This window comes from Amycolatopsis sp. NPDC114503 (assembly GCF_055633655.1).
In genome coordinates this window covers 57672-170550 of the sequence record NZ_JBVKDT010000006.1, presented here as the reverse complement: position 1 = coordinate 170550, position 112879 = coordinate 57672, and the positions used below count along the sequence as shown (strand labels likewise).

At 69.0% G+C, this 112879-nt stretch carries 104 protein-coding genes and 3 pseudogenes (2 of these 107 only partly in view); 62 read left to right on the top strand and 45 right to left on the bottom strand.

The genetic code is table 11. The features are described 5' to 3' along the window. Window positions 1–183: the start of a VOC family protein gene (locus tag ACZ7OI_RS26200; RefSeq protein WP_470266828.1), read on the bottom strand. The gene continues 660 nt to the left of window position 1, outside the view; 183 of the gene's 843 nt are visible here — the first part of the coding sequence; the start codon lies at window positions 181–183; its stop codon lies off the left edge, out of view. Window positions 184–285: 102 nt separating this feature from the next. Between ACZ7OI_RS26200 and ACZ7OI_RS26195 the strand changes: the two genes are divergently transcribed. Then, window positions 286–1110, top strand: a complete 825-nt coding sequence (locus ACZ7OI_RS26195) for a class I SAM-dependent methyltransferase (protein ID WP_470266827.1) — start codon at window positions 286–288, stop codon at window positions 1108–1110. Here the strand turns inward: ACZ7OI_RS26195 and ACZ7OI_RS26190 are convergent. After that, window positions 1044–1715 carry a PadR family transcriptional regulator gene (locus tag ACZ7OI_RS26190; RefSeq protein ID WP_470266826.1) on the bottom strand — a complete coding sequence of 224 codons (672 nt, stop codon included), beginning with the start codon at window positions 1713–1715 and terminating at the stop codon, window positions 1044–1046. The two genes, ACZ7OI_RS26195 and ACZ7OI_RS26190, sit on opposite strands and share 67 nt — an antisense overlap. A gap of 183 nt (window positions 1716–1898) precedes the next feature. Between ACZ7OI_RS26190 and ACZ7OI_RS26185 the strand changes: the two genes are divergently transcribed. Beyond that, window positions 1899–3551 (top strand): glutamate--tRNA ligase, encoded by a 1653-nt coding sequence (locus ACZ7OI_RS26185; protein ID WP_470266825.1) that lies wholly within the window; start codon window positions 1899–1901, stop codon window positions 3549–3551. A gap of 41 nt (window positions 3552–3592) precedes the next feature. On the opposite strand, the gene ACZ7OI_RS26180 is transcribed toward ACZ7OI_RS26185, so the two are convergent. Further along, on the bottom strand, window positions 3593–4237 hold the full coding sequence (locus ACZ7OI_RS26180; protein WP_470266824.1) for a response regulator transcription factor: 645 nt from the start codon (window positions 4235–4237) through the stop codon (window positions 3593–3595). Then, complete coding sequence (locus ACZ7OI_RS26175; protein WP_470266823.1) at window positions 4222–5466, bottom strand: sensor histidine kinase; 1245 nt, start codon at window positions 5464–5466, stop codon at window positions 4222–4224. The genes ACZ7OI_RS26180 and ACZ7OI_RS26175 overlap by 16 nt, the downstream gene beginning before the upstream one ends. A gap of 182 nt (window positions 5467–5648) precedes the next feature. Between ACZ7OI_RS26175 and ACZ7OI_RS26170 the strand changes: the two genes are divergently transcribed. Continuing rightward, a complete protein-coding gene (locus ACZ7OI_RS26170; protein WP_470266822.1) occupies window positions 5649–6059 on the top strand; it encodes a hypothetical protein in 411 nt (136 codons plus the stop codon). On the opposite strand, the gene ACZ7OI_RS26165 is transcribed toward ACZ7OI_RS26170, so the two are convergent. Next, the gene (locus ACZ7OI_RS26165; protein ID WP_470266821.1) at window positions 6043–8403 is read right to left on the bottom strand and encodes a penicillin acylase family protein; all 2361 of its coding nucleotides are present in this window, start codon (window positions 8401–8403) and stop codon (window positions 6043–6045) included. The two genes, ACZ7OI_RS26170 and ACZ7OI_RS26165, sit on opposite strands and share 17 nt — an antisense overlap. 176 nt (window positions 8404–8579) lie before the next feature. On the opposite strand from ACZ7OI_RS26165, the gene ACZ7OI_RS26160 reads away from it, so the two are divergent. Continuing rightward, window positions 8580–9110: a DUF3558 family protein gene (locus ACZ7OI_RS26160; protein WP_470266819.1), complete on the top strand. Its 531-nt coding sequence runs from the start codon at window positions 8580–8582 to the stop codon at window positions 9108–9110. 1 nt (window position 9111) lies between these two features. Here ACZ7OI_RS26160 and ACZ7OI_RS26155 read toward each other — a convergent pair whose 3' ends face one another. Then, window positions 9112–10368: an aspartate aminotransferase family protein gene (locus ACZ7OI_RS26155; protein ID WP_470266818.1), complete on the bottom strand. Its 1257-nt coding sequence runs from the start codon at window positions 10366–10368 to the stop codon at window positions 9112–9114. An 87-nt stretch (window positions 10369–10455) separates the two neighbouring features. On the opposite strand from ACZ7OI_RS26155, the gene ACZ7OI_RS26150 reads away from it, so the two are divergent. Continuing rightward, entirely contained in the window at window positions 10456–11466 is a 1011-nt protein-coding gene (locus tag ACZ7OI_RS26150; protein WP_470266817.1) for a LysR family transcriptional regulator, read from the top strand. Between the two features lie 41 nt (window positions 11467–11507). Here the strand turns inward: ACZ7OI_RS26150 and ACZ7OI_RS26145 are convergent, their stop codons facing one another. After that, on the bottom strand, window positions 11508–12461 hold the full coding sequence (locus ACZ7OI_RS26145; protein ID WP_470266816.1) for an NAD(P)H-dependent flavin oxidoreductase: 954 nt from the start codon (window positions 12459–12461) through the stop codon (window positions 11508–11510). 47 nt (window positions 12462–12508) lie between these two features. On the opposite strand from ACZ7OI_RS26145, the gene ACZ7OI_RS26140 reads away from it, so the two are divergent. Then, a complete protein-coding gene (locus ACZ7OI_RS26140) occupies window positions 12509–12844 on the top strand; it encodes a winged helix-turn-helix transcriptional regulator (RefSeq protein WP_470266815.1) in 336 nt (111 codons plus the stop codon). Window positions 12845–12884: 40 nt separating this feature from the next. On the opposite strand, the gene ACZ7OI_RS26135 is transcribed toward ACZ7OI_RS26140, so the two are convergent. Further along, a complete protein-coding gene (locus tag ACZ7OI_RS26135) occupies window positions 12885–13652 on the bottom strand; it encodes an LPXTG cell wall anchor domain-containing protein (RefSeq protein ID WP_470266814.1) in 768 nt (255 codons plus the stop codon). Between the two features lie 3 nt (window positions 13653–13655). Next, window positions 13656–14225, bottom strand: a complete 570-nt coding sequence (locus ACZ7OI_RS26130; protein ID WP_470266813.1) for a papain-like cysteine protease family protein — start codon at window positions 14223–14225, stop codon at window positions 13656–13658. 406 nt (window positions 14226–14631) lie between these two features. Here ACZ7OI_RS26130 and rlmN point away from each other — a divergent pair, with 406 nt between their 5' ends. The 3 genes from rlmN to ACZ7OI_RS26115 all read left to right on the top strand — a co-directional run bounded on the left by rlmN (window position 14632) and on the right by ACZ7OI_RS26115 (window position 17378). Next, on the top strand, window positions 14632–15738 hold the full coding sequence (gene rlmN, locus ACZ7OI_RS26125) for a dual-specificity RNA methyltransferase RlmN (RefSeq protein ID WP_470266812.1): 1107 nt from the start codon (window positions 14632–14634) through the stop codon (window positions 15736–15738). A 30-nt stretch (window positions 15739–15768) separates the two neighbouring features. Continuing rightward, window positions 15769–16044, top strand: a complete 276-nt coding sequence (locus ACZ7OI_RS26120; RefSeq protein ID WP_312872255.1) for a hypothetical protein — start codon at window positions 15769–15771, stop codon at window positions 16042–16044. 440 nt (window positions 16045–16484) lie between these two features. Beyond that, a complete protein-coding gene (locus tag ACZ7OI_RS26115) occupies window positions 16485–17378 on the top strand; it encodes a hypothetical protein (RefSeq protein WP_470266811.1) in 894 nt (297 codons plus the stop codon). A gap of 499 nt (window positions 17379–17877) precedes the next feature. Here the strand turns inward: ACZ7OI_RS26115 and ACZ7OI_RS26110 are convergent, their stop codons facing one another. Continuing rightward, the gene (locus ACZ7OI_RS26110) at window positions 17878–18645 is read right to left on the bottom strand and encodes a winged helix-turn-helix transcriptional regulator (protein ID WP_470266810.1); all 768 of its coding nucleotides are present in this window, start codon (window positions 18643–18645) and stop codon (window positions 17878–17880) included. A 187-nt stretch (window positions 18646–18832) separates the two neighbouring features. On the opposite strand from ACZ7OI_RS26110, the gene ACZ7OI_RS26105 reads away from it, so the two are divergent. From ACZ7OI_RS26105 to ACZ7OI_RS26095, 3 genes and pseudogenes are all read left to right on the top strand, one after another. Further along, on the top strand, window positions 18833–19639 hold the full coding sequence (locus ACZ7OI_RS26105) for an alpha/beta fold hydrolase (RefSeq protein ID WP_470267152.1): 807 nt from the start codon (window positions 18833–18835) through the stop codon (window positions 19637–19639). Between the two features lie 715 nt (window positions 19640–20354). Beyond that, window positions 20355–20927: pseudogene (locus ACZ7OI_RS26100) on the top strand (radical SAM protein); the annotation flags it as partial. Between the two features lie 30 nt (window positions 20928–20957). Further along, window positions 20958–21233: a hypothetical protein gene (locus tag ACZ7OI_RS26095; RefSeq protein WP_312872254.1), complete on the top strand. Its 276-nt coding sequence runs from the start codon at window positions 20958–20960 to the stop codon at window positions 21231–21233. Between the two features lie 264 nt (window positions 21234–21497). Here the strand turns inward: ACZ7OI_RS26095 and ACZ7OI_RS26090 are convergent, their stop codons facing one another. Further along, window positions 21498–22253 carry a class I SAM-dependent methyltransferase gene (locus ACZ7OI_RS26090; RefSeq protein ID WP_470266809.1) on the bottom strand — a complete coding sequence of 252 codons (756 nt, stop codon included), beginning with the start codon at window positions 22251–22253 and terminating at the stop codon, window positions 21498–21500. A gap of 334 nt (window positions 22254–22587) precedes the next feature. Between ACZ7OI_RS26090 and ACZ7OI_RS26085 the strand changes: the two genes are divergently transcribed. Together ACZ7OI_RS26085 and ACZ7OI_RS26080 are read left to right on the top strand one after the other, a co-directional pair. Continuing rightward, the gene (locus ACZ7OI_RS26085; protein WP_470266808.1) at window positions 22588–24252 is read left to right on the top strand and encodes a DUF6461 domain-containing protein; all 1665 of its coding nucleotides are present in this window, start codon (window positions 22588–22590) and stop codon (window positions 24250–24252) included. Window positions 24253–24588: 336 nt separating this feature from the next. After that, window positions 24589–25359, top strand: a complete 771-nt coding sequence (locus ACZ7OI_RS26080) for a hypothetical protein (protein ID WP_470266807.1) — start codon at window positions 24589–24591, stop codon at window positions 25357–25359. A 113-nt stretch (window positions 25360–25472) separates the two neighbouring features. On the opposite strand, the gene ACZ7OI_RS26075 is transcribed toward ACZ7OI_RS26080, so the two are convergent. Next, window positions 25473–25994 carry a hypothetical protein gene (locus ACZ7OI_RS26075; protein WP_470266806.1) on the bottom strand — a complete coding sequence of 174 codons (522 nt, stop codon included), beginning with the start codon at window positions 25992–25994 and terminating at the stop codon, window positions 25473–25475. A 63-nt stretch (window positions 25995–26057) separates the two neighbouring features. Continuing rightward, a pseudogene (locus ACZ7OI_RS26070) lies at window positions 26058–26489 on the bottom strand (polymorphic toxin-type HINT domain-containing protein); the annotation flags it as partial. A 155-nt stretch (window positions 26490–26644) separates the two neighbouring features. Here ACZ7OI_RS26070 and ACZ7OI_RS26065 point away from each other — a divergent pair. After that, window positions 26645–26791, top strand: coding sequence for a hypothetical protein (locus ACZ7OI_RS26065; RefSeq protein WP_470266805.1), 147 nt, complete (start codon window positions 26645–26647; stop codon window positions 26789–26791). A gap of 311 nt (window positions 26792–27102) precedes the next feature. Here ACZ7OI_RS26065 and ACZ7OI_RS26060 read toward each other — a convergent pair whose 3' ends face one another. After that, a complete protein-coding gene (locus ACZ7OI_RS26060; RefSeq protein WP_470266804.1) occupies window positions 27103–27351 on the bottom strand; it encodes a hypothetical protein in 249 nt (82 codons plus the stop codon). Window positions 27352–27530: 179 nt separating this feature from the next. On the opposite strand from ACZ7OI_RS26060, the gene ACZ7OI_RS26055 reads away from it, so the two are divergent. Next, the gene (locus ACZ7OI_RS26055) at window positions 27531–28844 is read left to right on the top strand and encodes an MFS transporter (protein ID WP_470266803.1); all 1314 of its coding nucleotides are present in this window, start codon (window positions 27531–27533) and stop codon (window positions 28842–28844) included. Between the two features lies 1 nt (window position 28845). Here the strand turns inward: ACZ7OI_RS26055 and ACZ7OI_RS26050 are convergent, their stop codons facing one another. Continuing rightward, window positions 28846–30072, bottom strand: a complete 1227-nt coding sequence (locus ACZ7OI_RS26050) for a helix-turn-helix domain-containing protein (protein WP_470266802.1) — start codon at window positions 30070–30072, stop codon at window positions 28846–28848. A gap of 159 nt (window positions 30073–30231) precedes the next feature. On the opposite strand from ACZ7OI_RS26050, the gene ACZ7OI_RS26045 reads away from it, so the two are divergent. The 8 genes from ACZ7OI_RS26045 to ACZ7OI_RS26010 are packed head-to-tail and all read left to right on the top strand — an operon-like array spanning window position 30232 to window position 39950. Then, entirely contained in the window at window positions 30232–31755 is a 1524-nt protein-coding gene (locus ACZ7OI_RS26045) for a flavin-containing monooxygenase (protein WP_470266801.1), read from the top strand. Beyond that, window positions 31748–32671, top strand: a complete 924-nt coding sequence (locus tag ACZ7OI_RS26040; protein WP_470266800.1) for an alpha/beta fold hydrolase — start codon at window positions 31748–31750, stop codon at window positions 32669–32671. Before ACZ7OI_RS26045 ends, ACZ7OI_RS26040 begins: the two co-directional genes overlap by 8 nt. Before the next feature lie 15 nt (window positions 32672–32686). Beyond that, window positions 32687–34033: an NAD(P)/FAD-dependent oxidoreductase gene (locus ACZ7OI_RS26035; protein ID WP_470266799.1), complete on the top strand. Its 1347-nt coding sequence runs from the start codon at window positions 32687–32689 to the stop codon at window positions 34031–34033. A gap of 52 nt (window positions 34034–34085) precedes the next feature. Next, window positions 34086–35480, top strand: a complete 1395-nt coding sequence (locus ACZ7OI_RS26030; protein WP_470266798.1) for a flavin monoamine oxidase family protein — start codon at window positions 34086–34088, stop codon at window positions 35478–35480. Further along, complete coding sequence (locus ACZ7OI_RS26025; protein WP_470266797.1) at window positions 35477–36181, top strand: transporter; 705 nt, start codon at window positions 35477–35479, stop codon at window positions 36179–36181. Before ACZ7OI_RS26030 ends, ACZ7OI_RS26025 begins: the two co-directional genes overlap by 4 nt. After that, a complete protein-coding gene (locus tag ACZ7OI_RS26020; protein WP_470266796.1) occupies window positions 36178–37533 on the top strand; it encodes an NAD-dependent succinate-semialdehyde dehydrogenase in 1356 nt (451 codons plus the stop codon). Before ACZ7OI_RS26025 ends, ACZ7OI_RS26020 begins: the two co-directional genes overlap by 4 nt. A 13-nt stretch (window positions 37534–37546) precedes the next feature. After that, window positions 37547–38662: a Zn-dependent alcohol dehydrogenase gene (locus ACZ7OI_RS26015; protein ID WP_470266795.1), complete on the top strand. Its 1116-nt coding sequence runs from the start codon at window positions 37547–37549 to the stop codon at window positions 38660–38662. A 31-nt stretch (window positions 38663–38693) separates the two neighbouring features. Continuing rightward, on the top strand, window positions 38694–39950 hold the full coding sequence (locus tag ACZ7OI_RS26010; protein WP_470266794.1) for an aspartate aminotransferase family protein: 1257 nt from the start codon (window positions 38694–38696) through the stop codon (window positions 39948–39950). 4 nt (window positions 39951–39954) lie between these two features. Here the strand turns inward: ACZ7OI_RS26010 and ACZ7OI_RS26005 are convergent, their stop codons facing one another. Both ACZ7OI_RS26005 and ACZ7OI_RS26000 read right to left on the bottom strand, forming a co-directional pair. Further along, on the bottom strand, window positions 39955–40557 hold the full coding sequence (locus tag ACZ7OI_RS26005) for a TIGR03086 family metal-binding protein (RefSeq protein ID WP_470266793.1): 603 nt from the start codon (window positions 40555–40557) through the stop codon (window positions 39955–39957). A 56-nt stretch (window positions 40558–40613) separates the two neighbouring features. Continuing rightward, a complete protein-coding gene (locus tag ACZ7OI_RS26000) occupies window positions 40614–41513 on the bottom strand; it encodes an alpha/beta fold hydrolase (RefSeq protein WP_470266792.1) in 900 nt (299 codons plus the stop codon). Window positions 41514–41570: 57 nt separating this feature from the next. Between ACZ7OI_RS26000 and ACZ7OI_RS25995 the strand changes: the two genes are divergently transcribed. Continuing rightward, window positions 41571–42143, top strand: a complete 573-nt coding sequence (locus ACZ7OI_RS25995) for a TetR/AcrR family transcriptional regulator (RefSeq protein ID WP_470266791.1) — start codon at window positions 41571–41573, stop codon at window positions 42141–42143. On the opposite strand, the gene ACZ7OI_RS25990 is transcribed toward ACZ7OI_RS25995, so the two are convergent. Next, on the bottom strand, window positions 42130–44301 hold the full coding sequence (locus ACZ7OI_RS25990; protein ID WP_470266790.1) for a molybdopterin-containing oxidoreductase family protein: 2172 nt from the start codon (window positions 44299–44301) through the stop codon (window positions 42130–42132). The two genes, ACZ7OI_RS25995 and ACZ7OI_RS25990, sit on opposite strands and share 14 nt — an antisense overlap. A gap of 82 nt (window positions 44302–44383) precedes the next feature. Here ACZ7OI_RS25990 and ACZ7OI_RS25985 point away from each other — a divergent pair, with 82 nt between their 5' ends. From ACZ7OI_RS25985 to ACZ7OI_RS25975, 3 genes are all read left to right on the top strand, one after another. Beyond that, complete coding sequence (locus tag ACZ7OI_RS25985; RefSeq protein WP_470266789.1) at window positions 44384–45919, top strand: HD domain-containing phosphohydrolase; 1536 nt, start codon at window positions 44384–44386, stop codon at window positions 45917–45919. A 54-nt stretch (window positions 45920–45973) separates the two neighbouring features. Further along, entirely contained in the window at window positions 45974–46378 is a 405-nt protein-coding gene (locus tag ACZ7OI_RS25980) for a nuclear transport factor 2 family protein (RefSeq protein ID WP_470266788.1), read from the top strand. Window positions 46379–46463: 85 nt separating this feature from the next. Next, entirely contained in the window at window positions 46464–46766 is a 303-nt protein-coding gene (locus tag ACZ7OI_RS25975) for an immunity 53 family protein (protein ID WP_470266787.1), read from the top strand. A 45-nt stretch (window positions 46767–46811) separates the two neighbouring features. Here the strand turns inward: ACZ7OI_RS25975 and ACZ7OI_RS25970 are convergent, their stop codons facing one another. Together ACZ7OI_RS25970 and ACZ7OI_RS25965 are read right to left on the bottom strand one after the other, a co-directional pair. Further along, complete coding sequence (locus ACZ7OI_RS25970; protein WP_470266786.1) at window positions 46812–47426, bottom strand: glyoxalase; 615 nt, start codon at window positions 47424–47426, stop codon at window positions 46812–46814. Between the two features lie 53 nt (window positions 47427–47479). After that, window positions 47480–47887: an MmcQ/YjbR family DNA-binding protein gene (locus ACZ7OI_RS25965; RefSeq protein ID WP_470266785.1), complete on the bottom strand. Its 408-nt coding sequence runs from the start codon at window positions 47885–47887 to the stop codon at window positions 47480–47482. Window positions 47888–47920: 33 nt separating this feature from the next. Here ACZ7OI_RS25965 and ACZ7OI_RS25960 point away from each other — a divergent pair, with 33 nt between their 5' ends. The 9 genes from ACZ7OI_RS25960 to ACZ7OI_RS25920 all read left to right on the top strand — a co-directional run bounded on the left by ACZ7OI_RS25960 (window position 47921) and on the right by ACZ7OI_RS25920 (window position 55440). Then, window positions 47921–49444: a PucR family transcriptional regulator gene (locus ACZ7OI_RS25960; protein ID WP_470266784.1), complete on the top strand. Its 1524-nt coding sequence runs from the start codon at window positions 47921–47923 to the stop codon at window positions 49442–49444. Between the two features lie 118 nt (window positions 49445–49562). Further along, window positions 49563–50825, top strand: a complete 1263-nt coding sequence (locus ACZ7OI_RS25955) for an NAD(P)/FAD-dependent oxidoreductase (protein WP_470266783.1) — start codon at window positions 49563–49565, stop codon at window positions 50823–50825. A 7-nt stretch (window positions 50826–50832) separates the two neighbouring features. Then, window positions 50833–51012 (top strand): transposase, encoded by a 180-nt coding sequence (locus ACZ7OI_RS25950; protein ID WP_470266782.1) that lies wholly within the window; start codon window positions 50833–50835, stop codon window positions 51010–51012. Window positions 51013–51099: 87 nt separating this feature from the next. Then, window positions 51100–51558 carry a GreA/GreB family elongation factor gene (locus ACZ7OI_RS25945; protein ID WP_470266781.1) on the top strand — a complete coding sequence of 153 codons (459 nt, stop codon included), beginning with the start codon at window positions 51100–51102 and terminating at the stop codon, window positions 51556–51558. Between the two features lie 28 nt (window positions 51559–51586). Then, window positions 51587–51817, top strand: coding sequence for a hypothetical protein (locus ACZ7OI_RS25940; RefSeq protein ID WP_470266780.1), 231 nt, complete (start codon window positions 51587–51589; stop codon window positions 51815–51817). A gap of 148 nt (window positions 51818–51965) precedes the next feature. After that, window positions 51966–52337: a hypothetical protein gene (locus tag ACZ7OI_RS25935; RefSeq protein ID WP_470266779.1), complete on the top strand. Its 372-nt coding sequence runs from the start codon at window positions 51966–51968 to the stop codon at window positions 52335–52337. 94 nt (window positions 52338–52431) lie between these two features. After that, window positions 52432–53490 carry an NBR1-Ig-like domain-containing protein gene (locus ACZ7OI_RS25930; RefSeq protein ID WP_470266778.1) on the top strand — a complete coding sequence of 353 codons (1059 nt, stop codon included), beginning with the start codon at window positions 52432–52434 and terminating at the stop codon, window positions 53488–53490. A gap of 550 nt (window positions 53491–54040) precedes the next feature. Then, window positions 54041–54862 carry a choice-of-anchor P family protein gene (locus tag ACZ7OI_RS25925; RefSeq protein ID WP_470266777.1) on the top strand — a complete coding sequence of 274 codons (822 nt, stop codon included), beginning with the start codon at window positions 54041–54043 and terminating at the stop codon, window positions 54860–54862. Continuing rightward, a complete protein-coding gene (locus ACZ7OI_RS25920; RefSeq protein WP_470266776.1) occupies window positions 54859–55440 on the top strand; it encodes a class F sortase in 582 nt (193 codons plus the stop codon). Before ACZ7OI_RS25925 ends, ACZ7OI_RS25920 begins: the two co-directional genes overlap by 4 nt. Window positions 55441–55506: 66 nt before the next feature. Here ACZ7OI_RS25920 and ACZ7OI_RS25915 read toward each other — a convergent pair whose 3' ends face one another. Together ACZ7OI_RS25915 and ACZ7OI_RS25910 are read right to left on the bottom strand one after the other, a co-directional pair. Next, window positions 55507–56001 carry a MarR family transcriptional regulator gene (locus ACZ7OI_RS25915; RefSeq protein WP_470266775.1) on the bottom strand — a complete coding sequence of 165 codons (495 nt, stop codon included), beginning with the start codon at window positions 55999–56001 and terminating at the stop codon, window positions 55507–55509. Window positions 56002–56043: 42 nt separating this feature from the next. Continuing rightward, window positions 56044–56286, bottom strand: a complete 243-nt coding sequence (locus ACZ7OI_RS25910) for a hypothetical protein (RefSeq protein ID WP_470266774.1) — start codon at window positions 56284–56286, stop codon at window positions 56044–56046. Between the two features lie 98 nt (window positions 56287–56384). Between ACZ7OI_RS25910 and ACZ7OI_RS25905 the strand changes: the two genes are divergently transcribed. Both ACZ7OI_RS25905 and ACZ7OI_RS25900 read left to right on the top strand, forming a co-directional pair. Next, window positions 56385–57758: an FAD-binding oxidoreductase gene (locus tag ACZ7OI_RS25905; protein WP_470266773.1), complete on the top strand. Its 1374-nt coding sequence runs from the start codon at window positions 56385–56387 to the stop codon at window positions 57756–57758. A 146-nt stretch (window positions 57759–57904) separates the two neighbouring features. Then, on the top strand, window positions 57905–59671 hold the full coding sequence (locus tag ACZ7OI_RS25900; protein ID WP_470266772.1) for an MFS transporter: 1767 nt from the start codon (window positions 57905–57907) through the stop codon (window positions 59669–59671). Here the strand turns inward: ACZ7OI_RS25900 and ACZ7OI_RS25895 are convergent. From ACZ7OI_RS25895 to ACZ7OI_RS25880, 4 genes are read right to left on the bottom strand one after another with little or no spacing between them, the layout of a single operon-like run. Then, the gene (locus tag ACZ7OI_RS25895) at window positions 59637–59852 is read right to left on the bottom strand and encodes a DUF1737 domain-containing protein (protein ID WP_470266771.1); all 216 of its coding nucleotides are present in this window, start codon (window positions 59850–59852) and stop codon (window positions 59637–59639) included. The two genes, ACZ7OI_RS25900 and ACZ7OI_RS25895, sit on opposite strands and share 35 nt — an antisense overlap. Then, window positions 59849–60256: a barstar family protein gene (locus ACZ7OI_RS25890; RefSeq protein WP_470266770.1), complete on the bottom strand. Its 408-nt coding sequence runs from the start codon at window positions 60254–60256 to the stop codon at window positions 59849–59851. The genes ACZ7OI_RS25895 and ACZ7OI_RS25890 overlap by 4 nt, the downstream gene beginning before the upstream one ends. Window positions 60257–60263: 7 nt before the next feature. Further along, window positions 60264–61631 (bottom strand): DHA2 family efflux MFS transporter permease subunit, encoded by a 1368-nt coding sequence (locus tag ACZ7OI_RS25885; protein WP_470266769.1) that lies wholly within the window; start codon window positions 61629–61631, stop codon window positions 60264–60266. Further along, a complete protein-coding gene (locus tag ACZ7OI_RS25880) occupies window positions 61628–62221 on the bottom strand; it encodes an NADPH-dependent FMN reductase (protein WP_470266768.1) in 594 nt (197 codons plus the stop codon). The genes ACZ7OI_RS25885 and ACZ7OI_RS25880 overlap by 4 nt, the downstream gene beginning before the upstream one ends. 65 nt (window positions 62222–62286) lie before the next feature. On the opposite strand from ACZ7OI_RS25880, the gene ACZ7OI_RS25875 reads away from it, so the two are divergent. Continuing rightward, the gene (locus ACZ7OI_RS25875) at window positions 62287–62889 is read left to right on the top strand and encodes a TetR/AcrR family transcriptional regulator (protein ID WP_470266767.1); all 603 of its coding nucleotides are present in this window, start codon (window positions 62287–62289) and stop codon (window positions 62887–62889) included. On the opposite strand, the pseudogene ACZ7OI_RS25870 reads toward ACZ7OI_RS25875, so the two are convergent. Continuing rightward, a pseudogene (locus ACZ7OI_RS25870) lies at window positions 62777–63073 on the bottom strand (peptidylprolyl isomerase); the annotation flags it as partial. The gene ACZ7OI_RS25875 and the pseudogene ACZ7OI_RS25870 sit on opposite strands and share 113 nt — an antisense overlap. A 586-nt stretch (window positions 63074–63659) precedes the next feature. Between ACZ7OI_RS25870 and ACZ7OI_RS25865 the strand changes: the two are divergent. The 3 genes from ACZ7OI_RS25865 (at window position 63660) to ACZ7OI_RS25855 (ending at window position 75257) form a co-directional block, all read left to right on the top strand. After that, on the top strand, window positions 63660–65588 hold the full coding sequence (locus ACZ7OI_RS25865) for a tachylectin-related carbohydrate-binding protein (RefSeq protein WP_470266766.1): 1929 nt from the start codon (window positions 63660–63662) through the stop codon (window positions 65586–65588). 100 nt (window positions 65589–65688) lie between these two features. After that, complete coding sequence (locus ACZ7OI_RS25860; protein WP_470266765.1) at window positions 65689–74766, top strand: LamG-like jellyroll fold domain-containing protein; 9078 nt, start codon at window positions 65689–65691, stop codon at window positions 74764–74766. Window positions 74767–74795: 29 nt separating this feature from the next. Then, the gene (locus ACZ7OI_RS25855) at window positions 74796–75257 is read left to right on the top strand and encodes a HEAT repeat domain-containing protein (RefSeq protein WP_470266764.1); all 462 of its coding nucleotides are present in this window, start codon (window positions 74796–74798) and stop codon (window positions 75255–75257) included. Between the two features lie 68 nt (window positions 75258–75325). On the opposite strand, the gene ACZ7OI_RS25850 is transcribed toward ACZ7OI_RS25855, so the two are convergent. After that, window positions 75326–75997: a peptidylprolyl isomerase gene (locus ACZ7OI_RS25850; protein WP_470266763.1), complete on the bottom strand. Its 672-nt coding sequence runs from the start codon at window positions 75995–75997 to the stop codon at window positions 75326–75328. Window positions 75998–76039: 42 nt separating this feature from the next. Continuing rightward, window positions 76040–76294, bottom strand: a complete 255-nt coding sequence (locus ACZ7OI_RS25845) for a DUF2631 domain-containing protein (RefSeq protein WP_237598549.1) — start codon at window positions 76292–76294, stop codon at window positions 76040–76042. A gap of 93 nt (window positions 76295–76387) precedes the next feature. Here ACZ7OI_RS25845 and dxr point away from each other — a divergent pair, with 93 nt between their 5' ends. The 4 genes from dxr (at window position 76388) to ispG (ending at window position 81635) form a co-directional block, all read left to right on the top strand. After that, entirely contained in the window at window positions 76388–77584 is a 1197-nt protein-coding gene (dxr, locus tag ACZ7OI_RS25840) for a 1-deoxy-D-xylulose-5-phosphate reductoisomerase (protein ID WP_470266762.1), read from the top strand. A 64-nt stretch (window positions 77585–77648) separates the two neighbouring features. Further along, the gene (locus ACZ7OI_RS25835; protein WP_470266761.1) at window positions 77649–78986 is read left to right on the top strand and encodes a flavin monoamine oxidase family protein; all 1338 of its coding nucleotides are present in this window, start codon (window positions 77649–77651) and stop codon (window positions 78984–78986) included. Between the two features lie 176 nt (window positions 78987–79162). Then, window positions 79163–80365 carry a M50 family metallopeptidase gene (locus ACZ7OI_RS25830; protein WP_470266760.1) on the top strand — a complete coding sequence of 401 codons (1203 nt, stop codon included), beginning with the start codon at window positions 79163–79165 and terminating at the stop codon, window positions 80363–80365. A 118-nt stretch (window positions 80366–80483) separates the two neighbouring features. Further along, window positions 80484–81635, top strand: a complete 1152-nt coding sequence (gene ispG, locus ACZ7OI_RS25825) for a flavodoxin-dependent (E)-4-hydroxy-3-methylbut-2-enyl-diphosphate synthase (RefSeq protein ID WP_337822568.1) — start codon at window positions 80484–80486, stop codon at window positions 81633–81635. 63 nt (window positions 81636–81698) lie between these two features. On the opposite strand, the gene ACZ7OI_RS25820 is transcribed toward ispG, so the two are convergent. Beyond that, window positions 81699–82169 (bottom strand): nitroreductase/quinone reductase family protein, encoded by a 471-nt coding sequence (locus tag ACZ7OI_RS25820; RefSeq protein WP_470266759.1) that lies wholly within the window; start codon window positions 82167–82169, stop codon window positions 81699–81701. Between the two features lie 89 nt (window positions 82170–82258). Between ACZ7OI_RS25820 and ACZ7OI_RS25815 the strand changes: the two genes are divergently transcribed. Further along, window positions 82259–82864 (top strand): TetR/AcrR family transcriptional regulator, encoded by a 606-nt coding sequence (locus ACZ7OI_RS25815; protein ID WP_470266758.1) that lies wholly within the window; start codon window positions 82259–82261, stop codon window positions 82862–82864. Here ACZ7OI_RS25815 and ACZ7OI_RS25810 read toward each other — a convergent pair. The 3 genes from ACZ7OI_RS25810 to ACZ7OI_RS25800 are packed head-to-tail and all read right to left on the bottom strand — an operon-like array spanning window position 82861 to window position 84431. Then, window positions 82861–83139 carry a hypothetical protein gene (locus ACZ7OI_RS25810; RefSeq protein WP_470266757.1) on the bottom strand — a complete coding sequence of 93 codons (279 nt, stop codon included), beginning with the start codon at window positions 83137–83139 and terminating at the stop codon, window positions 82861–82863. The genes ACZ7OI_RS25815 and ACZ7OI_RS25810 overlap by 4 nt on opposite strands. Before the next feature lie 7 nt (window positions 83140–83146). Continuing rightward, entirely contained in the window at window positions 83147–84175 is a 1029-nt protein-coding gene (locus ACZ7OI_RS25805; protein WP_470266756.1) for a DUF2891 domain-containing protein, read from the bottom strand. A 1-nt stretch (window position 84176) separates the two neighbouring features. Then, window positions 84177–84431: a hypothetical protein gene (locus ACZ7OI_RS25800; RefSeq protein ID WP_378399009.1), complete on the bottom strand. Its 255-nt coding sequence runs from the start codon at window positions 84429–84431 to the stop codon at window positions 84177–84179. A gap of 75 nt (window positions 84432–84506) precedes the next feature. Here ACZ7OI_RS25800 and ACZ7OI_RS25795 point away from each other — a divergent pair, with 75 nt between their 5' ends. Together ACZ7OI_RS25795 and ACZ7OI_RS25790 are read left to right on the top strand one after the other, a co-directional pair. Next, window positions 84507–85313 (top strand): helix-turn-helix domain-containing protein, encoded by an 807-nt coding sequence (locus ACZ7OI_RS25795; RefSeq protein WP_470266755.1) that lies wholly within the window; start codon window positions 84507–84509, stop codon window positions 85311–85313. 164 nt (window positions 85314–85477) lie between these two features. Beyond that, window positions 85478–85870, top strand: coding sequence for a VOC family protein (locus tag ACZ7OI_RS25790; RefSeq protein ID WP_470266754.1), 393 nt, complete (start codon window positions 85478–85480; stop codon window positions 85868–85870). On the opposite strand, the gene ACZ7OI_RS25785 is transcribed toward ACZ7OI_RS25790, so the two are convergent. Continuing rightward, window positions 85867–86202, bottom strand: a complete 336-nt coding sequence (locus ACZ7OI_RS25785; RefSeq protein ID WP_470266753.1) for a cupin domain-containing protein — start codon at window positions 86200–86202, stop codon at window positions 85867–85869. The two genes, ACZ7OI_RS25790 and ACZ7OI_RS25785, sit on opposite strands and share 4 nt — an antisense overlap. A 71-nt stretch (window positions 86203–86273) precedes the next feature. On the opposite strand from ACZ7OI_RS25785, the gene ACZ7OI_RS25780 reads away from it, so the two are divergent. Continuing rightward, the gene (locus ACZ7OI_RS25780; RefSeq protein ID WP_470266752.1) at window positions 86274–87209 is read left to right on the top strand and encodes a GlxA family transcriptional regulator; all 936 of its coding nucleotides are present in this window, start codon (window positions 86274–86276) and stop codon (window positions 87207–87209) included. Window positions 87210–87254: 45 nt separating this feature from the next. Here the strand turns inward: ACZ7OI_RS25780 and ACZ7OI_RS25775 are convergent, their stop codons facing one another. Then, complete coding sequence (locus ACZ7OI_RS25775; RefSeq protein ID WP_470266751.1) at window positions 87255–89879, bottom strand: fibronectin type III domain-containing protein; 2625 nt, start codon at window positions 89877–89879, stop codon at window positions 87255–87257. Window positions 89880–90114: 235 nt separating this feature from the next. On the opposite strand from ACZ7OI_RS25775, the gene ACZ7OI_RS25770 reads away from it, so the two are divergent. The 4 genes from ACZ7OI_RS25770 to ACZ7OI_RS25755 all read left to right on the top strand — a co-directional run bounded on the left by ACZ7OI_RS25770 (window position 90115) and on the right by ACZ7OI_RS25755 (window position 93892). Beyond that, the gene (locus tag ACZ7OI_RS25770) at window positions 90115–91440 is read left to right on the top strand and encodes a glycoside hydrolase family 27 protein (protein WP_470266750.1); all 1326 of its coding nucleotides are present in this window, start codon (window positions 90115–90117) and stop codon (window positions 91438–91440) included. 259 nt (window positions 91441–91699) lie between these two features. Continuing rightward, on the top strand, window positions 91700–92554 hold the full coding sequence (locus ACZ7OI_RS25765; RefSeq protein WP_470266749.1) for a GNAT family N-acetyltransferase: 855 nt from the start codon (window positions 91700–91702) through the stop codon (window positions 92552–92554). Window positions 92555–92595: 41 nt separating this feature from the next. Next, window positions 92596–93453, top strand: coding sequence for a type I methionyl aminopeptidase (gene map / locus ACZ7OI_RS25760; RefSeq protein WP_470266748.1), 858 nt, complete (start codon window positions 92596–92598; stop codon window positions 93451–93453). A 10-nt stretch (window positions 93454–93463) separates the two neighbouring features. Next, window positions 93464–93892 carry a hypothetical protein gene (locus ACZ7OI_RS25755; RefSeq protein ID WP_470266747.1) on the top strand — a complete coding sequence of 143 codons (429 nt, stop codon included), beginning with the start codon at window positions 93464–93466 and terminating at the stop codon, window positions 93890–93892. On the opposite strand, the gene ACZ7OI_RS25750 is transcribed toward ACZ7OI_RS25755, so the two are convergent. Next, complete coding sequence (locus ACZ7OI_RS25750; protein WP_470266746.1) at window positions 93893–94567, bottom strand: FadR/GntR family transcriptional regulator; 675 nt, start codon at window positions 94565–94567, stop codon at window positions 93893–93895. Between the two features lie 48 nt (window positions 94568–94615). Between ACZ7OI_RS25750 and ACZ7OI_RS25745 the strand changes: the two genes are divergently transcribed. Then, the gene (locus ACZ7OI_RS25745) at window positions 94616–95899 is read left to right on the top strand and encodes a CynX/NimT family MFS transporter (protein WP_470266745.1); all 1284 of its coding nucleotides are present in this window, start codon (window positions 94616–94618) and stop codon (window positions 95897–95899) included. A gap of 108 nt (window positions 95900–96007) precedes the next feature. Here ACZ7OI_RS25745 and ACZ7OI_RS25740 read toward each other — a convergent pair whose 3' ends face one another. The 3 genes from ACZ7OI_RS25740 to ACZ7OI_RS25730 form a co-directional block, all read right to left on the bottom strand. After that, complete coding sequence (locus tag ACZ7OI_RS25740) at window positions 96008–96280, bottom strand: hypothetical protein (RefSeq protein ID WP_470266744.1); 273 nt, start codon at window positions 96278–96280, stop codon at window positions 96008–96010. 101 nt (window positions 96281–96381) lie between these two features. Beyond that, complete coding sequence (locus tag ACZ7OI_RS25735) at window positions 96382–97776, bottom strand: mycothione reductase (RefSeq protein ID WP_470266743.1); 1395 nt, start codon at window positions 97774–97776, stop codon at window positions 96382–96384. A 70-nt stretch (window positions 97777–97846) separates the two neighbouring features. Beyond that, window positions 97847–98707 (bottom strand): M15 family metallopeptidase, encoded by an 861-nt coding sequence (locus tag ACZ7OI_RS25730; RefSeq protein ID WP_470266742.1) that lies wholly within the window; start codon window positions 98705–98707, stop codon window positions 97847–97849. Window positions 98708–98879: 172 nt separating this feature from the next. Between ACZ7OI_RS25730 and ACZ7OI_RS25725 the strand changes: the two genes are divergently transcribed. Further along, on the top strand, window positions 98880–99698 hold the full coding sequence (locus ACZ7OI_RS25725) for a S1 family serine peptidase (RefSeq protein WP_470266741.1): 819 nt from the start codon (window positions 98880–98882) through the stop codon (window positions 99696–99698). Window positions 99699–99718: 20 nt separating this feature from the next. Further along, a complete protein-coding gene (locus tag ACZ7OI_RS25720; protein ID WP_470266740.1) occupies window positions 99719–100150 on the top strand; it encodes a GNAT family N-acetyltransferase in 432 nt (143 codons plus the stop codon). Between the two features lie 148 nt (window positions 100151–100298). On the opposite strand, the gene ACZ7OI_RS25715 is transcribed toward ACZ7OI_RS25720, so the two are convergent. The 4 genes from ACZ7OI_RS25715 to ACZ7OI_RS25700 form a co-directional block, all read right to left on the bottom strand. Further along, window positions 100299–101465, bottom strand: a complete 1167-nt coding sequence (locus ACZ7OI_RS25715; protein WP_470266739.1) for an 8-amino-7-oxononanoate synthase — start codon at window positions 101463–101465, stop codon at window positions 100299–100301. Between the two features lie 1025 nt (window positions 101466–102490). Beyond that, entirely contained in the window at window positions 102491–104218 is a 1728-nt protein-coding gene (locus ACZ7OI_RS25710; protein ID WP_470266738.1) for a DEAD/DEAH box helicase, read from the bottom strand. 320 nt (window positions 104219–104538) lie between these two features. Beyond that, window positions 104539–105495, bottom strand: coding sequence for a serine protein kinase RIO (locus ACZ7OI_RS25705; RefSeq protein WP_470266737.1), 957 nt, complete (start codon window positions 105493–105495; stop codon window positions 104539–104541). A gap of 186 nt (window positions 105496–105681) precedes the next feature. Beyond that, on the bottom strand, window positions 105682–107196 hold the full coding sequence (locus ACZ7OI_RS25700; RefSeq protein ID WP_470266736.1) for an FAD-dependent oxidoreductase: 1515 nt from the start codon (window positions 107194–107196) through the stop codon (window positions 105682–105684). A gap of 92 nt (window positions 107197–107288) precedes the next feature. Between ACZ7OI_RS25700 and ACZ7OI_RS25695 the strand changes: the two genes are divergently transcribed. Beyond that, entirely contained in the window at window positions 107289–107891 is a 603-nt protein-coding gene (locus tag ACZ7OI_RS25695; protein WP_470266735.1) for a TetR/AcrR family transcriptional regulator, read from the top strand. Between the two features lie 187 nt (window positions 107892–108078). Here the strand turns inward: ACZ7OI_RS25695 and ACZ7OI_RS25690 are convergent, their stop codons facing one another. Then, complete coding sequence (locus ACZ7OI_RS25690) at window positions 108079–109065, bottom strand: aldo/keto reductase (protein ID WP_470266734.1); 987 nt, start codon at window positions 109063–109065, stop codon at window positions 108079–108081. An 83-nt stretch (window positions 109066–109148) separates the two neighbouring features. Between ACZ7OI_RS25690 and ACZ7OI_RS25685 the strand changes: the two genes are divergently transcribed. Both ACZ7OI_RS25685 and ACZ7OI_RS25680 read left to right on the top strand, forming a co-directional pair. Beyond that, entirely contained in the window at window positions 109149–110696 is a 1548-nt protein-coding gene (locus ACZ7OI_RS25685) for a phytoene desaturase family protein (protein ID WP_470266732.1), read from the top strand. 4 nt (window positions 110697–110700) lie between these two features. Next, complete coding sequence (locus ACZ7OI_RS25680; protein WP_470266731.1) at window positions 110701–111789, top strand: NAD(P)/FAD-dependent oxidoreductase; 1089 nt, start codon at window positions 110701–110703, stop codon at window positions 111787–111789. A 21-nt stretch (window positions 111790–111810) separates the two neighbouring features. Here ACZ7OI_RS25680 and yaaA read toward each other — a convergent pair whose 3' ends face one another. Beyond that, window positions 111811–112554: a peroxide stress protein YaaA gene (gene yaaA, locus ACZ7OI_RS25675; protein ID WP_470266730.1), complete on the bottom strand. Its 744-nt coding sequence runs from the start codon at window positions 112552–112554 to the stop codon at window positions 111811–111813. 66 nt (window positions 112555–112620) lie between these two features. Between yaaA and ACZ7OI_RS25670 the strand changes: the two genes are divergently transcribed. Beyond that, on the top strand, window positions 112621–112879 hold the 5' end (the start) of the coding sequence (locus tag ACZ7OI_RS25670; RefSeq protein WP_470266729.1) for a GNAT family N-acetyltransferase. The gene runs 707 nt beyond the window's last position; the window shows 259 of its 966 coding nt (coding positions 1–259); its start codon is at window positions 112621–112623; its stop codon lies beyond the right edge, outside the window.

Here is a 112879-nt window from a genome sequence, read left to right as displayed (position 1 = left end):
CCCGTCGCACGAGGCGATGGAGTACCGGCCGGTCGGCGACGCGGGATCGCGCCGGGTTTCGTATTCCCAGCCGAAAAGGCGGGAGTAGAAGTCTTGGGTCCGGGCTTCGTCGTGGCACGCCACCTCGACCCAGCAGGGCAGTCCTGCCGGGATCGTGCGGGCGCCTGGCCAGCCGATCGACATTGCGCGTCTCCTCCCCGATGAGGGAGAAGTGTATTCGGACGCACGGGGTTCTACGCTCTGAGCGGGAAAGCCGCAGGCGTCCCGTGACCGGAGAGGAGTGCTGTGCGCTGGTTCTTCCGCGGTCCGGCGGCGTCCGGAGAAGTCGTTCCCAGCCCGAACATTTGGTACTACCAGGACGTCTACGACGTCGAAAACCGGGCGCAGGACGCGGATGGCGAGATCTGGCGCGTACTGCGCGAAGAGTGCGACTGGACCGGCCGCGACGTTCTCGATCTCGGCTGCGGTGACGGATACCACTTGCCGCTCTTCGCCGCCGACGCGCGTTCGGTGCTCGGAATCGAACCGCACCCGCCGCTCGCGCGGGACGCGGAGCGGCGGGTGCGGGATCTGGAGAACGTGCGGGTTCGCGTGGGGCGGGCGCAGCGCTTGCCGGTGGACGACGCCAGTGTGGACGTCGTGCACGCGCGCACTGCGTACTTTTTCGGCCCTGGATGCGAGCCCGGACTGCGCGAAGCGGAACGGGTGCTGCGGCCCGGAGGATCGATCGTGATCGTCGACCTCGACGTGACCAGTGAGCCGTACGGCGGGTGGATGCGAGCAGATCTGCCGCACTACGACCCGCCTGCGGTGGAACGCTTCTTCGCCGCGCACGGCTTCAACTGTCGGCGCGTACGCACGCGTTGGCGCTTCGCGGACTTCGCCGCGGCGGAATCAGTACTGAAGATCGAGTTCAGCGCGAAGGTCGCGCAGCGGGCGATCGCCGACACGCGGCGGCTGAACCCGGGGCCGGGCGAGGTGACGCTGCCGGTGGGCTATCGCGTGCATTGCCGCGTCAAGCCCACCGGCCTCGTCCTGCCCGGTCACTCGGCTTCCTCGCCGGACTCGGCGGAATCATCCGAATCCTCGACCTCGCCGAGGATCGAGTAGATCGACCGGCGTGCCTCGTTGAGTACGTCCACCGCGCGGGCCTGCTGGTTCTCGCTGCCCGCGCGCATCACCTGCACGACGGCCGCGGCGAGCGTCGCGCCCGCCTTGCGCAGGTCGTGCTCGACCGGTTCGACGTCGTCGGTGAAGTGCTCCCACGGCGGCGTGCCGGTCTGCTGCTCGGCGGTGGCGCGGCCCTCGTCGGTGAGTTCGAAGAGCTTCTTTCCGCTCTCGTCGCGGCTCACGACCAGGCCCTCGTCGGCCAGCATCTGCAGGGTCGGGTAGATCGAGCCGGGGCTGGGCTTCCAGAGCCCGCCGCTGCGCTCGCCGATCTCGCGGATGATCTCGTACCCGTGCCGCGGCTGTTCCGCGAGCAGGACGAGGATCGCCGCCCGCACGTCGCCGCGCCGGCCGCGCCGGGAGCCCCGGCGTCCGCCGCCCGGACCGTGGCCGCGTCGCCCGCGACCGCCGGGCCCGAAGGCGAACTCGCCGAATTCCCGGCCCCAGGGGCCGAACGAGGAGCGTCCGTGCTCTTCGTGTTCTCCGTGTTCGTGATGTCCGCCGGGGAAGGAGCGTCCGCCGGGGAAGGGGTGTCGTCGTCGGTTCATGGTGTCGGTTGTCCTTTCTCGAACTGTTGCGACACGTTCACGATATATCGGAACCGGTCGATTGGCAAACGTACCGACTGCCGAGCGGCATCCCGGGGACCTGAGCGACCGGCCGCGACGGCGGTCGGCGATACTCGAAGCACTAGCGAAAACACCCGAACGACCTGGGAGACCCGACCTCCGATGCTGGACCGTGCGGTCATCGACGCCCTGTTCCCCGCGGATCTGCCCGAGCCTGAGCACTGGGAACAGCGCTATCCGGCCCGGCAGCTGCCCGACGGCGCGAAGGTGACCCGGTTCGGCCCGTCGCCGACCGGCTTCGTGCACATCGGCGGCATCTACGTGGCGACGATCGACCAGGACGTCGCGCGCCGCTCCGAAGGCCGCTACCTGGTGCGCGTCGAGGACACCGACCAGTCGCGCGAGGTCGAGGGTGCGCTGGAGCAGTTCGAACGCGGCTTCGCGTACTTCGGGCTGCAGGCCGACGAGGACGCGGTGCGCGGCGGCGAGTACGGCCCGTACCGGCAGTCCGAGCGCGAGCAGATCTACCTCACCTACGTACGGCACCTTCTGCGCGAAGGCCGCGCGTACATCGACTTCGCGACGAAGGACGAACTGGCGTCCATCACCGCGAGGCAGCAGGCCACGAAGCTCCCGACGGGTTACTACGGCTCGTGGGCGATCTGGCGCGACGCCGACGCGGCCGACGTGCAGGCGAAGCTCGACGCGGGCGAGCCGTGGGTGGTCCGCTTCCGCGCGCCCGACGACACCGGGCAGCGCGTGCGCTTCACCGACGCGATCCGCGGCACCATCGAGGCCGAGGCCAACCGCAACGACGTGGTGATCCTCAAGAGCTCCGACCAGAGCCCGCGGCTGCCGACCTACCACTTCGCGCACGCGGTCGACGACCACCTGATGCGGGTGAACCTCGTGATCCGCGGCGACGAGTGGATCTCGTCGGTGCCGACGCACCAGCAGCTCTTCGAAGCACTCGGCTTCGAGCCGATCCAGTACGCGCACATCGCGCCGCTGATGAAGCAGGAGGGCGGCAGCAAGCGGAAGCTGTCCAAGCGCAAGGACCCGGAAGCCTCCGTCGACTTCTACCTCGAAGCCGGCTACCCGGTTCCGGCGGTGCTGTACTACCTGCGCGGGCTGGCGAACGGACGGCTCGCTGAGATGCCGCTCGCCGAAGCGCTCGACGCGCCGATCAACCTCGACGAGTGCGGCGTCGCGGGTCCGCTCGTGGACCTGGTGAAGCTGGACGACCTCGCCGCCGACTACGTCGCGACGCTTTCGGGCGAGGAGATCCTCGCGTCGGTGCTGGAGTGGGCGGAGCGGTTCGACCCGGAGCTGAAGGCGGTCCTGGAGTCCTCGCGGGAGCTGGCGCTGCGCGCGCTGGCGGTGGAGCGCGAAGGCGTCGAGAACCCGCGCAAGGACCTTAAGAAGTGGAGCGACTTCCGCGCCGTCTACGGGTTCTTCTTCCCGCAGCTGCACCAGGCGGCGACCGGTCCCGACGACGAGCGGATCGCGGCGCTCGGCGTTCCGGCGGACGTCGTGCGAGCGGTGGCGTCGGACTTCGTGTCGGCCTACCAGCAGCTCGACGACGGCCAGGAGTGGTTCCAGCAGATCCGCGACGTCGCGGCGAAGCACGGCTTTGCCAAGAACGCCAAGGAGCTCAAGAAGGATCCGGACGCTTACCCGGGTTCGATCCGCGAGGCGTCGCAGATCATCCGGATCGCGATCACCGGGTCGACCCGCAGCCCGGATCTGCACTCGATCACGCAGGCGCTGGGCGCGGAGGAAACGCTGCGGCGCTTCGGGAATCTGGTCGGCTGACCCCTCGTGAGTGCCTAAGCCGGTTAGAACCGCTTAGGCACTCACGAGTTGAGGTACGTCAGCACGGCCAGGACACGCCGGTTGCCGGTCTCGTCGTCGGTGATGCCGAGTTTGCCGAACAGCGACGTCGTGTACTTGCTGATCGCGCTTTCGCTCAGGAACAACCGCCCGGCGATCGCGGTGTTCGACAGGCCTTCCGCCATCAGCTCCAGCACCGAACGCTCGCGTTCGGTCAGCGTGCCGAGACGGTGATCCGGCGACCCGCTGGTGAGCAGCTTCGAGATCACCGCCGGGTCCATCGCCGTGCCGCCGGCCGCGACGCGTTCGAGTGCGTCGATGAACTGTTCGGCCTCGAAAACGCTGTCCTTCAACAGATATCCGACGCCGCTCGCCCCGTCGGCCAGGAGTTCGCGGGCGTAAAGCTGCTCGACGTGCTGCGACAGGATCAGCACCGGCAACCCGGGCGTCTCGCGCCGCGCGGCGAGCACCGCGCGCAGGCCTTCGTCGGTTTGCGTCGGCGGCATCCGGACGTCGACGACAGCCACGTCCGGCCGGTGTTCCCGCAGAACGGCGACGGTTTCCGGACCGGTTGTCGCGGTCGCCACCACCTCGTGGCCGTAGGCCTGCAGGAGCCGGACCAATCCGTCCCGCAGCAGGTAAAGGTCCTCGGCTACGACGATGCGCATGGCACCATCATCCACGCTCGGGTCGGCCCGCCTTCCGGGCTGGTGATCTCCAGCGTGCCGTCGAAGACCGCGAGGCGGCGGCGCAGTCCGCCGAGGCCGCCGTCGGCGTGGATTTCGGCACCGCCGCGGCCGTCGTCCTCGACCTCTGCGCACAGCCGATTCCCTTCCTGCAGCAGGGAAATCCGGACGTGGGACGCGTGCGCGTGCTTGACCGCGTTGGCGAGCAGTTCGGCGATGCCGAAGTACAGCGCGGATTCGATCGGCGGATCGAGCGGCTGCGGCAGATCGGTTTCGACGGTCACGTCCACCGGCATGTCCATCGCCATCGCGCGGACGGCGTCGGCGAGACCGCGTTCGTTCAGCACCGGCGGACTGATGCCGCGGACCAGCTCGCGCAATTCCGTGAGCGACGTGGCCGCGCCTGCCCGGGCGTCGCGCAGCAATTCCTTGGCCTGCTCGGGATTGGTCTCCATCAGCTTCTCCGCGGTCGCCAGCGCGAGGCCGAGCGCGACCAGCCGGGCTTGCGCGCCGTCGTGCAGATCCCGTTCGATGCGGCGGATTTCCGCGGCCTGCGCGATCGTCGTGTCCGCGCGCAAGGCGGTCAGCGTGTCGACCCGGTCGGCTAACGCCATCGTGGCGGACGCGCCCAGGAACCGCGTGGCTACCGGGATGACGCTTCGCCACGCGTACGGCGCGGTCGCGATCGTGACCAGCAGACCGGCCAGGTATCCGCTCGGGAGGCTCGTCAGGCCCAGGACAGCCACGACGACACCGAGCAGCGGCACGAGCGCGACCAGGCCGAACGAGAACGGCGCGAGGAGGGCGAACCGCAGGTCCCGCCAGGTCGCCGGGTCGTAGCGCCAGTTCTTGAGCCGCTGTTCGCGCCGGGCTTCCTCCTTGGTGCGGGCGTAGGAGTGGCCGTTCCACCAGTATCCGGTCGACAGCTGGGTGATCGGCGGCAGCTCGCGGTACCCGGGCGGGAGCACGATGCCGGTCCAGTTCGCGACCAGGGTCCGCGTCATCCGGCACACCGGCCGAGCCAGCAGCAGAGTCCCGATCCCCGCCCAGATGAACGGCGCGATCCACGACCACGCGCTGCCGCCCCACAACTGCCACAGGCCGACCGCGGCTGCCCACACCACCGGGATCAGCAGGGCCACGCCCGCCGCCTGGGCGGCGCGGACGAAACCCGCCCAGCAGCTGCGTATCCAGGACCGTAGTAGTCGCATCGTTTCTTCCCCCTGTCTCTCCGGCTTCGCGGTCCACTGTGCACCACGAAAGGCCGGATTCCCGCCGCCGCGGGACAGGAGTGGGTCCAGACCCACCCCCTTGTGCGGCCAGACCCATACCGGGCCGGGCCGCGGCTTTCTAGCGTTGCTGGCACAACGGAAAACCACAAGGGAGAGCAGAGATGCACACCATGGAACGCCCCGCAGCCAGCACCGCCGTCCAGCGTCCGTTCGGCCTCGTGAAGGGGTTCGTCGCGGCCTACGGAGCGATGGGCGTGGCCGTCCTCGGCACGATCGTCGCGCTGGCCGTCGCCGACGGGACGGCGACCAGCTTCATGTGGACGCGGTCCGCTCTGGTGCCGGTCAGCGCCGTGATCATGTACTGGCTCGTCTCGCTCGCGGCGAAGGGATCGAACAGGGCTTATCAGCGGGCACGGCTCATCTCGATCGTCGCGCCCGTCGCTCTCGTCGGCGTCGACCTGATTCCGGGCGCGTGCCCGTTCTGGTTCCTGCTGCTGCAGACGGCCTGCGCCGTGCTGCTGGCCTGCGCGGCGGTCCCGCTCGTCCGGCTGCGGGCTACGTTCCCGAAGTGAACCTCGGGACCAGCCGGATCCGGGTGTCGAGGTTCCTCTCGACCGCCGCGCGGCTCGACAGCAGGGGGAACGAGCCGCCGGACGCCCACAGGTCGTTCAGATCGCGGTAGTGCGGGCTGCGCGGATCGCCGGACTGGCCGGGCGCGTTGATCGCCCGCGACGCGTCCCAATCGCCGACGTCGAGCGCCATTTTGAAGGTCGCGCCGATGATCTGCTGGTAGGTGAGCGGGTGGAAGAACGACGGGTGGACGGTCTGGTAGTCGCCGCCGACCGGGGTCGGGCCGACGTTGGGGCCGCCTGCCGGGTGCACGAATTCCTGGTACTGCAGCGAACCCCAGCGCCATTTCGCCGGGTCGCCGCCGAGCTTTCCGGCGACGTCGCGGAAAGCGAGCGGGAGAGTGTCGAGGATCAGCTTGTCGCGTTTGGCCGCGCCGCCAGGGCCGAACCACGCGTCGGGGTCGGCGAAGGACGCGAGCACGAGGCTGAAGTCCGGATTGATGGTGCGGGACAGGACATCCGCGGCGGCTTGCGGGAGCATCGTGTGTGCCCAGCCGCCGTGGAGGTACTTCAGCAGCCAGGTTTCGTACAGCGCGGCCGGGGCGGAATCCACCGAGGCGACGCCGTCGAAACCGCGCAGCAGGTCGAGGGCCTTCGCGGTGTCCGGGTCGGTGGACGACAGGTTCCGCAGGAATGGGGTGAGACGCGTGGCGAGCAAGGACTTTTCGTCCCGCTGGATGGCGAGCGAATCGGCGACGCGGGCGCGCGGCGCGGACTTGATCAGCTCGTCGATCCGCTCCTTGCGATACGGCAGCTGCCATTCGTAGTTGGACACCACAGGGAAGCCAGGCGGAAGGTTGTAATCGTTGGCGGAGGCGAAGAATCCGGTCGGCGGGTTGTGCTGCCACGGGAGTTCGGAGTTGGCGTAGAAGCCGTTCCACTCGTAGCGGCCGTCTCCGGGGACGGGGAGCAGACCGTCGTATCCGGCCCCGGTGCGGCGCGGGGTCAGCGCGCCGGGGACGTAGCCGATGTCGCCGTGGACGTCGGCGTAGACGAGGTTCGATCCGGGCGCGCCCCAGGTGCGCATTCCGGCGGTGAATTCGGTGAAGTTGCGGGCACGCTGGTAGTTCAGGCTGCCGAGGTAGGCGGCAGTGCCCGGTTCGGTCCAGGCCGTGCGGACGGCGAACGCCCGGTTGGCGGCCTCGTCGACCTTCACGATCGGGCCGTGCCGGGTGAACGACAGCTCTCGGGTGACCGGCTGGCCGCCGAGTACCGGGATGGTTTCGGTGATCTTGGTGATCGGCTCCCAGCCGTCGCGATAGCGGTACCGGCTGTGGTCGGCGGGGTCGAGTTCGTAGACGTAGAGGTCGGTCTGGTCGACCGGCAGGTTCGTCAGCCCGAACGCGACGGAATCGTTGTGCCCGATGGCGATGCCCGGGTTCCACGGCTCGCCGGCCCCGGTCAGGTTGAGGCCGGGCGCGGAAAGCTGGGCGACGTAACGGCCGGACGGCAGCGCGTCGGCGCCGCGGTGCGGGTCGTTGGCGAGGATCGGCCGTCCGGTGGCGGTCCGGTTCGGGCCGATCGCCCACGAGTTGCTGCCGCTGGTGGCGTCGGCGATGTCCTTCGCCCCGGCGACGCCCTTCGGGAACGTGACGGCCGCGGTTGCCTTGTTGTACACGGAAAGCACGTCGCCGGGGACTGAACAGGGATCGAGACCTTCGGGCGCCGCGGCTTCGTGATCGGGGTGCAGGCTGCGGAGGTACTTGCTCGCGTTCGGCCCGGCCTGGCACACCATCTGCGCGCGGGCGACCTCCCACATGAGGTTCTCGCCGATCGCGTGCGTGCGGATCCGGACGACGTCCTCGGGCCGCCAGTGCGACGGCTGGTAGCCGAGCTTGCCGAATTCCGGCGGGGCTGCTTCGGGATGCTTGGCGAGCCAGTCGACGTAGGAGTTGATCCCCTCGGCGAACCGGGTGGCGGCGAGCTTGGCTTCGGGACCGTAGGCGGCCCATTCTTTGCGCAGATCGCCGCGGTAGAGGAACAGCCGGGCGGCGCGGTCTTGGTCCACATAGGACTCGCCGAGGACCTCGCTGAGCAATCCGAGGCCCCGGCGGCGCCAAGTGTCGAGCTGGAAGAGCCGGTCGCGGGCGACGGTGAATCCCTGTGCGTAGAACAGATCCGAGGTGTTGGCCGCGTAGATGTGCGGGACGCCCCATTTGTCGACGAGCAGGTCGACCGGGCGGGAAAGGCCGTCCAGGGCGACTGTATCGGCAGCGCTGGCGGGTGCGGCTGGTGTGGTGCCGAGCAGCGTCAGAACGAGTATCAGGACGGTAGCTTTGGACCGCATTTCCCCACCCCCGGAAGCAGCGTTGACCCCGCGCACGCTAATCGCGGCGGGCGCGGGGACCCACCCCTGAACCGGGACGAGTAGGGGGAACCGGACGGCGGGAGCGGACGTCCAAGGTGCCGCGCGGGAGCCATTCGGTTACTGTCCCGAGCCAGACCGGACCCCTGGGGGATGCGATGCGACGTGTGGTGGCGACGGCCGCTGTGACCTTGGCCTGCGTGCTGGGGCTCGCGGCCTGCGGAGGAAGCACCGGCGGAAGCGGCGGCGACAAGGCTGCCGGCAGCAGTGCCGCGCCGGACGAAAAGAGCGGCGGGAAGACCGGCACCCCGCTCGCGAACACCGACCCGTGCAGCCTGCTCAAGCCGTCTGACGTGCCCGAACTCAAGCAGGAAAGCGGCACCACGCCCAAAGCCGAAGGCCGCCGGTGCGAGGGCACCGGCTACTCCGTGACGATCTCGGAGGTCGACGCGGACGGCTACGCCGTCCAGTTCGAGGGCTCGATGGTCAAGCCGATCTCCGACATCGCCGGGTACAAGGCGGGCACGACGGAGGGTTCCATCTCCGGGCCCGAAGACTGCGCCGTCATCCTCGCGGTGACGACCAACGAGCTGGTGTTCGTCGCCGTCGGCGACAAGCAGGGCCTGGCGAAGAACTGCGACCTGGCCAAGAAGGCGGCGACCGCGATCGCAGGCCGCATTCCGAGCTGAGCTACGAGACGTCCCCGATCGCCTCGTCCAGCATGGACAGTCCGAGGTCGATCTCGCTGTCCGCGGCGGTGAGCGGCGGGGCGATCCGGAACACCCCGCCCATCCCGGGCAGCTGCACGATGTTCATGTGCAGCCCGAGTTCGAGGCACCGCTGCGTCACGCGGGCGCCGAGCTTGTCCGCGTCCGGTCCGCCGCCGCTCAGCTCCAGTCCGGCGAGCAGTCCCCGGCCGCGGATCTCGCCGACCGCCTCGTGCCGGGCCGCGATTTCCTCCAGGCCGGCGCGCAGCCGGGCGCCGAGGTCGCGGGCGCGTTCGTCGAGGCGGTCGCGGATCAGGACGTCCAGCACGGTGTTTCCGACCGCTGCCGGGAGCGGGTCCGAGACGTGCGTGGTGAAGAACAAATAACCGCGGTCATGGGCTTCCTGCTCGATTTCCGAGCTCGTCAGCACCGCGGCCAGCGGCAGGCCGGCACCAAGCGTCTTGGACACCGTGAGGATGTCCGGGACGATGCCGTCGTGCTCGAACGCGTACCAGGTTCCGGTGCGGCACAACCCGGTCTGTGCTTCGTCGAGGATCAGCAGCATGCCGCGTTCCCGGCATTTCCGGTGCAGCGCCTGGAAATACCCCGGCGGCGGCACGAGGATTCCGCCGGCGCTGAGGATCGGCTCCACCAAGCACGCGGCGAGGCTGCCGACCGACTGCGCGTCGATCAGGTCGAACGCCAGGTCCAGCTGCCGCTCCCAGTCCGCGCCGGGCACCGGGATGGCGAAGTTGCCCGGCGTGCCTGGACCGTAGCCCTTGCGTCCGGCGCTGTAGGTGGCGCTCGCCGCGGCCTGCGTCATCCCGTGCCAGGACCGGGCGAACGAGACGATCTCGTGCTTGCCGGTCACCAGCTTCGCCATCCGCAGCGCGGCCTCGTTGGACTCGGCCCCGGTGGTGAGCAGCAGCGCCTTCTCCAGCGGGTCCGGCAGGGTCTCGGCGAGCCGTCGGGCGAGGTCGACCACCGGGCGGCTCAGCATGCCGCTGAACAGATGGTCGAGCTTCGCGGTCTGCTTGCGGACGGTCTCGACGATTTCCGGATGCGCGTGCCCGAGGATCGCGCTCATCTGGCCGGACGTGAAGTCGAGGATCCGCCGTCCGTCCTCGGCGAAGACGAAGCTGCCCTCGGCGCGGTCGATGATCTCGCCGGTGAACGAGCCGGGGCCGGCGTAGCGGACGAGGTGCCGGTCGACGTCGGACCAGAAGGTTTCGGTGGCCATGGCCTCGACGGTAGAGCCGGGCCGAGCGCCGCGTCCATCTCACAGTTTCCGCTTGCCTGTGCGATGGAATCGAACAACGATGAGGCCATGTTGAACCCGTGGCGGCTGCGGCTGTTGAGCCGGCTCGCGGTGCTGGGCACGGTTCGCGCGGTGGCACAGGACGTGAATCTCAGCGCCTCGACGGTGTCGCATCAGCTCGCGCTGCTCGAAACCGAAACCCGCACCCGGCTGCTGGAACGCACCGGCCGTCGCGTCCGGCTGACGCCCGCCGGGGAGAAACTGGCCCGGCAGGCGCGCGCGATCCTCGACCATCTCGACGCGGTCGAGTCCGAATTGCGCGGCGACGAACCGGCCGGGCTGGTGCGGATCGGCGCGTTCCAGAGCGCGATCCACACCTTCGCCGTGCCCGCCGCGACCCGGCTCGCGCAGACCTACCCTCGGCTGGAAACCGAACTGGCGGAACGGGAACCGCACGAAAGCGTGCCCGCTCTCCGGGCGGGCGACAGCGACGTCATCATCACCACCACCGATATCGCCGACCTGCCGCTCGGCTCCGACCTCGAGATCATCCGGCTGGCGACCGACCCGATCGTGCTGGTCACCGCGCTCGACCGGCCGGAACCGCCCGGCCCCGCCGTGCTCGCGGACTACGCCAGCGAACCGTGGGCGCTCGACATTCCCCCGTCCTACATGGCGAATCTGACGCTGCGGCTCTGTCGCGAATCGGGGTTCGAGCCGCGCGTGGTGTGCCGGTTCAGCAATTACCTGATGACGCTGCAGCACGTCGAGGCCGGCCTGTCGATCGCGTTGCTGCCCGGGCTGGCGGTGGATCCGCGGTACCGGGTCGCGACGAAACCGTTGGCGACGCCGGTGACGCGCACGATCGTCGCGGTCACCCGGCGAGGGTCGCCGCGGCGGGCGGCGGTGAACGCGGTGCTGGACGCGTTGCGGCAGCCGGTTGAGCTTCCGGCGGCGGTGGAACAGGTTAGGGCCGCTCCTTTGGGCGGGACTGCCAGCACCGTCTCCGGGTTCGGACCGGCCTTGCCCACTGCCTCGATACCGCGGACCGCGGCCAGCCGGGCGCGCGGGTCTTCGTGACCGGCCGCGACGTCGACCGCCGAACTCTCCGGGCCTGAACCCTAGCCGAGCAGGCTCGCCATGATTTCCGCTGCCGGGGCTGCGTTTCGGACCAATCCCGCGGCTTGACCGGCGTAGTGCGCCAGCGCTTCGAGATCTCCGGTCATGCCTGGCACGGGAACCATGTCGTCGTAGCGATGCCAAGGGTTTCCGGCCGCATCCGTCGCGACGACATCGCCCTCGCCGGGGCGTTCCGTGCGCGGTTCGCCCGCCGCTTCCCATTGTGTGAGCGTCGAATTGCGCAAGGCGCGGTGCGGCGCGTCGGGCCAGCCGCCGTCGAAGCAACGGGTGTGGACGGCGTCCTCGAGTTCCGCGGCGAGCACGGCTTCGCGGTAGGAATCGTGGGTCGCCGCTTCGGTCGCGGTCAGGAAGCGGGTGCCCAGCCAACCGCCTTGCGCGCCGAGGGCCAGCACCGCGGCGAGCCCGCGGCGGTCGGCGATTCCGCCTGCCGCGAGTACGGGAATCGGCGCGACCGCATCGACGACGGCGGGCACCAGCACGAGTGTCGAGGCTTGGCCGCGCACGTGTCCGCCTGCTTCCCAGCCCTGCGCGACCACGACGTCAACGCCTGCCTCGGCCGCTTGCCGGGCTTCGGCGACGGAACCCGCGGTGTGGATCAGCCGCGCGTCCTTGACCCGCGCGGCGATCTTGGCGGGGTCGCCCCAGAACGTCGAGATGATCGGGACGTCCTCGGCGAGGCAGGCGTCGAGGACGTCGTCGATCGGGAAGTCGAGCACGAGGTTGACCGCGAACGGCCGGTCCGTGCGGCGGCGCACCTCGCGGATCCGGCGGACCGCCTCGTCGGGGCCGGTCCAGGTGAGCGCGAGCGTCCCCAGCCCGCCCGCGTTCGAGACTGCCGCGGCGAGCGCGGGGGTCGCCGCGGAGCCGATCGGGGCCTGCGCGATCGGCGCCTCGATGCCGAGCGTGTCGCAGACCTGCTTCGGAAATCGAATCATGGCGGCCGATGCTAGTGTTTCGGAAATCGAAGCACAAGGAGATTCGGATGGCGACGCCGAAGCCGGGGCAGCCGGTCCGGGGCTCCACGACCGGCCGTCCGCTGATGGCCGCGCTCGACCTCTTCGGGCGGCGGTGGTGCCTGCGGATCGTGTGGGAGCTGCAGGTCGACACGCTGGGCTTTCGCGCGCTGCAGCAACGCTGCGACGGGATGTCCTCGAGCGTTCTGCGGCAACGCCTGGTCGAACTCGCCGTGGCCGGTTTGGTGCGGCAGACCGGCGAATCGCACTACGCGCTGACGACGCTGGGCCGCGAGGCGTTCGACGCGCTGCGGCCGCTCGTGTCGTGGGCGGATCGGTGGGCCGCGGCTCTCGACGACGAGTGATCGCGGCAGGGACGCGGTCGACGCGCCCCTGCCGCGATGATCACTTGCTGTGCTGGGAACGGCGGCGCAGGAAGAACGCGCCGCCCGCGGCTGCCACGGCCGCCCCGCCGATGGCGAGTGCGGTGGCCGGGTTGCCGTCCGAGCCGGTGTTCGGCGCGGGAACGGCGTAGCCGCCGCCCGCGCCGGTCTTGTCGTAGGTCGAGCCGGGCAGCTTGTCGCCGTAGCGCTTCTGCAGTTCGGCCCGGTAGGCCGCCAGCGTGACCCGGGTGCCCGCCGGGACGCCGGAGACTGCGCCGTCGAGGACGGTCACGGTGTTGCCGGACACCGAGTACCAGGCGTTGACCTGCGGTTCGTGCAGCAGATAGCCGCCGTGGGCGGCAGCCGCGTGGGCCTGCTCGTCGTTGCCGGAGGCGACGTTGATGACCTGCCAGCCGGCTTTGCTCGGCTGCGCCCAGACGGTGGCTTCCCGGCCGTCGGCGAGGCGGGCCGGCGACGCGACGTACGCGAGTGCGGCGGGGACGTCGGACTCGCCGTTGATGAAGGCCGCAGTCGGTTCGTAGACCGGGATCTGGGTCTGGGCATCGGCGGCGGCCCGGGTGGCGTGCGCTGCTGCCGGCGCCGCGCCCGGGAACTTGGTGTGCGCGAGGCGGGCGGCGGTGCCGGGGCTGGCGAGCAGCCCGGAAATCGCGGCGGTGTCCGAAGGGGACGGGCCGGTCGGCGACTCCGCGGCGGACGCGGGGCTCGCGGCGAAGACGGCCGCGGCGATCGCTCCGGAAAGGACGGTGGTGCGGAGGACGGTTCGCAGCATTGGTCAGCCCACCATTCCGTAGACGGTGTGGGTCCAGTCGAATTGGTTGTTGGAGACGTAGGAGCTGTAGTTCATCGAGTTGTAGCGGTTGTTCGACGGCCACGGATCGCCGTATTCGACGATGTTGCTGCCGCTCGAGTCGTCGTAGCCGTAGAGGACGTGCATGTGGCCGCCGCCGGAGGTCCAGCCGATCCGGGTGCCGATCGGCTGCCCGGCGTTGATCTGGTTCTTGATGCCGGAGAAGGTGAGCCGGTAGCCGTTGGAATTGTAGGAGCCGACGCTGCGGAACCCGAGGTAGCGGAAAACTCTCTGCTGGTCGCTGAGGTAGCCCTGGTTGTTGGCGCAGTCGCTGCCGGACTCGTTGTGCGCGATCTGGCAGAACCGGGTCTGCGTCAGGGAATAGCCCCAGAACGAGGCGATCGTGTTGCCGCTGGCGTCCCAGCACCACTGGTTTTTCTGCTGGGCCTGCATCGAGATGTTCGTTTCGCCTGCGTCCGCCGCGGCGGGAACGGCGAGAGCGGCCGAGGCGACGGTCGCGGCCACGGCGATTCCGCGCAGAATCGAAGAGGGCACTTTCACGGGATCCTCCAAAGGGGAAGACCGGCCGGGCCGGGGAATTTCCGGGCCGGTGGGGAAGGGCGAGACGCACAGAACGGTACGCGCGCCGGGAACGCGGCCACTACCGACTAACGGCGGTATTCCGTCGCCGATTCGCGGCGGCGGATATTTCTACGCCGGTCGATTTGTTTGCGCCTCTCCAAAGCGGGCCTGGCGTCGATTGTAAGGGAATTCATCCCGGAAAGCATTCGGCAATCCGACCTTCGTAGGGTGTTTTTCCGTTGATCCGGCGCCGTCGTTCGTCGGACGCCATTCCGCCGGACCGGCCGTACCGCGCCGGCGCCCGCCGCTGACCCGCTTCGCCCGCCGCGCCCGAGGGGGAGCGGCGCGGGTTTCGCGCGTATGAGACACTTGATCGGTCATGACTGCCCTCCCTCTTGTTTTCGACGCGCCCAAGCGCGGCCTGCCGCCGCGCCATCTCGCCGACCTCACGGTGGCCGAGCGAGCCGAGGCCGTGGTCGAACTGGGGGAGAAGGCGTTCCGCGCCAAGCAGCTGTCGAACCACTACTTCTCGCGGCTGACCGTCGACCCGGCGGAGATGACCGACATCCCGGCCGCCTCGCGCGACAAGCTCGTGGCCGACCTGATGCCGCCGCTGCTCACCGAGGTCCGCGCGCTGGCCGCGGACGGCGGCGCGACCCGCAAGACCCTGTGGCGCGCGCACGACGGAACGCTGCTGGAGAGCGTGCTCATGCGCTACCCGGACCGCGCGACGCTGTGCATCTCGAGCCAGGCCGGCTGCGGCATGGCGTGCCCGTTCTGCGCGACTGGCCAAGGCGGCCTCGACCGGAATCTTTCGACGGCGGAGATCGTGGACCAGGTCCGCGACGCCGCCGCAGTCATGCGCGACGGCTCCATGCCGGGCGGGCCGGGTCGGCTGTCGAACATCGTCTTCATGGGCATGGGCGAGCCGCTGGCGAATTACAAGCGTGTGGTGGCTGCGGTGCGTCGGATCACCGAACCTGCGCCTTCCGGCCTGGGGATTGGTCAGCGTTCGGTGACGGTGTCGACGGTGGGTCTGGCTCCGGCTATTCGGAAGCTGGCGGACGAGCGGATGCAGGTTCGTTTGGCGGTTTCCTTGCACACTCCGGACGATGAGCTGCGGGACACCCTGGTGCCGGTGAACAATCGCTGGTCGATCGACGAAGTGCTTTCGGCTGCGCGGTATTACGCGGACACTTCTGGTCGGCGGGTGTCGATCGAGTACGCGTTGATCCGCGATATCAATGACCAGCCGTGGCGGGCCGAGTTGCTCGCGAAGCGGTTGCGGAAGCATCTGGGCCAACTGGTGCATGTGAACGTGATCCCGTTGAATCCGACGCCGGGTTCGAAGTGGGATGCGTCGCCGAAGCCGGTGGAGCGTGAGTTTGTGCGGCTGGTGAACGCGGGTGGGGTGGCGTGCACGGTGCGGGACACGCGTGGTCAGGATATTGCTGCTGCGTGTGGCCAGTTGGCTGCTGAAGGCTGAGTTGTTGGTTTCGATGATGGAGTGTCTGTCGTGATGTATGCCCCCAGCCTGCTGGAACCGGCTGCGGAGGAGCTGCGGCTCGCGGACGTGTGCGGCCGTGGTGCCACGGAGGTGGCGCGTGAGGCGCGGACTCTGTTGGGTGAGCGGTTCAGTTCGGTGACGTTCATGTACGTGCTGATGCGGGCGTTCGAGGTCGACTACACGGCCGCGCGGGATGCATCACGTTGGCACGAGTTCCACGGCGGGCCGCGCGCATTGTCTGACGCTGACCTGGAGAAGTTGTTGGCACCCTGGCTTGCTCGCTGACGCTCGTGGCCCCACGCCTGCGGGCGAGTAGGTGGAGTGCGGTGGCTAGCGGCCGCCGCCCAGTTCGCCCATCGGCACCGGTCGGGCCGCTGGGCATAGGTTGTTCGAGCGAACGGCACGTCCGTCGTTCTGTCCTTCGGCGAGTTGCGCTGTTCGCGGACTGTCGCAACTCAAACCCGATGGATGCGACTGCGCAGGTCAGGGCAAGTAGCCAGGCCCAGTTCACGTGCATAGTCAGCGCGAGGAAGAGCTGGATGAACGCGACAACGCCGTATCTCATTGCGAGTGCACGCCAGGCGCGGCGCGCCATCAGGTGACCCTTGAAGCAGACATGAGCACTACGTCGCCGCGATCGGCGCTGCGGTTACATGCGCCGCGGGGCGAGGCGGCTTCGGCGAGTCGTGTGTGCACCACCGCCGGCATGCGCTCATTCTGATGCGGTGGTCGCTGCGAGCTTCGAGGAAAAGAGCTACGAGATTGCGTTCAACGTCGAGCTTGCCGCAGGGGTGGGTGACCGGCTGGTCTTCGCGCCCGGGCAGGTGCTGGAGAAGTTGACGGGATTCGATGCTGCTGCAGATCCGGATCCGGAGCACCTGATTTGGACGGTTCTCGGAGTGCCTCGACCTCGCGGCTTGTCCCTCCTGCCATCACACTGGGCAACCTCGCACGCCGGAATGCCAAAACCTAAAGATCTACCGAGTATCCCCAAAAGCTTGATTCTGCAATTCAAGCGACCGGAGTACCTTTATGGATCCCGAGCTGCGCAGAGGCGGCTATGGCACGGTCCATACTACCGATTCGTGCGCAGTAGAGAGCAGCACGAAGTGCTCAAGAGGTTAGAGAAAAATCTCGTGGGTGCCGCCATTGTTCGGTACGCCGCGCCAGCCTTCCGCACACTTAATGAGCTGGAGATCGCTCAGCTGCAACGAGCTGTAATCTCGCGTTCTGGATACGTTGCGCCTAGCCTATTCGGCCGCCATCGGGTTTGGACCTACAACAAGGCAGGAACGCACGGACGTGGCAACCCGGCTGGACGAACTCGTCCCGTTGAGACGTTCGACCAGATATTCGCATCGTTGCTCGGCGTATCAGGTCCTAGAGGAGAAGTGGTCAGATATGACGGATTGGTCGAGCATCTAGCTGTCCTCGCTGAGGCATGTCGGGCAAGAGCTCCGCAGTTGCGCCGCGTTGTCGACGAATGGGAGAGAAGCTTGAGAAGAGTTCCGGTGCCTCGAAGCCTGATACCGCCACTGGTTGACTACGCAACCATTCAGACATTGGTTACGTGGCAGGGCGCAGCATGGTGGATCGTCGATCGTCGTGATGTCACCTGACCGTATGCCGCTGGCACCGAAGCCGAGACATCGACGGGCGAGGTAGCGACGGATTGCGGGACGCACGTGCTGCGGAGACCTGGATCTTTGGTGCCGGATCGCGTGTTGGGCGTCAGCGTGCGGAGTTGTTGAACAAGCGACGCGCTTGGACAAGCTCGTCCTGTGCTAGGCAAGGATCCCCGATGACAGAGAGGAGTGATGTGTCCCAGTCGCGTCGGCCATCGCGGCGTGGAGTGAGCAGGACTCCGACTGACAAGAAATTCTCGGGAGTGCCAAGCTGTTCCCATAGTTCGTGATGGCGAAGAAGCATCCAATACTTGAAGTTGTTTGATGTAACGTCGTCGTATCGTGAGCACACAGCGAAGCCGAGCTGCGGGCCGTCGGGTCGCTGTCCAAGTGGTGCGTCGTCGTCTCGGCGATGAGTTCCGCGAGCCCGCGGAGTCTGAACTGTCGGCCGGCGCAACCTCGCCACCGGTGTCCGGGGTCCGCGGACTGCCGCTCACCCCCGACGACTTCCTGCGCTGACGGCGGGATCCGGGCGTTCGGCGTTCGGTGACTCGGGGCTAGGTGAAACGGGATCCGGCGGCACGGGGTCCTGTGGCGCCGGATACCGCACTGCTGCGGGAAAGCAGCGCAGCAGTGCGGCGAGCCGCGCGGTATCGCCCGCCACCTCGGTGTCTGCCCGCTCGACGGCGTCGTGCAGCGCCGCACCGGCGAACACCAGATCGCGCAATGTCGCCGCCTCCGGCACGGTCAGCCACGCCTCGGGTTCGGCGTGCTCACCGCGGTCCAACTCGAGGCGCCCGCCCGCAACGGTGATGCGGAACCGATCGCCCGCGACGTCCAGCTGGCAGCGCAGCGACAGCTCACCCGCCAGTGCCGGATCGAAGGTGGCGCGCAGGGCGAACAGCAGCGCGTCGACGCTCAGTTCCGCCGCGCCGTCCTCGGGCAGCGGTGCGCGGCTGCCCCAGTGGGCGAGCGCGCGGAGCACGGGCTCCAGCTCCTGCCCGCGCTCCGTGAGTTCATACACGGCGGCGGGCGCAGGCGGTCCCAGGCGCCTTCGCCGCACCAGGCCGTCGGTTTCGAGCTCGCGCAACCGCTGCGCGAGGACGTTCTGGCTCATCTGCGGCAGCCCGCGGTGCAGGTCGGAGTAGCGCTTCGGGCCGAAGACCAGCTCCCGCACCACGAGCAACGCCCACCGCTCGCCGACCGCATTCAGCGCTCGCGCGATGCCGCAGGGGTCGTCGAACAGCCGCTTCTTGCTCATGCACCCGATTGTACTTGCACAACAGGTGTGAATGCTCCTAAGTTAGGAGTGTGAATCTGTGGCCTCCGTCGACGGCACCGTCATCGGCTACACACGGCACGGCGACGGGGCCCCCGGGTGGTCCTTGGCCGACATGCTCCGACGGTGACGACCACGCATCGAGAAATGGAGAGAAGCAGTGAACGAGATGACGCTTCGTGTGACGTCCGCCGACGGTACGAGGATCGCCTACGACCGGAAAGGCACTGGTCCGGCGGTGATCCTCGTCGGCGGTACCCTAGACGACGGCGCTGAGAACGCGCCGCTGGCCCGGCTCCTTGCCAACCATTTCACGGTCTACAACTACGCACGACGCGGCCGGGGCGACAGCGGCAATACACCGCCGTACGCCGTGGCGCGGGAGGTGGAAGACCTCGACGCGCTGATTGCGACAGCCGGCGGCTCAGCTCACGTGTACGGCGCCTCATCTGGCGGTGCCCTCGCGCTGGAGGCAGCAGCGGCAGGTTCGGCGATCGACAAGATCGCGGTGTGGGATGTGCCGTACGTGATCGGGGACGACCTGTGGCCGAGGTTCAACCAGTACATCGCGGACACCCACGAGGCATACAAAGCCGGCCGGGACGAGGAGCTCCTGGAACTGTTCATGAGGCTTACCGGCGGACCCGACGCGGACATCGCGGCTGGCAAACAGCACCCGCTCTGGGCCTCGTCCGTCGCGCTCGCCCACACGCTCGTCAAGGACGCAATGGTCCTCAATGACTACAAGATCCCCACAAACCGACTTGCCCGCATCACTCAGTCGGTCCTGGTGACCACCGAGGGTCCGATCACCGAGCCCCAGATGGCGAGCCTCCCGACCGACTTCTTCGACCGCGCCGCGAAAGCGATTGCCGCTGCCACCCCCCAGACCGAACGACACACGCTCGACGGGCAGGGACACGTCGTCGCCCCCGAACTCATGGCCCGTGTACTGGAGACGTTCTTCAACCAGTAACCCGTCGACTGATCAGGTCGCGACCGTGGGTCGCTTCGGAACGCAGGCCGATCGGCCGCGTCAGCATCGGTCGGTGAGCGGCGACTCCTGAGTTCCGGCAGTCCACCCGCTTGGCTGCCACCGGCCACGGGTGCCCGACCGGTTGGTGTTCTGGGGAATCTTGATCCGCCTCACCACGGGGGCGTCGTGGGTCGACATCGAAGCAATCCTCGAACACCGGGTCTCTGACACCACGCTGCGAGCCCGTCGCGATGAGTGGATCGCTGCGGGGGTGTTTCCACCAACTACGCGCCGAAGCGCTCGCCGCGTTCGACCGGATCATCGGACTCGACCTGTCCGAGGTCGCCGTCGAGCCTGAACGTACATGTGCTGAGCCCAGGTCTGTCAAGATCAAACCCTGCCAACTCCTTGACGCATGACATTCTCGTCGCAGCGGGCGGGGCGGCAGGCCCGTGCCTGTTTGTGCGATCCGGGCGGGAGGGAGTTGTCGGCTGCGGTGCTCACGGTCGGGCAGTGGTTGCAGTTGTGGTTGGACTCGCGGGTCGGGCCGGGTGCGTCGACGTTGCGCAGCTACCGCCAGCACGTCCGCGGATACCTGATCTCGTATCAGGGGACCGGCTGCTCGGCGAGTCGAGTAGGGGTGACATGCTGCACATCGACGGTATTTTGTCTGCCTGAGCTGCGTCAACGCCCACCGTAGTGATGTTGTAAAACGGTAGGCATGGGTGAGCCGCTGGCGAACTACAAGCGTGTGGTGGCTGCGGTGCGTCGGATCACTGATCCTGCGCCGGGTGGTTTGGGTATTGGTCAGCGTTCGGTGACGGTGTCGACGGTGGGTCTGGCTCCGGCGATCCGGAAGCTGGCGGACGAGAAGATGCAGGTGCGTCTCGCGGTGTCGCTGCACACGCCGGACGACGAGCTGCGGGACACCCTCGTTCCCGTCAACAACCGTTGGTCGGTGGACGAGGTTCTCTCCGCCGCCCGGTACTACGCGGACACTTCCGGTCGGCGGGTGTCGATCGAGTACGCGTTGATCCGGGACATCAACGACCAGCCGTGGCGGGCCGAGCTGCTCGCGAAGCGGCTGCGGAAGCACTTGGGCCAGCTGGTGCACGTCAACGTCATCCCGCTGAACCCGACGCCGGGTTCGAAGTGGGATGCGTCGCCGAAGCCGGTGGAGCGGGAGTTCGTGCGGCTGGTGAACGCTGGCGGGGTCGCGTGCACCGTGCGGGACACGCGTGGTCAGGACATCGCCGCAGCTTGCGGTCAGTTGGATGCTGAAGGCTGAGTTGTTCGTTTCGATGATGGAGTGTCTGTCGTGATGTATGCCCCCAGCCTGTTGGAGCCGGCTGCGGAGGAGCTGCGGCTCGCGGATGTGGTGGGTCGTGGTGCGACCGAGGTTGCCCGTGAGGCGCGGACTCTGTTGGGTGAGCGGTTCAGTTCGGTGACGTTCATGTACGTGCTGATGCGGGCCTTCGAGGTGGACTACACGGCGGCTCGGGATGCGTCGCGGTGGCACGAGTTCCATGGCGGTCCGCGGGCGTTGTCGGATGCTGATTTGGAGAAGCTGCTCGCTCCGTGGCTTGCCCGCTGACCACTTCGATCAGCTGCTGCCTGCGAACAAGTAAAGAAGCTCTCGACATGAGCGCGTAGCGGAACGTTTTGTGATTATGTCCGCGAGATTGACCGCACTTGTTCGTGGATTCTGACCGCATATGTCGATCGCATGCCATGATTAATGTCGGTCGCTTTCGACCGCGCCTATGGCTGTCAGCGGCCAGTCGCGATTCCCCGTGGACGGCCACCCGCGGACGGCCACCCGCGGACGGCCAGTTTCACGGTCAGTGATCCCCGGTGTCTATGCCTTGCTCGCCACCACCATGTAGTTCTCGGCCTCGAGATCGAACGTGCTCGCTTCCGTCCGAAGTCCGACCCGGTGCAGCTCGACTTCGAGTTCCTCGTACCGGTAGGGCCAGCAGGACAGCAGTTCCGAGCGGACGACAACCAATCCAGTCGCATCAACCTGGGCGATCGCAATCTCGATGCGGTGCTCCTCCTCCCACCGCGGCGCGATCTCCCAGCGGTAGACCACGACGGCATCGCGACCGTTCCGGCGGACGAGTCGGTCACCGATGTCCAGCCGGGAACCTCTGGCCCTCACGAGTTCCCACGTGCGGGAGGTGAGCACCAAGCGCCCGCCAGGGCGCAAGAGCCGTGACATCGACTCCAGAGCAGCACCCCTGCCTGTCGCGCCCGCGGCATGGTGAAGCGAGTTGCCAACGCAGAACACCATGTCGAACGTGCCGTCCTTGAAATGGTCGGGCAACTCTTCCCAGCCCGCCCGCACGGCCCGGACGGACGCCCCGAATTCCTCAGACAGCTCCGCAGTCCGTCGAACCATCGCTTCGCTGGCGTCAGTTGCGGCAACCTGAATGCCGCGACCGGCGAGGCCAACCGCCAACTGTCCGGTTCCGCACGAACAGTCGAGGACGTGAGCGTTCGACGGCAGGAGACTGAGGACATCATCGAACGACGCAGCGAACTCGGCCGGAGTCAGCTTCGCATCGGAGATGAGCCACTCGTACACCTCGGCAAGCGCGTCATAACCCGTCACAACTGCTACCTCCGTCACACGGCGGACTCACGGTGGCACGTCAGTACATCAGCGGAGCAGGTCGATTCACCAATGGTTTTGCAGGGGCGACCTGCCCGCTATGCCGCTGAGCGGTCGTCCAGGAACGCGGGGGCGGCCCAACGGACCGCGTTCCACTTCCGCGCTCGTGCCTGCTGGGCACCGCGTGATCGAACGAGCGGTGTGCGGCATGACAGGACGTTCCGAGGGAGGAAACATCAGCCGGGTCGCAAGCGGTCGCTGCGTGAGGCTTGCCAATGTCGCACTCGGAAGGCGACGCGGGCGGACGGGTTCGACGCGCTGGCACCATCGTGTGATGGGGATCGAGAATTTCGAGTCGATCGTGTCGGCTGCGCTGCCGGACATCGTCGCGTGCGTGCCCAAAGAGCCCGCTGGTCGCCTCGGCCGGTGGGAGCCGAAGGGGTATTCGCGGCACGGCACGAGGGTCCAAACGGCTCTGGACGAGATCGGCGACGGACTTTCCGAACGGCTGCTGGGCGCGCTGGAACTGACTGTCGATCGGTTGGCCGTGGACATCCCGCACGATCTTGTGTCCGGACTGGCTCAGTCGACCGTCACGCAGTACGTCACAGGGTGGATGGGCGATGAGCAGTGCGCCACGAAGCAGGCCGTGGCCGTCGTCGAACAGGTACACCCCGGCGCGGCTGACCGCGTGGTCGAGCTGTTCGAAGCGTTGCGGGACAAGGCGGCCGTGCCGGACGCGACCGGTGATGAAGAGGAGATCGCCGCGCAGCACGGTGCCGCGCATTTCGCTCTGGCCGTGATCGTGTCGACCGCGGTGCTGCGCTCGTTGGGCACTGCTGTGGCCGGTGAGACGCCCGCGATCGTCGGTGTGGCGCTGGGTGCTACTGCGATCGTGTTGCCGACGGTGCCCAAGCCGCTTGGTTACGCGGCGGCCGTGCTAGCCAAGCGGCGCGCTGAATACCTGCTGCCGCGGTCTTCCTCAACGTCGGCCGCGGTAGCGGACCACCGGTTTTGGATCACCGAAGGTTCGGTTCCCGCGAACGCCGATTTCTCCGGCAACGGCCTGATCACCGCAGTGGAAGACGGCGTGGTGATCCGGACGGGCGTGGCCGAAGGCCACGTGCGGATATCGATGCACGTGCTGACCGGCCCGCCCGAGGAACTCGACCTCACCGGCTGGGACGAGGTCGTCGAGATCAGTTGGACCGCGTCGGAGAGCGGCGCCGTCTTGTCCGGGAACGCATCCGGATACGGCCGCCGCTGTGGGGAAACGCCGCCGTGGCCGGGCGACTACCGAGTCCGCGTGCATGTGACCGGCCGCGACGATGCCGAAGAATTTTATCACCTGGTCATGTGGCAGGCGCCGGCCACACCCGGCGCGGTGCACAAGAAGACGGACCGGCTCGGTCATCGGCTGCGTGGGGAACCTGAACCGCCTCCGATGATCGCACCCGACGCCGAGCACCGGTGGATCGAGAAAAGTTCACTCGGCCAAGCCGCCACGATCACCGTTGTGCGCGGCCTCCCGCCGGAGGAAGTGATCAGCACCCTCGGCGGCGACCCGGCCGCACCGGTGTCGATCAAGTCGATCGTCGAGCGGCCCGCGTGGGAACGGCTCAGCGACCCAGGGCACGGGTACGTGCCGCTGCTGGCCGTGCTCGAGGTGGACGACGTGGTGCTGGCCGTCGAGGAGAACGGCTTCCAAGGCGCCGACTGTGACAGGCTGACCGCGCTGTCCCGCAACGGAAAGGCCGCGAGCCTGTACTGGAACGCCAACTTCCAACTCGCCCTCGCCGAGCGCGGGCAGATGGTGTATGCGGGCCACCCGGGTCATGAACCCGGCGCGCCGCACTGTGAAGACTTGGACTTCGACGACTTCCGGCACCTCAACGCGAAGGGCCTGACAGTGATCGCCCGCTTCGCCGGTCGCGGCATCACCGCGGACAACCTGGCCGCGATCTACGAGACCGACCAGGCCTACGTCCTGCGGGGCTAGCCGCCGAACCCCGCCGCCGACGCCACCGAGCCTGCCTGTGTCCCGCTCCCCTCGTACGTGTGATGTCCTCTCGTCGGCAGGTGAGCGTGTTCGACGAACGCGCGGTAAGCGGCACGAGCGGATGCTGGCGGATCAGCCGTGCGCGAATCGAAAGCCTTGACTCCAAGAGACATGCGAGTGCGGTTCGCAGCGCTGAGGCTGCCAGCGTGCTTGCCCAGGTTCGACCGGACACTCCACGAAGCCTCCGACTCGGGGACCAGGTATTGCCGTAGATGCCTGCGGAAACGGGGAAAACTACTCAGGCACCGGCGATCGGGCGCCGATAACCTGGGCACGGTGAAGGTTTCGCACGGTATCGTGCTGCTCGGTTGCGCGGCCTTGGTCGCGTCCTTCTGGTTCGTGCCCTCGGTCGAGGGCGACGCCGAGACGGACCGGCAGTCGGACACGCTCGCCGACGCGATCAGTTATCCGCGCCAGGCGGACGCCGCCGGGTTCGCCCGCGCCGCGCTCGCCACGCCGCTGGGGCGCAGCAACGGCTTCGGCGTCCTGGAGGCCACGGATCTGCCCCACGACGACCCCCGGGATCCGATGGCCCGGCTGGTCTGGCGGATCCGCCACGAGACGCCGGACACGGGCTGGAACCTCGGCTCGGATACCTTCGACGCCTGCTACCGCGTCGAGTTCGACTACTACGGGCCGTCGTCGGGACCATCGCGGATCACCTGCCCGGCGAACGCCGCCGCGATCACCCCGCCGCCCTTGCCGAGGCGGGACATCCCGCCCGGATTCGCCCCGGCGCTCGAGGCCGTCCTGGGGCGCCTGCCGGCCACAGCCAGCCCGCCGGAGGTCCGCGCGGCGCTGACCTCCGGGATGCCCGCGCCCCCGGTGGATCCCGACACCCACCTGGCCGGGATCCCGCCGGAGGTCTTCGTCCAGGTTCACGGATCCGACGTCGGCGTGGCCCTGTTCGCCCGGACGGGAGTCCAGGACACGGACTGCATGATGGGCCGCCGGGTCGGTGGCGGGGTGCGGGTGTGGGCGCTCAGCGCTCGGGATCAGCGGATGGAGCTTCCGTGCAGTGCTGAAGCCGCTCTGGCCGCTCCCTAGCGGGCACCGCACGGCTCAGTCCACGCAGATGACGCAGCCCAAGGTGATCGGTTCGTCCCTGGCTGGCGTGCCCCTTGCCGCACCAGCAAGCCGCCGCGCGACCCGCACTCGAGTCAATACTCCGCGCCGTCTCCCAGGTCGCGCATCAGGTAGACAGCGCCGGAGTACTCCTCGCCGTTCGCGATTTCGTCAGCACCACGCCAGTACCGCACGAACGCGTGATCGACCGCAGGCACGCCCGGCACCGGAAACCGGTGCTCCTCCGTGTCGAGCTCCGATTCCCGCAAGACGCTTGAACGAAGGAAATACAACGACGGCGGTTCCTTGTCGTGCAAGGACGTGGTGAGAAACTCCCAACTGTGTTCCCAGCCAACGGACAGGGGCACTGTCTCACGAATCTTCAACGCTGCGATCACTCCGACGGTCATGCCGCGAACTTCCGCGGTTTTCAGCGCGTCCACGGCCAAGTCGAGCAACTCCAGCCAGGGCGCGGGGACCTCGGCGCCAGGAGGGCTCTTCCCATCGTCCATGCCGAGTTCGTCGAAATGCACGGAACGGACCGGATCGCTCGCGCCCGCGGCGGCGGTCAGCCAAGCGACCGCTGCCTCCTTCACGCGTCCGACGGAAGTTTCCATCCGCACTCCTTAAGCCGCTTCTTCTGGGCGTTGGTCAGTCTGCCGGGGGTACCCGAAGGGCCTTTATGTTTCCAGGTTCAGCGCGCTGCCGTCGGACAAGCGGGTGTGCGTCTGCTCATTGGCGACTTTTCCCTTGTCGATCCGGGTGATGCCGCTCGGCGCGCGGCCGGTGGCGATCTTCTTGTTCATCTGGTTGACCGAGCAGTTGTGATCGTCTGCGACCTCGAAGGTGTAGACCGTGGTCTGCACTTGACGCCGAACGATCGACGAAACTGCCGGCTGCCCGTCCTTGAGCGACTGAAGGCGCTCTCCCGGCCTGAGTTCGCCCGCGGTGACCCAGCCACGGCCGACCACCCAGAACGGATGCTGCGGAGTGACCTCGAGCGTGGTCCCGTCGACAACGAGGGTCAACAGTTCGTCAGCGTGCTTGTTGAACAAGCCCGCAACGCCGCGCAACTGCGATCGGCCGCTGGCGAGGTCCCTGGCCAAACCTTGTCTCCCACGTCGATCTGTTCGATCGGCTTCTCGCCGTGCGCCGTCGCGACCATCGTCCCGGCAGGGAAGCAGTTGTGATGGGCTGGCTTCGGCGAGCCCCTTCCGGAAACGGGCGATCATCCGCGAAGCAGGAGGGATTCTCGGGGAATCTAACCGTGTTCACGTACGTTCTGATGCGCGCCTTCGAGGTCGGCTACCACGCGGCCCGCGAGGCAGCCAGGTGGCACGAATTCCACGGCGAAGCGGTGGCGCTGTCGGACGACTCGCTGGAGAAGCTGCTCGCTCCGTGGCTTGCTCGCTGATCACTTCGATGACCCTCAAGGGCCAGACTGCTCGTCAGCTGTCTTCCGGGCGATTCCACTAGCCTCGACACGGCCAGTGCCATCACGGGTACCGCAGCGGTCGCCAACTCCTAGGGCAACCACACCCGACTCACGGCCGTCGATCCGAGCGGCCCCGGGGGCAGCGCCTCCTGGACGGCGACTGCCTGCTTCCCTCGGCTATTTCGCGCGGGAGCATAGGCACGTTCCGCTCTTCGTCCTTTGACGTTCTCTCCTGGAGTGTCCTCCGGCAACGCCTCCACCGGCGGCGCCCGTGCCTCCGACAGGATTCGTCAGCCGCCCCACAAATCGTGAAGCTTGTCCCCCTGTCGGTCGAAGGTGGTGAAATCACCGTTCACCGACACGGACACTCCGCCCGGCCAATACGTCACCTCGAGAGCGCGAATCTGGTCCTCGTCGAGCGACGCCGAGACATGTTCCCCGCCCGCCAGGTCGTAGCACATGCCGGTCGGTTCGAAGCACACCTGGCCGCCGCCGTCCCCGTAGACGCCGAACCGCACCGTGATCCTGTTCTCCGCCATGAGAAAACCCTAGGCCCACTCGTCGATGATCTCCGTCGCCAACGTGAGCCCGAAGCCAGTCGAGCGCCGGTTGGTGCCGGGTGCACCGTCCGGCGCGAATCGGGGTGCAGAGTGTCGTACCCAAGGGCGAACGCGATGGCGACAGTAGGGCCTCACGTTCGACCGACAAGGACACTCAGATGCCCACTCAACGACGAGTGCGTGGTGCTGCCGCCGCAGGCGTGGTCGCGGTCGCCACTGTTTTGATCGGAAGCACTGCCCGCAGGCGTGACGAGTCGTTCGGTCTGCACGCGCCGCCGCCCCGAAAAGCCCGGGTCGCGCGCAAGACACCCAAGGCGCCGCCGCAGGCGAAGAGCCGGTGGACGGTTTTTCTCGCCTACGGGATGCTCGCGGCCGCGAGTCAGGCGCTCTTCGTGAACTACGCGCCGGTGACCGCGGATGCCGCGCGGCATTTCGGGGTTTCCGTCGGGGCGATCGGTTGGCTGTCCCAGGTTTTCCCGCTGATCTACGTGGTTCTCGCCATCCCCGCCGGGCTCGCGCTCGACCGGTTTCTCCGGCCGGCCTTGATCATCGGCGCGGTTCTCACTGCTTGCGGGGCGTTCCTGCGGCTGGTCGGCGACGACTTCACCTGGGCTTTTGTCGGACAGGTCGTCGCCGCGGTGGGACAGCCGTTCATCCTCAACGCGATCCCGGGGCTTGCGGTGGGCTATCTAGCGGCGAAGGACCGCGCGACGGGAATCGCTGCCGCGTCCTCGGCCACCTTCGGCGGGATGGTCCTGGGGTACCTGCTCGGCGCGTTCCTGCCCGGCGAGAGCCACATCCGTACTCTCACGCTCATCACGGCGCTGATCGCTTTGGACGCCGGGTTGTGCGTCGTCGGAGCACTGCGCGTGCCACCGGCGCAGGCGAACGCCAGCGGTGGCTTGCGGGCTTTCCGCGCGGCGTTCGGGAATCGGTACGTGCGCCGGTTGTGCGCGGGCGTCGCCATCCCGATGGGCACGTTCATCGCGCTCGCGACGTTCGCGCAACCGCTGCTGGCACCGGCTGGAATTCCGGAATCCACCGCGGGGCTCATTCTCGCGTTCACCATGATCGCCGGTGTGCTCGGCTGTGCTGTCGTGCCGGTGTGGGCGGATCGGCGGGGCCGCGAGGTCGGGGTCATGGGCGCGGGGATCGCTTTCACGGCTGTGGCGTGTCTGCACCTGGCCCTCGTGCCGAGCGTTCCGATGGCCTTCCTCGCGTTGGTGGGGACCGGTTTCGTGCTGTTGCCGGCGCTGCCCATCGTGCTTTCGCTGAGCGAGCGGCACGCCCTCGACGCGGAGAGCACCGCGGCCGGACTCATCTGGATGTCGGGCAATCTGGGCGGAGTGCTGCTGGCGACGGTGGTCGGTTTCCTCGTCGCCACCCCGGCTATCGCGTTCGCGGCGCTGGCCGGCGCGACCCTGCTGGCGCTTCCGGCCCTGCACTTGTTCCGGAAGCTGGAGAAGCCGTGAGCTAACCGGCCGCCATGACTTCCGGCGCGATGTCCAGCACCAGCAGCGCGGCCGCGACGTGGGTGGGGTTGTTCTCCACCTTGACGACCGAGAGTTCGTTGGCGCGCGAGACTCGCCGCTCCACGGTGTTGCGGTGGGCGTAGAGGTTGGCGGCCGCTCGCGTGGTGTTGAAGCCGCATTGCACGTAGGTGAGGAGTGCCTGCCGTAGCGCCGGGTCGGCTTCGGCCAGCGGACCGAGAGTGTTGGCGACGAACCGGCGTGCGCTGGCGCGATCTTTGGTGAGGGCGTCGATCAATTCGACCTCGGCGTAGGCCGTGAACCGGCGGTCGGATCCGAGCCGGACGATCAGCGCCTGGGCCGAGAGGGCGTCTTGGTGGCTGGACCGGAACCCGTCGAGCCCGCGCCCAGGCCTCCCGACGGCGACGCGGACTTCGTTGGCTGTCACGATCTTCTCGACCGGGTGCAGGTCCGGGGTGTCCGTTCCGGACAGCCAGATCCAGCGCGAGGTGGCGCTGGCACGGGCGACCAGCGTGCTTCGGCTCGCGTCGGCGGAGCGCAGGGCCGCGGTCGCTTCCTCCAGGGAATCCTGCCGGCCGGGATCGTCGACCCACAGCACGAGACCCACGTGCCACCGCGCCATCCGGTAGCGCAGCCGCCCCTCGGCGAAATCCTCCGACACCGGCGCCCCGCTGGCGATCATCTGGATCAGGCCGATCGCCTCGGCGTCCGCGTTGCCCATCGCGGCGGCGAGACCGACCTCGCGCAGGGTCGCGACCGAGTCGAGGGCGTACTGCACCATCGCCTTCGCCGACACCTCCAAGACGTCCACGAGAAGCTCCCGGTCCGCGCAGTGCGCCGAGCATTCCTCCAGCCAGCGGCGCCAGGCGATCCCCAGCGCCGCCCGCCACCCCTCGGCGAAGTCGGGGGCGATGCCGCGGGCGACGAGATCGCCGATGTACGCGGTGATCCGCGGGCCGACGTAGGGCTCCACCCGTTGTCCCGGGCGCTGGATGTTCGAGGTCAGCCACTGGACGAGATCCGAGCGGTTGAGCTCGTGGTCCTCTTCGCCCAGCGACGCGTCCGTGAGAGCTATCGGGTTGTAATGCACCCGGCGGGTGGACGCGGAGAGGGTGTCGGCCAGCGCGTCGGTGTCCGCCAGGAGCCGCTGGGACACGGTCCGGATCGCCTCCGCGGCCTCAGCGGTGGGAGGGGGCCACAGCTCTTCCATCCCCGAAGTGTGCCTCGCCTCCGGCGAATCGGCACGGCACGGGGGAGTGCATCGTGCACCGGCTCCCGGCTAACCCGGTGCTCGCTGTCGTTGTGACCGGCGTCGCGGCTCGCGACAGTGAAGCCACATCAGGAGCCGGCTCAGCGAGGAGAGGCAGACATGACAGCTGAGGTGTCGGACGCGGTCGAGGAATTCGACGTCGTCGTCATCGGCGCGGGGATCTCCGGGATCGGCGCGGCCACGTATTTCAGCCGGGAGCTGCCCGGAAAATCGCTCGTCGTGCTGGAGGGCCGCGACAACATCGGCGGCACCTGGGATCTTTTCCGGTACCCGGGCATCCGCTCGGACTCGGACCTGCACACCTTCGGCTACGAGTTCAAGCCGTGGCGGTACGAGGCCGCGATCGCGGACGCCCCGCTGATCCGGGAATACCTCCAGGAAACGGTCGAAGAGAACGATCTGGGACGCCTGATCAGGCTGCGCCACCGGGTCGTCCGGGCGGAATGGTCCACAGTGGACTCGCGGTGGACGTTGCGCGTCGAGGTGTCGGATCCCGTCACCGGGGCGACCGCGACGAAGACGATCCGGGCGGGCTGGGTGTTCGCCGCCACCGGTTATTACCGGTACGACAAGGGTTTCACCCCGGAGTTCCCGGGGCGCGACGACTTCGAAGGGCAGGTCGTCCATCCGCAGCACTGGCCCGAAAACCTTGACTACAGCGGCAAAAAGGTCGTCGTCATCGGCAGCGGCGCGACCGCGGTGACGCTGGTGCCCGCGATGGCGGACGCTGCCGAGCACGTCACGATGCTGCAGCGCACTCCCACCTACATCATGGCGCTGCCCCGTGTCGACCGGGTCGCCACGACTCTGACGAAGCTGCTGGGAGAAAAACGCGGATACGCCGTGACGAGGTTCAAGAACATCTGGGTCGAACACGGGATCGTCAAGGGCCTGCGAGCGTTTCCGAAGCTCGGGCGAGCGTTCATCAGGCGCGAGAACCTCAAGCGGCTGCCCAAGGGATTCGACGTCGACAAGCATTTCAACCCGCCGTACGACCCGTGGGACCAGCGCCTGTGCCTGGCCCCGGACGGCGATTTCTTCGACGCGCTCTCGGCAGGCGCCGCCTCCGTCGTCACCGACTCCATCACGCGGTTCAGCAAACGCGGCATCGTCCTGAAATCGGGCGAGGAGCTCGAAGCCGACATCATCGTCACCGCGACCGGGCTGAACATGCGGCTCTTCGACGGAATGCCGATCGTGGTCGACGGGCGCGAGACCGACCTCGCGGACTCGGTCTCCTATCGCGGGATGCTGCTGAGCGGGATTCCCAACTGGGCCATGGCGATCGGCTACACGACCTCGTCCTGGACGCTCAAGGTGAGCCTGATGTGCCGGTATTTCATCGATCTGGTCCGGCACATGGACGCACACGGCTACGACCGGGTGGTCCCGGTCGCGGTGCCGGGGATGCCGCGCAAGCCGGTCATGGACCTGAAGGCCGGCTATGCCAAACGGGCCGAGAAGCGGCTGCCCAAACAAGGACAGGCCGCTCCGTGGCGGATGGCGATGTCCTTCCCCGAGGACGCCAAAGCCCTGCGCGGCCCGGTAGCCGACGAGAACCTCGAGTTCGGCGCCGCCCGGCCGGCGGTGCTGCCCGAGGAGAGGCGGTCGGCCCATGTCTGAGGAGAACGCTGACCAGTACGCGACGCTGGCGTCCGGCACGACGATCTGCTTCCGCGACCACGGCGACCAGGCCGATCCCGCGATCCTGCTCATCGCCGGGTTGGGCGAGGACCTCACCTTCTGGCCCGGCTCGTTCGTCAGCTCGCTGGTGGACCGTGGCTTCCGCGTCCTCACGATGGACAACCGCGACGTCGGCCAGTCCACCTTCGCGGCCACTCCGCCGCCCGCACTGTGGCGACAGCTGCTCGCACGACCCCGCGCGGACGCCTACTCGCTGGCGGACATGGCTTCCGACGCTGTCGGCGTCCTCGACCACCTCGGGATCAAACAGGTTCACCTCGCCGGGCGCTCCATGGGCGGGATGATCGCGCAGACGGTCGCCGCGGCCGAACCCGCACGGGTCCTGTCCCTGACTTCGATCTTCTCGACTACGGGCGCGAAGAAGGTCGGTCAGCCGGCACTGTCGACGATGCGGCTGCTCGCCAGTTCGCCAGCGCGGACCAGAACCGCGGCGGTGCGCGCCCACCTGCGGATCACCAGTCACGTCGCCGGAACGGGATACCCCATCGACGACGCGGCCGAGGCCGCCGTCGCGGCGGGCGGCTGGGACCGCGCCGCGGGCGACTTGGCCGCGGGCTCGGCCCGGCAGATCCAGGCGATCCAGGCCTCCGGGGACCGGACCGCCCAGCTGAGCCGGATCACCGCTCCCACCTTGGTGATCAACGGCGACCGGGACCTGCTGGTCGCCCCCACCGGCGGCGCGGCGACGGTGAAGGCGATTCGCTCCGCGCAGCACGTCGTCATTCCCGGCATGGGCCACCACGTTCCCGAGGCACTGGTCGAGCCCATCGCCCAATACATCTCGGAACACGCGAAGCGCGTCACCGAAGGGGGAAACCATGCCCGGATTTCCTGAACGGAGCGCAGCCTCATGAAGACCGACAACGTCGAGTACAGCACTTTCAGCGGCTGGATCGACCCGCCCGCCGACATCCTCCCGAGCCTCGACGGCGACCTCACGTGCGATGTCGCGGTCGTCGGCGGCGGCATGGGCGGCATGGCGACGGCGCTGCGGCTCGCCGAGCGCGGCCAGGACGTGGTGCTGCTGGAGGCCGAGTTCTGCGGCTACGGTTCCAGTTCGCGCAACGGCGGCCAGATCGCGAGCGTCCCGGGCGGGGACCTCCGCATGCTGAGCCTCTTCTATCCCAAGAAGGTGCCCGGCATGGTGCGGCTGGCCGAGAATTCCGCGAGCTTCACCGAAGACCTCATCAAGACCCACGGCATCGACTGCGACTACGAGCCCAACGGCCTGGCGTTCGCGGCCGTCGGGCACGGGCAGATGCTTCGCACGCGTACCTTGGCGGCGATTCTCCGCCGCGCCGGCGGACGCGGGCAGGTTGGCACGAGCGAGGAACTCGGCATTCCCCGCACTTTCGTCGGCGGCATGCGCGAGGCCGTGGGCGGAATGCTGAATCCCGGCAAGCTGAGCCGGGGAGTACGCCGTGCCTTGGTCTCGTCGTCCGCTCGGGTTTTCGAACGGACCAAGGTCGCCGACGTGAAGCGGCGCAACGGAAAGGTCGTGCTCTCGACCCCCGGCGGCACCGTACGCGCGAACAAGGTGGTGCTCGCGACGAACGCCTACTCGGGGGAGTGGGACATCACCCCCAAGCGTCTCTCGGTTCCGTTGTGGCTCATCGAGATGGAGACCGAGCCGATCGCCCCGGAGCGGCTCGCCGCGCTGGGCTGGACCAGCCGGTCGGGAGTCATCACTCAGCACCAGGTCATGGAGCACTACCGCCTGACCGCGCGCGGCACCATCGTGTTCGGCGTCCGGCGCGTCGAGCGCGGCATGACCTACCCTCTGCCGGCGAAGGCTCCGGACCAGGAGATGGTCGAAGAGCTCGCCGGTGCGTTCGCGACTCGTTTTCCCACCCTCGCCGACATCGCCGTAGAGCGGGCGTGGGGCGGCTGGATCGCGATCACGTCCTCCTGGCTGTCGGTCGCCGGCCGGCTCGAGGACGACATCTACTACTCGATCGCGTGCAACGGGCACGGACTGGCCCAGGCTCCGTACGTCGGGTCGCTCATCGCCGACCTGATCGTGGACGGTTCGCGGCACGAGGATCTCGACGGAATCTGGGCGGAGAAGCCGAAATTCCCTCCCTTCGCGATGATGAGCCCGCGCGGCCTGCGCACGGTGTGGGCGCTCGACCGCTTCACCGATCTGATCAACGGCAGCCGGAGCCGCGCCCTTCGCGCGGCCGCCCGGGCGCGCTGAACCATCCCTTACCTCTCGCCGCACACAAGCCTTGTGGGCAAAGGAGAAAAGCATGTCGAGTTCTCGTAAAGCCAGCTCCGAAGTCACCTCAGTCGACGTCGTGGTCGTCGGCGCCGGATTCGCCGGCCTGAGCGCCGCCGAGCGGCTCGTGAGCACGGGCAAGTCCGTCCTCGTCCTGGAAGGCCGCGGCCGGGTCGGCGGCCGGTCGTTCACCGGCGAGGTGGCGGGGGTGCCGGTCGACCTCGGCGCGACCTGGGTCTCCCGCCGGCACACAGCGATCCGCGACCTCGCGAGCCGGGCGGGCTGCACCACGACCGGCCAGTTCGCCGAAGGCCGCAACGTGCTGTGGATGGCCGGACGGCGCCGTACCTACCAGGGCACGATTCCCAAGGTCTCGCCCGCGGTGCTGGTCGACATGGCGCGCGTGCAGCTGGCGCTGAACAAGCTGGTCGCGAGCATCGACGTCGAAGCGGCCTGGAATTCTCCCCAGGCCAGCGAGTTCGACGCGATCTCGTTCGGCGAATGGCTCGACCGGAAGCACGCGACGCCGGCTACCCGCGCCATGATGACCATCGTCAGCAAGGTGCAGTGGGGTTGCAGCCCGGGAGACGTCTCGCTGCTGCACACGTTGCGCTACATCCGCGCGGCGGGCGGAGTCGACCACATGCTCGACGTGGAGGGCGGCCAGCAACAGGAACGGTACGTCGAAACCACCCAAGAGATCGCGAAGCGGGTCGCTGCGCAACTCGGCGACCGCGTCGTGCTCGGGACGCCGGTTCGCGCGATCACGCAAGACGGCGACGGCGTCACGGTTCGCACCGATTCGGAAGAGATCAAGGCGAAGTACGCGATCGTCGCCGTCGCGACGCCGCAACGCGCCGAGATCGAATTCGACCCGGCCTTGCCCGAGCAGGCCGCCGGGCTCGCGAAAAACTGGCGCATGGGCGTCCTGAGCAAGGCGTTCGTCGCGTATGAAAGGCCGTTCTGGCGGGCCAACGGACTTTCCGGCGAGGGACTGACCGATACCGGGGCCGTGTTCGTCACCTTCGACGTTTCGCCCGACGCCAACGGACCGGGCATCCTGATGACGTTCTGCGACCCTCGGGTGTTCGACGGATTCAGTCCCGCCCAGCGCCGCAGCCTGGTCCTCCGGCAGCTCGTCCAGCTGTACGGCACGCAAGCGAGCGCGCCCATCGACTACCTGGACCACTGCTGGGGAGAGGAACCGTTCGCCCCGGGAGGTCCGAATCCGGCTGTCGGTCCTTACGCGACCACGACTTACGGTCCCGCTCTCACCGAACCGCACGGGCGAATCCACTGGGCGGGCACGGAAACCGCGGGCGAGTGGGCGGGCTGCATGAACGGCGCCGTCCTGACCGGGCAGCGCGCCGCCGAGCGCGTCGCGGCCGCGGTGGCGCGCGAGTCTCAGGAGGTGTCGGTGCGATGAAGGACGTCTTCTTCCTGCTCGCCGACGTGTGGATGATTTTCGTAGGCTATTTCTTCGGCTGGAAATTCATCCGCCGCTACGGCAATTACCTGCTCGGTCTCGAATGGATGGTCGTCGCGACTTCGGGCACCAACTTCCTCGTCTGGTCGTTGCTCGGCGCCGACGAGGGCAGCATCCTTTACCGCATAGCGTATTTCTTCGACGCCTTCTCGCGGTCGGTCGGCATCACGCTCATCCTCGTGATGGGCTTGATGAAGGTCACTCATCGCTACAAGCCGTCCCTTGCCGTCGACATCGGCGTGTTCGCGCTCGCCACCGCGGCCGGGCTGTTCCTCCGGCATTTCCACGGCGAAGACCCCCGCGTCGACCACGGTGCGTTCGCTGTCTCCGCGTTCTACCTCGTGGCCAACCTCGCCGCGGCCGTCTTCCTGGCGTACTTCGCCAAGCGGCTGTGGAACATCGGCGCGAAATGGCCGGCGATCTGGACCGGGCTGGTGACCGCTGCCGCAATCACCATCGCGATCACTTACGACTTCTTCCCCTTCTCTTTCGACGACGCGAATCGCACGTTCTTCTACACCGCCGCGCTGGCGACGTGGGGCACCCAGGGATTCGTCTACTTCTTCGCCTACCGCGCGCTGCACAATCACAACGCGGCCTCGGGCGTGAAGACGGTGCAGGAAGCGGGTGCGTCGTCATGAACCGGCAGTTGTACGCCGTGGTCGATCCGGCTACCGGCGAGCTGGTACGGGAGTATCCGTCCGCGACTGACGCGGCCGTGGATCGGGCACTCGACGCGGCCGCGAACGCTTACCGGGAATGGTCGCAACAGGCCACCTTGGCTGAACGCGCCGAGGTGCTGAACAAAGTCGCTGCCTTGCACAACGAGCGCAGCGGCGAACTTGCCCGCATCGCGCAGCGGGAGATGGGCAAGCCGCTGGAGGAGGCCGTCGCCGAGGTCGAGTTCAGTGCGTCGATCTATGCGTATTACGCCGCGAACGCACCCAAATTTCTCGCCGACGAGCCCGTCGAGTTGATCGAGGGGGAGGGCACGGCGTTTATCCGCCGCCAGCCGATCGGCGCGCTGCTGGGCATCATGCCTTGGAACTACCCGTACTACCAGGTCGCCCGGTTCGCTGCGCCTAATCTCGTTCTGGGCAACACCATCGTGCTCAAGCCCGCGCCGCAATGCCCGGAGTCGTCCGCGGCCCTGCAGCGGATCTTCGCCGACGCTGGCTGTCCCGAGGGCTGCTACGTCAACGTCTACGCGACCAACGAACAGGCCGCCGACGCCATCGCCGACTCCCGGGTGCGAGGCGTGTCCTTCACCGGTTCCGAGCGGGCCGGTGCGGAAATCGCCGAAAAAGCGGGCCGCAACCTCAAGAAGGTAGTGCTCGAACTGGGCGGCTCGGATCCGTTCCTCGTGCTGTCTTCCGCAGACTTGGACGCCACGGCCCAGGCCGCGGTGGACACTCGGTTCGAGAACGCCGGACAAGCCTGCAACGCGGGCAAGCGGGTCATCGTCGCCGCCGACCTCTACGACGAATTCCTGGACATATTCACGAAAAAGGTGCTCGCCACGGCCAGCGGGCTGGCTCCGCTGTCCTCGGTGGCGGCCGCCGAGCGTCTCGAAGCTCAGGTCCAGCGAGCTGTCGATGACGGCGCGACCCTGGTCTGCGAAGGGCGGCGCGCAGGCGCGTTCTTTCCTCCTGGTGTCCTGACCGGTGTGTCGCCGGATTCGCCGTCTGCCGCCGAGGAATTGTTCGGCCCCGTCGCGACCGTCTATCGAGCGGAATCCGAAGCCGAGGCGGTCGAACTGGCCAACAGCACTCCGTACGGGCTGGGTTCCTACGTGTTCACCACGGATCCCGAGCAGGCGATGCGGGTCGCCGACCGGATCGAGGCGGGCATGGTTTTCGTCAACGGCGTCGGCCTCGAAGGCGCGGAACTGCCGTTCGGCGGAGTCAAGCGGTCCGGCTTCGGCCGGGAACTCGGCCGGGCGGGAATCGACGAATTCGCCAACAAGAAGCTCATCCGCACGGCTCGGGCATAGAGGGGAATCTGCCATGACCGTTGAATTCGACGCTGCCGTCTTCACGACGCCGGACGCGCCGCTGACCGTCGAGCGAGTTTCTCTTCCCAGCACGCCGCCGCCCGGCGAGGTGCTGGTGCGGCTCAAGGCGAGCGGGGTGTGCCACAGCGACTTTCACGTCCTCGTCGGGGAATGGGAGACGCCTTCGCCGATGATTCTCGGCCACGAAGGCGCCGGAATCGTCGAGAGCGTCGGCGAAGGGGTGACGACCCTGGCGAAGGGCGATCACGTCGTCCTGTCCTGGACGCCTTCGTGCCGTCGGTGCCGCTACTGCGTCAGCGGCAGGCCCGTTCTCTGTGACATGGTCAGCGAGCACTCGGCGAACCACCTGTCGTTCGACGGCCGGACTCGCGTCACGTCGACGGACGAACGGGACGTCTACAGCTTCGCGGGCCTCGGAACGTTCGGCCAGTACACGCTTGTCCCGGAGTCGGCCGCGATCGCGATCCGGAACGACGCCCCGTTCGAGCAGGCCGCCCTGGTCGGATGCGCGGTGACGACCGGAGTCGGGGCGGCGGTCAACACCGCGAAGATCCGGCCGAGCGACACCGTGCTCGTGCTGGGCTGCGGCGGCGTCGGCTTGAACGCGATTCAGGGTGCTCGTCTGGTTGGCGCGCGAAAGATCATCGCCGCGGACCTCTCCGACGAAAAGCTCGAGCAGGCTCGCGTCTTCGGTGCGACAGATCTGGTCAACAGCGGGCGGGAGAACCTCGCGGACCGCGTACGCCAGCTCACCGACGGACGCGGGGTGGAGGTCGCCATCGAGGCCATCGGGCTCCCGCGCACCATCGAGGCGGCCTACGAGGTGCTTGCGCGCGGCGGAAAAGCCGTGGTGGCCGGGCAGGTGGCGGACGGCGTGCGGATCTCGATCGATCCGTTCGTGATGTCCGATCAGGAACTTTCGCTCGTCGGCTCCAACTACGGATCGAGCAAGCCCGACGTCGATTTCCCGCTGCTGGTCGATCATTACATGCACCACCGCCTCGATCTCGACTCGCTGGTGACGCGCGTGATCGAGCTGGCGGACGTCAACGAGGCGTTCGACGAAATGAAGCGCGGCATCGGCATCCGCTCGGTGATCAAGTACTGAAGCCCTTTGAAGAAAGGCACGGATTCGTCGCATGGCTCTGGAATCTTCGCGGATCGCCTACGAACGAGCCCGGCGCAGCGTCGGCGGCGGGGTGGGGTCAGGCCTGCGTGCCGCGATGCGTCCCCACCCGCTCTTCGTGCGGGAAGCCCGAGGCGCGCAGGTCTGGGACCTCGACGGAGATCGGTATGTCGACTACGTGATGGCCTGGGGCCCGCTCGTGCTCGGACACGGCGACCCGCGCGTTCTGTCCGCCGTGTCCGAGGCCGCGAAGAAAATGCAGGTCGTCGGCACCGGGCACGCCCTCGAATACCTCGCCGCGGAGGCGGTCCTCGAAGCCGTGCCCCACGGCGAGCGGCTGCTGTGGAGCAACACCGGAACCGAAGCGGTGCAGGTCGCGCTGCGCCTGGCCCGGGCCGCGACGGGGCGGCGCCGCATCCTCAAATTCGCCAAGAGCTACCACGGCTGGCACGACACCGTTTACGCCGGAATGTCCTCAGACGACGGCGATCGGCCTGCTCAGCCGGGCGGGAAAGGGCAGTCGCCCAGTGTGCTGGACGACCTGGTTTTGGCGCGGTTCAACGACGTAGCTCTGGCGGAGCGTCTCTTGAGGGAGTCCGTCGAACGCGACATCGCCGCGGTGCTCGTCGACCCGGTGATGAGCAATGCCGGTGTCGAGGCGCCCGCGCCGGAATTCCTGTCCACGCTGCGGACTCTGTGCGACCGATACGGCGTCGTCCTCATCTTCGACGAGGTGATCGCCGGCTTCCGGATCGCGCGCGGCGGTGCGGCGGAGAAGTACGGTGTGCTGCCGGACCTGTCTGTCTACGGAAAGGCGATGGCCGGAGGATTCACCCAGAGCGCGGTGGTCGGCCGAGCGGAACTGGTCGATCAGGTCACGGACGGCGTCACCCATGCCGGAACGTTCAACGCCAACCCGATCGCGCTCGCGGCCGTCGAGGCGACGATGCGTGTCCTGGCCGATCCGGCGGTTTACGAGACGCTGGAGGAGATTTCGGCCGAGTTCGAAGCGCTCGTCGGGGGTGTTCTCGGGTCGGTTCCTGACGGCGGGCGTTTCAACCGGGTTGGGTCGCTTCTGCAGTACGTGCCTGCGGGTGGGGCGACTGGGCTTCACGGCACGGGTGGGCGCTGGAGTGTGCTTTTGGAAGGGATGTTGGGGGAGGGGTTCTTGTTTATGCCGTCCGGCAAGGTTTTTCTCAGCACAGAGCACACGGCTTCGGATATCGAGGCGACGGCTGAGGCGCTTGAGAGGGTGCTGCGCCGGTCGTGATCTCTCACGGACCGCTGAATTGCCGCGGGTTCCGGCCCATCCGACGCAGCAACCGGTCCTGGCGAGACGCTGACTCGCTGGACGCCCCCGGCGCGGCGAAGAACCGATGCGTCGTATCCGCAGCGACGGGGGACTCCGCCAGCCCAGCGTAAATCTCTTCCAGGCCGTCGCTGATCCACGCGACCAAGTCCGGATCAAGCCGGTCGTCCACCCCCAGCGCCCGGGCAAGATCCCAAGCGTGCACAGCGGAATCCGCAGCACGCACAGCCAGCGCCTGACGTCCGCTCACCTTGCCCAACGGATAGTCCAGCACCTCATCCAGCGCGCCAGGACGGCCGAACGCATCGACAATCAGCCGCACCGACGCGGTGTAGGCAGCGAGCGGATCGTCGCCGAGAGCATCGGCATCGCGCATGCGCAGGAAGTCCTCGCGGGTACCACCGGCCAGGAGATCGACGTAGTTGAGATTCCCCCGCACCATGTGGTTGACCAGTTGACGCACGTTCCACTCCGCACACGGCGTAGGGGCCGTCCACTGGCGGACGAACGGCAATCGCTGGTCGAATTCAGTGCTGGCGGCGAGGAACCGGTCGAGAACATCGGTCATGTCCAGCAGTCTTTCGCCACCAGGACGTCATGCGCTGGCGTAAATCCGACGTCGCGCTAGCGCTCGATGAACGCGGTCAGCGCGTCCACGACGGCATCGGGCTGTTCGTCCGGGATGAAGTGTCCGGAATCCGGGATGACGACGCCGGTCGCGTTGTCCGCCCAGGGGCTGAGGGAAGCGGCCATGTCGGGGATCGAGCCGTGGGAGCTGGAGATTCCCAGGACTGGGACGGTCAACCGTTGCCGGTCCAGGGCGGCGTGATTCTTGCGCGCTGATTCCGCGGCATCGCGGTAGTAGGCGAGAGAAGCCCGGAGACCGCCCTCGGCTGCGATAGCGGCGGCGTAGTGGTCGATCTCGTTGCTGTCGAAGGTGCTCAGTGCTTTGGCCTTCAAGAACCAGTCGACGTACTCGCGTTCGCGGCCGGCGAGCAGGGTCTCGGGAAGATCGGGCACCAGGTGGAACGCGAAGTGCCAGGTTTTCCAGGCCCGCTCGGGGTCCGTGGGGATGGAGTCCGGGAGGGTGATTCCCGGGATGCCGGCGTCCAGCAGTGCGAGACCGTGCAGGCGGTCTTCGTGCTGAAGGGCCAGCGAGAAAGCGACCCAGGCTCCGATGTCGTGGGCGACGAGCCAGTACTTCGCCACGCCGAGCGCGCTCACCGCGGCTTGGACGCGTGAAGCGGCGGTGTGCGTGTCGTAGCTGTCGTGCGGGCGGTCGGAGTGGCCTTGTCCGGGCAGGTCGATCGCGAGCACGCGGAACCGCTCGGCGAGGCGCGGCATCGCTTTGCGCCAAGCCCACCAGGTCTGCGGGAATCCGGCGAGCAGGACGACGGCGGGGCCGGCCGGCTGACCGCCTTCCACGGCATGGAGCTGGACGCCTTCCGCGTCGACCCAGCGGTGGGTGAATCCGGGCAGGTCGGGCAGGGGCAGTGCGGAGATCGGGTTCGCGGCGGCAGTCATGGACTCCACTCTAGCGCATCTTGAACTGATCAGTTCAAGATGCGCTAGAGTGGGCGGATGGCCGGAAAGAAGCAGTTCGACGTGGACGTCGCGCTCGACGCGGCGATGGTCCAGTTCTGGCGAGCCGGATACGCCGACACCTCGCTCGACGACCTCTCGAAGGCGACCGGGCTGAACCGCAGCTCCATCTACTCCTCGCTCGGCGACAAGGACTCGCTCTATCTGCGCTGCCTGGACCGTTACGCGACGCGCTACGGGGACCGGTACGACCAGGCGCTGGCAAGCGCGGCCGAGGACCCGCTGCGGGCGACGCGGGAGTTCTTCGACGTCACCCTGAACCGCATCGCCGACCCCGACGTGCCGGACGGATGCCTGGTCGCCCAGACCGCGATGGCGATACCGGTGCTGAGCCCGGGCATCGCCGCGCGTGCGACCGAAGTTCTGGGACTTCAGCACACGAGGCTGCGGACCGCCTTGCGTGCCGCGAAGGTGGCCGGCGCCGACGACTTCGCCGTTCATCTCGCGGCGGTCAATCAGTCGCTGGCGGTGATGAGCAGGGCTGGGGCGAGTCCGAAGCAGCTCCGCGCGATAGTCGACATCAGCTTGAACGCGCTAGCTAGCTGTCTTTGACGATCTCGCAGAGGGAAGCACGCAACGGCGAGCTGCCGCTGATCGGGTCGCTCGGGCCTTGGCTCAGCACGAGATTGAGGTTCGCGCTGCCGTCGCCGAACGGCGGATAGCCAGGCTGGCCGAGCGAGCTGGCGGGCTGCCACCAGCCGTGCTGTCCGCACACGACGTTCGGGCGCAGGTTGACGTTGAACTTCGCCTTCGCGCGGATGCTTCCCAGCGGCGTCTCCAGCCGCACCCAGTCTCCGGCGCCGATTCCGCGGACGGCAGCGGTTTCGGGGTGCAGTTCGACGGCGGGCTCGGGCGCGGATTTGCGCAGGCTGGCGATTTCCCGATGCTGGGTTTCGCAGAAGAACAGCGACTTCGCACAGGTGAGGATCAACGGGTAACGCGCTGCCAGATCCGGCCGGGACAGCGGGCTGATCGACGGTTCGGCAAAGGTCGGCAGCGGCGGATATCCTTGTTCCAGCAACGGTTCCGAGTACAACTCGACCAGACCGGACGGCGTCCGGAAGCCGCCTCGTTCGTACTTGCGGTAGATCGTCCGCAACGGCAGGCGGATTCCTTCCGGAGCGGCGCGCAGCTGGTCGAGCGTGAGGCCGCTGGGTGCGAGCTGATGTCGCCAGGCCGCTTCGATGTCTCCGTTGAAGAACTGCGGGCCGAGCCCGAGGGCGATGGCGAGGTCGAAAATGATCCGCAAGTCCGGTCGGGCTTCGCCGCGCGGAGCGACCAACGGCTGTCGCAATTGGACAGTCGACTGCGCGGCCTGGCTTGTCTCGAAACCGATCCGCAGCGCTTCGGCTTCCCACGCACTTGTTACGGGCAGCACGAGGTCCGCCTGCTCCGCGGTCGGGTTCAGGAACAAGTCCGTGTGGACAAAGAAATCCAGAGCGCGAAGGGCGTCGCGGCCTCGCGCGCTGTCGCCGTGGGCCATGACCAGGTTGCCGCCGAAGTTGACCAGAGCACGGGCTCGGTAGGGCACGCCGTCCAGCGCGGCTCGGTAGAGGTCCTCGCCGGTGACGAACTCGAATCTCGCCGGTCCTAGCGGACGCTCCTGTACTCCGATGGTCTTGGCGCTCTGCTCGGGTGCCAGCAGCTCCCGGCCGTCGATCGGGTTGGTCGGCACTGGCGTGAACAGCACATTCCCGCCGGGTGCGTCGATGCATCCGGTGAGGGCGTAGAGCTGGCCGATGGCGCGTACGGTCTGCGTCGCGTTGCTGTGCTGCTCCAGCCCGCTCCAGGTGTAGAACGCGACTGGACGTTGCTCCCACAGGAGCCGGGCGGTAGCGACGATCTGGTCGGCGGGCACGCCGGTTATTTCCTGCGCGGTCTCGGGCGGGTACTTCGCGCACTCCTCGGCGAGCAGGTCCCAGACCCGGCGAGAAGAGCTGACCCGTTTCGCCGCGTTGGTCCACCGTTCGACGAATTCCTTGTCGTACCAGTCGTTCTCGATCATCACGTGCGTGAGCGACAACGCCAGTGCCGCATCTGTGCCAGGACGGACGCGCAGCCATTGGTCGGCCTTGCTGGCCAGCCCGGCGCGGCGCGGATCGACCACGACGAGCTTGGCCCCTCTCCGTAGCGCGGCGGTGGTCGCGGTGGCGTGCGCGAGCCGCGAGACCGACGGGTTGTAGCCCCAGTAGAGGATGCATTGCGCGTTCTCGAGATCGGGCAGGTAAGAGCCGGGGACAGGCTCGCCCCAGGTGTAGAGCGTGGCCAGGTGACGGCCCCAGCCGCAGAGTTCCATATAGCTCACGAAGTTGGGACTCCCGAAGGCGCGCCGGAGCCGGGTCAGCCATTCGACGGTGTCCGACATCGCCGACGTCGAGGGCGAGGCGCTGCCGAACACCACCGCTTCCGGGCCCGATTCCTCGGCGATCGCCGTCAGCCGGGACGCGATCGTCGCCAGCGCTTCGTCCCAGCCGATGCGCTCCCAGCCCGGGTCGGCCGCGCCCTTCGGGGCGGTTCGGCGGAGGGGGTGCAGCAGCCGGTCCGGATGCGCGACGATCTCCGGCGCGGCCTTGCCTTTCACACAGATCGCGCCGCCGGTCGGATGGCCGGGCAGCGGGCGGAGCGCGAGCAGCCGTCCGTCCTCGACCGTCGCGGTGGCTCCGCACTTCGACACGCACAGCGGGCAGAACGTCGGGACTTCGGTCGCCATCGCGCACCTCCGGGCTCTGCCTGGAAGTCGGAATTGCCCCGTCCGGCGTAACAACCGGCGTTTCAGCGGCGACTTTTCCGAGGTGAGCAGAGCCGCGCCGGTGCGGTTGTCCGAATTGGTCGCCACGCTGTCGCTGGTGGCCGATCTCGGCATGGGCCGCCCGATGGAGCGCGTGCTGCGGCAGACCGTCATCGCCCTGCGACTGGCCGACGCGGCAGGTGCGGACGACACCGTGCGTGCGGCGGCTTACTACACGTCGTTGCTGACCTGGGTGGGTTGCGCCGCCGACACCAGCGAGCTGGCCTCGTTGTTCGGCGACGAGACCGAGCTGTACGCCGATAGTCACGACGGCGACCTGGCCGGGGTCGCGATGGCGATGTTCGTCCTCCGTCACCTCGGCCGCGGCGGGCCGCGACTCCGGCGCGCCGCACTCGTCGGCCAGTTCCTCGCCACGGCGGGCCGATCGGTGCAGGAGGTCATGCAGGCGCATTGCCAAAGCGCGAGCGAACTGGCCGGACGGCTCGACCTCGGCGAGGACGTCCGCCGTCCGCTGCTTCAGTCCTTCGAACGCTGGGACGGTCGCGGTGTCCCCGGCGACGCCGGCGGCGCGGACCTCGATCCGGCGATCCGGCTCGTCCAGCTCGCCGACAACGTCGAGGCTTTCCACGACACCGCGGGCGTCGACGGCGCGATCGCTGTCGCTCGGGAACGCCGGGGCACGCAGTTCGACCCGGGTCTGGTCGACTGCCTCCTGACCCACCGCGGCGACATTTTGGCCGGACTGGACCGAATCCAGGCGTGGGACGAGGTGATCGCCCTCGACCCGCGGCTCGGCGCCCAGCTGGAAGAGGACGAACTAGACCGCGCCCTGCAGGCGTTCGCCGATTTCGCCGACCTCAAATCCCCGCCGCGGCTGGGGCATTCCCGCGGGGTCGCCGCGCTCGCCGCGGACGGGGCGACCCGGCTCGGCCTCCCCGCGCCGGACGTCCGATTGGTCCGCCGTGCCGGCTGGGTGCACGACATCGGGATGATCGGCGTCCCGAGCGCGATCTGGAACGCGATCCGGCCGTGGTCGCTCGCGCAGGCCGAACGCGCCCGCACGCATCCGTACCTGACCGAACGGATGCTCGCCGGAATGCCCGGCCTCGCCGCGGTCGCCCGCTGCGCGGCCCAGCACCACGAACGACTCGACGGTTCCGGTTACCCGCACGGGCTTTCCGGCGACGCCCTGCCGATGACGTCGCGGGTCCTCTCCGCCGCCGACGTTTACCACGCACTCGGCGAACCACGCCCGCACCGCGCCCCGCTGGCCCCCGACGCGGCCGCGCGCACGCTCACCGCCGAAGCTCGCGCCGGACGCCTCGATCCCGCAGCGGTGAGCGCGGTCCTGACCGCGGCGGGGCAACGGGTCCGCCGCGCTCCCGACGGGTTGACCGCCCGGGAAACCGAGGTCTTGCTGCACCTGGCCCGGGGACTGTCGAACCCGGAGATCGCCGCCGCGCTGACGGTGTCCCGCAAGACGGTTTCGACGCATCTGGAGCATATTTACGCGAAACTCGGCGTGACGACCCGGACGCAGGCCGCGCTGGTCGCGATGCGCCGAGGCCTGACCGGGTGAAAGATCGGGCAGTTACCCGATCCGCTGGGGTGCGTCGGGTCGTAAACCTGAGGCATGACAACACAACTCCAGGCCTCCCGCATCTCCAGGGCGGGCGCCTTCATCGAAGCATTGAGCAGACAGGACTTCGCGCGGATGTCGTCCGCAATGGACAGCGAGGTGCGGTTGACGGCCTTGCTGCCGCCGGGATTGCGGGAATTCCACGGCCCGGCCGAGATCACCGCCGCGTTCGCCCACTGGTTCGGCGAGGTCGACGATTTCGAACTCGCCGAGGGAGAGGTGGGACGGGTCGGCCCGCGGCTGCACCTGCGCTGGCGGGCGCGCGTGCGTGCGGAACGGCTGGGGGAGGGGTGGTTCGCGGTGGAGCAACAGGCGTACGTGGACGACGACGCGGACGGGCGGTTCACGCGGATGGTGTTGCTGTGTTCGGGTTATTGCCCGGAGGGAGGGGCCCGATAACTCGGTGGCCTCCAGGACGGGGGTTGCGGCAGACTCGGCATCGTCGCCAGGTCGGCGAAGAAGTGCTTGGCCCGAAGGAGTTCCGGTGGCTTTGGGAGAGAGCTTCCAGTTCCTGCTGGACTGGTATGCCGCACAGTGCGACGAGGAATGGGAGCACGCGTTCGGCGTCGAGCTGTCCACCTTGGACAATCCGGGCTGGTCCCTCGAAATCGATCTGGTGGACACCGATCTCGCCGGGCACCTCATGGAGGGACCCGATTTCGAGGGCGATGCGGGCCGCTGGGCGCAATGCCGTTCGGACGGCACAAAATTCCGCGGAGCCTGCGACCCGTCCTCTGTGGAGCTGGTCCTCGCCCAGTTCAAGAACTTCGTCGGCCAGCCGGGCTAGCGGGCCGGATCCGTCGAGCGGGTCTCGACGGATCCACCCGGCCCGTCATCCGGCCAGAACCGAAGTCTCCCAAGCGAATCCGTCCGGGTCCGTGATCTTCCCGGCGTTCCCGCCGATGGTCAGCAGATGCGAACCCGAACCCTCCTCCGGCACCCCGGCGTCCTTCGCCAGCGCCTTCCGTCCGTAAAGGGCCAGCTTGACCGGGCTCGTTTCGAACTCCGCATACTTGCGCCCGTAGCTCTTGCCCACCGCGAGCCCGTGCGAGACGTAAAACTGCTTGGTCGCCGCCACGTCCGACGCGCCCAGCAGCAGCACCATCTGGTCGTATTCCCGGACCCCCGCGCCGGAATCCTTCTTCGTGGAAGTCGCGACCTTCCAGATCGCACCGTCGGGCGCCTGCACCACCCCGCCGAAACCCCACAGCGACTTGGCCGCGGGCTTCAGCGAAGTGGCGCCCGCGGCGAGCGCGGCGTCCAGGTAAGCGACGGCGTTGGCGGGCTGGGAAACGGTGAGCGACAAGGTAAATCCGCGGAAGCCGGTGCTCGGCGCGGCGGCCTGGCGGAAGCGGAGACGGTCGCCCAGATCGAACGCGGCGGTGTAGAAGCGCTCGGCGGCGGCGACATCGGGAACGTCCAGGGTGACAAAGTCGAAGGAAGTCATGCCGTAAACGCTAAGTCCGGCACCACCCCGGATGCTTCTTGATTCCTGATCGCTTACCGAGCCCGGCGCCCGGCCAGCCACGCTTCGCGCCGGCGCGGTGACGCTCGGGACAACCAGGCGTCCTCGACGACCTCGGTCAGCTCCTGCCGCGTCAACGAGCCGAGGTGGGCGGCGCGGATCAGCACCGACAGGTGGCCGTCGAAGTGCGGGGTGGTGAAAAACGGGCTGTCCGGGTCCTGGACCAGCGCCTGCTTGTCCGATTCGGACGGTACCCAGAACACGATCACGTCCGGGTACCGCTGCCCGGTCTCCGGGTCGAAGGCGTCCGGCCGCGGCGTCCGGAAGAACACGAAGGACTTGCCGCCGACCTGGTAGACGGGGTTCTCCCGCGAGCCGCGCACCACCGTGACGTGGGGCATCCCCAGCGCCAGCTCGTGCACGTCCTCGACCCGCGCTCGCATGACCTCCCACGATACGTCAGGTATGAACAGGGCATGGTCACGCTGGATCGGCTCGTCAACGTCCTCGGCGGGTACGGCGCGCGGTTGTGCTGCTGTCCCGTCGCGCGCGAAGTGGCGTTGCGGGACGTGGTGATGGACGACCCCGCCGACCCGCGCGGGTTGCGCGGCGACGTCTACCTCGCGGTGGGCGTCGATTCGGTGCGAGAAGCCATCGAACGGGCCACCGCGGCGCGGGCGTCGGTCGTGCTGGTGCGGGGAGCAACGCCGCCGGGACCCGAGGTGGACAGCCAGGTCGCGGTGCTGCTCGTCGATCCGGAGGTGTCGTGGGGACAGCTCGCGGGCGTCGTCTACGGCTTGGTGCTCGAAGGACGAGAAACGGAATCCGGCCGCGGCCCGACCGACTTGTTCGCGCTGGCCGACAGCCTCGCCGACGCGCTCGGCAGCGCGGTCACCATCGAGGACCAGCTGTCGCGCGTGCTCGCGTACTCCAGCCGCCAGCAGGGGGCGGACCGGGTGCGGCTGGAGACGATCCTCGGACGGCGAGTGCCGGACCAGGTGCGCGAGTTGTTCGAGCGTCGCGGCGTGTTCGCGCATCTCGCCCAGTCGGACGAGCCGTTGTTCGTCGAGGCCGATCCCGAGCACGGACTGACCGGGCGCATGGTCGTCGCGGTGCGAGCCGGGCGCGAGACGCTCGGGTCGATCTGGGTGGAGTGCGAGGAGCCGCTGTCGGACGTCCGGCGCACTGTCCTGCACGACAGTTCCCGCACGGTCGGGCTGCACCTGCTGCGGTCGCGGGCGAGCGCCGACCTCGAACGGCAGGTCGAGTCGGACCTGGTGATCCGGCTGCTGGAAGGCACCCCGGACGCGGCAGCGGTGCTGAGCAGGCTCGGTTTGCCGCCCGGACGGTTCCGCGTGGTCGCGCTCCAGGCGCACATCGCCGACGAACGCCACGCCGCGCTGCTGCTCGCCTTCGAGCGCGCGACCACCGGCTTCGGCTGGTCGAGGCCGGGCCGGAGCACGCTGTTCAGCAATACCGTCTACACCGTTCTGCCCGGCGAAGACGTCGAGACCGCTCGCGCGTGGATCGCGGGGATCCGCGACGCGTTGCCCGCGCAGGTCACGGTCGCGGCGGGCATCGGCGCGCCCGCGTCCACCGCGGAACTCCCGGCCAGCCGACGCGAATCCGACGAATGCCTTGCCCTGCACGACGTCCGCCCGGAACCCGGCGCGACCGTCGCGTACGACGAGTCCTGGGACGACATCCTGATCCTCCGCCTGCGCGCCGCCGCGGCAGCGGGACGAGCCCCGGCGCGCGGTCCGATCGCGGACCTGGCCAGGCACGACGCGGCCAACTCGACCAGCTACGTCGCGACCCTGCGCGCGTGGCTCGAGACCCAAGGCGACCTCACCGAGGCCGCCGAACGGCTCGGCGTGCACCCCAACACCATCCGCTACCGGCTGCGGAAGATGGCCGACGTGACGCCGCTGCGGCTCGACCTGCCCGCGAAACGGCTGGCGATGATCATCGAGCTGGCCGTCGCCGATCCGCGGGATTGACCGATCCGGACAAACCGGCCTGCTCCGGTTGGCCGAACCGGACAAAGACCGCCCGCCGAATCCGGGTCATCCTGGCCGCATCAGCACAACCAGCGGCACGGCTCGGCGGAGGAACACCATGGGCGATCTCGACCGGAAGGGCGGCGGACCGCGTTCGGCGATCGTGGTCGGCGCGGGCATCGTCGGGTTGTCGACCGCCTGGTTCCTGCAGGAACGCGGCGTGCGGGTGACCGTCGTCGACCGCGAGGGCATCGCGGCGGGCTCGTCGTGGGGCAATGCCGGCTGGCTCTCGCCCGGATTGTCGATCCCGCTCAACGAACCCGCCGTCCTCCGCTACGGCCTGCGCACCCTGCTCGACCGGCAGGCGCCGCTGCACGTCCCGGCCAGTCCGGACCCTCGGCTGTGGCAGTTCCTCGCCCGTTTCGCGGCGAACTGCACCCACCGGTCCTGGAACCGGGCAGCGTGCGCGAACCTGCCGTTCAACGAGGAATGCCTTGAAGCGTTTGACTTCTTGACCGCCAGCGGCGTGGACGCGCCGACCATCGACGCGCCCATCACCGCCCTGTTCGAGACCTCCGCGAAGGCCCAAACCCTGGTCAAGGAACTCGACCGGCTCGGCGACGCCGGGCAGAAAGTGTCCTGGACCCAGCTCGCCGGACCGGAACTGCGCGAACACTTCCCGCAGGTCACCGACCGGATCGGGGCCGGCATCCGGATCGACGGCCAGCGGTACGTCGACCCCGGCCGGTTCGTCGAATCGCTCGCCCGGGCCGTGGTCAGCCGCGGCGGCACGATCCGGCACCGGTTCGAAGTCGCCGCGATCCGCCGGCACGAATACGCCTACACCGTGCTGTCGACGAACGGACAGACGGTCAACGCCAATGCTGTAGTGCTCGCCACCGGTGCGTGGCTGGGCGAACTGGCGCACAAATGGGGTGTGCGCGTCCCGGTGCGCGCCGGCCGCGGGTACTCCTTCACCGTGCCGACCGACGATCCGGTGCCGAGCCCGATGTACCTGCCGGACATCCGGGTCGCGTGCACGCCGTACCAGGGCGGGCTGCGGGTGGCCGGGACGATGGAGTTCCGCAAGCCGGACGATCCGCTGTACCCGGCGCGCGTCGACGCGATCGTCGCCTCGGCCCGGCCGCTGCTCCAGGGCCTGCGCTGGGACCAGCGCACCGACGTCTGGGCCGGCTCGCGCCCGGTCAGCGCCGACGGGCGGCCGGTGATCGGGCAGACCGGCGCGCCGGGGATGTACGTCGCGGGCGGGCACGGCATGTGGGGTCTGTCGCACGGCGCGATCACCGGAAAGCTGCTCGCCGAGCAGATGGTCACCGGCAAGCAGCCGGAAGCGCTGCGGCCGTTCGACCCGCTGAGGTGACCCGCGCGTGTCCGCCGACCCCGCCGGTCCGCCGCCGCTGACCGGCGACGAGCACGCCGAGCTGATGTTCCTCCGCGCGGAGAATGCCTTGCTGCGCACCGAAAGGGACATCCTGGTGAAAGCCGCGGGCTGGTTCGCCGCCGACGCCGGCGTGCTCGACCGCCGCACCGAGCCCGAGCCCCGCTGACCGCCGCGGGACTCCTCGAAAGTCCGTGGGGGCTGGACGCCTCCTGCTGGCCCGGCCCCCACGGACGACCTCCGAAAGGCACCTCTCATGTCGACGACCTCTTCGCGTCCCTGGCTGACCGCCGACGCGCACGCCCGCCTCGCCGCGGAACTGGCTGACCTGCAGCGCGAACCCGAACTCGGCGAGGGAGCGGGCGACCACGACCGGCTCGACCGCAGGCAGCACCGGCACGCGCGGATCCGGCAGCTCCAGGACCTGCTGCAAAACGCCGTCGTCGGCGAGGACCCGCCCGACGACGGGGTCGCCGAGCCCGGCATGGTCCTCACCGTCCGCTACGACGACGGCGGGGTCGAGACGTTCCTGCTGGGGGCTCGCGACGAGGTCGGCGCGGGCATCGAGGTCTGCTCGCCGGACTCGCCGCTCGGGCGCGCGCTGGACGGCGCCAAGCCGGGGGAGCAGCGGGAGTACGAGGTGCCCAGCGGCGCGGTCGTGCACGTCACGCTGGTCGAGGCTTATCCCTACGGGCGCTATCGAAGCCACGGCTGAAACCCGTTTCGCGACTACCCTGAGAAGAGTGACCGACGAAGAGCTCATCATCGAGTTCGCCCTCGCCCGGCTCGACAACCCGAGCCTCGACCTCGAGGAGGTCGCCGCGCTCCTCGTCCGCCGGGTCGGACCGGACCAGACGGTCGACTTCGCCGCGCGCAACCTCGAGACGCGCGGCGAACTGCGCGGCGCGATGTTCGAGTCGGCCGTCGAACACGTCTTACGCGTTGTCCTGACACTGCGCGGCCCGGCTGACTGAGCCGTGGACAATTCGCTGACCTGCGTGGACAACACCTCGCATTGACCGTGGACAGCCAGCGGTTGAGGACAAAACGGGCGGCGCGCTGGGATGAGTGCACCGGGATTTCCCGGTGTTGCTCCATTCCGATTCGTCCGAGGGGACACCCATGAAGATCGGCAAGACGCTGATGGCCGCCTCCGCGCTGGGGATCGCATTCGCCGGGATCGCCGCTCCCGCCGCGTCGGCGGACACCGCGGCCCCGGCGAGCGCGCAGGGCAAGCACACCGCGAGCATCAAGTGCTCGAAGCCGTCCGGGAAGACGTCCAACTACTCCTGGGGCGACGGCCTCACGAACGTCACCGTGTACTTCAACAACCACTGTTCGCACAAGGTGTCCGCGGGCATCGTGCTGAAGGACGCGGACGGCGCGCTGAGCGTCCAGTGCATGACCACCAACGGCGGCACCAGCGGCAAGAAGAAGTTCCACATCGGCGCGGACCACTCGGTCGCGCGCATCCAGAAGGGCTGCAAGCTCTGAGCCCGGATCGCTGATCCGCCGGGCGGGCCCGGGGCTGCGCCGCCCCGGGCCGCCTGGCAACCTCCAAGGGTCGATGTCGATCATTGGAGGCGTCATGAGCGAGCCCGCGGCCGGGCGGCCCCAGGCCCGCCGAGGCCGCAAGCACATCGTGCCCGACGCGGGCGCGGGCCCGGTCTCCCGTTTCGCCTGCGCACTGCTGGACTTGAAGCGGGAAGCGGGCGACCCGTCCTACGACCGGATGCGCACGGAACTCGGCGCGGTTGCGTCGAAATCGGCCCTGTCGGCCGCCACGCGCGGGCGCGGCGCGCCGTCCTGGCCGACGACCTGGGAGTTCGTCCGGAGCCTCGCGGTGACCGGCCTCGGCCGCGACGAGGAGACGGTCCGGCGCGAGTGGCTGGCGCGCTGGGAAGAAGCGGTCGAGGGGCAATCGGACCCGGCTTGGGCCGAGGCTGCCGCGGAGAGCCCGGCTGGCGGGACGGCTGAAGCGGCGGGCTCCGTCGGCGAGACTGATTCACCAGCCCCGGCCTTCGATCCGTCCGGCGCGGGGGACTGGACGCCCGCACCAGCCGACGCGGTCAACGATCCTGCTCCGGCCGGGGAGCGCTCTTCCGAACCGGCACAGTCGTTCGCGGCCCCCGCCGGGTCGCCCGACCCGGCCAAAACCCGCCGGTGGGGCTCGATCGTCGTCGCGGGAACGGTGCTGGTCGTCCTCGGACTTGTGGCCGCAGTCGTGGTCCTGGCCACGCCGTCCTCCCGGGACAAGGAAGCCGCAGCCCCGCATTACCCGCTGCCCGGCGACTCGTCCGGCTTCGGCGGCGACGGCCTTTCCGGCGACGTCACCTTCCCGGACGGCGCGAAAACCCGCTACGGCCGGACGTTCACGAAGATCTGGCGGCTGAAGAACACCGGCTCGGTGCCGTGGCGCAGCCGCTATCTGAAGGTCGCGGGCGGCACCACGGTGCTGTGCCCGTCCCCGCCGCGCGTGCCGGTCCCGGACGCCGAACCGGGGCAACTGGTCGAGGTGAGCGTCCCGGTGACGCCGACCGGCACCGGCGTCTGCCACGTCCTGTGGAAGATGGTCGACGAACGGGACGCGCTGGTGTTTCCGGACCGGACCGGGATTTTCTACCAGGTCACCGTCACCGTCGAATGAGCGGGCGCGGCCGGAGAACGCGCCGCCAGTCCTTTTCGGACTGTCCACAATCGCGCGTTGCCGCTGGTCACCGCCCCGGACGCGAAAATCGTACCCTTTTCTCCGTTCGCTCGTTCCGTTCCGGACGATTCCATTGTGGACATTTTCCGCCGATGCCCGCTCCGGTCGCGGGACGAATTGGCGAACCGGGAATGGCCGCCGGGAAGCGGTAGCGGTCACATTACGGCGGGTGTCCGAATCGAACCCTTCGCAGGATCACTCCTCCGGGTGGGGCGAGGGGCAATCCTCCATCGGGGCCTCGGTTCCGGTAGCTCAGCGTGAGAAAACCGCGTCAGCGAAGCCGCGTTACATCACTCTTTAGTGGTGAAATTGCGATAATTGTGGTCACTGGAACCGTCGGGCGGGCGCGCTGCGCGACGGATCTTGCTTTGCGTTTCCAGGGCGTCTTGATAATGTCGCGCTCTGCCAGGGACCGACAGTTGTGCTCGGTCACGCGTGGATTCGGGGATCCGTGCGGCGGCTTCATTCTTGATGTTCGGAAGGACAATTCATGCGTTCTGCCCTGCTGCGCGGACGGACCGTCGCGGTCGCTGTTCCCGCGCTGGCTTTGCTCGCCGCCGCCGTCGCCCCGCCGGCGTTCGCCGCCGGGTCGCCCGCCGGCTCGGCTTACGGCGCGTCCGCCTCGGTCTCGCTGCTGCCCGGCGTGCTCGGCGACAAGGGGATCACGGTCGACACCGGCAAGATCGCCCCCTCCTCGACCGAGGGCCCGGAGTCCGCGCAGGTGGTGAACGTGCCGCTGAAGGGCCTGGTCACGGCGAAGGCCATCAGCAGCTCGGCGAAGCAGGACGGCAGCAGCGGCCCGGTCGACGCGAAGGCCTCGATCGTCGACGCCGCGCTCCCGGTGCTCGCCCCGCTCGCCGGCTCCACCCCCACCGCCCGCGTGATCAGCTCCGAGTGCAAGTCCACGCCGGACGGCATCACTGCCTCGTCCGAGCTGGCCGGCCTCGACCTCGGCAAGATCGGCAAGCTCCCGGTGTCGACCAAGCCGAACCAGAAGCTCGGCATCGACGGCGTGCTGCAGGTGATCGTCAACGAGCAGATCAAGCACTCCGACGGCAGCCTCACCGTCAACGCGCTGCACATCAAGCTCCTCGGCGGCGACGTCACCGGCGCGCTCGGCAAGGGCGACATCGTCCTCGCCTCGGCCACCTGCGCCAAGGTCGCGGGCAACCCGACCACCCCGCCGTCGTCCACCAAGCCGTCCGAACCCTCCAAGCCGGGCACTCCGCCCGCCGAAGGCCCCGGCCAGGTGACCGTCGTGCCGGTCGGCGCGCCGGAGACCGGCGACGGCTCGCTGGCGACCGCCCGGTGACGCGTTCCCGGTTCGGGCTTTTCGCGCTCCTGCTGGCTTTCGTCGCGAACTTCGCCCTGCTGGGCTGCGGTTCGGCGGAGAACCCGCCCGCCGCGGCCCCGGCGAGTTCCGCGGCGGCCGCGCAGCAGGTCTCGGACCCGGTCTCGCTCGACGTGCCCAGCATCTCCGCGCATTCGTCGCTGGTGCCGCTCGGCCTCAACGACGACAAGACCGTCCAGGTGCCTCCGGTCGACCAGCCGCTGCAGGCGGGCTGGTACCACTTCGGCCCCAAACCGGGCCAGGTCGGACCGGCGGTCGTCCTCGGCCACATCGACGGCAACCACCAGAAGGGCATTTTCTGGCGGCTGCACGAGATGAAGAAGGGCGACAAGGTCATGATCGGGCGCAAGGACGGGTCGACGGCCTCGTTCACGGTGACCAAGGTGGACCAGATCGCGAAGAAGACGTTCCCCACCGAAGCCGTGTACGGCAACACCACCGATGCGCAGATCCGGCTGATCACCTGCGGCGGCGCGTTCGACGCCGAAAAGAAGAGCTATCTCGACAACATCATCGTGTACGGCACGCTCGACAGCTGAGCCCTGCCGAACCCGGTACCGGGGCCTCGTCGTTTCGCGCTCGGGCGAAGCGGCGAGGCCCTGCTGTCATTCTCCGGAGAGCTCGTCGGTCGCGGCCCGGCCCGCTTCGGCGGTGCGGCGCAGGAATCCGGCGATCAGCATGAGTTCGTCCTCGGTGTATCCGGCGCACAGGTCGTCCATGGCCGAGTTCATCCCGCCGTACACGCGGAACAGTTCCTGTGTGCGTCCCGGCACCGCGCGGACGGTGACCGCGCGCCGGTCGGCCGCGTCGGGATCCCGTTCGCGCACTACCCATCCGCCGCGCTGCAACCGGTCGAGGATGCCGGTCACGGTCGCCGGGTGCAGGCCCGCGCGGCGGGCGAGCGCGCTCGGGCTCAGCGGTCCGGCGGACGAGATCAGTTCCAGGCAGTCGAGGTCGACGTCCTTGAGCTTCAGCCGTCCGCCGACCTGATGGTTCAGCAGCGACAGCTGATTGCGCAGTTCGCGCAGCGACTCCTTGAGGGCCACCGTGGTGCGCCGCCTGCGCCGCGCCGTGTCCGTTCCGGATGCTCCGGACGCCATCTGCTCCGCCTTCCCCTTTTCCCGCTGGTCAGCGTAGCCGGGTCAGGCGGCGGCGAGCAGCGCTTCCCCGGCCGGGGTCAGCACGGCGGGCACCGGCTGCCCGAGCGGCCCCGGTTCCGTCGCGCGCAGCAGGCCGGCGTGCGCCAGCGCGTGCGCGGTGAACTGGTCGCTGCACGGCAGGCCGTCCACGAACAGATCCGGTTCGCAGCTGCAGGTCAGCCGTCCGCGCCCGGCGGCGACGGCACGCAGCATCGAGATCCCGCGGCGGGTGACGGTGGTGGTCATGGCTGCCTCCTCGAAGCTCTCACCGATACGTCGAACGAGCGGCCCGGATTTCGACCTAACCTGAGGAGAAGAACAGACCGGAAGAATGCGGGAGCCCCATGCTGATCGACGACCTGCACACCGTCCTGCCGGACGACCGGATCGTGCGGGACCCCGACGTGCTGCGCAGCTTCGCGCACGACGAGGCGGAGTGGGCTCCGTACGGCGAACCGGCGGTCCTGGTCCGGCCGCGCACCGCGGACGAGGTGCAGGCGACCGTGCGGCAGTGCATCAAGCACGGCACGCCGGTGGTGCCGCGCGGCGCGGGGACCGGGCTGTCCGGCGGGGCGAACGCGCTGGCCGGATGCGTCGTGCTGGCGACCGACCGGATGACCAAGATCAAGGAGATCGACCCGGTGGAACGGCTCGCCGTGGTCGAACCCGGCGTGGTCAACGACGATCTCCGCGCGGCCTGCGCGGAACAAGGGCTGTGGTATCCGCCGGACCCGGCCAGTTCGCCGTGGTCGACGATCGGCGGCAACGTCGCGACCAACGCGGGCGGCGTGTGCTGCGTGAAGTACGGCGTGACTCGCGACTACGTGCTCGGTCTGCAGGTCGTCACCGGTACCGGCGAACTCGTCCGGCTCGGCCGCCGCACCGCGAAGGGCGTGGCCGGGTACGACCTCGCCGGACTGATGGTCGGGTCCGAGGGGACGCTCGGCGTCATCACCGAAATCACCGTGCGGCTGCGGGCGAAGCGCGCGCCGGAGGCGACTGTCGCCGGGTATTTCGACTCGACCGTCGCGGCGGGGGAGGCGGCAGCGGCGATCCGCGCGGCCGGGATCGTGCCGTCGGCGCTGGAACTGGTGGACCGGCATTGCCTGGCCGCGGTGGACGCCTGGAAGAACATGGGCTTGTCCGCCGACGCGAACGTGGTGCTGCTCGGCCGCAGCGACGTGCCGGGCGGGCACGAGGCCGCGGTGATGGTGGAGTGCTTCGAAAAGGCGGGCGCGACCTGGGCCGCGCAGTCCACCGACGAGGCCGAGGCGGACGCGTTGTTCGCCGCCCGGCGGCTGGCGTACCCGGCGCTCGAGCGGCTTGGCCCGGTGCTGACGGAGGACGTCTGCGTCCCGACGCATTTGGTGCCGGAAATGCTCGCCCGGATTGATTTGGCCGCGCAACGGCACGACACGCAAATCGCCAATATCGCGCATATCGGCGACGGAAATCTGCATCCGCTGCTGATCACGCCGGCCGGGGACGACGACGCGCAGCGCCGCGCGCAGGCCGCGTTCGACGACATCGTCGCCGACGCGCTCGAACTCGGCGGCACGGTGACCGGCGAGCACGGCGTCGGCCTGCTGAAGCGGCCAGGACTGGAGAAAGAGCTGGGACCAGCGGTTCTCGACCTGCATCGCGCGGTCAAGAACGCGCTCGACCCGCACGGGATCCTCAACCCGGGAAAGGTCGTCGGAGGTCCCGCGCAGCGGTAACTCGACCGAGTGAAAGTAAATAGTCCACAAAGGATAGTCATCCGTTTGTGACCCTTGTCTCCCAGTCGTTTTCTTTTGTTGGTTGCCTACCGCAAGCAACTTGCTTAGCCTAGCTAAGGGAACGGCTGGGAGAGGGGTTTTCGACGGTGGCGGAGCGCAGGACGTATTCGATCGCGGAACTCGGTCCGCGGTACAAGTGGATCGCGCTGTCCAACACGACGCTCGGGATGCTGATCGCGACGATCAACTCGTCGATCGTGCTGATCGCGCTGCCCGACATCTTCAAGGGCATCGGCATCAACCCGCTGGAGCCGTCGAACACGAGCTACCTGCTGTGGATGATCATGGGCTTCCTCGTGGTCACCGCGGTGCTGGTGGTGGCGTTCGGCAGGCTCGGCGACATGTACGGCCGCGCGAGGATGTACAACCTCGGCTTCGCCGTGTTCACCGTTTCCTCGATCATGCTGGCGATCACCTGGTTCGGCGGCGACGCGGCCGCGCTCTGGCTGATCGGCTGGCGGATCGTGCAGGGCGTCGGCGGCGCGTTCCTGATGGCGAACTCGTCGGCCATCCTCACCGACGCCTTCCCGGCCAACCAGCGCGGGCTCGCGCTCGGCATGAACGGCGTCGCGGCCATCGCGGGCTCGTTCCTCGGCCTCGTGGTCGGCGGCGTGCTCGCGCCGGTGAACTGGAACCTGATCTTCCTGGTGTCGGTGCCGTTCGGCGTCATCGGCACGATCTGGGCGTACCTCAAACTGCACGACACCGGCGTCCGCCAGCACGCGAAAATGGACTGGTGGGGCAACATCACCTTCGCGGTCGGCCTCATCGCGGTGCTCGTGGGAATCACGTACGGAATCCAGCCGTACGGCACTTCGCAGACCGGCTGGGGCAGCCCGATGGTGCTGTCGTGCCTGATCGGCGGCGTCGCGGTGCTGATCGCCTTCGTGGTGATCGAGACGAAGGTGCCCAATCCGCTGTTCCGGCTGTCGCTGTTCCGGATCCGCTCGTTCAGCTGGGGCAACCTGGCGAACCTGACGGCGTCGCTGGGCCGCGGCGGGCTGCAGTTCGTGCTGATCATCTGGCTGCAGGGAATCTGGTTGCCGCAGCACGGTTTCACCTTCGAGCAGACGCCGCTGTGGGCCGGGATCTACATGCTCCCGCTGACCATCGGCTTCCTGGTGGCCGCGCCGACGTCCGGCATCCTGTCCGACCGCATCGGCAGCCGCGCGCTCGCCTCCGGCGGCCTCGTCATCACCGCGCTCACGTTCCTGCTGCTGATGCTGCTGCCGGTGAACTTCGACTACTGGGCGTTCGCCGGAATCCTGCTGCTCAACGGCATCGGCATGGGCATGTTCTCCTCGCCCAACCGAGCCGAGGTGATGAACAGCCTGCCCGCCGACTCGCGAGGTTCCGGCGCGGGCATGATGACGACCTTCCAGAACGCGGCGATGGTGCTGTCGATCGGTTTCTTCTTCAGCCTGATCATCGCCGGTCTGTCGGACCGCCTGCCGATCGCGATGTCGCAGGGTCTGACCCAGCACGGCGTTCCGGAAGCGGCCGCGCAACAGGTCGCCCACCTGCCGGCGGTCGCGGTGCTGTTCGCGGCGTTCCTCGGCTACAACCCGATCCAGCAGCTGCTGGGCGGCCAGCTTTCGCACCTGCCCGCGGACCAGGCGAGCTTCCTGACCGGACGCAGCTTCTTCCCGAACCTGATCTCGGGCCCGTTCCAGGACGGCCTCGCGGTGGCGTTCGGCTTCGCGATCGTGGTGTGCCTGATCGGTGCGGTGGCGTCGGTGCTGACGAAGGACACGAAGAAGTCGTCGGAGTCGGTGGGCGAGGAATTGGCCGCGGTGGCCGGGGAATCCGGTGGCGGGCCTAGCGAGCTGGTGTCTCCGCGGAGCGACCGCTAGCGGCTTCCGGCCAGAGCACGGCTTGGGCGACGATCACGTTCTCGCCGTTGAAGGTCAGCGCAGGGCCCTCGTGCAGGCGGTAGCCGAGCGCGAGGGCTTCGCTGACCCGGCGGCAGAAGGCAGCGTCGTCGGGGCCGGTGAGGACTCGGTAGGCGGGGAGGCCGTCTGGGGGCTGGCTCATGATTTCAGGGTAGCTTCGGTGGCGGCTACGAAGATCGCTACGGTCTTCGGTTCCGGGGGCATCGGGGTGCTGGCTATGTCCTTCAGCACCGACAAGGCGATCGCGAACTCATCCGGGGAGTTCTCGGCGAACTCCTTGCTGTCGGGCCAGACCAGAAGCAGTTTGTGCTCGGGGAGGCAGCTCAGGCCCTCCCAGAGGGAGTCTTCGAGGGCGTCCCAGACGTTGAACTTCCCCAGCGGAGGATCCATCGGCAACTGCGCCTCTGCCTGATCGAAGAAGGACCTCTTGTCCGGGCCGACGCCCGACAGGACCAGCACGCGGAATCCCTCGCGGTGCGCCTGATCCGTCAACTCGCCAAGATCCAGTTGCGCGAAGACCGAAAGCCCAGGCTTGATCTCCTCCATAGCCGCGTCAGCGTAATGGTCGGGAAGCCCGGGCCACCAGCCATGCCGTTCCCAGCGCCCCCACCGCTCCGGCACTGATCGCCCCAAACCCCATCCGGAACGCCGCGTCGACATCCGGCAACCGTCCGGCGATCAGCACCGCGAACACCGCGCCCCCGAGCGATCCGCCGACCCGCAACAGGATCGTCACCTGCGCAGCCGCATCCGGAAGCCGTTCCGGTTCAACGGTTTTGTACGCCGCGATCCCCATCGGCATGCTCACCAACGCCACCGAAGCCCCGAACCCCGCCAGCAGAATCTGCACGAGAACACCAGGCGCATCCACCGGCAGGAACGCGAACGGCACCGTGCTCACCACCGCCAGCACCGCTCCCACCAGCGCGACCGGCGCGGCACCGTACCGATCCACCGCCCGTCCGGTCACCGGCGCGATCGCCGCCGTCGCACCGGCGAAGCCGAGCAAACTCAGGCCAGTGCCAATGAAATCCAGATGGCGGCCCAGCTGGAAGTACAGCGTCACGACGATCCCGCTGCCGAAGATCAACGCACCGTTGAATGCAGCGGCCAGACTCGCTGCCCGGTAAAGCCGGTTGCGGTACAAGGAAAAGTCCAGCAGCGGATGCGGACGCCGTCGACACCGCAGCACAAACCACGTCAGCAAAGCGAGCCCAGGCAACAGAATCGGCCATTCAAGCCGCCCGGTGTCACCCCAGGTCGTCACGGTGTAGAGAACCAAAGGCAGCCCGGCGGCGATCAGCGCTAAGCCGACGAAATCGATCCCGCCGGTGGTCGCAGGCGTGCCGCGGGGCACATACCGGAGACCGAGAATCAGCCCGGCCACCCCGATCGGCAGGTTGATCAGGAACAGCCACGGCCACGAAAGTCCCTGCAGGATCAACCCTCCGGCAAGCGGCCCGAGCGCGGGCGCGACGCTCACCGCGATCCCGAGCGTCGCCATCACCCGGCCCAGCCGCGCCGCTCCGACCTGTTGTCCCAGAACGGTTTGCCCGGCCGGGATCAGGATGCCGCCCGCCAAGCCTTGCAGGAACCGGAAAGCGATGAGCAGCACGACATCCGGCGCGACCGCGCACAACCCGGACGCCACCGTGAACGCGGCCAGCGCGACAAGCCACACCCGGCCGGCGCCGTAGCGTCGCGCCAGCCAACCGGTCAACGGAAGCGACAGGGCGAGCGCGAGCAGGTAGCCGCTCGCAACCCATTGCGTCGCCGAGAGATCCGCGCCCAGATCGCGGCTGATCGAGTCGAGCCCGATCGTCACCACGGAAGCGTCGAGTCCGCTGGCGAACGCGCCGAACACGATGATCCAGCAGATCCGCCACGTCGCGCGGTCGATGGGGGCGGCGACGGTGGTCACGGGGAGACCCGCAAGGTGCGGAGCGCGGCCGACCAGTCGACAAGCTCGTCGAGCATCCGCGTCAGGATGCCCTCGTGGTGCTCGGCGGGCGCGAAGGTGCCGGGCTCGGCCATGTCCGGAATAGCGAAGTCGGTGAACAGTCCCAGCGCGACTTGGGAACGCACACAAGCGACTTTCACCTCGGCGAGCGTGAGCCGCAGGTGCTCCACCGCCCGCGTGCCGCCGTTGGTTCCGTAGCTGACGAAACCGGCGGCTTTGTCGGTCCACTCGGAAAACAGGAAGTCGATGGCGTTTTTCAGAGCCGCGGGCATGGAGTGGTTGTACTCGGGCGTCACGAAAACGAAGCCGTCGAAGCCGTCGACCAGCTCGGCCCAGCGCTTGGTGTGGTCGTTGCGGTAGCCGCCGATCGCGGCGGGCATCGGTTCGTCCAGGAAGGGCAGATCGATGTCGGCGAGGTCGAGCACCCGCACCTCGGCCCGGTCGCCGAGGAAGGCGGCGGCGCGGGCGCGAGTCCATTCGGCGACCTGCGTCGCCCGGCGGCCGGGACGGGTGCTTCCGGAGATGACGGCGATGCGAAGCGAAGAAGTCATGCCCCGAAGGTACAACGCTCGTTGTAGTTTTTGCAACGACCGTTGTACTTCGGCATACTGAGCCGGTGCGGACGGACAAACAACGTGCTCTGCTCGACGGCGCCCTGCGAGTTTTCGCCCGGGACGGCTACTCGCGCGCCAGCATCGACGTGCTCGCGGCGGAAGCCGGCGTCTCGTCGCGGACGATCTACAACCACTACGGCGACAAGGCCGGCCTGTTCCGCGCAGTAATCCTCGACAGCTCGGACCGGGTAGCCGAGCGTCAGATCGCGGCCGCCGACAAGCTGCTCGGCCGGATCGCCGACCTGGAGTCCGACCTCGTCGAGTTCGGCCTCCAGTGGGCGAAACGCGATCCGGAAACCGAACCGCACTGGGCGCTGGTGCGCCAGATCCAAGCCGACCTGGACCACATCGACCCGGAGACGGTCGCGGCGTGGAAGGACCGCGGCCCGACCCGCGTACGGCAGGCACTGGCCGGACATCTGCGCAGACTGGCTGCGGAAGGCCATTTCGAACTGGATGATCCGTCGCTGGCCGCGGTGCACCTCGTGCAGCTCACCGCGGGCAGCGCCGCCGCGGCCGAACCGGGGGAGGACTGGGAAGCGCTGGTGCGGTCCGGCGTCGGTGTTTTCCTGCGCGCTTACGCGCCGGGAGCCAGCCGAAGCTGACGGAGCGGATCTTCACCGGGTGCTGGGGCGTGCCGTCGAGCGGGCCGTTCGGATCGGTCGGGATGATGCCGTCGGCGACCATCCGGTCGAGGACCTCCATGCCGCGCATTACCTTGCCGAGCACCGGGTAGTTCGCCGGGATGTGCGCGAACGAGTGCACGATGGAGAACTCCGACCCGTTATCTCCGGGTGCTGGGCGGCCTCGGCGAGTTCGACGCTGTCACCGCGTTCTTCTCGCTGCGCATGCTGCCGAAAGCCGCGATCGCGGAGGCGCTCGCCGACACCCGGGCCCGGCTGCGTGCCGCTCGCTTATCCGGACGACGAACTGTCCGCGGTTGTGACTGTCGCGGGTTTCGAAGTGTTCGAACGTCGCGAGGTGGACGCGGCGACCGGCGGCCGGTCCGAAACACGCCCGTATCTCGACGCCGCCGCTTCGGGCACTCGCGGCCGAAAAGTGGTGAAAAGTAGACCTAATGGAGCAATTCCGAAAAAGCGGGTAACGGATCTTTCGGGTGGCCGATAGCAAGATCGCGAGGTTCGCGAACTGGTGGCCGGCGACTGACCGGGGAGGTGCGGACGGCTTCGGGGAGGAAGCCGTCAGATCGTTCCGCCGGCCGATCGCGATGGTCTTGTCGTCCACTGTCGAATGATCGCGTACCGGACGTGAACTCCGGCCCGATCTGCGTGTGCTCGATTGTGCTGCCCCGCCGTGTATCGCGGCCGGGGAATTCCGTTGTGCCTCATTTCTTGAAACAGCTGAGGGGTTTTCCATGCACCAGCGGCGTTTTCTGCTCAGATCCGCGGTCCTGTGCTCCGTGCTCACCGCCGCGGTGGTCGCGCCCGCAGTGAACGTGGCTGCCGCGGCGGACACGATCACCTGCCGGGAAAGCGCTTCCGTCTTTTACACCCGGCCGGACGCCTACCTGGATCTCGACCGCCACAACGAGCCCGAAACCGGCGTCAACTCCTGGACGGGACGGTCGACCGTCGGCTCCGGTTGGCGCGGCCGCACGCTGGCCGGACCCGACGGACGGGTCTACGACTTCGGGCTGGACGGCTTGGTCAAGCGTCAGCGCAGGCAGGGGAACACATGGGACAACGGCGGCATCGCCCAGACCATCGCGACCGGATGGAACGTGACGCAGCCCGAGATGCGCAACCGCATCACCGTCGACAGCGCCGGTGACTTCTACTGGGCGCACGACAACGTCCTGACCTGGCGGCGCTACGACGAGACCGCCAAGACCTGGACCGAACGGCTCATCGACACCGGGTGGACGGCGCAGAAGTACGACCTGATCGTCGCGGCCGGGTATGGCGTTTTCTACGCGCGGACGCCCGCGGGCGCGCTGTACCGGTTCCAGTACGACGCGGCGAGCCAGCGCTGGATCGAGTACGCCACCTTGGTCGGTACGAGCGGCTGGCAGTACTTCAGCACGATCGCTTCGCCCGGTGGGGACGTTCTCTACTCGCTTGACAAGAACACCAACCAGTTGAAGTGGTACCGCTACCTCGGCGGCGGGGTGTGGGCGGGCCCCGTCGGCAAGGTGGTGGGCAACGTCCCGGCCGACTGGCAGGTGGCGATCACCACGGACGACTGCAAACTGGTCAACCCCGGCCAGCCGCAGCGGCCCGCGGTGCCGTCGAGACCGACGTCGCCGAGCTTCGTTCTCGAGGGCGCCGCTGGGAAACTGCAGCACTTCTACGTCGACGACTTCGGCAGGCTGATCCACGGCAGGCAGCGCTCGGACGACATCACCTTGGTCGACTTCGCCGTGGTGCCCGGCTACCAGCAGCTCACCGGTATGCCCGGCGCGCTGCGCTCCGACGAATACGGCATGCTGGTGACCGCGCTCGGCCAGGACAGCGAAACCCGGGTCAGTACGCAGGCGCCGAACACGACGAACTGGGCCCAGTTGGCCGGTTTCGGCGGCTGGACGCCCGGGCCGCCGAGCCTCGTGATGCGCGAGAACCTCGGATACGCCTTCGCGGTCGACGCCTCCGGCAAGTTGTGGATGCGTGTGCAGAGCGCGGTGGGCCGCGAGTTCCTGCCCTGGACAGTGCTGCCCTCGGCCGGTCTGAGCCCGGACATCACCGTCGTGGCTCAGCCGGACGGCATCGACGTCCTCGCGCGGACGACGAGCGGCGCCTACACCAAGGCCACCTACCTCGGCGGCACGCTCGGTCCCTGGATCACGGTCCCCGGGACGGGCTGGACGAAGAACACCGCCGCGGTCGCCAACCCGGACAAGAACCTCCAGGTCTTCGCCACCCAGCCGGACGGCGCCGTCGTCACGCTGCGGGAGACGAACGACGGATTCGCCGGCGAGTGGAAGCCGCTGGCCGGGGTGACCGCCGCCGGTGCGCCGGCCGCCGCGGTCGACGCCGCCGGGATCGTGCACGTGGCCGTACTGGCGACCGACGGCTTCGTCTACGTCACCGAACAGGCGGCTCCGGGCAGCACGGCGTATCGCACCTGGGAAAGGCTGAAGGATTCGCGGACCGGAGCCGCTTACCCGTCCGCGACGGACCCGTTCCTGGTCAGTCGCTCCGCGGGCGGCGTCGCCGCCGTCTTCCGTGGCTCCGACGGCGTTTCCTACGCCTACAGTTCGGTCGCGGCCACCGCCGCGGCGGCGCGTTCGGCCGACGCCGATCGCACCGTCTTCGCGGGCGGGCCGTTGCCGAAGCCCCAGTTCTGACGGTCTCCGGCGCGGCCGCCCCGATGCGCGCGGTCGCGCCGGACGACCTCGATTCCTTTCCCCGGCTTCCTTTTCGCCGACTGACTTCGAGGTGGTCTCGATGTTCGCTCGTCAGGCAGCACCCGCCCACGCCCGGAAGACGTTCACCCGGCCCCTGCTCGTCGTCGTGCTGCTGGCGCTCCTCGCCGGGATGATCGGTCCAGCCGTCAATTACGGGATCCCCGGCCGGGACGACGACGCGGTGCGGCTTGCCGAAGCCATGGCCCAATCGCCCAAGCAGCAAGGCGGAACGGCCGCCGGGCAGCAGGACGAGGCGGGAGGCGCGCGGAATGCCGCCGGCCCGATGTCGCTGCAGTCGAAGTACGCCCCGATCGCGGCCGGAGCCGAGAAGGCGGCCACCAACCGGGTCAAGGTCGAGACGCCGCCGTCGCGGGCCACCGGATACGACGAAAAGACGAGCAAGGAACTGCCGGAGCGGCGTACGCCCACCGAGCGGACCTACGCCAACACCGACGGCACTCACACCACCGAGTTCAGCCAGGACCCGATCAACTACCGGACGCCGAGCGGCGAGTACCAGCCGATCGACACCACGGTCGTGCCGAAGGAGAACGGCGCGGGCTGGCGGAACGCGGGGGACAGCGTCGGGGTGGTGTTCGCGGCGGCGGGCTCCCCGGATTCCTTGGTGGACCTGAAACTCGACGAAGAACACGGGTTCGGTTTCGGCGTCGCCGACGCGGCCGGAACCGCGGGACAGGTGTCGGGCAGCAGCGTCAGCTACCGCGCGGTCCGCGAGTCCGCCGGCATCAGGTTCGACGTGGTGCCCGGCGGACTGAAGGAGACGTTGGTCCTCGACAGTCCCCAAGCGCCGACGGTGTGGGAATTCCCCTTGCGGCTCAAGGGTCTCCGTCCGTCGCTTGTGGACGGTCGGGTGGCACTGCTCGACACCGCCGGGCAGGAGCGCGCGCGGATCCCGGCGGGCTTCATGACCGACGCCGCCCGCGACCCCTCGAGCGGTGAGGCTGCCCTGTCCCGCGGCGTGACCTACCGGCTCGTGGAACGTGCCGGGAAGACCGTGCTGCGAGTGGAACTCGACGCGGCCTGGCTGCGCGATCCGGCCCGCAAGTACCCGGTCGAGGTGGACCCCAGCGTCGACACGACGGCGTCGAACGGCGGCACCGTGTTCCAGAACGGGAGCCGCCTCGACGGGTCGACCGAACTGAAGGCCGGGACGACCGGTCCGCTGCGGGCCGCCAGCTACCTGTCCTTCGGCGGGGTCGAAACCCGGCTGCGCAACCACAAGATCCTCGGCGCCCAGCTCACCCTCAAGAACACCTGGTCGTGGTCGTGCCAGCCGCGTCCGCTGACGGTGCACGGGGTCACCGCGCCGTGGAACACCGCGAGCGGCTATCCGGGACCCGGCTACGGTCCGGCGCTGGCCGACCCGTCGTTCGCGCGCGGCTACATCGGCCGCCAGCAGCACGCGTCCAGTTGCCCGTCCACCACCGAGCTCATCCCGCTCGGCCCGGCGGGCCGCGATCTGGTGCAGCGCTGGGTCACCGGCGAAAGCCCCAACTACGGGCTGACCATCCGGGCTTCGGAGACCGATCCGTACGGCTGGAAGAAGTTCACCGGGCACAACACCGCCAACCCGCCGCGGCTGTTCGTCACCCACTCCGCCTACGACGCCGAGTACCGCGTCGACCGCGGCGTCCCCGAGCCGCCGGTCACGCGCACGCAGGGCGGCAAGGTCCGGATCACGGTGACGAACCGGAGCGCCGAAACCTGGCGTGCCGCTGACTACGCGCTCGGCTACCGCGCCTTCACCGCCGCCGGCGCGCCGGTCGCTGCCCGGGAAGCCGCCGGCCTGCCCCGGGACGTTCCGCGCGGCGAGTCGGTCACGCTGGACGCGACGATCGGCGCCATCGAACCGGGGGATTACCTCTTCGACTTCAGCATGCTCCGCCGGGGCGGGCCGTGGTTCACCGACGAACAGGTCCCGCCCACCCGTCTGTCCATGACGGTCTTCGACATTCCGCCGATCGTGAAGGCCCAGTACCCGCCGAACGGCTATTCCGCGCAGACGTTGACCCCTCAGCTGTGGGTGGACGCCGTCGATGTCGACGCGCCGGTGTCCTCGGCGTTGAAGTACCGCTTCGAGGTCTGCGAGGACTACCGGAAGCAGCCGGACGGAACGCTGACCGGAGTGTCCTGTGTGGACTCCGGCTACGTGGGCAAGCGGACGTGGAACGTCCCGCCCGGCGCCCTGCGATGGAGCAAGGACTACCAGTGGCGGGCCTTCGCCTACGACGGTCATTCGGAGAGCGAGAAGCTCACCCCGAGCCACCTGCTCACCGCGGTGCCCCAGCCGGAGATCACCTCGCATCTGGCCAATGCGCCCTACAGCGGGGCGCAGCGCGACTTCGATCCTCAAACCGGCAACTACTTCTCGAGCGCCGTCGACGCGGCTCTCCAGGTGACCGGACCCGAGCTGAACATCGCGCGCACGTACAACAGCCTTGATCCCCGACGAGACCTGCTCTTCGGTTCCGGCTGGTCGACGCGTTACGACATGAAGGTCGTCCCCGACGACGACGGCTCCGGCAACGTCGTGGTGACCTATCCCGACGGGCAGCAGGTACGGTTCGGCCGCAACCACGACGGCTCCTTCGCCGCTCCGCCCGGGCGCCAGGCCAACTTCCGCGCCGAGGTCGAGGCGAACGGCGGCGGCTGGGTCCTCACCGACAAAGCTTCGACGTTGTACCGCTTCCGGCCCGACGGCCGGCTCATCGCGGTGTACGACCAGGCCGGGCACTACGTCGAACTCGACTACGGCACCCCCGAACACCTCAAGCGGATCATCAGCCGCACGAGCGACCGGATCCTGTACTTCACGTGGACCGGCAACCACGTGACGTCCGTGGCGACCGACCCGATCGACGGCAAGCAGCTCACCTGGACCTACAGCTACGACGGCGACAAGCTGACGAAGGTGTGCGATCCGAACAACGGGTGCACCAGCTACGACCACGTCGCGGGTTCGCACTACCGGAGTTCGGTCGTGGATTCGCGGCCGTCCTCGTACTGGCGGTTCGGCGAGACGAACGGCACTGTGGCGGCGAGCCAGAACGGGCTCAAACTCGGCAAGGACAACGGGACCTACAAGGACGTCGTCCTGGGCCAGCCCGGCCCGCTGAAGGACGGCGCGGACACCGCCGCGTCCTTCAACGGCACGTCGTCGGTGGTCACCGTGCCGGACGGCCTGGTGCGCAAGAACCGTGATCTCGCCATCGAGATGTGGTTCAAGACCACTCAGGGCGGACCGCTGTTCGGCTATCAGCGGGCGCCGATCGGCAGCACGCCCACCGGCGCGGTGCCGGTGCTCTACGTCGGAACCGACGGCAAGCTGCGCGGGCAGTTCTGGAACGGGGGCGTCGGGCCGATCACCTCGGCGGAGGCCGTCAACAACGACCAGTGGCACCACGTGGTGCTTTCCGGGTCGCTCGCGACGCAGACGCTGTACCTGGACGGACGGAAAGTCGGCAGCGCCCAAGGCGAGATCTCGCACGACGACGTCGTCTACAACCAGATCGGCGCCGCCTACACCGTGCCGCCGTCGGCATGGCCGGCGTGGGGCGCCGAGCCGCGCCGGTTCTTCTCCGGCCAGATCGACGAGGTGGCCTTCTACGAGTACCCGGTCGGACCCACGACCGCGCAGGCCCACTTCCAGGCAGGCGCGGGCGCCGACTACCTCTCGAAGATCACTCTGCCGAGCGGCCGGGTCGCCGCGCAGCTGTCCTACAACACCGCCGCCGACCGGCTGTCCGAGGTCACCGATCGGGACGGCGGCCGCTGGAAGCTCGGCGCACCGGTGGTAACCGGCACCGAGAGCAACCTGATCCGCACGACCCAGATCTCCGATCCGGGGAACCGTCCGCATTTCTACGACTACGACCCGATGCGCGGCCGGATCCTGCGTTATGTCGCGCCGCTGGGCCTCGGCCTGCGTCCCGAGGATCGTCGGGACAACACGGGAGCGCCCGCTCCGCCGGAACCGCCGTGCGACCCGTCGGCGCCGCCCAAACCGGACGAGCCGTCCTACTGCGGCGGTCCGGTCAATGGCGGCGGTCCCTGGACGGGCGGCCCGGTCACGGGACTGGGCGTGCGGACCTACGAGTACGACGACAAGGGTTTCCAGACCACTGTCGGCGACGAACTCGGCAACGTCCTGGTGTTCACCAACGACGAGCGCGGCAACGTGGTGGCGCGCAAGTCGTGCCGGGTATCGCCGGGTGACTGCCAGACCAGCTACTACAGCTACTACCTGAACTCCGCCGACGTCACCGATGCGCGCAACGACAAGCTGTTGTCGGCGAAGGACGCGCGTTCCTCCGGCTCCGGCGACGCGAAGTACGCCACGACGTACACCTACACCGATCTGGGTGTGCGCGGCCTGGTGCAGACGAAGACGACGCCCGACGGCGCGACGACCCGGTACCGGTACACGGAAAGCTCCGACGCCGCAGTCGGGGGAGGGAACACCCCGGCAGGGCTGATCGCGCTGATCACCGACCCCCGCGGCGGCGAGACGCGGTACTCGTACTTCCGCAACGGCGACCTGGCTCAGGTGGTCGATCCTGCCGGGCTGACCACGACCTACACCTACGACGTATTCGGCAGGCCGCTGACCGAAACCAAGAAGAGCGACTCGAACCCCGGCGGCTTGACGACGACCTACGGCTACGACGCGCTCTCGCACCAGGTGTCGGTGACGAGTCCCGGCGTCGTCAATCCGCTCGACAACGTCACCCACACTGCGCAGACAGTGTCGGCTTACGACCCCGACGGCAATCTCCTCCGGACTGAGGCGAAGGACCTGACCGGCGGGGACGCCGCCCGGGTCACGGCCTACGCCTACGACAACTTCGGCCGCCGAAGCCAGGAGACCGACGCCGAGGGCGGCAACACGTTCTACGGCTACGACCCGTTCGGCAACAAGACGTGGATGGTCGATCCGGGCGGGAACAAGTACGAATACGGCTACACGGCGCGCAACGCCCTGGCCGAGGTCCGGCTGCGCGCCTGGCACGGCCAAGCCACCGACCCGTCCACCGGTGCCGGGGACCAGGACGGCGAAGGGGACACCTCGGCACTGCCGACCCTGGTGCTCGACTCCTACGGGTACGACTTCGCGGGGCGCCGGATCCGGCACACCGACTCGATGGGCCGGACCACCAAATACCAGTACTTCGACGACGGCAAGCTGTGGCGCACCATCGCCCGTGACGTCCGGGACCCGGACAACCCGAACGCGGCGAAACGCGACGTCAAGCTGGAAGAGCTCAGCTACGACGCCGCGGGCAACGTCGTCAAGCGGCTGGCGCCCGGCGGCCTGGTCACCACGTACGAGTACGACGCCACGGGGCGGGGCACCGCGCAGACGGCGGATCCGGGCGGCCTCGCCAACCGCGTCGAGTGGACGTACGCGCCGGGAGGCGACGTCACCAGGGCCCAGCACACCGGTGCCAGCTCGAACAGCACCCGGGCCGATGTCGGCCGTGTCGAGACCGTCGAGTACGGCTACGACGTCGCGGGGCGGCAGACGAGCGCGTCCGTGGTGAACGGTTCCTCGGGCAAGCTCACCACCAGCTACACCTACGACCAGCGTGGCCTGGTCACCTCGGTCACGGCACCGCGCGGCAACGCCGAGGGTGCCGATCCCGCACAGTTCACCACGAACTTCGAGTATGACAGGTCCGGGCTCGCCAGCTCGGTCGTCTTCCCGCCCGCCGCGGCGGAAAGTGCTGGGGGACAAGCGGTTCAGACTCGTGCTCGCGAGACGACCGGCTATAACGCCTTCGGCGAGCCCACCGGCGCGCGGGACGCGAACGGCAATGTCAGCGGCACGACCTACGACCGCGTGGGCCGGGCCGTCGAGCAGGCGTCGCCCGGATACCGCAAGCCCGGCGAAAGCGCCGCGGCGAAGGCGATCACCAAGACACGCTACGACGCACTGGGCAATGTCCTGTCGGAGACCAATCCGGTGGGCGCGACTACGCGGTTCCGCTACGACCAGCTCAACCGGCTGGTGGAGCGCGTCGACCCGAAACCCGACGCGGGAGACCAGCCGGGCGGAGTCTGGAGCTACACCTACACGACCGCGGGCGAGCAACTGTCCGAAATGGACCCGACAGGCGCCAGGACGGAGGCGACCTACGACGATCTCGGCCGCCAGCTCACCGCTACGAAGCTCGAACGGCGCCCGGAACCGGCGGCGTACACGACCCAGCTCCGCTACGACGACGCGGACAACCTCGTTTCGACCACGTCCCCGACGGGTGAGGCGACGAAGCACGCGTACGACGTGCTCGGCCGGCGCGTCTCCACCACCGATCCCGCGGGCGTGGTCACTCAGCGGGGATATGACCTGTCCGGGAACCAGGTCCGGGCCTCCGACGGTCTCGGCCGCACGACCTACCTGACCTTCGACGGCGCGGGCCGCAACATCGGGGCCTACTGGTACGCCCCGGACGAGCACCTCCTGCGCAAGACGTCGGCGGGCTACGACCAGGACGGCAACCGGATCTCGGTGACCGACGCGCTGCTGCGCACGACGAAGTTCGCCTACGACAACCGCGGGCGGCTCGTGCAGCAGCAGGAACCCGTGTCGGACAAGGAAACCATCACCACGTCGTTCGGCTACGACGCGGCGGGCAACCGTACCCGCAGCACTGACGGCCGCGGCAACGCCACGATCCAGACCTACAACGCGCTGGGACTGCCGGAGTCGGTCGTCGAACCCGCGACCGCCGCTCACCCGACCCCCGCCGACCGCACGTGGACGGCGGCCTACGACCTCAACGGTCAGGGCCTGACCCTCCAAGAACCCGGTGGGGTCACGCGTCAGCGGACCGTCGATGCGTTGGGGCGTTTGACGGCGGAGACCGGCTCCGGGGCGGCCGAGCCGACGACCGAACGCAAGCGGCGTTTCGACGCCGCGGGGCGGCTGCTGGGCGTGAACACGCCCACGGGCGAGGAAACCTTTGCCTACAACGATCGTGGCGAACTGCTGACCAGCACGGGGTCGGCGACCGGAACGTCGACCTACGGCTACGACGCGGCCGGGCGCCTGACCCAGCGCGTCGACGGTGCGGGGACGGCGACCTTCTCCTATGCCCAGGGCAGGCTGGCGGCCCAGCAAGACGGGTTGACCGGCGTCAAGCAGACGGTCGGGTACGACGGCGCCGGCGCGTTGGCGTCGGTCGACTACGGTTCCGGCCGGACGAGGACGTATTCCTACGACGACCTCGGCCGCCAGACCGGCGATGTGGTCAAGGGCTCCGATGGCGCGTCGTTGGCGTCGATGACCTACGGCTACGACGCCGACGATCGGCTTACGAGCAAGAAGACGGCCGGGTTCGCCGGAGCGGGCGACAACGCTTACGGCTACGACTACGCCGGGCGTCTGACGTCGTGGACCGCGGGTGACAAGACCGTCGACTATGGCTGGGACGCCTCGGGCAACCGCGTCAAGGCGGGGGACAAGACCGCGACGTTCGACGAGCGGAACCGTCAGCTGACCGACGGCGCGGACACCCTGCGATGGAGTCCGCGCGGAACCCTGGAATCCCGTGGAGGCGTCGCGTTCGGGTTCGACGCGTTCGACCGCGCGGTCACGCAGGGTGGCGCCTCCTACTCGTACGACGGTCTGGACCGGACTTCGGGACGTGCCGACAAGACGTTCTCCTACGACGGCCTGAGCCTGAACCTGACCTCGGACGGCACGTCGAGCTTCTCTCGGTCGGCAGGCGGCGACCTGCTCTCGCAGCGTCCGGACGGCGGTGCGGGGCAGTTGGCACTCACCGACCGGCACTCCGACGTCGTGGGCGGCCTCGATCCCTCCGCGAGTGCTCTGACGGGCTCGGCGAGCTTCGATCCTTTCGGGACGAAGACCGGTTCCGCCGGGGCGACGTCCGCACTCGGCTTCCAGTCGGACTACACCGACCCGGACACCGGCTCGGTCGACATGGGCGCGCGCTGGTACGCCCCGGGTACGGGCTCCTTCAGCGCACGGGACGACGTCTCGCTGCCGGCGGACCCGTCCGTGGCTTCGAACCGCTACACCTACGGAAACGCGTCGCCAGCCAACTACACCGACCCGGACGGCCACTGCCCGATCTGTGTCGTGATCATCATTCACCTCGGTGTCGAGGTCGCCGTGGACCTCATCTTCGAGGGCACCGCGAATGCACCCGGCTATCACGGCAGCCCGGGCAACTACCGCACGGACGGCTGGAGCAAGAGCGATCGGGGCTGGAATCCTTCCTACCGGTCCTCCTACTCCGACTCGGGTACTGGCGCAGGTCCCGCACCAGGACGTCGCGGGGGCCACGGTGTCGGACCACGCGGCCGGCACGGTCACGGTGTCGCCGCATCGCACGGCCGGCACGGACACGGCGGCGGCTCCGCCTGGAAGCCCGCCCCGCCGCCTCCGCCGCCGGGCATCAAGGCACGCCAGGACGCCTGGGAACGCGCCCTGCGGGTCTCCGACGCCATTCCCGCCGACGCGCAGAAGAACTACCTGGTCGACGGGACGACGTCGAGCAACCCGAACCTTCCCGCCAGCCGGGTGTCCGGAACCGCGGACGGCCTGCAGGACGCGACCGAGCTCTACCGGATCTTCCGGGACATCGTCCGGGGACCCAACGGCGAAGTGGTGCAGAACGTTCAGCAACTGCCCATGTCGGAGCTGGCCGCGCAAGGCAAGGTCGAAGTCTTCTACCGGGCTATGTCCAATGAGGAATTCGAGTCGTTCAAAAAGCGCGGAATCTGGCCCAAGAACGGGGAAAGCATGGTTACCCGGGAGTTGAATTACATTCGCAAGGCGATTCCAGTGAGTAAAGCGGGCCATTATGACGTCTTGGTGACGATGTACACTGCTCGTGGGACAGAGCAGAAATTGCTAGACCGTGGAGCGATTAACAGGAAGGGTATAGCCGAAGAGATTCGGAATAGGGGCTTGGACTATCTTCCTGCGTTGGAGTCCGGGAATGTCGACCAGGTGCACGTCAAGGCTGAGCGGGACCATATCAACTACGGGCTGCGTGGAAAGGGTGTAGGATCGTCGGCTATGTTCAATGATCAGATAGTCGGCTACGATCGGGGTCCGCTGCCGTGAATTTGGATTTCGCGAAGTTCGATGAATTCGTGCGCGCGACCAAACCCGGAGGCCGGAGCGACCTCAGTTTCTTGGCGGAAACTCCCCGCGTCGAAGAGTTGATCACTCGTGGGCTGCGGGAAAATCTGGCCCGCTCCGACTGGCGGTGGTTTCAGACCTATCTTTCTCTGGCCGGAAATCGCCCCTCGGCCCAGTATGTGCCGGTGTTCGCCGAGGCATTGGATCTGCGTGACGGGAACGTCAATCCGGGGGACGTGCTCGCCTATCTGCTTGACATCAAGGATCCTTCGTCAGTGCCCGCGATCGAACGCGCGTTGCACTGGCGGCCGGACTGGGACGAGTTCCACGACTTGGCGTTCAAGGCGCTCGACGCACTGCTGGCCATTGACGACGACGCGGCGTGGCGGGTTATCGAGTCGGTGCGAGACGACGACAGGGAGCGTGTCCGCGAGATCGCGAGGCGGGTCCTGGCCGAGCGCGCGAACGGCTGACCGGCGGCGAAACAGCGGAACGGCGGTACGCGGAAATCATCGCGTACCGCCGTTCCGCCGGACAGCGCTCAAATTCCGAACGTGACTCGTTCGATCTTGACCGGCTTGGCCGGGAGACCGTCGAGCGGGCCGCGTTCGCTCGGGATGATCCCGGCCGCCACGATCCGGTCCAGTACGTCCATGCCGCGCACCACGCGCCCCAGCACCGAGTAGTTCGCCGGGATATGCGCGAACGAGTGCACGATGAAGAACTCCGACCCGTTCGTCCCCGGGCCCTGGTTGCCCATCGCGACAGTGCCGCGCTCGTAGGTCTCCTTGCCGCTGACCTCGTCCGGGAATTTGTAGCCGGGGCCGCCCTTTTCGACCTCGTAGATGTCACCGCACTGCAGGACGCCGAGGCGTGCGGAGTTCGTCAGCCGCCAGCACTGCGAGTGGTCGTAGAAGCGCTGCAGCACCAGGCTCGCCATGTTCGCGACGCCGCACGGGGCCGCTCCGCCGCTGTCGAGGCGGACGGTGACCGGGCCGTAGTTGTAGTGGAAGGTGACGTCGATCGTCCCGCGGGTGAGCGCGAACGGCAGCGGGCGCAGCACGGGACGCGCGGCCGGATTGTCCGGCGTCGGCGTGAAGGTGCATTTCACCACCGGCGGCTTCACCGAAGGGGCAGCGCTGGCCGGGGCCGCGGTGCACAGGGAAAGACCGGCGATGACGGCGGCGGCGAGCGCGGCCCAGCGTGGCTTCATGGGCCCGGAAACTAGCGAATCCGGGGCCGTCGGCGCCAGGGCTTACTTGCGCCAGGCGGTGCGGCTCTTGCGCAGGTCGAGCAGCAGGAGCAGGACGATGAACGCCGCCAGCCCGACGAGCCACACGTTCTCGGTGTTGTTCTCGTGGTTGCCCTTGATCATCACCAGCAGGATGGCCGCGGACACCCAGCCCGCGATGCGGGTGGCCTTCGGGAACGAGCCGTGCCAGCCCCACTCCGCCGACGGCTCGTCGCGCGGGTCGACCTCGGGGCGCTTCTCGACCGCCTTGCCTGCCACGACCACTCCTTCACACCGCCTGACATTGTGCCCTCGCATGATCCCACACCGCTGGCCGCCGCGCGGACACGACCCGGGCCATAATGCTTGCTGATGACTACTTCGCGAAGCGTCCTCGTGCTGGGCTCCACCGGGTCCGTCGGGACCCAGGCGCTCGACGTCGCCGCACGTAACCCGCATTTGTTCACGATCGCCGGCCTCGCCGCCGGCGGTTCCGATCCGGCGACGCTCGCCGAGCAGGCGATCGCGCACGAAGTAGCGGCCATCGCCGTGACGAAGCCCACGGCGGTCGAGGACGTGCAGCTCGCGCTGTACGCCGAGGCGCAGCGCCGGGGGTACTCGAAGGGCGAGTTCCGCCTCCCGCGCATCCTCGCCGGCGCCGACGCGGTCGGCGAGCTGATCGATTCGGTGCCGGTCGACGTCGTGCTCAACGCCGTGCCCGGTTCTCAAGGCCTCGACCCGACGCTGCGCGCGCTCGCCACCGGCGCGACGCTCGCGCTGGCCAACAAGGAATCCCTGATCGCGGGCGGTCCGCTGGTGCTCGCCGCGGCGAAGCCGGGACAGCTGGTGCCCGTCGACTCCGAGCATTCGGCGATGGCGCAGGCGCTGCGGTCCGGGGAGGACAACGAGGTCGCGCGGCTCGTGCTCACCGCGTCCGGCGGTCCGTTCCGCGGGCGGAAGCGCGCGGACCTCGGCGAGGTCACCGTCGAGCAGGCGATGGCGCATCCGACCTGGTCGATGGGCCCGCTGATCACCATCAACTCGGCGACGCTCGTGAACAAGGGCCTGGAGCTGATCGAGGCGTCGCTGCTGTTCGGCATCGAACCGGCGCGGATCGACGTGACGGTGCACCCGCAGTCGATCGTGCACTCGATGGTCACCTTCGCCGACGGCTCCACCATCGCCCAGGCGAGCCCGCCGGACATGCGGCTGCCGATCGCGCTGGCGCTGAACTGGCCGCACCGCGTGCCCGGCGCGGCCGCCGCGTGCTCCTGGGACACCGCGGCGACCTGGACGTTCGAGCCGGTCGACAACGAGGCGTTCCCGGCCGTCGAGCTGGCTCGCGAAGCGGGTACCGCGGGCGGCTGCCTGCCCGCGGTTTACAACGCGGCGAACGAGGAATCGGTGGCCGCGTTCCTCGCGGGCAAGGCCCGGTTCCTGTCGATCGTGGACACCGTTTCGCGGGTGGTGTCCGACGCGGACGAATGGCGGCGCGAACCCCGCGACGTCGCGGACGTGCTGGCCGCCGAGCAGTGGGCCCGCACCCGGGCCGCCGAACTGCTGGGGTGATCGCGGTCCCCCGTTCGGGGGCTTCTCGCGCGCGGTTCCGGCAGTTCCGGTCGATCCTGGCGGCATGACGAGCTACGGCGAGGTCGACGTCGCGGTGGTCGGTGCGGGATTCGCCGGACTGAGCGCGGCGGAAGCGCTGACGGACGCGGGGCTGTCGGTGCGCGTGCTGGAAGCGCGGCCGCGGGTCGGCGGCCGGGTGCTGACCCGGTATCTGCCGGACGGCACCCAGCTCGACCTGGGCGGCCAGTGGATCGGCCCTTCCCAGACCAAGATCACGGCGTTGGCCGAGAAGCACGGCGTCGGCATCTATCCCACTCCCGGCGAGGGGGAGATGGTCGTCGAGTACGGCGGGCAGCGGGTGCCGGACACCCCGCCGGAAGCCGCCGCGGTGCTCGCCGAACTGGACGCGCTGGCGCGGGAAATCGTCGTCGACCAACCGTGGACGAGCCCGCGCGCGGCCGAATGGGACCAGTGCACGTTCGCGTCCTGGCTCGCGGCGAAAGACTTGCCGCAAGCGGCTTTCCGGTTCCTCGACCGCGTGGTTTCCGGCGGTTTGCTCGCGGGCAGCGCGGCGGAGACGTCCTTGCTGGAGACGCTCTTCTACCTTGCCAGCGCGGGCGGCGTGGAGCCGTTGCTCGGGTACGAGGGCGGGGCGCAGGACAGCCGGATCGTCGGGGGAGCCCAGCAGATCGCCGAACAGATGGCCGCCGCGCTGCCGCCGGGAACCCTGCGGCTGGGCGACCCGGTGACCGCGATCGAGTACGACGACGACGCGGCGCGCGTGCACACTCGCACCACCTGCTGGCAGGCCGCCCGAGTGATCGTCGCGATCCCGCCGTCGCTCGCCGGGAGGGTGCGCTACGACCCGCCGTTGCCCGCGCTCCGGGACGGCATCTTCCAGCGGATGCCCGCGGGCACCGCGCTGAAGGTCCACGCGATCTACCCCGAGCCGTTCTGGCACGAGGCCGGGCTTTCCGGCGTGGCCCGTTCGACGGACGGCGTCCTCACCGAGACCGTCGACAACACTCCGCCCGGCTCGCCCCGGGCCGTGCTGACCGGGTTCGTGTACGGCGCGGATGCCGTCGCGCTGCGGCGCGAGCGTCCTGAGGTCCGCCGCCGCCTGGTGCTCGACCACCTCGCCGTGCTCTTCGGCCCGCGAGCACAGGAGGCCGAGGACTTCGTGGAGTTCGACTGGCTCGGCGAGGAATGGACGAGGGGCTGTTTCTCCGGACACTTCGTCCCCGGAGCGTGGACCACTTTCGGCCCGGTGCTGCGGCAGCCGGCGGGGCCGGTGCACTGGGCGGGCACCGAGACGGCGACGCGCTGGAACGGCTACTTCGACGGCGCGGTCGAGTCCGGGCAGCGGGCCGCCGGGGAAATCATCGCGGACCTGGCAAGCTGAGCGCGACCGGTGCGCGAAGCGGCACCGGTCGATGCAACACTGGTTTCACGCTGGCGGCGGATACTTGAACCCGTAACTTTGTCGGGTGGTCTCACCGCTTGCGGAAGCCGTGGAAGACGACGAAACCTGCCGCCACCGCATCGCGGGTCGCGGCTGAGGGGTGAGGTGCAAGGCCCGTGCTTGCCTATGTGATCGGCGTGGTGCTCTTCGCGCTCGCGATCTGTGTTTCGGTCGCGTTGCACGAGGCGGGCCACATGGTCACCGCCCGGATGTTCGGGATGCGGGTCCGCCGGTACTTCGTCGGCTTCGGGCCGACGGTGTTCTCCTTCCGGCGCGGCGAGACCGAGTACGGCCTCAAGGCGATCCCGCTCGGCGGCTTCTGCGACATCGCGGGCATGACCGCGCTCGACGAGGTCACCCCGGAAGAAGCGCCGCGCGCGATGTGGCGGTTCAAGGCCTGGAAGCGGACCGTCGTGATGTCGGCCGGTTCCATCACGCACTTCCTGCTCGGCTTCATCGTGCTGTTCATCATGGCGGCGACCATGGGCCTGCCGAACGTCGACCAGAAGCCGATCGTCTCGACCATCTCCGACTGCGTCCGCGGCGGCACCACGGTCGACCAGGTCAACAACCCGGTCTGCCAGCCCGGCGACCCGGCCCCGGCGAAGAAGGCGGGCCTGCTGCCCGGCGACGTCGTGGTCTCGGTGGCGGGCAAGCCGACCCCGACCTGGACCGAGATGGTGACCCAGGTCAAGGCGGTCTCCGGGCCGGTCCCGGTGGTCGTGGAGCGCGGCGGGTCGCAGCAGACGTTCGTCGTGGACGTGCCGAAGGTGACCCGGCCCGCCGCGAACGGCGGCACCGAATCGGTGGGCGCGGTCGGCGTCGGGGTCGCGCGCAGCATCCAGTACAGCGCGGTCGGCGCGTTCGGCGGCGCGGCGTCGTTCACCGGCGACATGTTCGCCCGCACCTGGGACGGGCTGATGGCCTTCCCGAAGCGCATCCCGGCGGTCTTCAACTCGATCTTCGGCGCCGAGCGCGACCCGGACACCCCGGTCAGCGTCGTCGGCGCGAGCAGGCTCGGCGGCGAGGCGGTCGAGGCCGGGCTGTGGCAGGTCTTCCTGCTGCTGCTGGCCAGCCTGAACTTCTTCATCGGCGTGTTCAACCTGCTGCCGCTGCTGCCGATGGACGGCGGGCACATCGCGATCGTCTGGTACGAGAGGGTCCGCGACTGGCTGCGCGGACTGCGCGGCAAACCCGCGGGCGGCCCGGTCGACTACACGAAGCTGTCCGCGATCACGATGGTGTTAGTGGTGATCGGCGGCGGCGTCACGCTGCTCACGGTGACGGCCGACATCGTCAATCCGATCCGCCTGCAGTAACCGCGCGCACCGGCCGGGTCACGCCCGCGTGCCCGGCCGCCCGACCGGGGGTAACGCTGCTCACCGCGTCGGCTGACTTCGTTGAAACGCGCCCGGGTGGGGTGGGTACGCTGGAAGCGTGACCGTCGCGTTAGGTATGCCCGCTCTGCCCCCGCCCGTCCTCGCCGAGCGTCGCAAGACCCGCCAGCTGATGGTGGGGTCGGTGGGCGTCGGCAGCGACCACCCGATCTCGGTGCAGTCGATGACCACGACGCTGACCTCCGACGTCAACGCCACCCTGCAGCAGATCGCCGAACTGACCGCGGCCGGCTGCGACATCGTGCGCGTCGCGTGCCCGTCGGCCGACGACGCCGAGGCGCTGCCCGCGATCGCGAAGAAATCGCAGATCCCGGTGATCGCCGACATCCACTTCCAACCCAAGTACGTGTTCGCCGCGATCGAGGCCGGTTGTGCCGCGGTGCGGGTGAACCCGGGCAACATCCGCAAGTTCGACGACCAGGTCAAGGAAATCGCCCAGGCGGCGAAGGACCACGGCACGCCGATCCGGATCGGCGTCAACGCCGGGTCGCTCGACAAGCGGCTGCTCGAGAAGTACGGCAAGGCCACCCCGGAGGCGCTCGCCGAATCGGCGATGTGGGAGGCGTCGCTGTTCGCCGAGCACGATTTCCACGACATCAAGATCTCGGTCAAGCACAACGACCCGGTCGTGATGGTGCGCGCGTACGAGATCCTCGCCGAGCAGTGCGACTACCCGCTGCACCTCGGCGTCACCGAGGCCGGGCCCGCGTTCCAGGGCACGATCAAGTCCGCCGTCGCGTTCGGCGCGCTGCTGCGCCAGGGCATCGGCGACACCATCCGGGTGTCGCTGTCCGCGCCGCCGGTGGAAGAGGTCAAGGTCGGCACGCAGATCCTGCAGTCGCTGAACCTGCGGCCGCGGAAGCTGGAGATCGTGTCGTGCCCGTCGTGCGGGCGCGCGCAGGTGGACGTCTACACCCTCGCCGACCAGGTCACCGCCGGGCTGGAGGGGATGGAGATCCCGCTGCGCGTCGCGGTGATGGGCTGCGTCGTGAACGGTCCCGGCGAGGCGCGCGAGGCCGACTTGGGCGTCGCGTCCGGCAACGGCAAGGGCCAGATCTTCGTGAAGGGCGAGGTCATCAAGACCGTGCCGGAGCACGCGATCGTGGAAACCCTGATCGAAGAGGCCATGCGGATCGCCGAGGAATCCGGCGAGAGCATCGGCGAGGGCGCGCCGAGCGTCACTGTCGGCTGAGTTTTCCGTCCGTGAAGGGCTCCTTGAGGGAATCTGATCCCTCAAGGAGCCCTTCACGGCTTTTCAGCGGCGTTCCAGGAGGACGACCGGGATCTGTCGCCCGGACGCGGCCTCGAATTCGGCGAATTTCGGGACCAGGGCGATCTGCTCCGCCCAGATCTTGGCGCGTTCCTCCCCAGCGGTCAGCCGTGCTTCGACCGGGATCTCTCCCGCGCCCGTCTCGACGACGGTCCGCGGATTCGCCATGAGATTGCGGTACCACGCCGGGTCGTGCGGACTGCCGCCGTGCGTCCCGAACACGGCCCAGTTGTCGCCGACCGGCTGGTAGAACAGCGGGCTGATCCGCGTCTTCCCGGTCTTCGCCCCGACGTGGTGCACGAGAATCAGCGGCATCCCCTTTTCCGGAAATCCCGGCATGTACGGCGGTACCGGACGGCCTGCGGTGAATTCTTCCGGGCTGCTCCACGCGACATATCCGGCGTTTTCCCGGAATTCGGCGCGGATCCGGACATTCCAGTCGTCGAGGGTGGCCACGACATCTCCTTCACTAGGCGGAGCACTTGCTCCGCAAAGTAGCACACTAGGAGGAGCGCGTGCTCCGTCTAAGCGAGTATGCTCGGCGCATGGCCGTGGCTGAACCGCACCTCCCCACCCGTCGTCGCGCCCTTCGCGCGGACGCGATCCGCAACCGGGAGGCGATCGTCGAAGCCGCTGCCGAGGTGATGGCGGAGCAGGGAGCCGCGGTCGACGTGCGAGAGATCGCGCGGCGCAGCGGGGTCGGCATGGGCACGCTGTACCGGCACTTCCCGAAGAAGGAAGACCTGGTCCGGACGGTTTTGGACCAGGACTTCTCCCGATGGGCCGAGGCCTCGCGCCAAGCGGCGATCGAGGCGGCGGACCCCTGGGCGGCGCTGACCGACTTCTACCGGCAGGCGTTGTCCGGCTGCGCCCGGCATCGCGCGATCATGGAAAGCTTCGCGCTGACGTGGACGGACCCCGATCCGGCGGGGATTCCGCAGTTGCGCGCGGTTCTGGAGGAGCTGCGGGCTCGGGCGGCGGAGTTGCTGCGTCCTGGGGTCACGACGGACGATTTGGTGCTGTTGCTGATTTCTCTGGGGTACGCGGCGCAGTTCACGGATCAGTGCCGTCCGCACATGTGGAACCGGTTGCTGCTGGTTTCGCTGGACGGGTTGCGAGCGGAGCACCGGGAGCCGTTGCCGGAAAGCTAATCGCCTCCGCCGGGGGTGATGGCGAGTCCGCGGCGCGGATCCGGTACGGCTTCGAGCGCCGTCCTGACTGCGGGCTGGTCGCAGAATTCGTCGCGGATGGACTCAGTCCTGAAGGCGATCTCGAAAACGACGCCGCGTTCGTGCGTCCGCCACGACCATCGCACGGCGCGGTCGAGGAGCGCGGCTGTGAGGAGAGCGTCGGAGTAGGTGCGGCGCCAGGAGCTCGCCGGGACTTCTCCGTCGAGTACTTCGATGAGCAGCCAGGGATCCGACACTGTGCCTCTATTCGGCGTCGCTCAGGAGGAGCAACGCGTAGTAGGCCAAGAAATGCTCCACCGCATACGGCCCCTCGGTCACTTGCGGCAACGAGACAGCCGCGTGCTCCCGCGAAGCCGCCTCGATCGCCGCAACCCGGCCGTCGCCGCTCGGCAACGCGGCCGCGATCCGCCGCCAGCACCACGCGCGATGCAGATTGAGCCCGTGCAGGTGGGCGATCAACCCGTCGGAAGCGTCAGTCACCACCGCTGGCGTGAACAACGCCGCCGGGTTCCGGTCGGCGATTCCGGGCAGGAAACCCTCCAACCAGACACCGAAGTCGGCGGCGGACATGAGGTGGCTCATCAGCTCAGCCTCGGCCAGCGCGGGGGTGAGGAAGTCGGCACCGGACGGTTCCCAGGCACCGGGGTAGTCGCGGTCTGCGCCGAACCAACGCCAGGCCGTTTCGGCGATCACCTCTCGCAGGTGCGGTTCGCCCCGGGACGCCAGGTAGTCGGCGTACGGCAGCGCGCGCGAGAGCCCGAAAGCGCCGTTCTCGTGCAGCCCGTAGCGGATCGGGTACGTGACCTTCGGCAGCCAGTCGAGAAAACGGGAGACGAAAAGCCTGCTCAACGGCTGGAGGGCAGCGGACCAGCGCGCGGCGTCCGGGTCGTCCCAGGTGGCGGTTTCCCTGGCCAACGCCAGCAAGATCGACCAGCCGTACGGCCGTTGGGTCGTGCGATGGTGCTCCGGCGCGAAGTAGGCGGCTTCGGCGGCCAACGCGGGCTCGGTGAGGTGCGCATTGAGCAGCGCACGGATCTCCGCGGCCGGGACGAGGGACGGGTAGTGGCGCAGCAGATGTGCCAGCACCCAGAACATTTCGACGCACGAATGCCAGTCGAAGCTGCCGTAGAAGCACGGGTGCAGCTCGCGGATCGGCGGAACGGGAGCGTCGTCGATGCGCCAGTGGCTCTCGTAATGCGGGTACTCGCGCACGACGTTGGTCAGCGCGATCTCCGCGAACTCGCCGGCGTGCACGGACAGCAGCCCGGCCATGTCAGCCGCGCAGGTGATGTTGTGCGGCTTCGCGGATCTGCAGCCGCACGTTCTCCAGCGAGGCCGCGACCTCGTCGATCTGCCGGATCGCGATCTGCACCGACCCCTGGATCGCCGTCGCGGAGCCGGTTTCGCCGAGCAGGCCGAGCACCTGGGCCTGCAGAGCCTCCAGTTCCTCCTTGGTGGCGAGAGCGATTCCGGTCGGCACCTGGTCGGCCAGCAGTTCGAGCTGCTGCGCCTGTTCCTGGATCGTCATCGGGCTTCTCCTCGTCGTGGGGACCGCCCTCCCGTGGTAGCAGAATTCGCCCGCGTCCGGGGCTAGCCTGGTCGCGTGAGCCACAGCTGGGCCGTCCGTCCGCCGCATCCGGTGCTGCGGGGCCTGGTCACGCGCTACCTGGGCTACGCGCAGGAGAACGTCACCCTCGAGGTGCACCGCGGGCTGCCCTCGCGGCACCTCACGCTGGTGATCAGCCTCGAAGAGCCGATCCGGTACGCCGGGGCCGGAGCGCTGCAGAGCGTGGTCGGCGGCCTGCACACCGAACCCGCGCTGATCACGCAGGACCGGGTGCAGCGAGGCGTGCAACTGGAACTGGACCCGCTGGGGGCGCGGACGCTGCTGGGCGTCACGGCCGCGGAACTGACCGGCCGGGTAACCGACCTGGCCGACTTCGGCGGCGACCTCGCCCGCCTGCCGGACCGGCTGGCGTCGGCGAAGGATTGGCGCACCCGGTTCGCGATCCTCGACGAGGTGCTGGCCGCCCGGGCGGTCGAGCGCGCCGATCCGCCGCCGGAGCTGAACCGCGCCTGGCACGAGCTGCGCCGCAGCCGCGGGTCGCTGAGGGTCGGAGATCTGGCGGACGAGGTCGGCTGGAGTCGTCGGCACCTGGGGGAGAGGTTCCGAGCCGAGCTGGGGCTGGCCCCGAAACAGGCGGCGCGAGTGCTGCGCTTCGAGCACGCGGTGCGGTTGTTGCGCACCGGACATCGTGATCTGGCCGGGATTGCTTATGCCGCTGGGTATTACGACCAGGCGCACTTCTCGAACGAGTGGCGCGCGCTGGCTGGATGCTCGCCGCGGACGTGGATGGCGGAGGAGCTTCCGGCGCTGAGTTACCAGACTGACGATGACGAGCTCGTTTGAAGCGGCTCCGCGCCGTGGCCAAGTCGTCCGTGCGGGGTTGTCGGACGAATCTGAACGGCCGACCTTTCTGACAGTGTTGGGGTGGGCAGCCGCATCACCTTCTCAATGGCACAGCTCCCGTTTCTCCAAGACGAGACAACGCCCGCCTCCGCAGAATCCGTGGCATGACACCTCAACCGACAGTCTGGCCAGCTTTCCGCTACAACGACTCCCACGGCGCGATCCGGTTCCTCACCGACGTTCTCGGCTTCGAAGAAACCCTCGTAGTGCCCGGTGAGAACGGCATCGCGCACGCCGAACTTCGCTGGCCCGAAGGCGGAGCCGTGATGCTGGGCAGCTGCGGCGGCCCCGCCGACGGCGTGCACGACGAGATGAAACCCGGCACCAGCGCGGTGTACGTGGTCTCGGATCGCGTGGACGAGATCTACGCCCGCGTGCGCGAAGCCGGTGCCGAAATCAGCCTGGAGCTGCACGACACCGACTACGGCTCGCACACGTTCACCGTCCGCGATCCCGAAGGAAACGCTTGGACGGTCGGGAGTTACCGCGGCGCTTAGCCCTCGGGGTAGAAGACGAACAGCGTGCAGCCGGTCGCCGTCGCGGGGACGTGCCACGAACCGGCGGGAGCGTGGATGAACGTGCCGGCCGGGTAGTCGCGGGCGCCGTCGTTGAAGACACCGGACACGACGAAGACCTCCTCGGGGCCGGGCTCGTGCACGTCGCGTTCGGGCCACGTGCTGCCGGGGTCGAACTCGACGACGTTGGCGTGCGCGCCGTTTTCGCCCTTCCACAGCGGGCGGAGGCGGATGCCGGGAAACAGGTCCTTCACCGGGGCTTCGTCGACCGGGACCGAGGTGTAGCCCGGCTGGGCAAGGATTTCGGGGTGCATGAGACCCAGCTTGGCTTCCCCGGCGCACGCGGGACAGTGTCAGGAAAGACGTCATAGGGTACTTTCTTGCCATGCATCGCGTGGTGGCCCTCGTCCAGCCGGTGCAGTCGACGTTCGAGCTCGGCTGCGGCGTCGAAGTGTTCGGCGCGACCCGGGGCGGGGTGCCGCAGTACTACGAATTCGAGGTGTGCACGGAGAATCCCGGGCCGGTGCCGACCACGGCCGGATACGAGATCCACGTGTCCAGCGGGCTTTCGGCGCTTTCCAAGGCCGATACGGTGCTGATCCCGGGCTGGACGCCCGTCGAAGCGCCGCTCTCACCGAAGCTACGGCGAGCGTTGCTGCGCGCGCACGAACGAGGCGCGCGGCTGGTCACGATCTGCTCGGGTTCCTTCGCACTGGCCCAGACCGGGCTGCTGGACGGAAGAACGGCGACGACGCACTGGGCGCGGATCGACCAGCTGCAGCGGGATTTCCCGAACCTGCAAGCGGAACCGGACGTGCTGTACGTGGACCACGGCGACGTCGCCACAAGCGCGGGCGCGGGTGCGGGCATCGACCTGTGCCTGCACCTGGTTCGGCGCGACCACGGGGCGGCGCACGCGGCGCTCATCTCGCGGCACATGGTGATGCCGACGCATCGCGAGGGCGGGCAGATGCAGTACGTGCCGCGGCAAGCATCCACAGATGCGCTGGACGGGCTGCTCGACTGGGCGGGAGAACGTCTGGGCACGCCGTTGTCGGTGGAGGATTTGGCTGCCCGCTTGAGGATTTCCCCGAGGACGCTGGCTCGCCGGTTCGCGGATCAGCTCGGGACGAGCCCGGGCGCGTGGCTGCTGTCGCGCCGGGTGGCGGAGGCGCGGCGACTGCTGGAAGAGACGGACCTGTCGGTGGACGCGATCGCGGCACGGGTCGGCTTGGTGTCGGCGGTGAACTTGCGACGCCGGTTCCGGGCGCAGGTGGGGACGACACCGGGGGCGTATCGAAGAGCCTTCCGAATAGGGTGATCGGCGCGTACCGGCAGGGAGGTCCAGTACGCGCCGATCACCGGGTTACGCGGTGGTGGTTTGCACCGTCACCGCGGGGCCGACACCGGTTCCGGTGACGGCGGCGATGGTGAACGTGTACGCGGTCCCGGACTTCAGCCCGTCCACGACGCGGGTCAAGCCCTTCTGCGTGGGCTGGCTGACGATCGTGTCGCGTCCGGTGACCTCGATGGTGCGGCCGTCGGACACGGTGATCCGGTAGCCGATCACCGGGGTGGACCCGGTCTCCTTCGGCGGCGTCCAGTGGATGCTCGCCGCGTCAGCGCTCGGCAGCGCCTTCGCCCCGGTCGGGGCGGCGGCGAGCTGGGTGCCCGGCTGCCCGACCGTGACCGGTGCCGACGGCAGCGACGGCAGGCCAACCCCGAACCGGTTCCGCGCGGCAACCGTGACCGTGTACGTCTGGCCGTCCGTCAGCTTCGGGATCACCGTGTACCCGGTGCGCCCGAAGTCCTTGGCGGACACCGAAGCCGTGACGCTCTGCTTGCCGTTCGAAGCGGTCAGCAGGTAATCCTGCACCGGCGCACCGTTTTCCGCGACAGTCGGGTTCCAGGTCGCGTACAGCTGACCGGACACCGAGAAGGTGCCGATCCGCGTCGGAGCCTGCGGAGCGGACGCGCCGTCGATCCGGCGGTTCAGCACCGAGCGGTGGCCCGGTTCGATCCCCGCGTTGTCCACAATGGACTTCGGCGCGGCGGCCGGGTTGTTCAGCAGGTGGTTGTCCGAGGTGATGACACCCTTCTTGTTGCCGTCCGGATCGCCCTGCTCCCAATAGTTTCCGGAGATGACCGTCGGGTCGTTGTTGCCGAGCGAGTCGCGGTAGTCCACGTGCGTGGAGGCGACGTTGGCGTACGCCGCGTGGTAAAGCACGTTGCCCGAAACGGTTTCGTAGGTGCAGCCGTTGTCGGTGTAGACGGACTTGCCAAGACCCCACTGGTCGTAAATGACGTTCCCGGTCACCTTCTCGCCCTCGGCCTGCGAGGGTCCGGTGATGCCCTGGGTGTAGATGCCGCCGCCGTCGTCCAGCGAAAGCATGTAGTCGTGGATCAGGTTGTCCGACACCACGTTGTTGCGCGAGACGTTCGCCGTCGCGGCCTGCTTGATCTTGTCCGGCCAGCCGCCCCAGCCCATCGAGACGCCGGAGTACGCGACGTGGTCGATCTGGTTGTGCGAAACGACATTGTCCTGCGAGTACCCGTTGACGATTGGCACCCCGCCGGTGAATTCGCGCGGCATGCCGTACAGGTGGTTGTTGGTCACCTTGACTCGCGTCGTCAGGTCCGCGCCGGCAGCGGTGGGCTTGCTGACGCCGCCGATTTCGACGCCGTTGCCGGAGATGTCGGTGAACACGCTGTCGGACACGCTGCTGTCCTGCGCGCCCTCGCCGAGGTCGAGCCCGGCCGCGCCGAGGTGCGCGAACACGGTGTCCCGGAACTCGATCCGCTGCCCGTGCGACATCGAGACGTTGCCGGGTTCCTTCGTCCAGTCCGCGTACGGGCAGGCGCCGCCGGGCGTGAACTGGCACAGGCCCTGCGTGGCCCAGCCGCGTTCGCCGGTGATCCGGTAGCCGGCCTGGATTTCGGAGAACCCTTCCGGCGACGACGGTTCGAGCCAGGTCGCGTAGGAGAACTGGATGCCGCGGAACGAGATGTCGTGGATCGGCTTCTCAGCGGTGCCGCGACCGTCGACGAGCTTCTCCAGCGCGGGCATTTCGACGTCGGCCCAGTGCAGGTTCTCGCCCTTGCGCGGCAGGTAGTACACGGTGTGCGCGGAGCGGTCGAGGTACCACTCGCCGGGAGTGTCCAGCAGCTCGAAGGCATTCTCCACATAGGACGGTTGCCGCCCGTTGGTGAGATCGCCGGGGCCGACCATGTTGACCGAACGGCCGGGGATGTCGGCGAACATCACGCGCCGGGTCGAGTTGTCCCAGCACGGCTGCGCCATGGTGATCGTCGTGCCTGACGCCGAGGCGACCGGGCAGCGCGGCTCGGTCCACTGGCCGAGGCCGTTGCGTTCGACGTTCCACAGCTGCTCGCCGCTGGTGTACACCAGTTCGAGGTCGCTCGGGTTTCGCCAGTGCGCCATGGTGTCCGCGGACGCGGTGTACCCGGTGTCGGTCGCCTTCACACTCACCGGAAGCCGCCCGGACGCCCGCTGCGCGCGGACACCGTCGACGTACAGCTGGCGAGTGTTGTCCAGCCCGGCTGGCGCGGGAGCGGAGTAGAGCCCCGGCCGTCCGGCGACCGGACGCCATCCGTTGACCTGCTTACCGCCGCTGACCACGGTGCCCGGCGAGCCCTGCCAGACGACCCGGTGGCCGTTCGTGCCGGAATCGGCATCGTCGAGTTCGAGCGGCTTGTCGAGCCGGTAGGTGCCCGAGGCGACGTGCACGGTCAGGTCGGAGTTCAGGTGCGCGGCTCGTTGCCGGACCAGCTGCTGGGCGCGGGGGAGCGTGCGCACCGGCGACCAGGCAGCGCCGGATCCGGAATCGTTGCCCCACGGCGAGACGTACACGTCCTGGTTGCCCGGCCACGCCGCAGCCGCACCGGCGGGCAGCAGCGCGGTCGCGGTCAGCACCGCGGCGGCGAGCCCGAGTGCACGCCTCCCGCTGGCGCGCGCTGGTCTGAGCTTCATCCGGGACCTCCGTGTTCGCCAGTGAACGACGCGAGTCTGCGCCGCAAGAAAGATAGGATCTATTCGCGATCGTGTCGAGAGGTCTCGCGCGGATATTCCCAGCATTCACGGTGGTGAACAGGGTTGGCCCGGTCGGCGGGTTCCGTCCCGGCTAGCGGTCAGTGATCCGATGAATCATTGCTGACCCGGGTTCGGCGCGCGTACAACGAAGCGATCCCCGGGAGAGGTGGTCGCGATGAAGCGAAGTCGGATCGGTGTGCTGGCCGCGGCGGTGGCGGTGCTGGCCGGAGCGCTGGCGGGAACAGCCGCGGCGGACAGTCAGTCAGTCGAATCCTGGACGCCGGTGGCGAGAACGCCGCCGATGGGCTGGAGCAGCTGGAGCGCGCTGCGCCGGAAGTTCACCGAGGAGACGATCAAGGCACAGGCCGACGTCATGCACGACCGGCTCGCCGCCCACGGCTATCGGTACATCAACATCGACGCGGGCTGGAACGACCACGTCGACGAGTTCGGCCGCGTCGCGCCGGACCCGAAGAAATTCCCGAACGGCATCGCGTCGCTGGCCCGGTACCTGCACCAGCGCGGCCTGAAATTCGGCATCTACCTGGTGCCCGGCGTCCCGGCGCAAGCGGTCGCGGCCGATTCGCCGATCGAGGGCACGCCGTACCGGGTGCACGACATCGTCATGCCCGGCGCGGGCAACACCGCGGACGACAAATCCGCGAAACTCGACTTCGGCAAGCCCGGCGCGGCCGCGTACGTCCGCTCGCAGGCGCGGCAGCTGGCGTCGTGGGGCGTCGACTACGTCAAAATGGATTTCGTCGGCCCCGGCGGCGGAAAGATCCCCGCGGACAACCGCGAAGACATCCGGCAGTGGCATTCGGCGATCCAGGCCACCGGCCGTCCGATCCACTTGGAACTGTCCAATTCGCTCAGCATTGACGAGGCCGCGACCTGGCAGCGCTACAGCAACGGCTGGCGGATCGAGGGCGACATCGAGTGCTACTCGCACTGCGTCGGCCTCACGAACTGGGACGTGCGGGTCAAGCTGCGCTTCGCCGACGCTCCCAAGTGGACTGGCTTCGCGGGTCCCGGCCACTGGAACGACCTGGATTCCATCGAGGTAGGCAACGGCGAAGCCAACGGCATCACCCCGGACGAGCGGCAAAGCGTCATGACGCTGTGGGCGATCGAATCCTCGCCGCTGCTGCTCGGCACCGACCTGACCAAACTCGACCCGGACGACCTGAAGCTGCTCACCAACCGCGAGGTCCTGGCCGTCGACCAGGCAGGCCGACCGGCACGTCCGGTTTCGCAGGCAACGCAGCAGCAGGTGTGGTTCAGCTCCGACGGCCACGGCGGAGTGACGGTCGCGCTGTTCAACCTGGGCTCGACGGAAGCGCCGGTGACGGCGTCGTGGCAGGACCTGGGGCTGCGCGGCCCGGCGGCGGTGCGGGATCTGTGGGCGCATCGGAACCTGGGGGTGAGCCGGGACAGTTTCACCGCGACACTCGCGCCGCACGCTTCGCGGCTGCTGCACCTGGTTCCGCGGCATCACTGAGCCCGTACGCGGCGGCAGCCGTCCGTGAAGGGCTCCTTCACGGAATCTGATTCTCTCAGGGGGCCCTTCACGGACTCCCGAGGAGAAGCGCTCCGGAGGTGCCCGGGCGGGGTACCTCCGGAGCGCACTGTCCTGGGTTCGAGCACTGTCGGCGCCGAAGCCCGCCGGGGCGCCGCCGTTCGGGTGCGAGGGCCGTTCATCTCAGCGTGTCGGCTGCCTCGCGTTCCGTTCACCCGGTTCATCTGGCACTCTGGACCCCGTGTTGCGGCTTGCAGGTGCACGGCTGCTCGATGATCGGGACTATCCGGCGGTGCGCGCTGCACTCGCCGCCGACCCGGTGGGCAGCTGCATGGTCAGCGCCCGGGTCGAGGCGGCCGGTCTCGACCCGTGGCGTCTTGGTGGCGAGCTGTGGGCGGCCGACGCCCGTCCGGTGCGCGCCGGACGGCTCACCGGGTTGTGTTTCGCCGGACCGAACCTGATCCCGTTGCGCGGCAACGCTTCGGCGCTGCGGTCGTTCGCCGACCGGGCACTGCGCAGGCAACGCACCTGCTCCTCGCTCGTCGGGCCCGCGCCGCAGGTGCTCGGGCTCTGGGACGAGCTGTCGGCGGAATGGGGACCGGCCCGCGAGGTGCGCGGCGACCAGCCGCTGATGGCGCTCGAAGGCGACCCGCTGGTGGCCCCGGACTCCCAGGTCCGCACCGTCCGCCCGCACGAACTGGACCGCTACCTGCCCGCGGCGGTGGCGATGTTCATCGAGGAGGTCGGCGTCGACCCGCGCGCGGGCGACGGCGGAGCCAGCTACCGCGCCAGGGTGAGCGAGCTGATCTCCACCGGCCGCGCGTTCGCCCGGTTCGAGGACGGCGAGGTCGTGTTCAAGGCCGAGATCGGCGCGATGTCCGCGCGCGTCGGCCAGATCCAGGGCGTCTGGGTGCATCCCGACCGGCGCGGCAGCGGCTTGGGCACGGCGGGCACCGCGGCGGTGGTGAATCGCCTGGTCCACGGCCTCGGCCGGACCGCGAGCCTGTACGTGAACGGGTTCAACGCGCCCGCGCTGGCGGCGTACCGGCGGATCGGGTTCCAGCAGGTCGGGCAGTACGCGACCGTGCTGTTCTGAGCTGGCTGCGCCGCGGCCGGGGGAGGTCGTAGGCTGGGGACATGTCCGTTCGCGCCCCGTTGAAGCCCGGCGTCCAGACGCCGCGCCGTGCCGTCCCCGCCGACATCGCCCGCCCCGAGTACGTGGACCGGCCGGCGCCGAAACGGGACACCGGCAACGGAGTGCGCACGCCCGAGGTCATCGAGGCGATGCGGGTCGCGTCGAAGATCGCCGCACAGGCGCTCGAAGAGGGCGGCAAGGCGGTCAAGCCGGGCGCGACCACCGACGACGTCGACAAGGTCGTGCACGAATTCCTGCTCGACCACCGCGCGTACCCGTCGACGCTCGGCTACCGCGGCTTCCCGAAGTCGTGCTGCACCTCGCTGAACGAGGTGATCTGCCACGGCATCCCGGACTCGACCGTGATCGAGGACGGCGACATCTGCAACATCGACGTGACGGCGTTCATCGGCGGCGTGCACGGCGACACCAACGCGACGTTCCTCGCCGGCGACGTCTCCGAGGAGGTGCGGCTCCTGGTCGAGCGCACCCGCGAGGCGACCGCGCGCGCGATCAAGGCGGTCCGCCCCGGCCGTCAGCTCAACGTGATCGGCCGCGTGATCGAGGTGTACGCGAAGCGCTTCGGCTACGGCGTGGTCCGCGACTTCACCGGCCACGGCGTCGGCCCGGCGTTCCACACCGCGCCGACCGTGCTGCACTACGAGGAGCCCTCGGTGCAGACGCTGATCGAAGAGGGCATGACCTTCACGATCGAGCCGATGATCACGCTAGGCACCATCGATTACGACGTGTGGAGCGACGACTGGACGGTCACCACGAAGGACAAGAAGTGGACCGCCCAGTTCGAGCACACCCTGGTCGTGACCGCTGACGGCGCGGAGATCCTGACGCTTCCGTGAGAATGCCTTCGTGAACAACGAAGCGAGACGCGCCGCGGTGGCGGCCCTGATCAGGCTTTCGGAAAGCCCCGGCTATCTCGACCGGGCGGACGCCGGTCGCGCCCTTGCCAGCTTCGCCGAGATGCCGGAGGCCAAGAGGCCGCTGCTGGGACTCGTACTCGACGCGGACAACACGTTTGTCACTCGCGAGACGGCGGAGGCGTTGCTCCGCCGTCATGACTCGGCCGGGCTTGCCGTGGTCGCCGCTGCTCTCGCCGACGCCGACCCGAACCAGAGCGATTGGATCTATACCGCGGTGGACGACGTGTTCGCGGTGGACGGGGTGGACGCACCCGTGCGGGAATGCGAGGCGCTGCGACAGGACGCTGACGAGCGGACGCGTCGCGGCGCGAACCTCTTGACCGCAGTCCTCGCCGCGATCAACCCGACGAACGACTGATCACAAGCCCTCGGCCCGGGCGATCAGCTCGTCCAGGAATCCCGCAGCCTCGGCGGCCGACCGGTCGGCGTCGCGCGCTTCGATCGCGTCCACCAGCTCCCGGTGCCGGATCATCTCCGCGTGCTCCGGATTGTCCGAAGTGGACGCCACGCTCGCGGTGATCGCCTCCATCAGGCCGCGGTACAGCTCCAGGAGCAGCCCGTTGTGCCCGCACCGGACCACGACCTGGTGGAATTCCGCGTCGCTGCGGGCGAAATCGTCGAGGCGGCCTTCCTCCCAGTCGGTGTCGCGCCGGTTGAGCAGGACGCGCAGCTCGGCCACGTCTTCCTCGGTGCGCGCGGTCGCGGCCAGCCGGGCGCCCTCGACCTCCAGCAGCCGGCGCACGTGCAGCACTTCGCGCAGTTCGGTCCCGCACAGCCGGCGGATCGCGCCGGACACCTCGCTCGTCGCGCGCACGTACGTGCCGTCGCCCTGCCGGACCTCAAGAATCCCGGTGTGCGCCAGCGCGCGCACGGCCTCGCGGACCGTGTTGCGCCCGACGCCGAGCTGCGCGGACAGCTCCGGCTCGGTCGGGATCCGGTGCCCGATCGGCCATTCTCCGGCGGTGACCGCCTCGCGCAGCTGGTCGATGACCTGGTCGACGAGTCCGGCACGGCGGGTGGTGGCCAACGGCACAGCCTGATCCCTTCATCCAATCATCCTACGTATGGAATAGTAGCGCACATGTCCGCCGATTCCCGAGACTCTCGAGCCGTGTCCACCGCCACCTATTCCGACCGGCTCGAGCTCGAACTGGAAGGCAGTCTCGAGGAAGAGGTGCCCGCTGGTTCGAGCTCGAGCCGGCCGGGCGTGGTGGCCGGCGGCGTGCTGCTGGCGGTCGCGGTGGTGCTGACGGCGATGAACCTGCGGCCGGCGATCACGAGCGTCGGCCCGCTGCTCGCGGAAATGCGCGGAAGCCTCGGCGCTTCCGCGGTGTGGGCGAGCATCCTCACGACCCTGCCCGGCCTCTGCTTCGCGGGCGCCGGCCTGGCCGCGCCCGTGCTGTCGCGCCGCCTGGGCATCGGTTCGGCGATCGGCCTCGCGCTGGCGGTGCTGACCGCGGGCCTGGTGGTGCGGGTGCTCGACGGACCGTACGTCGTGCTCGGCGGCACGCTCGTCGCCACCGCGGGAATCGCGCTGGTCAACGTGCTGATCCCGGTGGTCATCAAGGATTCGTTCCCGGCTCGCGTCGGGCTCATGACCGGCGTCTACACCGCGGCGCTGCAGGGCGGCGGCGCGGCGGGTTCCGCACTGAGCCCGCCGCTGGAATCGGCCTTCGGCGGCTGGCGTGCCGCGCTCGGCGCGTGGGGTGTGCTGTCGGCGATCGCTTTGGTGGCGTGGCTGATCGCTTCCCGCGGCGCGGGCCGCCCGCCGCGCCCGGCCGCCGGTGCCGCTCGCGCCCGGTCGCTGATGCGCAGCCCGCTGGCGTGGATCGTCACGATCTTCTTCGGCCTGCAGTCGTTCATCGCCTACGTCGTGATGGGCTGGCTGCCGCAGGTCTTCATCGACTCGGGCGTCAGCAAAGCCGACGCCGGCCTGCTGCTCGGCCTGATCTCGGTGATCGCGGTGCCGATCAGCCTGGTGATCCCGCCGATCGCGGCGCGGCAGAAGAGCCAGAGCCCGTGGATCGTTGGAATGGGCGTCTTCGGCGCCGCCGGGATGCTGGGCCTGGTCATCGCGCCCGGGTTCTCGCCGCTGCTGTGGAGCGTCCTGCTCGGCATCGGGATGAGCGTGTTCTCGCTGGCGCTGACGGTGATCGCCCTGCGGGCCCGCAGCGGCGCCGAGACGGCGCGGTTGTCGGGGATGGCGCAGGGCTTCGGGTACCTGCTCGCCGCGGTGGGGCCGTTCGTGTTCGGCCTGCTGCACGACGCGACCGGGAGCTGGACGGTGTCGTTGATCGTGCTGCTCGCGGTGATGGTGACGCAGATGATCTTCGGCGGCCTCGCCGGGCGACGCCGCTTCGTCTGACCTGACGGGAAACGGGCGGCCGGTGGGTTACCGGCCGCCCGTTTCCGTTTGGTCACTGGCCCTGGTGGGAGTTGTCCACTGTGGACACTCCCTGCGTGCGGAAGTCCCTTAACTCGCCAGCGCCGCGTCTTCCAGCACCGGCCCGGGAAGCTGGCCGGTGCGCCGGACGTCGTCGAGCGCGGCCACCGCGACCGCGAGGCATTCCGCGGCCCGTTCGGACGGCATCGCCCGAAGCTCTTCCAGCAATGCCTGCGTCGCGGCCGTCGTCCCGAGTTCCGCCCGCCGGACGGCGAACATCAGCTCGAGATCCGTGACCTCGCTCCAGCGAGCGGCCAAATCCTTCGCGGCCACAACGATTCCCCCGGCGATCATGTCGGTCATGTCAGTCCCCGCACCTCCGCGAGAACAGTAACAACGCGACATCCTTGTTACCCGATTCGGGAATCGTCCTCCCGCGAGATCAACTCTGGGTATCCCCGGGGTCAGTCGAGCGGCAGGTTCAGCAGCGCGTTCTCCACCAGTTCCGGCATCGCCGGGTGGATCCAGTACTGCCCGCGCGCCATCGACCGCGCGTCGAGTCCGAAGCTCATCGCCTGGATCAGCGGCTGGATCACCGTCGAGGCCTGCGGGCCGATGATGTGCGCGCCCAGCAGCTTTCCGGTCGCCGGATCGGCCAGCAGCTTCGCGAAACCGGTGGTGTCCTCCATCGCCCAGCCGTAGGCGATGCCCGCGTAGTCCTGCTTCGAGACCACAAAGGACAGTCCGCGCTCGGTCGCCTGCGCCTCGGTCAGCCCGACCGACGCCACCTGCGGCGAGGTGAACACCGCGTGCGGCACGAAGCGGTGGTCGGCCTTGATCCGGTCGTCCGGGTGCGCCAGATTGTGTTGCACCACACGGGCTTCGTGGTTCGCGACGTGCTTCAGCTCCAGGGGCGACGAGATGTCGCCGAGCGCGTAGATGCCCTCGACGGACGTCTGCTGGTAGTCGTCCACCACGACGTGCCCGCGCTCGGTGGTGGCGACGCCGGTGGCGGCCACGTCGAGCAGATCCGAGTTCGGCTTGCGGCCGGTGGCGACCAGGATCAGGTCGGCCTCGACGGCCTCGGCGCCCTGCGGGCCTTCGAGATCCAGCGCGACCCCGTTGTCCGTGCGGCGCGCGCGAACCGTCTTGCGGTCCAGCCGGACGTCGAACCGCTGCGAAGCCAGTTCGGTGAACCGGGCGCTGACGTCCGCGTCCTCCTGCCGCAGCAGCGCGCCCGAGCGGTTCACCATCGTGACCGCGACGCCGAACGACGCGAAGACGTGCGCGAATTCCGCCGCGATGTAGCCGCCGCCGAGGACGACGATCCGCTCCGGCAGGGCGTCGAGGCGCATGATCGTGTCGGAGGTGTAGTAGCCGGTTTCGGCCAGCCCCGGCACGTCCGGGATCACCGGACGGCCGCCCGCGGCGAGCACGAACCGGTCGGCGGTGACGACCTCGTCCGGACGGCCGTCGGCGAAGCTGACCCGCAGCTCCTTCATGCCGGTGAACCGGCCCTCGCCGCGGTAAACGTCGACGTTGCGGTTGTCCTCGTGGTTCTCGCGGTACTCCGCGCCGCCCTCGGCGATCGGGTCGATCCGGCCGAAGATCCGGTCCCGGATGTCCGGCCAGCGCACCGCGGTGAGCTCCTCGTCCACGCCGAAGCGCGAGCTGCCCGCGGGCGTCGCGGCGACGTCGGCGGCGTAGACGAACATCTTCGTCGGGATGCAGCCGACGTTCAGGCAGGTCCCGCCGAACACGCCTTTCTCCACGATGGCCGTCCGGAGGTCGGCGAACTCCGGCCCGAGGATCGAGTTTCCCGATCCGGTCCCGATGATCACCAGGTCGTAGTGCGGCACGGCGGTCCTTCCCGAAAGCGGTCTGCTGCCAGCCTAGTCAACCCCGGCACCCCGCCCCGGTGTTCCCGGATCACTCGCCGTTGGCTGTGAAATGCATCCGGTCGACCGGAGAGGTCCACGCCCCGCCCCACTGCCAGCCCGCTCCGGCGAACGCGCGCACGACCGGCCCGCCGGCGGTGACCATCCCCGGCCGCACGTTCGCGCGGTCGACGTAGGCGGACGCCAGCTCCGGCACGACGAGGTCGTCCTTGGTGTAGGGATTGCAGAACGGGTTGACGTCCACGGCGAGCCCGTACGCGTGCGCGGACCAGTTCTTCTGCCCGCGCATCGGACGGCAGACGAACGCACTGGTGTCGTTGCCGTCGCCGGTCGGCGGCGCGGTGAGTTCGGCGGGGGAGGTGATGCGCATTTCCTCGATGGGGAACTGCTGCGCGTACAGCTCGCTGAACGCTTTCACCACCGCCGAGGCGCCGTCCTTGTTCACCAGCAGCTCGCCGGTGTGCGCGCGATGGTCGAAGCCCCAGAAGGAAAGCGTGACGTAGCGGAGGTCGGCCGACGACACCGGACAGGCGGCCTGCCAGGTGCTTCGCTTGAGCACGGTGTCGGGGACGTCGTCGATCTTCGCGGTGTACGTGGTGCTCGACGGCGGCGGGAGGAAATCCCGGGTCGGCAGCGAGCGGTTCACCAGTTCGGGTGGAGTCGGCTGGATCTCGCCGAAGCCGTCCGGGCGCAGCGGAAGCGGATGAGCACCCACCTGCCAGGTGACGGCGGGAGCGCTCGTTGCTGTCCGAGTTGCCGGAAGTGTCGGGCTGGGCGTCGCCGACGGCGCGGTCAACGGGCTCGGCGGGGGTGCCGCGGGCGTGCTCGTGGCACATCCGGCCAGCAAGAAGAGTGTCAGCGCGCTGGCCGTCGCGGCTGTTTTCCGTCGCATGACTCCACCTAAGCGAATGCGCCCGGTGTATAGAGAGTCCACCCGTTCCAGTGACACCGTTTTGGGCTTGGCCCGTTTAGGGTAATCGCGGCCGTGTGTGCACGCGCCGGAATCAGGTGATTCCCGTGCGCGTCCAGGCTGTGCTGTCGTAGTGCCGATGAAGGGAAAGCCCATGCCCGCGAAGTTCCGTCGTCCGGTCTTGCTCGCGGCGGGGTCGCTGCTCGCCGCCGCGATCGCGGTCCCGGTCGGCTCGGCCTGGGCGTCGACGCCTTCCGACCCCGGCTCGCACGCGCAGCCGCGGATCGTCGGCGGCAGCGAAGCCTCGCTGGCCGACCACCCGTACGCGGTGTACCTCACCGACCAGAGCGGTTCGCAGTTCTGCGGCGCGGTGATCGTGAGCCCGTCCGCGGTGGCGACCGCCGCGCACTGCGCGAAAGCCATGTCGAAATCGTCGGTCCGCGTGGTCGCCGGCCGCCAGGACAAACGCGGTGACGACGGCGTGGAACTCGGCGTCTCGCGGGTCTGGGTGAACCCGGACTACAGCGACCCGACCAAGGGCGACGACATCGCGGTCCTCACCGTCCGCGGACGGCTGCCGTACCGCGCGGCGAAACTCGCGGGCAAGAACGACCAGTCGCTGTACGCGGAAGGCACGAAGGCGACCGTGCTCGGCTGGGGCCGCCTTTCCGAGGGCGGCGAGCGCTCGGACGTGCTGCGCAGCGCCGAGGTGCCGGTCGTGAGCGACTCCACCTGCAAATCGGCTTACGACACCTACGACCCGGCGAGCATGGTGTGCGCCGGCTACCCGCAGGGCGGCCAGGACGCCTGCCAGGGAGATTCCGGCGGCCCGCTCGTCGAAGGCGACACGCTGGTCGGCATCGTGTCCTTCGGCGACGGCTGCGGAAAGCCGGGCAAGCCCGGGGTGTACACGCGGGTTTCGCAGTTCTCGGACGACATCGCGGCGCAATCCCAGGCGCGGCTCTTCGGCTGAGCTGTGTTAAGCAGGGTGGTGTGACGACTCTGCACCGTGCTGCTGGACCCGACCTCGCTGCCGCCGATCTGTACGAGATTCTCCGGCTGCGGTCGGACGTGTTCGTGGTGGAACAAGACTGCGTGTACGCCGACATCGACGGGCGCGACCTGCTTCCGGAGACGCAGCACCTGTGGCTGACTTCTGGCTCGGAGGTTCTGGCGTACCTGCGGGTACTGGCCGAACCTGGCGGCGGCGCACGGATCGGCCGCGTGGTGACGGCGAAGTCGGCGCGCGGCCAGGGGTTGGCGGCGCAGTTGATGGCGGCCGCGTTGGAGGGTGCGGCGGGGGAGTTCGTGCTGGACGCGCAGACTTATGCGCAGCAGCTTTACGCGCGGTTCGGGTTTGTGGCTGAGGGCGAGGAATACCTTGAGGACGGGATTCCGCACATCACCATGCGTCGCCGGGGTTAGCCGTCGCGGCGATTGCCTTCACGGAGGCTTTGGCGGACCTGCGCGGGGTCGCGTCACCCGGTGCGGGCGGCGGTTGCGTGCTGTTGCGGGTGCCTGAATGCGCGGCAGCCCTATACCGGTCCGTGGCCGAGGACCCGTACCGCCGGGGTTAGCCGCGAGGCGCGGTCGCCGCGATCACCTTCACCGCGCGGTCGATGTCCGCTTCGGACAGGTCCGCGCGGGCGGTGAGGCGCAGCCGGGAAACGCCGTCCGGTACCGCGGGCGGGCGGAAGCAGCCGACCTGGATTCCTTGCTCCGCACAGGCTTCCGCCCACGCGGTGGCTGCTTGCGGCGACGACGTCTGCAGCGCGACCACCGCGGTTTCCGGGAGCTCGACCGGCAGCCCGGCGTTCTTCAGCCCCATCGCGAGGTTTCCGGCGTTCTCGACGACCTTCGCCGGCAGATCCGGTTCGGACTTGAGCACCTGCAACGCAGTCAGCGCGGCGGCGGCGCTCGCCGGAGCGAGGGCGGTGTCGAAGATGAAGCTGCGCGCGGTGTCCACGAGATGCCGGATCACGCGGCGTGGCCCGACGACGGCACCGCCTTGCGAGCCGAGGGCGTTGGAGAGCGTAAGGGTGGTGACGACGTCCGGCGCGGAGGACAGCCCCGCGGCGTGCACCGCGCCCCGTCCGCCTTCGCCGAGGACGCCGAAGCCGTGCGCGTCGTTGACCACCAGCGCGGCACTGTGCGCACGGCAGATTTCGGCGAGCTCGCCCAGCGGCGCGAGTTCGCCGTCGGCCGAGAACACCGAGTCGGCGACCACGACCGCGCGCGGTTTGCGTCGCGTGGCCAACGCGTGCTTGATCGCCGACGGGGACGAATGCTCGACCGCCGCGATGTCCGCGCGGGACAGGCGGCACCCTTCGACCAGCGAGGCGTGGACGTACTTGTCGGTGACGATCGCCGATTCGGACCCGGACAGGGCCGTCACCGCGCCGAGGTTCGCGGTGAATCCGGAGGAGAACACCAGCGCCGCCTGGGCTCCGCAGAACCGGGCGAGTTCGTGTTCGAGTTCCGCGTGGAGTTCGGTGGACCCGGTGACCAGGCGCGATCCAGTCGCCCCGGCACCCCAGCGCAACGCGGCCGCGGCGGCAGCTCCGGCGACGCGCTTGTCCCGAGCGAGGCCGAGGTAGTCGTCGCCCGCTAGGTCGAGCGCGGTGTGCTGCGCGGGCCGAGGGTTCATCCGCCGGGAGAGACCGGCTTCCGCGCGCCGCTGGCCTTCGGTTTCAAGCCAGTCGAAGACGTTCTCAGGCGGCAGCGGCGGAGTGTCAGTCACTCAGGCAGTGTCGCATCCGGCCGGGTGACGCGTTTCCCGCCCCTGCCCTTGCCTCTGCCGCGGGACGGCCGGGAAGCGGGGCGGGGCAACGGGAATCGGGCCGATGCGGCGGCTTCGGGAGTGGCGGGCTGGCGGTGTGTGGGTTGGCGGGGCGTGGTCTTGCTCGGCGGTGACTGCTGCGGGTCGGCGGAGGGTGGGTTCGGCGGGTGGTCCGGCGGGCCGGGGCTTGCTTGGCGGTGACTGCTGCGGGTCGGCGGCGGGTGGTTCGGCGGGCGGGGCTTTGCTCGGCGGCTGCTGCGGGTTGGCGGAGGGGCGGTTCGGCGGGCAGGGCCTTGCTTGGCTGTGGCTGCTGCGCCGGGGAGCGCGGTGCCTGGCGGAGCGTGGCTCGGCGGACGCGACCTTGCTAAGCGGCGGGTGACGCGCCGGGGGTGGCGCGCGGGTGCGGTGTCTGGCGGAGGTGGCCCGGTAGGCGAGGCCTTGCTTGGCGGCGGTTGCGGTGCCGGAGCCTTGCTTGGCGGTGGTGATGGCCGCGGTGCCGGGGTGCGATGGCTGGTGGAGAGTCGTCTGGCGGACGGGGACCTTGTTTGGCGGCGCCTGCTGCGGGCTGGCGGAGGTGGTCTGGCGGACGGGGACCTTGCTCGGCGGCGCCTGCTGCGGGCTGATGGAGGGTGGTTCGGCGGACGGGGACCTTGTTCGGCGACGGCTGCTGCGTCTGGCGTGGCTCGCGGGCCGCGGTTACTGGCCTGGCTGGCGGAGCGTGGTCCGGCGGGTGAAAACCTTGCTCGGTAGCGACTGCTGCGCTGGGCGTGAGCGGTGGGGCGCGGTGACTGGCGCGGCGGCCGCGCGACCCTGCGATGCAGCGACTGCTGTGCCGGGCAAGGCTTGCGGGCAGCGATGACTGGCGCTGGCTGGCGGTGCGCCCGCCTTCGGCCGTTGCGGTGCGACTCGGCTCAGCAGGCGGAACTCGCCCGGAAACCAAGAACGGCCCCGCCGAAGCGGGGCCGTTCTCAGTGTTCAAGCGTCAATCAGGCGTCGTGTCCGCGACGCGGGCCACGGCTCGGGCGACCGAAGCCGCCGCCGGAGCGCGACTGCTTGCGGCTGCGGCTGTAACCGCCGCCGCCGTGGTTTTCACGGGAGGCGTAACCGCCTTCGCGTGCGTAGCCGCCCTCGCGACCGCCTTCGCGGGAGTAGCCGCCTTCGCGACCGCCCTCGCGTGCGTAGCCGCCATCGCGCGGACCGCGGCCCTCGTACGAACCGCGGTTGTAGCCGCCTTCGCGGGAACCGCCGTTGTCACGCGAGCCGTAACCGCCGCGGTCTTCGCGGGCGCCGTAGCCGCCGCGACCGCCTTCGCGGGAGCCGCGGTAGCCGCCGCCCTCGCGCGGGCCGCCGCGGAAGCCGCCGCGGTCGCCGCCGAAGCCTCGGCCGCCGGAGCGGCGCGGGGACTCCCGGCGACGCTCCACCACCGGCTCGCCGCTCGGCTCGCGGGCGCCGGTGATGCGCGACAGGTCCTCGTCCTCGACGCGGATCATCGTGGTCTCGGCGCGGACGCCGGCCCGGTCGGTCATCCGGCGGACGGTGCGCCGCTGGTCGTGCGTCACCAGGGTGACGACGATGCCGGACGCGCCCGCCCGGGCGGTGCGGCCCGCACGGTGCAGGTAGTCCTTGTGGTCCGCGGCCGGGTCGACGTGCAGCACCAGGGAGATGTCGTCGACGTGGATGCCGCGCGCGGCGACGTCGGTGGCCACCAGGACCGCCGCGTGGCCTTCCTTGAAGTCGGAGAGGACGCGGTTGCGCTGGCCCTGGGTCTTGCCGCCGTGCAGGGCGACCGCGTGCACGCCGCTTTCGCGCAGCCGCTCGGTGAGCCGGTCCACGTGGTGCTTGGTGCGCACGAACATGATCGTGCGGCCCTCGCGGGCGCCGATCCGGGTGATGATGTCCTGCTTGTCCGAGTGCGACACCTGGAACAGGTGGTGGTCCATGGTGGTGACGCTCGCGGTCGACGGCGCGACCGAGTGCGTGACCGGGTCGGCCAGGTACTGCCGGACCAGCTTGTCGACGTCGCCGTCGAGCGTCGCGGAGAACAGCAGCCGCTGCCCGCCGGGAGGGGTCAGGTCCATGATCTCGCGGACCTGCGGCATGAAGCCCATGTCGGCCATCTGGTCGGCCTCGTCGAGCGCGATGAAGTTGCAGTCGCCGAGCGAGGCGGTGCCCTGGCGGACGTGGTCCGACAGCCGTCCAGGGGTGGCGATCAGCAGGTCGACGCCGCGGGCGAGCGATTCCGCCTGGCGGCCGAAGGACATGCCGCCGACCGCGGTGCGGCACCACAGGCCGAGGGACTTGGCGAGCGGGGTCAGCGAGTCGGCCACCTGCATGGCCAGCTCGCGGGTCGGCACCAGCACGAGCGCACGGGGGCGCTTCGGGCGGGCCTTGCCGCCGTCGAGCCGGGCCAGGATGGCCAGGCCGAAGGCCAGCGTCTTGCCGGAGCCGGTCTGGGCGCGGCCCAGCACGTCGCGGCCTGCCAGCGCGTCCGGGATAGTCGCGGACTGGATCGGGAACGGAGCGTCGATGCCCGCCTCGGCGAGCGCCCGCATCAGCGGTTCGGGCAGGCCCAGCTGGGCGAAGGTCTTCACGGCGGGGGTTTCCACCGTGTCGTCGTGGAGAACGTCTCCACCGGCCGGCCGGTGCCGCGGCTTGCGCTCGGGGCGGCCCGCTCGGGAGCGGGCGGACTGGCCGGAGTCGTACGTGATCGTCACAAATGCCTCTCGGACGTGGCACGTCGCAAGGAGGCCCGGGCTGCCCGCACGCAGGCAGGGCAAGATGGTGTGGCGATGGGCGTTCACAGGGACGGACCCGGTGCGCCTAGCCATGGCATGGCACACCGACGGAAATTGCTTCGGATGGCCGCGAGTCCTTCTGCGGACTGTGGAGGCGACGGACACCAACTCATCCACGCCGCCGTTGCGGTCTTGACACACTCTACCTGAGAGATCGCGGTTGCCCCGCACCCAGGTGCGCGGTTGTGGGCGGGGTCGCAGGTGTGCGCTGCCGCACACCCGCGTCCCCGCCCGCCCGTTCAGCCGAGACCGGCCGCGTTTTCCAGTTCCCGCACCAGGTCATCGGTGCCGGTGACCTGTTCGGACAGTCCGCGGCTGTGGAACCAGCCGGCGAGGTTCGCGACGTCTCGGGCCAGGAATTCCCGGCCGCGCGGGTTCGCGATCACGTCGACCGCCTGGGGGAGGTCGATCACCATCAGGTGACCTTCGTGCACCAGGACGTTGTACGCGGACAGGTCGCCGTGCGCGAGCCCTTGTCCCGCCAGGAGTTCCAGCGCGGACACGGCCTGCTCCCACAGGTCGGCCAGCTCGTCCGGCCCGGGACGCAGCTGTGCCAGCCGGGGCGCAGCGGTGCCGTCGGGTTCGCCGAGGAATTCCAGCAGGATCTCGGTGCCGTGCCGCTGCACCGGATACGGCACCGGCGCGCCGATCGTCCACAAGCGACTGAGGACGGCGAACTCCGCCACCGCCCACTGTTCGGCGATCAGGTTGCGGCCGAACGAGGTGCGCCCGGCCATCGCGCGCATCTCGCGGGACCGGCGCATCCGCCTGCCCTCGAGATAACCCGCGTCGCGGTGGAACAGCTTGTGCTCGTCTGAGCGGTATCGCTTGGCCGCCAGCAGAACGCCGTCTTCGCCGGGAAGATTGCGGCGCAGCAGATGGACATCCGCTTCCTTGCCGGTCTTGAGCACGCCGAGGTCGGTGTCGATCGCGGCGAGTTCCGTGACCACCCACTCCGGGCGGGGATGCGGGCCTTGGTCGGCGTCGTCCCAGGTGGTCCATCGGTCGGCGCCGTCGGGCAGTTCGGTTTCGGTGTAGGCGTCTTCGCGAAGCTGGGAGAGACGGACTCGCTCGGCTTCGGTGAGCCGTCCCCGGCGTGCCGGGGCAGGCCCGTCGTCGTAGCTGGGGCGGCGCCGCATCCGGCGGTCGGAGTAGTCGGAGGCGTCGGAAAATTCGTCGAAATCGTGCTCGCGCACTGGTGGTTTCTCCTAGATCAGGGTGCCCACCGGGCGAGCGCGTGCTCTAGCCGAGGCGGGCGGGCGGAAGAGGGCAGGACAGCGCCCGGACAATCTCCACGACGCACCTCCCGTTCTTCCGGCAGCCGGCAGCTTCCCGCCGGACGCCGATCACTGTGCCGTCCGCTTCGAACTCGCGCAACTGATTTATTTCGCACCCGCCCATCGCGCGAGTGCGGCGTCGAGAAGCTTCTGGTCGTCGCTTCCGGAACTCGCCCAGACGATCACTCCGTCCGGCCGGACGAGGAGGCTCGGTCCGTCGGCGGGATCGGCGACGCAGGCGAGCCGATCGTCCAGGCCGGACACGGCGAACCGGCCGTCGGGGGAGCGGTCGACGAGCACGAACCGGCCGTCGTGCGCGTGGTCGGCAAGGCGGGTCCCGGACGTCAGCTCGACGTCCCCGGCGATCGACCCGACCGGTTCGGCGGTGTCGTCGGCGACGTCGTAGTGCTGCAGGATTCCGGACGACAGCGCGACGATGCGGTTCATCGCGGCGGGCACCCGGAGCAGTTCCCCGCCGACGATCTTGCGCAGCTGCTCGGTGCGTTCGTCGCCGCGCAGGAGCGCGACCTGGGCGCGGGTCCAGTCGAGCACCCCCGCGCCGATCGGATGGCGTTCGGTTTCGTAGGTGTCGAGCAGTCCCGCCGGAGCCCAGCCCTGGACGGTCGCGGCGAGTTTCCAGCCGAGGTTCGCCGCGTCGCCGAGGCCGAGGTTGAGACCCTGCCCGCCGAGCGGGGAGTGGACGTGCGCCGCGTCGCCGGCCAGGAACACGCGGCCTTGGCGGTAGTGCCGCGCCTGGCGCGCGTTGTCGGTGAACCGCGTTGCCCGGCCCTGGATTCCGGTGATGGTGACCGGGACCCCGGTGACGTCGCGGACCGCTTCCTGCAGCTCTTCGACCGACACCGGAGCGTCGCGGTCCCGCGGCGGCTCGCGGAAGCGGCTGAGGAAGATGCGGCCGGGGACCGGGCCGTACGCGTAGACGCCGCGCGGCGTCCAGGTCCAGCCGGGGCGCAGGCCGCTCGCGTCCTCGAAATCGGCGATGGCCTGGTAGCCGGTCATGTCCGGGTCCGTGCCGGCGAACTCGATGCCGAGCTGCTTGCGGACGACGCTCCGCCCGCCGTCGGCCGCGACGAGCCAGCCTGCGGCGAACTCGCCCGCGCTCGTTTCGACAGTCACGGATTCGCCGGTGTCCCGCACGCCCTGAACCTCGACGCCGCGCCGGACCTCGACGCCGAGCCGGGCGCAGTGTTCGGCGAGCATCAGCTCGACGTCCTGCTGCGGCACGCCGAGCCCGTTCGACACCGCCCGGTGCGCGGCGAGCACGGGGTCGCTCTGATCGATCAGGTCGTTGTCGAACAGGAACCCGGCGAAGTGCCCGGCGGCCAGGAACCGGCGGCCGCCCCGCTTGGCGGCCTCGACCGTCGGGCCGAATCGGCCGACCGACTCGAGGAACCGCCGCTGCGCCGCCTCCGCCGCGGGAAGCAGGCCGCGCCGGTCGAGCAGTTCGGCGCTGGCGACGTTGACCGACCCGGCCTTGATGTTCTGGTCCGGCTCCGCCAACCGGTCCAGCACGGTCACCCCCACCCCGCGCAGCGCGAGCTCCCCGGCGAGGAACAACCCGGTGGGCCCGGCCCCGGCGACGATCACCTCGGTCCGCTCCATGACGTACTCCCCTCTATCCTTGCCCGACGGCTTAACCAAGTGTGCTTACTGGGTAAGCTTACCAGATAAAGATAACACGGAAGGGTGGACTCATGCCCAATCGCGGCGATCGAGGCGGGGCCAAGACGCGGGCGCGGATCGCCGAGGTCGCGACCGGGCTGTTCCTGGAACGCGGGTTCGACGAGGTCACGATCGCCGAGGTCGCCGCGGCGGCCGGGGTGTCCAAGGTGACGGTGTTCTCGCACTTCGAGCGCAAAGAGGACCTGCTGCTGGACCGCTTGCCGGAGGCGATCGAACTGGTGCGGTCGGCGGTCCGCGAACGGACTGGCGAAGTGGTGGACGCGCTCCGGCAGCTCGCGCTGACGCTGCTGGAAGAGGGGCACGTGCTGTCCGGCGTGGGCGGCGGCGTCGGGCCGTTGATGCGGACGGTCGCGGAGTCGCCCGCGCTGATCGCGCGGCTGCGGGCGTTCGGGTACGAGATGGAAGCCGAACTGGCCGCGGAACTCGCCGCGGACACGCGATTTTCCGGGGACGCGGAGTTGGTGGCCGCGGTGGTGGTGGCGGCTTACCGGACGGTGGCGGTGACGACGATCCGGCGCCGGCTGGAGGGGGAGGACCTGGCCGAGCTGGCGGAGTCGCACCGGGAGCGGTTGACGCAGGCGTTCGACCTCGTGGAGCGCTTGGTCAGCGCGTGAAGCCAGGTCTCGCTCGGCAGGGGATCCACCGGCAGCCTCTGAACTTCCGCGGCAGGTCGTACGGGCTTCGACTGATCGTGGCTAGGGTTCAGCGATCGACGATCAGTTCCGGCCCGAGCGAGAAGCAGATCGCCATCGGGAAACACCGCCGCCAGGCGACGCTGGATCTTCGGTGTTCAGCGCCGCCTCAGCGGTTGACGAACGCGAGGTGCCCCGCGTCGTAGCGCGCGCCCGCGAAGTTCTCCGGTGCGGCGACGGTCTCGATCGCGGCGAGATCGTCCGCGGCCAGTTCGACGGTCAGGGCCGCGAGGTTTTCCTCCAGGTACTGCTTCCGCCGCGTGCCCGGGATCGGCACCACGTCCTCGCCGCGCGCCTGCACCCACGCCAGCGCCAGCTGTCCGGTCGTGACTTCCTTCGCGGCGGCCAGCTCTTCCAGTTTCGCCACGATCGCGAGGTTCCGGTCGAGGTTGCCGTCGGCGAAACGGGGCTGGTAACGCCGCACGTCGTCGTCCGCCATGGTTTCGGTGGAGCGGTAGCGGCCGGTCAGGAAGCCGCGGCCGAGCGGGGAGAACGGGACGAGGCCGATACCGAGTTCGCGGCAGGCCGGCACGATTTCGGCTTCGAGGTCGCGGGTCCACAGCGACCATTCGCTCTCCAGCGCGGCGATCGGGTGCACCGCGTGCGCGCGCCGGACGGTCTGCGCGCTCGCCTCGGAAAGCCCTAGGTGACGGACTTTTCCGGCCTTTGCCAGCTCCGCCATCGCGCCGACGGTTTCCTCGATCGGCACGTCCGAATCGACGCGGTGGAGGTAGTACAGGTCGATGTGGTCGACGCCGAGCCGCCGCAGGGAAGCTTCGCAGGCCTGGCGCACGTAGGCTGCGTCGCCGCGGACTTCGGTCGGTTCGCCGAGACGGCTCGCGATGCCGAATTTCGTGGCCAGCACTACCTCGTCGCGGCGGCCGGCGATCGCGCGGCCGATCAGTTCTTCGTTGTGGCCGGAGCCGTAGAAGTCAGACGTGTCAAGGAAAGTCACGCCGAGGTCGAGCGCGTGGCGCAGCGTTTCGATCGACTGCGCGTCGTCGGTCGCGCCGTAGCCGTGGCTCATTCCCATGCAGCCCAAGCCCTGTGCGGAAACCGTGAGTCCGCCGAGGTTCCGGGTCGGGACGTCGGTCATGATCGCTCCTTCTGCGCCGGATCTTGTCCTGGGCGACGCTAAGGCCTGGAGTGCGCTCCGGGGCAAGCATTAGGCTCGCCGCGGTGGACTACGACGCGGTGATCGTGGGCGGCGGGCACAACGGTCTCGTCGCCGCTGCTTATCTGGCCCGGGCCGGACGGTCGGTGCTGGTGCTGGAGCGACGCGCGGAGATCGGCGGCGCGGCGGTGTCGTTCCGCGCTTTCCCCGGCGTGGACGTGCGGCTTTCGCGCTATTCGTATCTGGTCAGCCTGTTGCCGCGGCGGATCGCGGCCGAGTTGGGGCTGGACGTCCAGCTGCGAAGGCGGCGGATGTCGTCGTATACGCCGGTCAGCAACACGGGTCTCCTTGTCGACACGGGGGACGACGAGCGGACTGGGGCGTCGTTTCGCGCGGTTACTGGGTCCGCGAAGGACTATGCGGCTTGGCAGCGGTTTTATGCGTCGGCGGCGCGGGTTGCGGGGGCGACGTTCGATTCGCTGACCGAGCCGTTGCCTACGCGGGACGAGTTGCGTCGGCGGATTGGCGACGACGAGGCTTGGGCGACGTTTTTTGAGCGTCCAGCGGGGGAAACGTTGCGCGAGTTGTTCGAGGACGAGGTCGTGCGCGGGGTGGTGCTCACCGATGCGTTGATCGGTACTTTCGCCTCCGCCGACGACGGGCAGCTTCGGCAGAACCGTTGTCTGCTCTACCATCTCATCGGCAATGGCACTGGTGATTGGGACGTTCCGGTTGGCGGGATGGGCGCGGTTACCGACGCGCTCGCCGGGGCGGCTCGTGGTGCTGGGGCGGTGCTGGTCACCGGTGCGGAGGTGCTCTCCGTCGCGCCGGATGGCGAGGTTCGTTACCGCGAAGGCGATGTGGAGCGTGTGGTGAGCGCGGGGCATGTGCTGGCGAATGTCGCGCCGCGCACGCTCGCCCGGTTGCTTGGCGAGGAGTCGGCGGAGTCGCCGGAGGGTGCGCAGCTGAAGGTGAACATGGTGCTGCGGCGGTTGCCTCGGTTGCGTGATTCGGCTGTTGATCCGCGTGACGCGTTCGGCGGGACCTTTCATGTCAACGAATCGTTTGCCCAGCTCGAAACTGCCTACCGGGAGGCTGCGGCGGGCCAGGTCCCGACGGTGCCGCCGTGCGAGATCTACTGCCATTCGCTGACTGATCCGTCGATTCTCGGTCCGGCTGAGCGGGCGGCGGGCGTGCAGACCTTGACGTTGTTCGGCCTGCACATGCCTGCTCGGCTGTTCGAAGCGGACAACGAGGGGGCGCGGGCGGAGGCGTTGCGGGCCCCGGTGGCCTCGCTGGACAGCGTGCTCGCGGAGCCGATCTCGGACTGTCTGCTGATGGACGGCGACGGGAAACCGTGTATTGAAGCCAAAACGCCGTTGGACTTGGAGGCGGAGCTCGGGTTGCCGCGCGGACACATCTTCCACCGGGACCTGTCGTGGCCGTACGGCGACGAGGAGACGGCGGGGGCGTGGGGCGTCGAGACCCGGCATGAACGGGTGCTGCTGTGCGGGGCCGGCGCGGTTCGCGGCGGCGGGGTCAGCGGGATTCCTGGGCACAACGCGGCGATGGCGGTGCTCGGTCGACGTTTCGGCGGCGGACAGGCAGGGTGAAGACATGCGCGTGATCGTGATCGGCAGCGGTATCGGCGGGGCTTCGACGGCTTACCATCTGGCGCTGCAGGGGGCGGACGTCGTCGTGGTGGACGCGGATCGGGCCGGAGTGGCGACCGACGCGGGTGCCGGGATCATCAGCCCTTGGACGTCCACTTGGGAGGAAGCGGTCTATCCGCTCGCGGCCGCGGCTGGACGGTATTACCCGGCCTTGGCGGCTGAATTGAGCGAGGCCGGGTACGAATCGTCGTATGAGGTTGTCGGCGGGATGGTGGTGTCGGCTCGCGAGGAGGAGCTGACCGAGGCTTATGACCGGCTTGTCGGGCGGGTGGCGAACACGCCGGAAGCCGGAGTTCTCGAGCGGCTGGACGCCGAGCAGGCACGGGAGCTTTTTCCGCCGTTGGCTCCGGAATTGGCCGCGGTGCATTTGTCGGGGGCCGGGCGGGTGGACGGGCAGGTGCTGCGGCGTGCGCTGATCTCGGCGGCGATTGACCGGGGCGTGGAGTTCGTGACCGCCGAGGCTTCGCTGGAGCCGGGGTTGCGGGTGCGGGCCGGCGCGGAGGAAGTGGCCGGGGACGCGGTGGTGCTTGCCGCCGGGGCCTGGTCGGGAGAGGTGGCCGAGGCATTGGGGGTGCCGGTGCCGGTTGTGCCGCAGCGGGGGCAGATCAGCCATTTCGAAGTGCCGGGGACGGATACTGCTTCCTGGCCGGTGGTGTTGCCTCGGAGCAGCCATTACCTGCTGGCGTTTCCCGGCGGCCGGGTGGTGGCGGGGGCTACTCGGGAGAGCGGGGCCGGGTTCGATCACCGGGTGACCGCGGCCGGGCAGCGGGAGGTTCTGGAGCAGGCGCTGGCTGTCGCGCCCGGGCTGGCGGATGCGGGGCTGGTGGAGACCCGGGTGGGGTTCCGGCCGGTGTCGCCGGACGGGCTGCCGTTGCTGGGGCAGGTTGCGCCCGGGTTGTATGTGGCGACCGGGTTCGGTCCGGCTGGGCTTACGTTGGGGCCGTATTCGGGGAAGCTGGTGGCGGAGCTGGTGCTGGGGGCGGATGTTCCTGGGGAGTTGCTGGCCGGGTGTGCGCCTGGGAGGTTTTCTTGAGGGGGAACCCTCACAGACCGGTTAGTCGGTGAGGAGTTCCAGGGCGTGGTCGCCGGTGCGTTCCACGGTCAAGCCCGCTTTGGCGATAACGCGCACTAGTTGGTCCACAGTGGACGGTTCGCTTCGCGAGGTGGCCAGTACGGCGGCCAGTTTGCCCTTGTAGGCCTTGTTGAAGTGGCTCACGGTGGTGCGGTTGCCGTTGGCGTCTTCGGTGACTACTCGGACGGTGACCGCGTCTGCGCGCAGTTTCGCGAAAGCGGCGTACGTGCCGGAGCGGAGGTCCACGATCAGGCCTTCGACGTCGTGCAGCACTGGTTCCAGGACCGGCTTCCACAGGCCTCGGACGGTGCCGAGCGCGGGCACCGTGTTGCCGCCGGAGAGGCGGTAGGCGGGGATGGGGTCGGTGGCTGCGACGACGCCGAACAGAGAGGACGTGACGGCCAGGCGTTGCTGAGCTTTGGCCAGGCCGGCGCGGGTGAAGCTCTTGACGTCCAGTGCGTCGTAGAGGACGCCGGTGTAGCGGCTCAGCGCGGGCATCGTCGGGGAGGTCCAGAGCTGGGCGTTGCGGGTGACCTCGTCGGCCTGGCGCGCGGAGATGCCTAGCGCGGCGAGGCTCGCGGGGACGTCGGCGGCCAGTTCGACCAGGGCGTCGGCCAGTTTGGCGCGCACCGGGTTCAGTTCGGGGAACGACAGCGCGTCCAGGTCCAGCGGCGCGCCTTTGCCGCCGTCGGCCTTGGTTTCTGAAGGGGGGAGGAGCACCAGCACCCCCGGAGCGTAACCTCCGGGTAATCCAGGTGCGGCGGCCGTGTGCCGCTCCTTACCCTGGCTCGTATGGAACTCACCTGGCGCCCGCTCACGCTCGCCGACGCCGGCGCGGTCACCCGGCTCTGCACGGTCGCGGAGGAGACCGACCGCACTGGCGAGCACTGGGACGAGGGCGACGTGCGCCAGGAAATGTCGGGCCCGTCGGTCGATCTGCCCGGGGCGAGCGTCGGTGCTTGGGACGGGGCGCGCCTGGTGAGCTACGCGCTGGTCATTCCTCGCGACGCCGCCGAGCCGGTGCATCAGCCGCACGTCGCGTCGCTGACCG

Coding starts and splice junctions, on each gene's coding strand:
- ACZ7OI_RS26185 (WP_470266825.1), top strand. CDS start 1,899: ATGCTGGACCGTGCGGTCATCGACGCCCTGTTCCCCGCGGATCTGCCC.
- ACZ7OI_RS25935 (WP_470266779.1), top strand. CDS start 51,966: ATGAAGATCGGCAAGACGCTGATGGCCGCCTCCGCGCTGGGGATCGCA.
- ACZ7OI_RS25680 (WP_470266731.1), top strand. CDS start 110,701: ATGCGCGTGATCGTGATCGGCAGCGGTATCGGCGGGGCTTCGACGGCT.
- ACZ7OI_RS26045 (WP_470266801.1), top strand. CDS start 30,232: ATGACAGCTGAGGTGTCGGACGCGGTCGAGGAATTCGACGTCGTCGTC.
- ACZ7OI_RS26085 (WP_470266808.1), top strand. CDS start 22,588: ATGGGGATCGAGAATTTCGAGTCGATCGTGTCGGCTGCGCTGCCGGAC.
- ACZ7OI_RS25775 (WP_470266751.1), bottom strand. CDS start 89,879: ATGAAGCTCAGACCAGCGCGCGCCAGCGGGAGGCGTGCACTCGGGCTC.
- ACZ7OI_RS25695 (WP_470266735.1), top strand. CDS start 107,289: ATGCCCAATCGCGGCGATCGAGGCGGGGCCAAGACGCGGGCGCGGATC.
- ACZ7OI_RS26075 (WP_470266806.1), bottom strand. CDS start 25,994: ATGGAAACTTCCGTCGGACGCGTGAAGGAGGCAGCGGTCGCTTGGCTG.
- ACZ7OI_RS25965 (WP_470266785.1), bottom strand. CDS start 47,887: ATGCGAGCGCGGGTCGAGGACGTGCACGAGCTGGCGCTGGGGATGCCC.
- ACZ7OI_RS25980 (WP_470266788.1), top strand. CDS start 45,974: ATGACAACACAACTCCAGGCCTCCCGCATCTCCAGGGCGGGCGCCTTC.
- ACZ7OI_RS26050 (WP_470266802.1), bottom strand. CDS start 30,072: ATGGAAGAGCTGTGGCCCCCTCCCACCGCTGAGGCCGCGGAGGCGATC.
- ACZ7OI_RS26055 (WP_470266803.1), top strand. CDS start 27,531: ATGCCCACTCAACGACGAGTGCGTGGTGCTGCCGCCGCAGGCGTGGTC.
- ACZ7OI_RS25925 (WP_470266777.1), top strand. CDS start 54,041: ATGCGTTCTGCCCTGCTGCGCGGACGGACCGTCGCGGTCGCTGTTCCC.
- ACZ7OI_RS26000 (WP_470266792.1), bottom strand. CDS start 41,513: ATGACTGCCGCCGCGAACCCGATCTCCGCACTGCCCCTGCCCGACCTG.
- ACZ7OI_RS26135 (WP_470266814.1), bottom strand. CDS start 13,652: ATGCTGCGAACCGTCCTCCGCACCACCGTCCTTTCCGGAGCGATCGCC.
- ACZ7OI_RS26190 (WP_470266826.1), bottom strand. CDS start 1,715: ATGAACCGACGACGACACCCCTTCCCCGGCGGACGCTCCTTCCCCGGC.
- ACZ7OI_RS25930 (WP_470266778.1), top strand. CDS start 52,432: ATGAGCGAGCCCGCGGCCGGGCGGCCCCAGGCCCGCCGAGGCCGCAAG.
- ACZ7OI_RS25895 (WP_470266771.1), bottom strand. CDS start 59,852: ATGAGCCAGCCCCCAGACGGCCTCCCCGCCTACCGAGTCCTCACCGGC.
- ACZ7OI_RS26165 (WP_470266821.1), bottom strand. CDS start 8,403: ATGCGGTCCAAAGCTACCGTCCTGATACTCGTTCTGACGCTGCTCGGC.
- map (WP_470266748.1), top strand. CDS start 92,596: ATGTCCGTTCGCGCCCCGTTGAAGCCCGGCGTCCAGACGCCGCGCCGT.
- ACZ7OI_RS26060 (WP_470266804.1), bottom strand. CDS start 27,351: ATGGCGGAGAACAGGATCACGGTGCGGTTCGGCGTCTACGGGGACGGC.
- ACZ7OI_RS26180 (WP_470266824.1), bottom strand. CDS start 4,237: ATGCGCATCGTCGTAGCCGAGGACCTTTACCTGCTGCGGGACGGATTG.
- ACZ7OI_RS25725 (WP_470266741.1), top strand. CDS start 98,880: ATGCCCGCGAAGTTCCGTCGTCCGGTCTTGCTCGCGGCGGGGTCGCTG.
- ACZ7OI_RS26155 (WP_470266818.1), bottom strand. CDS start 10,368: ATGGCCACCGAAACCTTCTGGTCCGACGTCGACCGGCACCTCGTCCGC.
- ACZ7OI_RS25970 (WP_470266786.1), bottom strand. CDS start 47,426: ATGACTTCCTTCGACTTTGTCACCCTGGACGTTCCCGATGTCGCCGCC.
- ACZ7OI_RS26110 (WP_470266810.1), bottom strand. CDS start 18,645: ATGAGCAAGAAGCGGCTGTTCGACGACCCCTGCGGCATCGCGCGAGCG.
- ACZ7OI_RS25835 (WP_470266761.1), top strand. CDS start 77,649: ATGACGAGCTACGGCGAGGTCGACGTCGCGGTGGTCGGTGCGGGATTC.
- ACZ7OI_RS26010 (WP_470266794.1), top strand. CDS start 38,694: ATGGCTCTGGAATCTTCGCGGATCGCCTACGAACGAGCCCGGCGCAGC.
- ACZ7OI_RS26035 (WP_470266799.1), top strand. CDS start 32,687: ATGAAGACCGACAACGTCGAGTACAGCACTTTCAGCGGCTGGATCGAC.
- ACZ7OI_RS25990 (WP_470266790.1), bottom strand. CDS start 44,301: ATGGCGACCGAAGTCCCGACGTTCTGCCCGCTGTGCGTGTCGAAGTGC.
- ACZ7OI_RS25730 (WP_470266742.1), bottom strand. CDS start 98,707: ATGCGACGGAAAACAGCCGCGACGGCCAGCGCGCTGACACTCTTCTTG.
- ACZ7OI_RS25995 (WP_470266791.1), top strand. CDS start 41,571: ATGGCCGGAAAGAAGCAGTTCGACGTGGACGTCGCGCTCGACGCGGCG.
- ACZ7OI_RS26160 (WP_470266819.1), top strand. CDS start 8,580: ATGCGACGTGTGGTGGCGACGGCCGCTGTGACCTTGGCCTGCGTGCTG.
- ACZ7OI_RS25780 (WP_470266752.1), top strand. CDS start 86,274: ATGCATCGCGTGGTGGCCCTCGTCCAGCCGGTGCAGTCGACGTTCGAG.
- ACZ7OI_RS26005 (WP_470266793.1), bottom strand. CDS start 40,557: ATGACCGATGTTCTCGACCGGTTCCTCGCCGCCAGCACTGAATTCGAC.
- ACZ7OI_RS25880 (WP_470266768.1), bottom strand. CDS start 62,221: ATGACTTCTTCGCTTCGCATCGCCGTCATCTCCGGAAGCACCCGTCCC.
- ACZ7OI_RS25700 (WP_470266736.1), bottom strand. CDS start 107,196: ATGGAGCGGACCGAGGTGATCGTCGCCGGGGCCGGGCCCACCGGGTTG.
- ACZ7OI_RS25785 (WP_470266753.1), bottom strand. CDS start 86,202: ATGCACCCCGAAATCCTTGCCCAGCCGGGCTACACCTCGGTCCCGGTC.
- ACZ7OI_RS25770 (WP_470266750.1), top strand. CDS start 90,115: ATGAAGCGAAGTCGGATCGGTGTGCTGGCCGCGGCGGTGGCGGTGCTG.
- ACZ7OI_RS26025 (WP_470266797.1), top strand. CDS start 35,477: ATGAAGGACGTCTTCTTCCTGCTCGCCGACGTGTGGATGATTTTCGTA.
- ACZ7OI_RS26020 (WP_470266796.1), top strand. CDS start 36,178: ATGAACCGGCAGTTGTACGCCGTGGTCGATCCGGCTACCGGCGAGCTG.
- ACZ7OI_RS25955 (WP_470266783.1), top strand. CDS start 49,563: ATGGGCGATCTCGACCGGAAGGGCGGCGGACCGCGTTCGGCGATCGTG.
- ACZ7OI_RS25745 (WP_470266745.1), top strand. CDS start 94,616: ATGTCCGCCGATTCCCGAGACTCTCGAGCCGTGTCCACCGCCACCTAT.
- ACZ7OI_RS25690 (WP_470266734.1), bottom strand. CDS start 109,065: ATGACCGACGTCCCGACCCGGAACCTCGGCGGACTCACGGTTTCCGCA.
- ACZ7OI_RS25865 (WP_470266766.1), top strand. CDS start 63,660: ATGCACCAGCGGCGTTTTCTGCTCAGATCCGCGGTCCTGTGCTCCGTG.
- ACZ7OI_RS25815 (WP_470266758.1), top strand. CDS start 82,259: ATGGCCGTGGCTGAACCGCACCTCCCCACCCGTCGTCGCGCCCTTCGC.
- ACZ7OI_RS25860 (WP_470266765.1), top strand. CDS start 65,689: ATGTTCGCTCGTCAGGCAGCACCCGCCCACGCCCGGAAGACGTTCACC.
- ACZ7OI_RS25910 (WP_470266774.1), bottom strand. CDS start 56,286: ATGACCACCACCGTCACCCGCCGCGGGATCTCGATGCTGCGTGCCGTC.
- ACZ7OI_RS26140 (WP_470266815.1), top strand. CDS start 12,509: ATGGCGACGCCGAAGCCGGGGCAGCCGGTCCGGGGCTCCACGACCGGC.
- ACZ7OI_RS25790 (WP_470266754.1), top strand. CDS start 85,478: ATGACACCTCAACCGACAGTCTGGCCAGCTTTCCGCTACAACGACTCC.
- ACZ7OI_RS25740 (WP_470266744.1), bottom strand. CDS start 96,280: ATGACCGACATGATCGCCGGGGGAATCGTTGTGGCCGCGAAGGATTTG.
- ACZ7OI_RS26015 (WP_470266795.1), top strand. CDS start 37,547: ATGACCGTTGAATTCGACGCTGCCGTCTTCACGACGCCGGACGCGCCG.
- ACZ7OI_RS25915 (WP_470266775.1), bottom strand. CDS start 56,001: ATGGCGTCCGGAGCATCCGGAACGGACACGGCGCGGCGCAGGCGGCGC.
- rlmN (WP_470266812.1), top strand. CDS start 14,632: ATGACTGCCCTCCCTCTTGTTTTCGACGCGCCCAAGCGCGGCCTGCCG.
- ACZ7OI_RS25945 (WP_470266781.1), top strand. CDS start 51,100: ATGTCGACGACCTCTTCGCGTCCCTGGCTGACCGCCGACGCGCACGCC.
- ACZ7OI_RS25890 (WP_470266770.1), bottom strand. CDS start 60,256: ATGGAGGAGATCAAGCCTGGGCTTTCGGTCTTCGCGCAACTGGATCTT.
- ACZ7OI_RS26105 (WP_470267152.1), top strand. CDS start 18,833: ATGACGCTTCGTGTGACGTCCGCCGACGGTACGAGGATCGCCTACGAC.
- ACZ7OI_RS26175 (WP_470266823.1), bottom strand. CDS start 5,466: ATGCGACTACTACGGTCCTGGATACGCAGCTGCTGGGCGGGTTTCGTC.
- ACZ7OI_RS26170 (WP_470266822.1), top strand. CDS start 5,649: ATGCACACCATGGAACGCCCCGCAGCCAGCACCGCCGTCCAGCGTCCG.
- ACZ7OI_RS26150 (WP_470266817.1), top strand. CDS start 10,456: ATGTTGAACCCGTGGCGGCTGCGGCTGTTGAGCCGGCTCGCGGTGCTG.
- ACZ7OI_RS25960 (WP_470266784.1), top strand. CDS start 47,921: ATGGTCACGCTGGATCGGCTCGTCAACGTCCTCGGCGGGTACGGCGCG.
- ACZ7OI_RS25850 (WP_470266763.1), bottom strand. CDS start 75,997: ATGAAGCCACGCTGGGCCGCGCTCGCCGCCGCCGTCATCGCCGGTCTT.
- ACZ7OI_RS26145 (WP_470266816.1), bottom strand. CDS start 12,461: ATGATTCGATTTCCGAAGCAGGTCTGCGACACGCTCGGCATCGAGGCG.
- ACZ7OI_RS26040 (WP_470266800.1), top strand. CDS start 31,748: ATGTCTGAGGAGAACGCTGACCAGTACGCGACGCTGGCGTCCGGCACG.
- dxr (WP_470266762.1), top strand. CDS start 76,388: ATGACTACTTCGCGAAGCGTCCTCGTGCTGGGCTCCACCGGGTCCGTC.
- ACZ7OI_RS25800 (WP_378399009.1), bottom strand. CDS start 84,431: ATGACGATCCAGGAACAGGCGCAGCAGCTCGAACTGCTGGCCGACCAG.
- ACZ7OI_RS26030 (WP_470266798.1), top strand. CDS start 34,086: ATGTCGAGTTCTCGTAAAGCCAGCTCCGAAGTCACCTCAGTCGACGTC.
- ACZ7OI_RS25805 (WP_470266756.1), bottom strand. CDS start 84,175: ATGGCCGGGCTGCTGTCCGTGCACGCCGGCGAGTTCGCGGAGATCGCG.
- ACZ7OI_RS25905 (WP_470266773.1), top strand. CDS start 56,385: ATGCTGATCGACGACCTGCACACCGTCCTGCCGGACGACCGGATCGTG.